The organism is Polyangium fumosum, from assembly GCF_005144585.1.
GTDB lineage: Bacteria > Myxococcota_A > Polyangia > Polyangiales > Polyangiaceae > Polyangium > Polyangium fumosum.
The window spans coordinates 57,672-171,292 of sequence record NZ_SSMQ01000021.1 but is presented as its reverse complement, the minus strand read 5'-3'; the positions used below and the strand labels follow the sequence as shown (position 1 = coordinate 171,292).

The 113,621-nt window shown below is 69.1% G+C and carries 74 protein-coding genes and 1 tRNA gene; 28 read left to right on the top strand and 47 right to left on the bottom strand.

Annotated features, from left to right (window positions below; genetic code table 11):
- Positions 1 to 60: 60 nt before the first annotated feature.
- The 7 genes from E8A74_RS21365 to E8A74_RS21335 form a co-directional block, all read right to left on the bottom strand.
- On the bottom strand, positions 61 to 2,010 hold the full coding sequence (locus tag E8A74_RS21365; protein ID WP_136930891.1) for an OmpA family protein: 1,950 nt from the start codon (positions 2,008 to 2,010) through the stop codon (positions 61 to 63).
- Positions 2,007 to 3,998, bottom strand: a complete 1,992-nt coding sequence (gene traA / locus E8A74_RS21360; protein WP_136930890.1) for an outer membrane exchange protein TraA family protein — start codon at positions 3,996 to 3,998, stop codon at positions 2,007 to 2,009. Before traA ends, E8A74_RS21365 begins: the two co-directional genes overlap by 4 nt.
- A 198-nt stretch (positions 3,999 to 4,196) precedes the next feature.
- The gene (locus tag E8A74_RS21355; protein WP_136930889.1) at positions 4,197 to 5,996 is read right to left on the bottom strand and encodes an acyl-CoA dehydrogenase; all 1,800 of its coding nucleotides are present in this window, start codon (positions 5,994 to 5,996) and stop codon (positions 4,197 to 4,199) included.
- 35 nt (positions 5,997 to 6,031) lie between these two features.
- Positions 6,032 to 7,135: a terpene synthase family protein gene (locus tag E8A74_RS21350; protein ID WP_136930888.1), complete on the bottom strand. Its 1,104-nt coding sequence runs from the start codon at positions 7,133 to 7,135 to the stop codon at positions 6,032 to 6,034.
- A gap of 19 nt (positions 7,136 to 7,154) precedes the next feature.
- Complete coding sequence (locus tag E8A74_RS21345) at positions 7,155 to 7,583, bottom strand: SpoIIAA family protein (protein ID WP_136930887.1); 429 nt, start codon at positions 7,581 to 7,583, stop codon at positions 7,155 to 7,157.
- Positions 7,584 to 7,939: 356 nt separating this feature from the next.
- Complete coding sequence (locus tag E8A74_RS21340; protein WP_170229265.1) at positions 7,940 to 8,254, bottom strand: hypothetical protein; 315 nt, start codon at positions 8,252 to 8,254, stop codon at positions 7,940 to 7,942.
- Positions 8,255 to 8,489: 235 nt separating this feature from the next.
- Positions 8,490 to 12,356, bottom strand: a complete 3,867-nt coding sequence (locus tag E8A74_RS21335) for a serine/threonine-protein kinase (protein ID WP_136930885.1) — start codon at positions 12,354 to 12,356, stop codon at positions 8,490 to 8,492.
- Between the two features lie 259 nt (positions 12,357 to 12,615).
- Between E8A74_RS21335 and E8A74_RS21330 the strand changes: the two genes are divergently transcribed.
- Entirely contained in the window at positions 12,616 to 13,338 is a 723-nt protein-coding gene (locus tag E8A74_RS21330; RefSeq protein WP_136930884.1) for a class I SAM-dependent methyltransferase, read from the top strand.
- Between the two features lie 21 nt (positions 13,339 to 13,359).
- Here E8A74_RS21330 and E8A74_RS21325 read toward each other — a convergent pair whose 3' ends face one another.
- Both E8A74_RS21325 and E8A74_RS21320 read right to left on the bottom strand, forming a co-directional pair.
- Positions 13,360 to 13,737 carry a response regulator gene (locus tag E8A74_RS21325; RefSeq protein WP_136930902.1) on the bottom strand — a complete coding sequence of 126 codons (378 nt, stop codon included), beginning with the start codon at positions 13,735 to 13,737 and terminating at the stop codon, positions 13,360 to 13,362.
- Positions 13,737 to 19,166, bottom strand: a complete 5,430-nt coding sequence (locus E8A74_RS21320) for an AAA family ATPase (RefSeq protein WP_136930883.1) — start codon at positions 19,164 to 19,166, stop codon at positions 13,737 to 13,739. Before E8A74_RS21320 ends, E8A74_RS21325 begins: the two co-directional genes overlap by 1 nt.
- Positions 19,167 to 19,639: 473 nt before the next feature.
- Between E8A74_RS21320 and E8A74_RS52490 the strand changes: the two genes are divergently transcribed.
- From E8A74_RS52490 to E8A74_RS21300, 4 genes are all read left to right on the top strand, one after another.
- Complete coding sequence (locus E8A74_RS52490) at positions 19,640 to 20,299, top strand: ABC transporter ATP-binding protein (RefSeq protein ID WP_170229264.1); 660 nt, start codon at positions 19,640 to 19,642, stop codon at positions 20,297 to 20,299.
- Complete coding sequence (locus E8A74_RS21310) at positions 20,296 to 21,108, top strand: ABC transporter permease (protein WP_136930881.1); 813 nt, start codon at positions 20,296 to 20,298, stop codon at positions 21,106 to 21,108. Before E8A74_RS52490 ends, E8A74_RS21310 begins: the two co-directional genes overlap by 4 nt.
- A gap of 924 nt (positions 21,109 to 22,032) precedes the next feature.
- Positions 22,033 to 26,193, top strand: coding sequence for a DUF2339 domain-containing protein (locus E8A74_RS21305; RefSeq protein WP_136930880.1), 4,161 nt, complete (start codon positions 22,033 to 22,035; stop codon positions 26,191 to 26,193).
- Between the two features lie 45 nt (positions 26,194 to 26,238).
- Positions 26,239 to 26,937, top strand: a complete 699-nt coding sequence (locus E8A74_RS21300; RefSeq protein ID WP_136930879.1) for a hypothetical protein — start codon at positions 26,239 to 26,241, stop codon at positions 26,935 to 26,937.
- Here E8A74_RS21300 and E8A74_RS21295 read toward each other — a convergent pair.
- Positions 26,928 to 27,149 (bottom strand): hypothetical protein, encoded by a 222-nt coding sequence (locus E8A74_RS21295; RefSeq protein WP_136930878.1) that lies wholly within the window; start codon positions 27,147 to 27,149, stop codon positions 26,928 to 26,930. The two genes, E8A74_RS21300 and E8A74_RS21295, sit on opposite strands and share 10 nt — an antisense overlap.
- A 146-nt stretch (positions 27,150 to 27,295) precedes the next feature.
- Here E8A74_RS21295 and E8A74_RS21290 point away from each other — a divergent pair, with 146 nt between their 5' ends.
- On the top strand, positions 27,296 to 27,982 hold the full coding sequence (locus E8A74_RS21290) for a hypothetical protein (protein WP_136930877.1): 687 nt from the start codon (positions 27,296 to 27,298) through the stop codon (positions 27,980 to 27,982).
- 4 nt (positions 27,983 to 27,986) lie between these two features.
- Here E8A74_RS21290 and E8A74_RS21285 read toward each other — a convergent pair whose 3' ends face one another.
- A complete protein-coding gene (locus E8A74_RS21285) occupies positions 27,987 to 29,477 on the bottom strand; it encodes a tetratricopeptide repeat protein (RefSeq protein WP_136930876.1) in 1,491 nt (496 codons plus the stop codon).
- A 567-nt stretch (positions 29,478 to 30,044) separates the two neighbouring features.
- Between E8A74_RS21285 and E8A74_RS21280 the strand changes: the two genes are divergently transcribed.
- Positions 30,045 to 33,407, top strand: coding sequence for a serine/threonine-protein kinase (locus E8A74_RS21280; RefSeq protein WP_136930875.1), 3,363 nt, complete (start codon positions 30,045 to 30,047; stop codon positions 33,405 to 33,407).
- A gap of 7 nt (positions 33,408 to 33,414) precedes the next feature.
- Here E8A74_RS21280 and E8A74_RS21275 read toward each other — a convergent pair whose 3' ends face one another.
- The 5 genes from E8A74_RS21275 to E8A74_RS21250 form a co-directional block, all read right to left on the bottom strand.
- Complete coding sequence (locus E8A74_RS21275; RefSeq protein WP_136930874.1) at positions 33,415 to 34,014, bottom strand: hypothetical protein; 600 nt, start codon at positions 34,012 to 34,014, stop codon at positions 33,415 to 33,417.
- Between the two features lie 887 nt (positions 34,015 to 34,901).
- Positions 34,902 to 35,756, bottom strand: a complete 855-nt coding sequence (locus tag E8A74_RS21270; RefSeq protein WP_136930873.1) for a hypothetical protein — start codon at positions 35,754 to 35,756, stop codon at positions 34,902 to 34,904.
- Between the two features lie 10 nt (positions 35,757 to 35,766).
- Positions 35,767 to 37,152: a TolB-like translocation protein gene (locus tag E8A74_RS21265; protein ID WP_170229263.1), complete on the bottom strand. Its 1,386-nt coding sequence runs from the start codon at positions 37,150 to 37,152 to the stop codon at positions 35,767 to 35,769.
- A gap of 67 nt (positions 37,153 to 37,219) precedes the next feature.
- Positions 37,220 to 37,702, bottom strand: a complete 483-nt coding sequence (locus tag E8A74_RS21255; RefSeq protein ID WP_136930870.1) for a DUF1579 domain-containing protein — start codon at positions 37,700 to 37,702, stop codon at positions 37,220 to 37,222.
- Positions 37,703 to 37,788: 86 nt separating this feature from the next.
- The gene (locus E8A74_RS21250) at positions 37,789 to 38,298 is read right to left on the bottom strand and encodes a hypothetical protein (protein WP_136930869.1); all 510 of its coding nucleotides are present in this window, start codon (positions 38,296 to 38,298) and stop codon (positions 37,789 to 37,791) included.
- A 100-nt stretch (positions 38,299 to 38,398) separates the two neighbouring features.
- Here E8A74_RS21250 and E8A74_RS21245 point away from each other — a divergent pair, with 100 nt between their 5' ends.
- The 6 genes from E8A74_RS21245 (at position 38,399) to cysS (ending at position 44,168) form a co-directional block, all read left to right on the top strand.
- Complete coding sequence (locus tag E8A74_RS21245; protein ID WP_136930868.1) at positions 38,399 to 39,154, top strand: glutathione S-transferase family protein; 756 nt, start codon at positions 38,399 to 38,401, stop codon at positions 39,152 to 39,154.
- A 9-nt stretch (positions 39,155 to 39,163) separates the two neighbouring features.
- Entirely contained in the window at positions 39,164 to 39,697 is a 534-nt protein-coding gene (locus E8A74_RS21240; RefSeq protein WP_232379687.1) for an HD domain-containing protein, read from the top strand.
- On the top strand, positions 39,672 to 40,043 hold the full coding sequence (locus tag E8A74_RS21235; RefSeq protein ID WP_136930867.1) for a sigma-70 family RNA polymerase sigma factor: 372 nt from the start codon (positions 39,672 to 39,674) through the stop codon (positions 40,041 to 40,043). The genes E8A74_RS21240 and E8A74_RS21235 overlap by 26 nt, the downstream gene beginning before the upstream one ends.
- Complete coding sequence (locus E8A74_RS21230; protein ID WP_136930866.1) at positions 40,040 to 40,873, top strand: nucleotidyltransferase domain-containing protein; 834 nt, start codon at positions 40,040 to 40,042, stop codon at positions 40,871 to 40,873. Before E8A74_RS21235 ends, E8A74_RS21230 begins: the two co-directional genes overlap by 4 nt.
- Positions 40,874 to 40,915: 42 nt before the next feature.
- Entirely contained in the window at positions 40,916 to 42,304 is a 1,389-nt protein-coding gene (locus E8A74_RS21225; RefSeq protein WP_136930865.1) for a cytochrome P450, read from the top strand.
- 421 nt (positions 42,305 to 42,725) lie between these two features.
- Positions 42,726 to 44,168: a cysteine--tRNA ligase gene (cysS, locus tag E8A74_RS21220; protein ID WP_136930864.1), complete on the top strand. Its 1,443-nt coding sequence runs from the start codon at positions 42,726 to 42,728 to the stop codon at positions 44,166 to 44,168.
- Positions 44,169 to 44,504: 336 nt separating this feature from the next.
- On the opposite strand, the gene E8A74_RS21215 is transcribed toward cysS, so the two are convergent.
- The 4 genes from E8A74_RS21215 to E8A74_RS21200 all read right to left on the bottom strand — a co-directional run bounded on the left by E8A74_RS21215 (position 44,505) and on the right by E8A74_RS21200 (position 53,261).
- Positions 44,505 to 46,778 carry a patatin-like phospholipase family protein gene (locus tag E8A74_RS21215; protein WP_136930863.1) on the bottom strand — a complete coding sequence of 758 codons (2,274 nt, stop codon included), beginning with the start codon at positions 46,776 to 46,778 and terminating at the stop codon, positions 44,505 to 44,507.
- Positions 46,779 to 46,790: 12 nt separating this feature from the next.
- Positions 46,791 to 48,410: an SIR2 family protein gene (locus E8A74_RS21210; protein ID WP_170229262.1), complete on the bottom strand. Its 1,620-nt coding sequence runs from the start codon at positions 48,408 to 48,410 to the stop codon at positions 46,791 to 46,793.
- Positions 48,407 to 52,267 (bottom strand): serine/threonine-protein kinase, encoded by a 3,861-nt coding sequence (locus E8A74_RS21205; RefSeq protein ID WP_136930861.1) that lies wholly within the window; start codon positions 52,265 to 52,267, stop codon positions 48,407 to 48,409. Before E8A74_RS21205 ends, E8A74_RS21210 begins: the two co-directional genes overlap by 4 nt.
- 577 nt (positions 52,268 to 52,844) lie before the next feature.
- Positions 52,845 to 53,261 (bottom strand): hypothetical protein, encoded by a 417-nt coding sequence (locus tag E8A74_RS21200; RefSeq protein WP_136930860.1) that lies wholly within the window; start codon positions 53,259 to 53,261, stop codon positions 52,845 to 52,847.
- 695 nt (positions 53,262 to 53,956) lie between these two features.
- Here E8A74_RS21200 and E8A74_RS21195 point away from each other — a divergent pair.
- Positions 53,957 to 56,998, top strand: a complete 3,042-nt coding sequence (locus E8A74_RS21195; protein WP_136930859.1) for an LVIVD repeat-containing protein — start codon at positions 53,957 to 53,959, stop codon at positions 56,996 to 56,998.
- A 389-nt stretch (positions 56,999 to 57,387) separates the two neighbouring features.
- Here the strand turns inward: E8A74_RS21195 and E8A74_RS21190 are convergent, their stop codons facing one another.
- Both E8A74_RS21190 and E8A74_RS21185 read right to left on the bottom strand, forming a co-directional pair.
- A complete protein-coding gene (locus E8A74_RS21190; RefSeq protein ID WP_136930858.1) occupies positions 57,388 to 57,792 on the bottom strand; it encodes a DoxX family protein in 405 nt (134 codons plus the stop codon).
- Between the two features lie 90 nt (positions 57,793 to 57,882).
- A complete protein-coding gene (locus tag E8A74_RS21185; protein WP_136930857.1) occupies positions 57,883 to 59,226 on the bottom strand; it encodes a sigma 54-interacting transcriptional regulator in 1,344 nt (447 codons plus the stop codon).
- A 179-nt stretch (positions 59,227 to 59,405) separates the two neighbouring features.
- Here E8A74_RS21185 and E8A74_RS21180 point away from each other — a divergent pair, with 179 nt between their 5' ends.
- Together E8A74_RS21180 and E8A74_RS21170 are read left to right on the top strand one after the other, a co-directional pair.
- A complete protein-coding gene (locus tag E8A74_RS21180; RefSeq protein WP_170229261.1) occupies positions 59,406 to 61,787 on the top strand; it encodes a protein kinase domain-containing protein in 2,382 nt (793 codons plus the stop codon).
- A 795-nt stretch (positions 61,788 to 62,582) separates the two neighbouring features.
- A complete protein-coding gene (locus tag E8A74_RS21170) occupies positions 62,583 to 65,651 on the top strand; it encodes a DUF4215 domain-containing protein (protein ID WP_170229260.1) in 3,069 nt (1,022 codons plus the stop codon).
- Between the two features lie 544 nt (positions 65,652 to 66,195).
- On the opposite strand, the gene E8A74_RS21165 is transcribed toward E8A74_RS21170, so the two are convergent.
- The 8 genes from E8A74_RS21165 to E8A74_RS21130 form a co-directional block, all read right to left on the bottom strand.
- Positions 66,196 to 67,062 carry a hypothetical protein gene (locus E8A74_RS21165; RefSeq protein ID WP_136930853.1) on the bottom strand — a complete coding sequence of 289 codons (867 nt, stop codon included), beginning with the start codon at positions 67,060 to 67,062 and terminating at the stop codon, positions 66,196 to 66,198.
- Positions 67,063 to 67,075: 13 nt separating this feature from the next.
- Complete coding sequence (locus E8A74_RS21160) at positions 67,076 to 67,936, bottom strand: serine/threonine-protein kinase (RefSeq protein ID WP_136930852.1); 861 nt, start codon at positions 67,934 to 67,936, stop codon at positions 67,076 to 67,078.
- A 41-nt stretch (positions 67,937 to 67,977) separates the two neighbouring features.
- Positions 67,978 to 68,850, bottom strand: coding sequence for a sigma-70 family RNA polymerase sigma factor (locus E8A74_RS21155; RefSeq protein ID WP_136930851.1), 873 nt, complete (start codon positions 68,848 to 68,850; stop codon positions 67,978 to 67,980).
- Between the two features lie 20 nt (positions 68,851 to 68,870).
- Positions 68,871 to 69,797, bottom strand: coding sequence for a nucleotidyltransferase domain-containing protein (locus E8A74_RS21150; RefSeq protein WP_136930850.1), 927 nt, complete (start codon positions 69,795 to 69,797; stop codon positions 68,871 to 68,873).
- A 33-nt stretch (positions 69,798 to 69,830) separates the two neighbouring features.
- Positions 69,831 to 71,636, bottom strand: a complete 1,806-nt coding sequence (locus tag E8A74_RS21145) for an SAVED domain-containing protein (protein ID WP_136930849.1) — start codon at positions 71,634 to 71,636, stop codon at positions 69,831 to 69,833.
- 117 nt (positions 71,637 to 71,753) lie between these two features.
- The gene (locus tag E8A74_RS21140; protein ID WP_136930848.1) at positions 71,754 to 75,128 is read right to left on the bottom strand and encodes a serine/threonine-protein kinase; all 3,375 of its coding nucleotides are present in this window, start codon (positions 75,126 to 75,128) and stop codon (positions 71,754 to 71,756) included.
- Positions 75,125 to 75,826, bottom strand: a complete 702-nt coding sequence (locus tag E8A74_RS21135; protein WP_232379686.1) for an HIT domain-containing protein — start codon at positions 75,824 to 75,826, stop codon at positions 75,125 to 75,127. Before E8A74_RS21135 ends, E8A74_RS21140 begins: the two co-directional genes overlap by 4 nt.
- A gap of 405 nt (positions 75,827 to 76,231) precedes the next feature.
- Positions 76,232 to 76,307: transfer RNA gene (locus tag E8A74_RS21130), tRNA-Lys, on the bottom strand.
- Positions 76,308 to 76,543: 236 nt separating this feature from the next.
- Between E8A74_RS21130 and E8A74_RS21125 the strand changes: the two genes are divergently transcribed.
- Together E8A74_RS21125 and dut are read left to right on the top strand one after the other, a co-directional pair.
- Positions 76,544 to 77,320: a S1 RNA-binding domain-containing protein gene (locus E8A74_RS21125; RefSeq protein ID WP_136930846.1), complete on the top strand. Its 777-nt coding sequence runs from the start codon at positions 76,544 to 76,546 to the stop codon at positions 77,318 to 77,320.
- Between the two features lie 14 nt (positions 77,321 to 77,334).
- Positions 77,335 to 77,772, top strand: a complete 438-nt coding sequence (dut, locus tag E8A74_RS21120) for a dUTP diphosphatase (protein WP_269749884.1) — start codon at positions 77,335 to 77,337, stop codon at positions 77,770 to 77,772.
- A gap of 328 nt (positions 77,773 to 78,100) precedes the next feature.
- Here the strand turns inward: dut and E8A74_RS21115 are convergent, their stop codons facing one another.
- Positions 78,101 to 79,537 (bottom strand): site-2 protease family protein, encoded by a 1,437-nt coding sequence (locus E8A74_RS21115; RefSeq protein ID WP_136930845.1) that lies wholly within the window; start codon positions 79,535 to 79,537, stop codon positions 78,101 to 78,103.
- Between the two features lie 96 nt (positions 79,538 to 79,633).
- Between E8A74_RS21115 and E8A74_RS21110 the strand changes: the two genes are divergently transcribed.
- Positions 79,634 to 80,533: an SGNH/GDSL hydrolase family protein gene (locus E8A74_RS21110; RefSeq protein ID WP_136930844.1), complete on the top strand. Its 900-nt coding sequence runs from the start codon at positions 79,634 to 79,636 to the stop codon at positions 80,531 to 80,533.
- 13 nt (positions 80,534 to 80,546) lie between these two features.
- On the opposite strand, the gene E8A74_RS21105 is transcribed toward E8A74_RS21110, so the two are convergent.
- The 6 genes from E8A74_RS21105 to E8A74_RS21080 all read right to left on the bottom strand — a co-directional run bounded on the left by E8A74_RS21105 (position 80,547) and on the right by E8A74_RS21080 (position 84,212).
- Positions 80,547 to 81,254 carry a lysophospholipid acyltransferase family protein gene (locus E8A74_RS21105; RefSeq protein ID WP_136930843.1) on the bottom strand — a complete coding sequence of 236 codons (708 nt, stop codon included), beginning with the start codon at positions 81,252 to 81,254 and terminating at the stop codon, positions 80,547 to 80,549.
- Complete coding sequence (locus tag E8A74_RS21100; protein WP_136930842.1) at positions 81,251 to 81,670, bottom strand: hypothetical protein; 420 nt, start codon at positions 81,668 to 81,670, stop codon at positions 81,251 to 81,253. The genes E8A74_RS21105 and E8A74_RS21100 overlap by 4 nt, the downstream gene beginning before the upstream one ends.
- Entirely contained in the window at positions 81,667 to 82,101 is a 435-nt protein-coding gene (locus E8A74_RS21095) for a secondary thiamine-phosphate synthase enzyme YjbQ (RefSeq protein ID WP_136930841.1), read from the bottom strand. Before E8A74_RS21095 ends, E8A74_RS21100 begins: the two co-directional genes overlap by 4 nt.
- A 60-nt stretch (positions 82,102 to 82,161) precedes the next feature.
- Complete coding sequence (locus E8A74_RS21090; protein WP_136930840.1) at positions 82,162 to 83,004, bottom strand: HvfC/BufC N-terminal domain-containing protein; 843 nt, start codon at positions 83,002 to 83,004, stop codon at positions 82,162 to 82,164.
- Complete coding sequence (gene bufB, locus E8A74_RS21085; protein ID WP_232379685.1) at positions 82,994 to 83,848, bottom strand: MNIO family bufferin maturase; 855 nt, start codon at positions 83,846 to 83,848, stop codon at positions 82,994 to 82,996. Before bufB ends, E8A74_RS21090 begins: the two co-directional genes overlap by 11 nt.
- A gap of 103 nt (positions 83,849 to 83,951) precedes the next feature.
- A complete protein-coding gene (locus E8A74_RS21080) occupies positions 83,952 to 84,212 on the bottom strand; it encodes a hypothetical protein (protein WP_136930839.1) in 261 nt (86 codons plus the stop codon).
- A 324-nt stretch (positions 84,213 to 84,536) separates the two neighbouring features.
- Between E8A74_RS21080 and E8A74_RS21075 the strand changes: the two genes are divergently transcribed.
- The 3 genes from E8A74_RS21075 to E8A74_RS21065 all read left to right on the top strand — a co-directional run bounded on the left by E8A74_RS21075 (position 84,537) and on the right by E8A74_RS21065 (position 87,872).
- Entirely contained in the window at positions 84,537 to 85,442 is a 906-nt protein-coding gene (locus tag E8A74_RS21075) for a hypothetical protein (protein WP_136930838.1), read from the top strand.
- Complete coding sequence (locus tag E8A74_RS21070; protein WP_136930837.1) at positions 85,439 to 86,401, top strand: SUMF1/EgtB/PvdO family nonheme iron enzyme; 963 nt, start codon at positions 85,439 to 85,441, stop codon at positions 86,399 to 86,401. The genes E8A74_RS21075 and E8A74_RS21070 overlap by 4 nt, the downstream gene beginning before the upstream one ends.
- A gap of 289 nt (positions 86,402 to 86,690) precedes the next feature.
- Entirely contained in the window at positions 86,691 to 87,872 is a 1,182-nt protein-coding gene (locus E8A74_RS21065) for an ABC transporter substrate-binding protein (RefSeq protein ID WP_136930836.1), read from the top strand.
- Positions 87,873 to 87,882: 10 nt separating this feature from the next.
- Here the strand turns inward: E8A74_RS21065 and asnB are convergent, their stop codons facing one another.
- Positions 87,883 to 89,637: an asparagine synthase (glutamine-hydrolyzing) gene (asnB, locus tag E8A74_RS21060; RefSeq protein WP_170229259.1), complete on the bottom strand. Its 1,755-nt coding sequence runs from the start codon at positions 89,635 to 89,637 to the stop codon at positions 87,883 to 87,885.
- A gap of 75 nt (positions 89,638 to 89,712) precedes the next feature.
- Positions 89,713 to 91,098: a KamA family radical SAM protein gene (locus tag E8A74_RS21055; RefSeq protein ID WP_136930834.1), complete on the bottom strand. Its 1,386-nt coding sequence runs from the start codon at positions 91,096 to 91,098 to the stop codon at positions 89,713 to 89,715.
- 377 nt (positions 91,099 to 91,475) lie between these two features.
- Between E8A74_RS21055 and E8A74_RS21050 the strand changes: the two genes are divergently transcribed.
- A complete protein-coding gene (locus E8A74_RS21050; RefSeq protein ID WP_136930833.1) occupies positions 91,476 to 92,582 on the top strand; it encodes a hypothetical protein in 1,107 nt (368 codons plus the stop codon).
- A 38-nt stretch (positions 92,583 to 92,620) separates the two neighbouring features.
- Here E8A74_RS21050 and E8A74_RS21045 read toward each other — a convergent pair whose 3' ends face one another.
- From E8A74_RS21045 to E8A74_RS21010, 7 genes are all read right to left on the bottom strand, one after another.
- Positions 92,621 to 93,058 carry a hypothetical protein gene (locus E8A74_RS21045; protein ID WP_136930832.1) on the bottom strand — a complete coding sequence of 146 codons (438 nt, stop codon included), beginning with the start codon at positions 93,056 to 93,058 and terminating at the stop codon, positions 92,621 to 92,623.
- Between the two features lie 46 nt (positions 93,059 to 93,104).
- Complete coding sequence (locus E8A74_RS21040; RefSeq protein WP_170229258.1) at positions 93,105 to 95,561, bottom strand: efflux RND transporter permease subunit; 2,457 nt, start codon at positions 95,559 to 95,561, stop codon at positions 93,105 to 93,107.
- A gap of 958 nt (positions 95,562 to 96,519) precedes the next feature.
- Positions 96,520 to 97,626: an NAD(P)/FAD-dependent oxidoreductase gene (locus E8A74_RS55550; protein ID WP_136930898.1), complete on the bottom strand. Its 1,107-nt coding sequence runs from the start codon at positions 97,624 to 97,626 to the stop codon at positions 96,520 to 96,522.
- Complete coding sequence (locus E8A74_RS21030) at positions 97,623 to 98,708, bottom strand: 3-oxoacyl-[acyl-carrier-protein] synthase III C-terminal domain-containing protein (RefSeq protein WP_136930830.1); 1,086 nt, start codon at positions 98,706 to 98,708, stop codon at positions 97,623 to 97,625. The genes E8A74_RS55550 and E8A74_RS21030 overlap by 4 nt, the downstream gene beginning before the upstream one ends.
- Before the next feature lie 537 nt (positions 98,709 to 99,245).
- Positions 99,246 to 99,998, bottom strand: coding sequence for a hypothetical protein (locus tag E8A74_RS52485; protein WP_170229257.1), 753 nt, complete (start codon positions 99,996 to 99,998; stop codon positions 99,246 to 99,248).
- 33 nt (positions 99,999 to 100,031) lie between these two features.
- Entirely contained in the window at positions 100,032 to 100,469 is a 438-nt protein-coding gene (locus E8A74_RS21015) for an EVE domain-containing protein (protein WP_136930897.1), read from the bottom strand.
- A 60-nt stretch (positions 100,470 to 100,529) separates the two neighbouring features.
- The gene (locus E8A74_RS21010) at positions 100,530 to 101,069 is read right to left on the bottom strand and encodes a L,D-transpeptidase family protein (protein ID WP_170229256.1); all 540 of its coding nucleotides are present in this window, start codon (positions 101,067 to 101,069) and stop codon (positions 100,530 to 100,532) included.
- 123 nt (positions 101,070 to 101,192) lie between these two features.
- Here E8A74_RS21010 and E8A74_RS21005 point away from each other — a divergent pair, with 123 nt between their 5' ends.
- From E8A74_RS21005 to E8A74_RS20990, 4 genes are all read left to right on the top strand, one after another.
- Complete coding sequence (locus E8A74_RS21005; protein WP_136930826.1) at positions 101,193 to 102,185, top strand: RNA polymerase sigma factor; 993 nt, start codon at positions 101,193 to 101,195, stop codon at positions 102,183 to 102,185.
- Positions 102,186 to 102,348: 163 nt separating this feature from the next.
- Positions 102,349 to 102,813 carry a hypothetical protein gene (locus E8A74_RS21000; protein ID WP_136930825.1) on the top strand — a complete coding sequence of 155 codons (465 nt, stop codon included), beginning with the start codon at positions 102,349 to 102,351 and terminating at the stop codon, positions 102,811 to 102,813.
- 401 nt (positions 102,814 to 103,214) lie between these two features.
- Positions 103,215 to 105,989 carry a hypothetical protein gene (locus tag E8A74_RS20995; protein WP_136930824.1) on the top strand — a complete coding sequence of 925 codons (2,775 nt, stop codon included), beginning with the start codon at positions 103,215 to 103,217 and terminating at the stop codon, positions 105,987 to 105,989.
- Positions 105,986 to 108,274: an Rv1355c family protein gene (locus E8A74_RS20990; RefSeq protein ID WP_136930823.1), complete on the top strand. Its 2,289-nt coding sequence runs from the start codon at positions 105,986 to 105,988 to the stop codon at positions 108,272 to 108,274. Before E8A74_RS20995 ends, E8A74_RS20990 begins: the two co-directional genes overlap by 4 nt.
- On the opposite strand, the gene E8A74_RS20985 is transcribed toward E8A74_RS20990, so the two are convergent.
- Positions 108,271 to 111,717, bottom strand: a complete 3,447-nt coding sequence (locus E8A74_RS20985) for a serine/threonine-protein kinase (RefSeq protein WP_136930822.1) — start codon at positions 111,715 to 111,717, stop codon at positions 108,271 to 108,273. The genes E8A74_RS20990 and E8A74_RS20985 overlap by 4 nt on opposite strands.
- Positions 111,718 to 111,844: 127 nt before the next feature.
- Here E8A74_RS20985 and E8A74_RS20980 point away from each other — a divergent pair, with 127 nt between their 5' ends.
- On the top strand, positions 111,845 to 113,590 hold the full coding sequence (locus E8A74_RS20980; protein WP_136930821.1) for a M14 family metallopeptidase: 1,746 nt from the start codon (positions 111,845 to 111,847) through the stop codon (positions 113,588 to 113,590).
- The last annotated feature ends 31 nt before the right edge of the window (positions 113,591 to 113,621 follow it).

The window sequence follows — 113,621 nt, the reverse complement described above, 5'->3', positions numbered from 1 at the left end:
GGACGGGCGGGGGAGGGGGCGCGGGGCCTCGCTCCGTTCGTCGGAGCGAGGCCTCGGGGATCAGCGCGGCGCCGTGGGGTTCGGCGTGGCGGGCTTCGCGGGCGCAGGCGGCTTCGCAGGCACGGCGCCGGGCTTCGGCGCTGCGGGCGCAGGAGCGGCACCAGGCTTCGGCGCTGCGGGTGCAGGAGCGGCGCCGGGCTTGCCGGGTTTGTCCTTGCCGTCGGCCGGTTTGTCCGCGCCTTCCTCCTTCGGCGCCTCGGGCTGCAGTTGCTCCCCGGAGCGCGGGAGAGTGCTGCCAGGAAGGGTCGGATCCTTCGTGTCGAGCACGCCGTTCCCCTTGGGAAGGATGCCGCCGCTCGGCAAGGTGCTGCCGCCGTTCAGCACGCCGTTGCCGTTGATCACGCCCTCGCCGTCGAGCGTCTTGTCGCCCGGCGAGAGGACCGTGCCGCCGCCGCCCACGGCTGTGCCGGGCGCGCTGCCCTGGCCCTTGATGCGGAAGACGACGCGGCGGTTCGTCTGCGTCATGAACTTGCAGTCTTCTGAGAGCTCTTCATCCTTCCCGAGGCACATCGAGTCGTCGTAGATGGGTTTGGAATGACCGTACCCCTTCGCGGTGAGGCGCGAGGGATCGATCCCCCTCTGGATCATGTACGCCCGGACGCTCTCCACGCGGCGCTGCGAGAGGTTGTGGTTGTACACGTCGCCCGCGCGCACGTCGGTGTGGCCCTCGATCTCGACGGCGCGGATCTCGGGGTTGTCCCGGAGGACCGTGATGACCGCTTCGATCACCTTCTTCGAATCGTCGAGGATGATGTCCTTGTCCGTCGCGAAGTGGACCTGATCGAGGATCTTGATCTCGTCCCCCTTCACGAACGCGCCGGGACAACCGCCGCGGCCGCCCGCGAGCATCGGGCACTTGTCGTCGCGATCGGGGACGCCGTCCTTGTCGGAGTCGGAGTCGGGGCAGCCCATGTTCTGCGGGACGCCCGGCAGCTCGGGGCAATGATCCGCGTCGCCGATGAGGCCGTCGTGATCGGGATCCTCGCTGTCGACCTGCTTCAGGCGATCGATCTCCTGCTGCTCACGCGACTTCGAAGGTTGCCACGTGAGCCCCGCGAACGCGCGGAAGACGGGCGCGCCGAACCCGCAGTTCGCGCCGAACGTGCCGCCGACCGTGAGCGAGAAGCCGCTCGCCCACTGCCAGCGCATCGCCATGAGCGCCTCGGCCGGGACCTGCGAGGGGCTGTCCGGGAACTTCACCATCGAGACGCTGCCGTACACGCCGCCGAGCACGGACCAACCCCAGCGCTGCACGACGTACATCTCCGCGCCGATGCCGAAGTTCGCCATGTCGCCGACCTTCGTCCCGGCAAACTGTCGGTCGGGCCGGAACCAGACGCCGCCGTTTGCCGTGACGAGCAGGCCGAAGTTGAAGCGATAATCCGCGACGAGCCCGAGGCCGCCAGAGACGGCGCCGTCGCTGGCGAACGCGTTCTGATCCCCCGTGGGCAAGTTCAAGTTGCCCGTGACCGCCATGCCGAAGCCCTCTTTGATTTGGGCTTTCCGGTTCAGGTAGGGGATCGCAATCTTTGTGTTGAAACGAAGATCGCCGAGCGCGCTCGGCGAGATCTCGCCCTCGGTGCCGAGCGGCCTCAGGTTGTCGGACATCTGCCAGGCGACCAACGGCATCGCCATCGTGATGTCGAAGATGTCGTAGAAGCCGATGCCCGCGAGGGCCGTGACCTGAAGGCGCGCGCCGACGGCGCGGATCTGTTGCCCCGTCGTGATCGCCGCGACCGCGAGGGGATCGAGGCCGATGTCCGTGTAGATGCCGAACGTCGGCGAGAGATGGCTGACGACCTCGGATTTCTGGATCATCACGAGATCACGCGGGGCCGCGGAGGGCCGGAAGGTCTGCGCGTCGAAGCGGCCTTCTTCGGCGGCTTCCGCGACCACAGGCGCCACGGCGAGCGTCGCGAGCGAGAGCAAGAACGAGATCGATCGCTTCACGACTCACCTCGGAGGGTTGAACGGAGGCGGCGGCGGCCAAGCAGGCCAAGGACGGAGAGGACGAGCAATGCGGCTCCGGGCGCGCCACCTCCATGTCGACCGGGCCGTGCTGAGCATATCGTGGCGAGGGTGCCACCGCAATCGACGCCGTCGGGCATCGGGCCGAGCGCGCACTCCTTCGCGGTCTCCGTCTCGTTCCAGCGGCAGTGGTCGCTGCCGAGGCAGTCGACATTGGTCTTGCACGAGGGCGTGCAGGTGTTCGAGGAGAGGTTGCAGGTGCCGCCGCAGGGGCAGTGCGAGTCGGCGTAACAAGCGACGCAGGCCGTGCCGTTGCAATAAGGCGTCTCGGAGGAGCAGGTGAGCATGCAGCCCGTGCTGACCGTGCAGGTGTGGGTCGCCGTGTCGCAGGTCGAGCCCGCGCCGCATTGCGCGTCGTCGACACAACGCACGCACGCAGCGGCGGCGGCGTTCTGGCCGGAGCAGAAGGGCGTGTCGCCGCCGCAGCTATCGCAGCGCAATCCGCAGCGTTTGTCGCGGGTGCAGGGGGTGCAGGTGCCGCTGAGGCAGAAGGCGCCCTCGCCGCAATCCATGTCGTGGCGGCACTCGGCGCACGCGGTGCCGACGGGGCCGGGCAGGCAGAACGGATAGCGCGGCTGGGCCGTGCCGTTGACGACGATGACCTCGAGCGCGGTGCAGTTGACGCAGCCGTCGCCGCAGCAGGTCGGCGTGTTGTTCTCGGGGAGCGTGCCCTGGCAGCGGCCGACGGAGAGGTTGCAGATGCCGCCGCCGCACTCGGCGTCGGTCGTGCACTCGACGCAGCTCGGGTTGCCGTTCGGCTCGAGCGGGGCGCACTTCATCTGCTGGCCGTTCGCGCCGTCGGGACAGCAGTTGCAGGAGGCGCCGGCGCACTCGGCGCTCGTCGCGCAAGGCTCACACTTGTTCTCGATGCACGCCGCGCCCTTGGGGCAGTCGGAACTCTCATTGCACTCGTCGCAGGTCTTCGTGTCGGGGTTGCAGATGAACCCCTCCTTGCAGTCCTCGTCCGTCTTGCATGCGCCGCACTGGAGGGTGCCGTTGATGTTCACGCAGAACGGCGTGTCGACGCCGCAGGGCGAGCAGCTCGGGCCGCAGAGATCTTTGGTGTCGCAGGGGGCGCAAAGCGCGGCCGAGTTGCAGTATTGCCCCGGGTCGCAGCCGTTGTTGCCTCCCTGGTCGGCGAACTCGCGCCTGCACTGCTTGCAGACGCCGAGGTCGGGGTACGAGGGGCTGCCGCTCAGCGTCTGGAAAAACATCGTCTCGGGGAAGACCGTGAACCCCAAGTCATTGAGCTTCGTGATCGGCGGCACGTTCGCTTCTCGCTCGAAGTCCACGAAGTCCCCGACGAAGTAGGACATCTCGAGCGCGGCGTGCTCGATGAGCTCGACGTAGAGGATCTCGATCGGGTAGAGGCCGGCCTTCTGGAAGGTGACCTGGTTCGTCAAGCGGTAGGTGGTCGCGCCGAGTACGGGAGGGCGCGTGACGACGTTGTAGACGCCCTTGTTCTTGTCGTAGATGGTGAGGCTGACGGCGTCGTCCACGTAAAACCCGAAGTGAATGGGCTTGTTCACGAGGTCGGCCGTGACGTTGAGGTAGCCACGCATGCGGCTGCCGAACCTCGTCGACGTGTCATTCACGAAGAAATCGCAGCCGCCCGTCTTGCAGCCCTGATCGAGCGCGGCGTCGATGAAGTCGCCGTAGCTCAGCGCCTGGTTCGCGGCGTTGTTGTTGGACAGGTCGAGCAGCGTGCGGATGACGTGCTCCGTGCGATCGACGGCGTGCGCCTCGATGAACGCATTGACGTCGCCCGTGTAGTTGAGGAAGCCGCCGAACTCGTTGACGCTCGCCGCGATCGCCGAGGCCGCGCAGAGGCCCGTGCCGAGGCCGTCGAGCGGGTCCGAAACGCCCTCCGGGATCGTGACCGGCGCAGCGCTCGCGACCCGAGGAGCCATCGCGAGGAGGGCGACTGAAGCAAGGAGGATTCGTCTGAGTTCCATGTCACCGTCGGCCTTCGCGCCGCACTCCGCGGCACTGCCGCGGACCCTACCACGGACCGCGTGATCCGTACAAGATCGCAGGCTTACGGCGCAGCCCGAGGACGGCCGCGGAGGACAGGGGATCGTCGACCGTCGTCGTCGGATCCGTGCGCGTCAGAGCCACTCCGGTCGTACGCGTTCGTATGAATCTTCGCCGGAGCGGCAGAGCTGGGCGAGGTAGCCGACGCGCGGCAGCTCGGTGCGAATCCAATACTGGGCGGCCGAGGCGATGCCGTTGTAAAAATCGTGATCCTGCGGGCGATCCTGCTGGTTTTTTTGCGCCGTGGCCGCGAGGCGCAGCCACGTCCAGCCGATCACCATGGTGGAGGCGAGGTCGAGGTAATCGGCGCTGTGCAGGAGCATGCCTCGGACGTCTCCCTGCGCGCCGAGCGCGCCGAGGTGGAGCGTGACCTGCCGCATGGCCATCGCCGCGCCCTCGACGCGCTGGACGAGATCGGGGTGGACGCCCGCGTCGCGCGCGCCGTCGCAGGTGGCCGCGATCTCTTCGAGCAGCGCGCCGAACGCGGCGCCGCCGGCCGCGATGACCTTGCGGCCGAGCAGGTCGAGCGACTGGATGCCCGTCGTTCCCTCGTGGATGCTGTTGAGCTTCTGATCGCGTAGCCAGGCCTCGGGGAGGTATTCGCTCGTGTAGCCGTAGCCGCCGAGGACCTGCACGGCGAGCGCGTTCGACTCGAAGCCACGCTCGGCCGGGAAGCTCTTGGCGATGGGCGTGAGCAGGTCGAGCAGCATGGCGGCGCGCGCGCGGGAGGTCTCTTCCGTGGCATGCTCGGCGAGATCCGAGAGGCGCGCCGTGAGGCCGAGGAGCGCGATGCTGCCCCACGCGATGGCCTTCTGGCGAAGGAGCATGCGGCGGACGTCGGCGTGCTCGAGGATGGGGACCTGCGGCGTGCGCGGATCCTTGTCGCCGAGCGAGCGGCCCTGGGGCCGGGTCTTCGCGTATTCGAGCGACTCGTGGAACGCGACCGAGGCGGTGGAAGCGCCATTCATGCCAATCATGAGGCGCGCCTCGTTCATCATCTGGAACATGTACGAAATGCCCCGGTGAGGCTCGCCGACGAGATATCCGTGGCAATCGCCCGCCTCGCCGAAATTGAGGGCGAGGCTCGGCAGGCCGCGCCAGCCGATCTTGTGGATCACGCCGGCGACCTCGACGTCGTTCGGGACGAGGCCGCCCCGCTCGGAGCGGAGTTTGGGGATCGCAAAGAGGCTGACACCCTTGATGCCGGGCGGCGCGCCGTCGATGCGGGCCAGCGTCAAGTGGACGATGTTCTCGGTGAGGTCGTGATCACCACCCGAGATGAAGATCTTCGAGCCTTTGATGAGGTAATGGCCGCCCTCCGCGGGCGTGGCGCGGGTCTCGACGTCGCTCAAGCTGCTGCCGGCCTGGGGCTCGGTGAGGGCCATGGTGCCGGTCCACTCGCCGCGATAAAGCCGGCCCATGAAGCGCTCTTTGAGCTCGTCCGAGCCGAAGGATTCGAGCAAGCGAGCAGCGCCCGTGGTGAGGCCGAGATACCCGTACGCCGAGAGGTTCGCCGCCATGAGATAACTCGCGGCGAGGGAGGCGACCGTGAGCGGGAGCATCTGGCCGTACGCGTCGGGCGGGCGCGTGGCCGAGAGGACGCCGAGCTCGACGAGGCGCGGATAGATGTCGTGCATGGCGCGGTGGACCCGCACGCGGCCGTTTTCGAGGCGCGGCGGGGCCTCGTCCATCGGCTTGTACGCCGGGAAGAGCAGCTCGCGCGCGAGCCTGCGCGCCGTGCCGAGGTAGATCCCCACGGTCTCGGGCGTGTGCTCGGCGAAATCGGGCAGGGCGAGCAAGCCTGCGAGGTCGAGCACCTCGTAGAGGAGGAAGTCGACGAATCGATCGCTGACCAGGGGGTTCGTGGACGACATCGCGCGGCGCACGTGATGCCAGCCGCGAGGCGGTGTCAAGCGTGGGGAGCATACGCGGACGCCGTCGCGGCGGCGGCGCGCGGGGCGAGCGACGTGGGCACGATGAAGGAAGGATCGATCGGAGTGCCATTCACGAGCATCTTGAACGCCGCGTACCGCGGGGCGCGCGACTCCCAAAGCGTGAAGCCGAGGGACGCGTGCCGGAGGTCCTGCACCCAGGTCGCGATGTGCGTGTCCCACGCCGCGCCGAAGCTCGGGAGCGCGCGGGCGAGGCGGTCGAACTCGGCGATGGCCTCGTCGTGGTCGCGGATGATGCGCCGCACGGCCTCGAGCATGGTGAGCCCTTGCTCCTCGCGGAGCGCGAGGATGACGTTGACGTAGCCCGAGGCCCAGTCCTTGCCGAGGCTCCAGATGTCGTTGCCGAAGCCGACGATCTTGCCGGAGAGGGTCTTCAAGGCGAGCGCGGTCTCGTGGGCGTGGAAGTCCGGCGGGAGCTCGATGCCCCGCGCGTATTCGAGGAGGTAGCCCGTCGCGGCCATTCCGATGGTGTCGATGCGCGAGCGGAGCGCCTCTTCGTACGAGATGTGGGCGAGCCCCGCGCGGCGCTGCTTCGAGGTGCGCGCTTCCTTGAGCGCGGCCGTGCTCCAGGTGTCCATGGCCTCGCAGAGGGTCGCCATCCAGGCGGGGCTCATGGTCGTGGCGAGCTCGCGGAGCAGGGCCGACCACGTGGCGCCGAAGAGGGTGGTGACGCCGGAGGCGCTGGGCTCGAGGACGGCCGGGCCGCAGAAGGGGAAGGTGCGCTCGCGGCCCTCGACGTCGACGTCGTCCCAAAGCAGCCAGAGCGAGAGGTATTTGGCGAGGAGCAAGAGCTCGCGCGGGGCCGCGAGCGGGAAGGGCATGCCCGCATAGTCGGCCGGCGCGAAGGTGCGGACGATCCAGATCGAGCGCTCGCCGAAGCCGAGCTCGCGGAACCACGCGAGCGTCTCTTCTTCGATCCGCGCCGCGTGCACGTTCACGAGCGGATCGGGCCACCAGTGGCGCGGGATCCCGAGCGCGAGGTCCGGCGCGTGAGGCGCCGTGATTTCCCTGGCAGGACAAACCGTGATGGTCTCGTCGGGCCGTTCCTTGGCTGCAAGCATGATCGCCCCCCCAAAGCGCTCAAGCGCTGCGCTGCAATCTCTCTTTCCGTTTGACCTCGGCGAGCCAGGCGCGCGCGTCCGCTTCGCGGTCGAAGAACTTGATCTGCCCGCGCAGATCCACGTGGAGCAATCGAATCGCCTTCGTGATCATCGACACGACCACGCGGAGGTGAAAATCGGCGCCGAACACGGCGGTGGCGCGCGGGTTCAGGGCCAGCATGCCGCCCACGGCGTGGCGCCGGACGAGCTCCGTCACCTGTCCCGTACGAGACAGATCCACGAGCAAGTCGACGGGCTCGTGCCGCCGCATGGTCTCTTCGAGCGCCGCGTTCATCCGCGCGACGATGTCGGCGTCGAGGTCGCCGACATACGTCACGAAGCAGGTGTTCGGCGGCTCGAAGCACATCCGGCTCGAACCAAAGTCGTATCGAATTCCTTGTTCCTGCATGGCTAGAAGCACGTGAGAGCCTTTCCACAACAAGGCCAAGCGCCTAGGTCGCCCACCCCCAGGGGTGCACGCGTCATGCCCGGGCAGCTTGGTCGATCAAGACACCAGGGAATCCACAGACGGTCGGGAAATTCGCGCGAGCCAGATTGCAGCCGTGCATGCATTGCATGCGAGCAGGATTCCGTCGTGCGGCGTGGGTACGGCATGCACACCGCATCCAGCGGCGACGTCCCGGAGAGGCGGGCCATTTCGAGCAATTCGGGCTCGTTTTGGGAGGCGCGACGTCCCGGGTGCGCGCCGCATTCCAAGGCTCGGCGGACGGGGACGAATTCGTCAATCGGAGGGTGACGCGACGTTCAGAACGTCCACTGAAGCGCGCCGCCGCGCGGAGAGACGAATACCTGCGGGCGCGCCCACGACGGTTGCTCCGAGATCGTTCGCCCACCGACCACGGCGATGGGGATGCCAATCAACATGCCGAGGCCGCCGCCGAGGATCAGGCCGAGCGACGCCGAGCGCTTCTCCGCCGCGGGACAGTCGGTGCATTCGGTTTGCGGGAGATCCGCCCGGATCACGAGCCCCGTGACGACGCCGAGCAGCCCCGCGCCGGCGAGGATCGTGCCGACGTAGAACGCCGTCGGGCTCGCCATTTTCGTCGGGGTCTCGGACAACTCCCGCTGTTCGATCGTGTAGGTCGTGGGTCCCGGGCGCGGGGGCGGCGGCGCGGGAGGAGGTGGCGGGAGGGCTTCAGGTTCGTCGCGGGGCACCCAGCCCGGGGGTTCGTCCGCGTGTGCGGACGAGGTGGTGAAGGAGACGAAGAAACAAGCAAGGATAAGGGGAGCGAAGTTTCGGCGCATACGATGGAGCGTACCGGGCGCGGGCGCAGAGGCAATGCGAGGGCCGGTTCTAGACGCCGCTCCACGCCTTCCAGAGGTCGAGGATCCGCATGTGCAGCGGGACCGCCTCGAGGAAGGTCCGGGCGTAGGCCGGATCCGCGATGCGCGCAGCGCGGGCGAGGAGATCCGCGCGGGCGTCTTCGATCGTGGCGCGGGCCTCGCCGTGCTTGTCGACGGCCCAAAGGGCTTCGGCGCGCGTGAGGACGATGCGCGCGTGGGCGCTCGTGTGCCGCATGCCGATCTCGGCCGTCTGTGCGAGCGCGCTCTCGGTGAGCTCGACGGCGCTCGCGGGACGGCCCTCGGCGAGCTCGAGCGCTGCGTGGCCCGCGAGCGCCCATATCCGCCCGAGCGGGAGGAGCTCGACGAGCGGCGCGACGGCCGTGAGGAGGCGCCGAGCCGCGTCGAGGTCGCCACGACGCAGATGCGCTTCGAGGATGAAGTACTGCACGCTCACGCTGATCACTCCCTCGCTATGCGTGGCGGCCTCGTCCGCGACGGTGGTGCCGAGCGTGATGGCCTCGTCCAGCGCGCCGCGCTCGACGAGGAGCCCGGCGCGGAAGCAGCCGGCGAGGAGCGCGGAGACGCTGTCGGCCGACGCGATCGCGAGGGCGAGCTCGAACTCGCGTTCGGCCTCGTCGTACGCGCCGAGCAGCACGAGGTCGAGGCCCACATGGGCGCGGAGCAGCGGCAGGAACCGTCGATCGCCCGAGACCATGAAGTTCGCGATGGCCTCGCGCTCGATGCCGAGCGCCGTGTACGGATCCTGCTCGGCGTACCTATGCCAGTAGCCGCGGGCGTAGCCGAAGCGGCCGGCGACGGACGGATCACGGGCGAGGAGAGGGCCGACGACCTGCTCCATGCGGCGCAGGAAACGCTCGGCCATGGCGCGTTCACCCATGACGAGCTGCGAGATGATCGCAGAGCTGTAGGCGAACGAGAGCGCGGGGATGGCGTCTTCGGCGGGCTCGATGCGGTAGAGCTCGCCCATGAGGGCGTCGAGGGCGTCTTTCTTGCGCAGGAGCAAGGCGCTGCCCAGGGCGGCGCCGAGCGCGCGGCCGTACTCCTTGCTGCCCGAGCGCGCGCTCTCGAGCGCCTCCATGGCCGCCTCGTAGGCCTTCGCGGAGGAGCTCGTCCAGTTCCACGCGTCGGCGCGGATCGCGCGGAGCTGGGCCACGATGTCCGCGCGTGGGTTCGCCACGAGGCCCCGATCCGTGAAGCTCACGGCCGCGGAGAAATCACCGGCCGAGAGCGCGAGTTCGGCCGCGGCCGCGAAGAACTCGGCCGAGCGCTCCATGTCGCCCGAGCTTTCGAAGTGATCGGCCAGGATCGTCGGGTCCGTCTCGCCCGACGCGAGCAGCCACTCGGCCGCGAGCGCATGTCCGCGTCGGCGATCACGCTCGGTGAGCATCGCGTACGAACCCTCGCGTACGAGCGCATGGCGGAAGGCATACTCCTCCTCGCCGAGGAAGCGGGTCTCGCGGCGGCGCACGATGAGCTCGCGCTCGCAGAGGCGATCGAGCAGACCGACGCGACCGTTCGGCAAGGACGCGTCGCCGATGAGCGCGGCGACGCCGCCCCACCAGAACGACTGGCCGAAGACGCTCGCCGCGCGCAGGACGCGCCGCGCCTCGGGTTCGAGCGAGAGGAGGCGCGCCTCGACCATGCCGAGCACAGTCTCGGGCAGATCACGGCCGCGGCCCTCGGCCACGGCGCGGATGAGCTCTTCGAGGTAGAAGGCGTTGCCCGCGGCGCGATCGACGAGGCGCTGGATCTCCTCCTCGCACATGACTTCACCCAAGAAATGCTGGACGAGCCGCTCGGCCGCGCGGCGCCCGAGCTCGCCGAGGCGCACTTCGAGCAGCTCCCGATCGGCCCAGATCTTCGGGAAGAGATCGTGCAGCTCCGGCCGGGCGAGCGCGAGCACGGCGAAGCGGCGCTCGCCCTGCACCGCGAGGGCCGCGTCGACGAGCTTGATCGATGCGCGGTCGCCCCAGTGCAGATCCTCGAGGACGACCACGAGCGGGCGCACGACCGAGAGCGCCTCGACGAAGTCGATCCACGCCTCGCGGATGCGATCGGCCATGAGCGTGGCGTTCTGGCGCGCGGCGCGGAGGTCGGGGCGCTCGTCGCCCGCGGGCGCGCCGACCATCTCGCCGAGGAACGCCGTGACGCGGGCGCGATCGTCGCCTTCGACGTAGGTCGCGACGAGCGCTTCGAGCTTGAGCCTGCGCGAGGCGACGGGCTCGCCGATGCCGATCTGGGCCATCGTGCGGATGGCGGAGCCGAGGATGGAGAAGGCCGATCCCGCGCCGATCGGATCGCCGCGGCCGATGGCGATTGCGGGCTCCACGGCGCCGCGGCGGAGCTGCTCGACGAGCTCGTGCCGCAGGCGTGACTTGCCCATGCCGGGCAGGCCGAGCACGACGGCGACGCGCGGCTTGCCTTCGTCGAGGCCTTCTTCGAGGAAGTCGCGCACGCTGCGGAGCTCACGCTCGCGGCCGAGGTACGGGCTCGGCTTGCCGAGCAGCGTGCGCGTGCCCGAACCGACCTCGCGCTCGCCGCGCAGGAAGATCCCGTCGGCGCCTGCGCTCACGTCGAAGCGCACGTCGAGCAGGGCTTGTGTCGAGGCGTCGATCCGCACGGCGCCCGCCTCTTCGCCGAGATCCAGCAGGGCGGCGGCGCGCTTCGAGATCGAGCCGAGCGCGAGCCCGTGCGAGGTCTCCTCGCGCCCCGTGACGAGCACGATGCGGGCCTCGGGGGCGAGGGCGCGCAGGCGGAGCGCGGCGCGGGCTGCGCGTGCGGCCTGATCGGTGGGGTTGCCGCGACCGACGAGGCCGAGGAGCAGCGCGCCGCCGTCGATCTCCTCCACGCGGGCGCCGAGCTTCGCGATCTCCTGCTCGATGGCCGCGATCCGATCCCGCGGCAAGAACCGCGACGGCGCCTCCTTGCCGTCGGGGAGCGAGGGCGGCAGCGCGGCGACGATGCTGAGCAGTTGCCGTTCGCTGTCGGTGATGACCTCTGCGGAGGCTGTTTGCACGGGCGTGGCGTTGCCCTCGACGGGGCCGAGCGCGACGAGCGCGCGCAGGGCGGCGCCTGCGTCGGAGGGCCGGCTCGCCACGTCCTTCGAGAGCATGCTGGACACGAGATCGTCGAGGGCCTGAGGCACGTCGGGGCGCAGGTCGCGCACGCGCGGGGCCTCGGCGAGCAAGAGGCTCGCGAGGATCGCGAACGCGTGCTCGCCGTCGAAGGCGGGCTGCCCGGTGAGGCACTCGAAGAGCACGGCGCCGAGGGAAAAGACATCCGCGCGCGCGTCGACGCCGGCCTTGTCGGCGCGCGCTTGCTCGGGCGCCATGTAGCCCGGCGTGCCCACGATCGTGCCGGTGAGGGTCAAGCGACCGCGACCTCGATCCCGCGCGACGCCGAAGTCGAGCACTTTTACGCGCTCGATCTCGCCGCGTTCGAGGAAGAGGTTGCTGGGTTTGATGTCGCGGTGGACGACGCCGCGCGCGTGGGCTGTGGCGAGGGCGTCGGCGACGCGCACGGCGAGCGTGATGCACTCTTCGAGGCGCAGGCCTTGTCGGCCGAGGCGCGCGGCGAGGCTCTCGCCTTCGAGCCACTCCATGGCGAGCCAGGGGGCGCCCGTGGGGGCGACGCCGTGATCGACGTAGCGCACGATGTGCGGGTGGCCGAGCGCCTCGAGCACGCGGGCTTCTTGCGCGAGCCGTTCGCTGTTCGAGAGCTCCGACGCGCGGAGGAGCTTCACGGCGACGACGTGTCCGGTCTGGAGATCCTCGGCGCGATACACTTCCCCCATGCCGCCCACGCCGGCCAGGCGCTCGACACGGAAGCGCTCACCGATGATGTCCCCAGGGCGCATGCGCGAACCAGGATTCTGACCCGGGAGCCTCCGGGAGCCAAGCAGAGGCGCGTTGCGCGCGTGTGAAGGTGACCGAGGACCCGCGCGCGCCGCGTCCGAAATGGAGTTTGCCTTGACAGGGCGCGAGGATCGTGCGTGTGGGCCGGCTTCGAAAGATCCGCCGATTGGATCAAAAGCCCCGCCCTGTCGTGCTTTGGCGGAGAGGGCTACGTCTTGCTTGCCGGCGGTCCGATGACCGTCGGTCCAAGGAGAGCGCGTGATGAAAACGGACGAGCACGGAAAACATGCGGTGATCTTCGAGCGCGAGCGTGCATTGCAGTACGACAGCCAGGTGCGCCTCTCGATCGTGGGCTACGAGGCCATGCACCAGGTCGCCGCGGAGGTGCTCGTCGCGGCGCTCGCGGACCAGAAGGCCGCGTCGCTTTTGATGGTCGGCATCGGGACCGGGAGCGAGGTGAAGCCGTTCGCGCGCTACGCAGGATCCGCCTTTCAATTCACGGGCGTCGATCCCTCGCCGGAGATGCTCGCCATTGCCAGGGAGAAGCTCGAGGCGGCAGGCCTGCTCGAACGGACGAGCCTGCATGCCTGCGAGCTCCGTGATCTCCCGCGCGGGCCCTTGTTCGACGGCGCGCAGATGATCGGCGTCCTGCATCATCTTCCGGATGACGATGCGCGTATCGCGCTCCTGCGGGAGATCGCCGGGCGGCTCGCGCCGGGGGCGCACTTCGTGATCGGTTGTCGGGTTGGAGATGAGCCGCTGCTCAGGGCCGTCGAGGAGCAGCGGATCGTATTGAATGGCAAGCCGCCCGAGGTGGTGGAGCACCGACGGAAGGCAATGGCATCGCTGCGGATCCCGGCCTCGGATGCCGAGGTCTTCGCGCTCCTGGCCCAGGCAGGCTTCACGGCGCCCCGTTTCATCTTCGGCGAGCTTCAGTTCCGCGTCTGGGTGACGCGCTACGAGCCATCCTCGATCGGTGCGTGAACGACGCCGCGCGCCCCGCGGCTATCGCCACTGCGTCATGATCTCCACCAGCCGATCGAGATTGTAGGGCTTCTGCAGCACGGGCCGGCCGCGATCGGACTCGCGCAGCCCTGCTTTCCCATATCCCGTCATGAAGACGAACGGGAGACCCCGCTCGGCGAGGATGTCGGCCACGGCATAGACCTTCTCGCCGGCGATGTTGATGTCCAGTCCCGCCCCATCGATCACCGCCTCGCGGGCCAACCGAAGCGCGTCCTTCATGTTCGAGGCCGGGCCGATCACCTCGCAGCCGAGGTCGGTCAGCGCGTCTTCGAGGAACGAGGCAATCAAGGCTTCATCCTCGACGATGAGGACACGGAGTCCCTGCAGCACGCCCGCATTCTTGGGATCCACGGTCATCATGCGGCCACGCGCTCCAAGGGCAGGTCCATCACGCAACGCACGCCCTCGGGCAGGAATTCGAGGTGCACTTCGCTTTCGAGCTGGCGCCCGAGGTCACGTTCGATCAGGCGCGAGCCGAATCCCTTGCGGCGCGGCACCCGCACCGGCGGCCCGTGCATCTCCTGCCATTCCAGGTGGAGCCGCCGTTCGGCCGCGCAGGTGTTCACGTTCCACGTGACCTGGACGTGACCGGACGGCAGCGATAACGCTCCGTACTTGGCCGCGTTGGTCGATAATTCGTGGAAGACCATGCCGAGCGTCACCGCTGCCTCCGGACGGAGGCGCACATCCTGACCGGCCAGGCTGAAGCGGCCGGCGTCGCCATTGGCGTGCGGCGCCAGCTCGGCGCATACGATATCGCGGAGGCTGGCGCTCTGCCAGGAGGTCTGGTTCAAGAGGTTGTGCGTCTGGGACAGGGCCAGCAGCCGGGCCATGAAGGCTTCCGTGAAGGCCTTGGGCGAATCCGCCATGCGCAGCGTCTGCGCGGCGATTGCCTGTACGATCACCAGCGTGTTCTTCACCCGATGGTTCAGCTCGTTCAGCAAGAGCTTCTGGAGCTCCTCCGCCTGCTTGCGCTCGGTCAAGTCGAGGACGAACGCCACCCCCTCGCTCTCCGACCCCTCGAATCGTGCAACGCCGAGCAGCACCGGGATGCGGTTGCCGTCCTTCCGGAAAAATTCTTTCTCGAAAGGACCGAACTGGCCCGTCAAACGCACTTGCGCCCGCGCCCGCTCGTCGACGGCGTGATGCTCCGGAGGCGTGATCTTCATCCAGTCGAGGTTTCCCGAGACCAGATCCTCCCGGCTATAGCCGATGAAGCGCAGGAATGCATCGTTCGCGTCCGTGATCCTGCCATCCAGGTCCCAAAAATTGATCCCGATGATGTTGGCGTTCACCAGGCGTCGGATCCGCGCTTCCCTTTCCCGCAGCAAAAGCTCTGCCCGCTTTCGCTCGCTGTTTTCTTGCTGGAGCTGGGTATAGAGGCGCGCATTCTCCAGAGAAATGGCGGCCTGGGAGGCCAAAAGCTCCAGCATCGCGATCCGGTCGGCGGTGAAGACACGCGGGGTCAGGTTGTTCTCCAGATAAAGCATGCCCACCAGCGTGCCTTGCTTCACGAGGGCGAGGCAAAGCACGGAGCGGGGGCGCCGCTCGCGCACGTAGGCGTCCTCCGAGAACAGGTTGGGCGCGGCCGCGTCGTCGAGAATCACGGTCTCCCGCGTGCGAATCACGTAGTGCAGAATGGCCGTGGGAAGATCGGCCGGGGTGATGGGCGCCTCGCGCAGGGTGACCTCGACCCGGTCGCGCACGGTGACGACCTCGGCCTCGATGTCGCATTCGGCGCCATGGGGGCGGATCAAGAGGCCCCGCTCGGCGCCCGCGTGCTCGACCGCTATCGACAGCAGCGTCTCGATGAGCCGGTCGAGGACGAGCTCCCCGGAGACGGCCTGCGAGGCTTTGAGCACGGTGGCGAACTCGAGCTCCGCGCGCGAGGCGTCGAACAAGGCGGGAGGCCCGGGCGCGCCCCGATCCTGCTGCCGGCGCGTCGCCTCGCGCGGGAGGAGGTGCGGGAAGTCTCTCTCCAGGCGCTTCGTGACCCGAAAGGCGCCCCACCGAGCGTAGAGGCGATGCGCCTCGGTCATGTAGGCGCACGCCAAAAACTCCCTGCCGAGATCGATGTAATGGCGGGCGCAGAGCTCGCTGGCCAGCGCCGCGTCATGCAGGAATCGCCCCTCCCGCGCGGCGGCGATCCCGCGATCGTACAGGGTGCCCGCGCATTCGCGCCCCTCCACCCGGGCGAGCTCTGCCTGCAGGATCAGGCTGCGGTGGCGGAAGCTCGCCGGGCCGAGCTGCGCCCAGGACTCCACCTTGTGCGCGCCTTCCCTGAGCCTCGCGAGGTACGTTTCCCTGAGCGCTGGGGCGGCAGCGTCGGCGGCCCGCGAGAACGAAAGCGCGCCATAAAAAGAATAGCAGGGGCTCGCGTGCCATGCCGCGAGCATTCCCAGGCTCTCCGGGTCGGTCGAGCCCCATCGCTGCGCCACCTCCTCGTACGCGCCCTGAAAGACGCCGGCGAGGACCCCGAAGATGTTCAAGAAGTAAAGGGACGCCTGGTTGTTGATCCTGCGGGCCTCCTCGGCGACGGCGTCGATGTCCGCCCACGCCGCGTGCGTCCGTTCGCCCTCGGAAGTCGCGCAGAGCTTTTCGGCGACCTGCGCGACGGCCCCGACCATCCACGTGATCGCATTGAATTTGTCGAGCTTGCACAGCGGCAGATACTGCTTCGCCTCCTCGAGGATGTCGCGCAGGTGTGCCCCGCGAAGCAGGCTGTTCACGGTCGCGTTGCACGTGTTGTAAAAGGCCCAGATGTATTGCCCGGTCTCGATGCCGGCGTGGATGCCCTTGCGCAAGGAAGCCTTCGATTCCTCGTAGGTGTCCTTCCAGTGCTGGACCCACGCTCCCCACATGTTGCACAGCATGGATTCGGACTTCTTGTCCGGATGGATCTCGTTGAGGCGGACCGCCGCCCGCCCGAACGCATATCCCTTCTCGATCTCGTGCCTGGCGCACAGGACCGTCCCGAAATTCACGTACGCGTAGATCGAATTCTTCGAGACACCATGCTCGATCGAATTCTGTAGCATCCGCATCACCGTGATCTCGAAATTGTTCGTCCCGAGCTGATAGGTAGGCGAAAACATCTCTTGCAGGACATCCTGCAGGACGGCGATCTCGGGATCGTTCAGCGCGGGCAGGTCGACGAGCGATGCAATCGGGCGGTCCCCGATCATGGCGATCGTCCGTTCGAACTCGGCGGTGAGCATGTCGTCATCGGGGTAGGGCGGCAAATGGATGTCGAAGGCCCGCAGGGCCGCGAGCCCCTCTTCCAGGGCAGCAGGCAGATCGTTTTCGAGGATCTGCACGTTCATTTTCAGGCGCCGCACTTCGGTCTTGTGGAGGCGTCCCCTCGCATGATCGATGCAGCCCGCGAGGGTCGCGAGCGCGTCGTCGTGCCGCCCGCAGAGCGACTCCATCAATCCTTTTTTCGTGTGATAGACGAACGTCAGCTCGTACGCGGAGGTCCACGCGTCCTCGGGCAACATGGCCATGCCATGCTCCAGGTACTTCAACGCCGCGGTGAAGGCCGCCGACTCCTCGGCTCGCCCCGCAGCCTCGAGGTTGAGCCTGGCCGATTGCATGCGCTCGTGCGGGGCCCGGATCAGGTCGCCCGCGCTGTTCAAGTGATTGACGATGTCGAACAGGTTGCGCCCCTCGGCGAGGTCCAGCTTGCCGAGCAGGAGCTTTGCGATCCGGTCGTGGAACGCCGGTCGGTCTCCCTCGGGAATCAGCGAGTACGCAGCCTCCTGGATCTTGTCGTGCGCGAAGCGGTACTGCTGGTCGGCGCTCACGATCAACCCTTCCCCGAGGGCTTTGTCGAGGCTCCCGTACGTCTCCTCGGGAGGGCGCTCGCTGACGGTGTTCAGCACGTCCAGCGCGAACATGTTGCCGATCGCCGAGGCCAGCCGCAGCACCTCCTGCGTCGCCTGCGACAGGCGCCGGAGGGTCTCCACCATGAGGCTGAGGACGTTGTCGGTGCACCCGAGCCGCGCGATTTGCGGCAGGTCCCAGCCCCAACCCGCCTTGGGATCGAAGACGAGCACCTTCGTCTCGTAAAGGTGCCTCATGAACTGCTTGACGAAGAACGGGTTGCCCCTGGTCTTTTTCAGAACCGCGCTCGCGAGCGGAGCTCCGTCGGTGACCTGGAGGCTGTCGTTGATGAGCGCGATCAGGTGGACCCGCCGGAGGGGCTCGAGGACGATGTTCACCACGCCGAGTCCGCCCTTTTGAAGCGCCTTCAGCGCGACGAGGAAGGGATGTGTCGGGCTCACTTCGTTGTCGCGATACGCACCACAAAAGAAGAGTGATTTCATGTCCTCGTTCGCGAGGAGGGCCGTGATCAGGCTGAGGCTGGCCGAATCCACCCATTGCAGGTCGTCGAGGAACATGGCCAGCGGGTGGGCGTGGCTGGCAAACACCGAGACGAATGTTTGGAAGTAGAAATTGAATCGATTCTGTGCCTCGATCGGTCCGAGCGCAGGGATGGGCGGCTGCTCGCCGATGATGTGCTTCAGGAAAGGGAGGACGTCGCAGAGCACCTGACCGTTGCTCCCGAGGGCGCTCCGGATGGCGTCTCGCCACGTCGTGATTCTCTCCTCGCTTTCAGAGAGGAGCTGCTTGATGAGCGCGTCGAACGCCTGGACGATGGCGCTGTAGGGCGTGTCGCGGTTGTGCTGGTCGTATTTCCCGCTGATGTAGTAGCCCTTCTCGCGCGCCAGCGGCTTCAGGATCTCCTGGACGAGAGACGATTTGCCGATGCCCGAATAGCCCGAAACGAGGACGATCGCGCGCTTGCCCTGGAGCACGTCGTCGAACGACGTGATGAGCTTTCGGATGTCCCCTTCGCGGCCGTAGAGCTTCTGGTGGATCTGAAAGAGATCTCGCCTGTCGTACTGGCCGGGGCGGAAGGGGCCGATCCTGCCGGTGCGCTCCCATTGTGATCGACACGCTTCCAGATCGGCCTTCAGCCCATCGGCGCCATGATAGCGGTCTTCCGCGTTCTTGCTGAGGAGCTTCATCGTGATGGCCGAGAGCGCGTCGGGCACCTCGGAATGGATGTCCGAGGGGGGAGCCGGCTTCACGGCCATGTGAGCGTGCATCAGTTCGAGCGGATCCGCCGCCTCGAATGGCTTTCGCCCGGCGAGCATCTCGTAGAAGACGACCCCGAGCGAATACATGTCGGTGCGGTCGTCGACGCTGCGATTCATGCGGCCGGTCTGCTCGGGGGATGTGTAGGGGAGCACCTCCGAGAGGACGCGGGGGCTGTAGATCGCTTCTTTTTCACGCGTCACGATGGAATCGACGCCGAATCCCGTGAGTTTTACCTGACCTCCCGCGCCGAGCAGGATGTTCGGAGGCCGCACGTCGCCGTGGATGACACCACACCGGTGGATGTCGACCAGGGCTTCGGCCATCGAGACGGCGGCGTCCAGGAACGCGCGGAGGTCGAGCTTGCCGGGGAGCTTCGCGGACAGCGCGGTGCCCGGGAAAGACTCGGTGATGAGCATGAGCCCCTCCTCGTGCTCCTCGACATCGTGGACCTTGACGATCCTCTCCGAATCGATGCGCTTGATGATGCCGTAGGCGTGCTTGAACCGCGTGATGTCGGCAGCCATCCGTGCGGAGTCGATATGCAGCACCTTCACCGCCACCTCGACGCCGTCGGCCTCGCGGTAGGCCCGGTACGTGACGGATCCTGCGCTCTCGCCGGTCTTCGCGATGACGCGATACCCTTGGATCGGAACCATTCCTGGTTCGGTCGAAAGGTGCGTCATGGGGAGGCCCTCTGCATGGCCCGATGCCGAGCAGGCGCCAGCGCCCTCGCGGATGCAACCCTCCGAGCAGGAACGACGCGTCGACAGGGAAGCGGAACAAGACACGGCGCGAGCGTGCTGATCCGCAGGTACGACGGTCGGGGCAGATCGGCCGCAATGTCGTATCTCCGAAGTTCCCCCATATCGCATGCCTACAAACGTCCCTCCGCGCTGTCAACGTGGGCCCGCGGATAGGAAAATCGAGCGATTGCACCGCATCCACGCGCCCCATTTTCGTAAGGCGCCTCGTTCCCCCGTCGCCGGTCGTCGTCCGGAGATGGCAAAGATTTCTTCCGCGCGCGGCTTCCTCGAATTCGACGGCGCGCCAGACGGGCGAGCTTCGCGCCGGGAGGCCGAGGCTGCCCGGCGCATCGCAAGGACGCACGTCTGGCGCGTGCCCATCCCCGAAGCTAGACGAGCAGACGGGACGCCCCATGCCCTCTGCCCTCGAAGCCCGCGACATCCGCGTGATCCGCGAAGGACGCACCCTCGTCGACGGCGCCAGCCTCGTGGTCTCGTACGGCGAGAAGGTCGCGATTGCGGGCCCCTCCGGCAGCGGGAAGAGCACGTTTCTTCGGGCGATGGCGACGCTGATTCCGATCGACAGCGGGCATGTGCTGCTCGACGGGGTGGATGCGATCGCGTTGCCTCCGACCCGCTTTCGGACCCGCATCGCCTATCTGCCCCAGGCGCCGCCGATGCTGCCTGGCACCGTCGCGGACAACGTGGCTGCCGGGCCGGCGCTACGCGGCGAGACCCTCGCGCCCGAGCGGCAAATCGAGCTCTTGCGGGCCGTGGGGCTCGACGAAGCATTCCTCACGCGCGGGGCAAACGAGCTCTCGGGCGGAGAACGCCAGCGCGTCGCGCTGGCCCGCGCGCTCGCCAACGAACCGAAGGTGCTGCTCCTCGACGAGCCCACGGCCGCGCTCGATCCAGAGACGGCCCTGCAGGTGATCGAGCTCGTCCGCAGCATGGCGACCGCAGGGCGCGGCGTGGTGATGGTCACGCACATCGCGGCGCACGCAGAGGCGCTCTCTGGGAGGCGTTACGTCTTCCAGGCGGGGAAGCTCGTGGCCGTCGCGGAGGGGCCGTGAGCTACCTCGAGATCCCGCTGCCGCGGCTCGTAGTGACGCTCGGGCTCGTCGCGCTGGCGATCCTCGCCTCGCGCTGGAAGCGGCTCGACCTCGAGCGTGACCTCGCTTGGGGCGCGCTGCGCGGGGCCGTGCAACTTCTCGCCATCGGTCACGTGCTGCTCCTGCTCTTCAAGCATGAGCGGCCGGAATGGGTGGCGCTGGCCATCTCGGGGATGCTCGGCGTGGCCGCAGCGACCAGCGCGCGGCGCGTCGAGCACGGGCCCTCGGCGCGCACGCTGTTTCCTTATGCGCTTTTGGCCATCGTGCTCGGCTCCGTGGTGGCGCTGGCCCCGGTCTTCATCTTCGTCGTGCCTCTGCACCCGATGTACGAGGCGAGATATCTCGTGCCCATCAGCGGGATGATGATCGCCAGCGCCATGAACGTCGTGGCACAGGTCTTCGAGCGCATCTTCGCCGCTGCGCATGCACATGCAGGCGAGATCGAGCAGCTCCTCGCGCTCGGGGCGACGCCCGAGCAGGCGCTCGCCCGGCACGTGCGGGCCTCGGTGCGCGCCGCGATGATCCCCACCATCAACAGCCTGCTCACGGTCGGGCTCGTCGCGCTGCCGGGGATGATGACGGGTCAAATCGTGAGCGGCACGGCGCCCGAGCAGGCCGTGCGTTACCAGATCGTGATCCTGTATCAGCTCGTCGCCGTGGCTGCGGTCTCCGGGGTGCTCGCAGGGGAATTCGGAAGGCGCCTGCTCTTCACGCCGCACGCCCAGCTTCGCCTGCCCAAGCGCGCGCCGGCGAGCGACATGCGGGCGTAGCGCCGGGGTTTCACCCCGGGCCCCGACCAGGGGTTGTCCACCCCTGGACCCGGACCAGCCAGGGGCTGGACCCGGGGTCGATGAACTGCGCGATGCGCAGTTCATCGAACAGGCCCGGTCAAGACCGGCAGCGACGTTGTCAACCGAGACAGGCGCGCGGCCTTCCAGGGGGCCGGTGGCAAGAGTATGGGGAGGTTCGCTGGCGTCGGTTCGATGAGCTGCGCGATACGCAGTTCATCGATGAGGCCGTGTCTTCAAGCCTGGGGGCCGAGCCAAAAGGCGACGGGGACGTGTGTGCGAGGGATGGGGGCATGTGTCCGAAGAGACGACGTCGAGCCTCCGGAGACACGAGGTCGAGCCTCCGGAGGTACGAGGCCGTGTCTTGGAGGAACGGGGGCGATGGAAGGAGCGGCGGGCTCGTGGCGTCGAGAGATGGGCACGATGCAGGAGACCATAGGCTCATCGCCCGAAGACCTACGGCCCCATCACGTGGAGGGACGGAGCCGTGCTGTTTGGAACGTGAGGCCATCGCGTCACGCCACGACGTCATGCGACGAGGCGTTGGCCGCCGACCTGTCCGGCTTGCGGCCTTTGGTAGGCAAGATCATCCCTGACCTTGACCGGCGGCGGCGTTCCCCCACCAAGACAGCCGCGCTACGGCTCCTGCTGGCACCCCGGCCTCTTCGTCGGCCTGTTTGAAAAACTGCGCACCGCGCAGTTTTTCAACCCTGGGTCCAGCGCCTCGCTGGTCCGGGGTCGAGGGGGCGGACAGCCCCTCGCGGGGTCCGGGGCAGCGCCCCGGGCGCGGCGTTTCCCCGAGGAGACCCGTGCTCCGGACCAGGGCCAGCCCTGGACCTTTGGTGCATGGATGTTCCCTCGCGAGGTCTGGCTCCCGTGAGCGTGGCCTCGTGGTAGGGACCTTTCATGGAGGCGCTCCTCGTCCTGCTCGGCCTGGGCTTGGTGGGGTTGTTCCTGGCCACCCCGATCCTCGCGTTGCTCCTGGCCATGCAGGCAAAGGCGCGCGTGAAGCACCTCGAAGAGAGGCTCGACGTGCGAGAGGCGCACATCGCGGAGCTGGAACGGCGGCTCGCGCGCATGGAAACGCTCGCGCAAGCCTCCACGGGCCACCCGCCAGATCGGACCGCCTCCTCGCCGACGCCTCAAGACCCGTCCGTCAGCGTTGGCTGGGTGGACCTGCACGACGCGAAGGTCCACCCGTCAGGCCTGACGGACGCCCCGCGCGCGCTCGCGGTCATGCCGTCCGAACCGACGGGGGACCTGCGCGTGATGTCGGAGGCTGCTGCTGCTTCTGCTTCTGCCTCCGCTCCGGCTCCTGCCGCCGCCTCCTCCTCCGCGCCCCCCACCGAGCCTGCTCCCTCCCTCGAAGAGCAACTCGGCCTCACGTGGCTCACGCGCATCGGCGCGGCGGCGTTCCTCCTCGGCGCCCTCTTTTTCTTCAAGTACGCCGTCGACAACGCCTGGATTGGCCCGACCGGTCGTGTCGTCCTGGGCGCTGTCCTCGGCGCCTTGCTCCTCGCCGCTGCGGAGCTCCTCCGACCCCGGACCCGCCCGGCCTTCGTGCATGCCCTCTCCGGCATCGGCCTCGCCACGCTCGTCGCTTCGTTATGGGCTAGCGTCGCGCTCTACCAGCTCGCTCCGCCGGCCGCGGCCTTCGTCGCCGTGGCCCTCGTGCTCGCGCTCGGCGCGGGGCTCTCGCTTCGCCATCGCGCCGAGTCGCTCCTCGTCCTCGTCCTCGTCGCCGGCCTCGCCAATCCTGTCGTGCTCTCGACCGGACAGGACCGACCCGTTGCGCTCTTCGGCTACTTGCTCCTCCTCGGATCCATGGCCCTCGGCGTCGCGCTCCGGGCCGGCTTTCGCCTCGTCCCCGCGCTTGTCGTCCCGGGATCGTCTGCGCTGTTTCTCGGCTGGTACCTCAAGTCCTTCGACATCCACGGGCAAACATCCGCATGGAGCGACGTCCCGCCGGAGGCGCGCATCGGGCCTTATCACGGCCTCGCCGCGCGCCTCGCGCCGCTGCTCTTCGTGGGACTCGCTTCCGCGCAGTGGTCCGCCGTCGCGCTTTACCTCGACCGTCGCACTCCGCGGAAGCTCGACGCCAAGCTCTTTGCGCTCGCCGCGCTCACGCTCTCGCACGCCGGGGCGGCGATGTTGCTCCACGATCACGTGTGGCTCCTCTCGGCCCTCGCGATCGCCCTCGGCGCCTTTGCCATCTGGCTGCTCGGCGCGCTCGGCGTGACCGAGCTCCTCGCCGTGCCCATGGCCGCGGCGTTCGTGGTCTTCCTCGTCGTGAGCCATGACGTCCCGCAGGATCAGCGGCTCTGGCTCGTCGCGCTCTTCGGCGGGTGGACGGGCGTGTACGTCGCAGGCTTCGTGCGCAAGGTCCTCCGCCGCGATCCGCTGCCGGTGGGCGCGGCCATCGCGGGCAGCGTCGCCGCCGCGCTTTTCGTCGTGCTCGCTGCGGTGCAGCTCCTGCCCGAGAGGCCCGCGATCTTCGTGGTGCTCACCTCGATCGCGAGCGCCGCTGCCGCCGCGCTTGCTGTTCGCGCGCGCCTCGGCGTGCTCCACCTCGCAGCCGTCGCCTTCGCGTCGCTCATGATCGCGATCGCCGCGGGGGTTGTGCGAAGTGCCGCGCTTGCTGCGCCCTTGTCGCCCGCGTTCCTCGGCGCGCTCGTGGTCTTCGGGGTCGTGCACCTCGCGGCCCTCGGGGTCGCCGCGCTCCGGACACCGTCGCCCTTGCGCTGGAGCGCGGTCCTCGCAGGAGCGCTCGCCACGCTCACGTTCGTCGCGGCTACGCTCGCGTCCACGAGCGACGAGGTCCCGACGTTCCGCGCGCTCGTCACGGCGGCCGCGGGCGCTCTGGACCTCGCGCTCGCCGCGGGGATCATGCGCCGGAGGCCCGAGGCGAGCGCGCGCCTGTCTCTGCTCGCGGGGCTCGCGCTCGGCCTCTTCGCGGCGGCGCTCGCGTTTGGGCTCGAGGGCGCCACGATCACGGTGTTATGGGCCGCGCTCGGCTGCGTCGCGGCGGCGATCGCGGCGCGCTCGCGGGAGGGCGGGTGGCTCGTGGTCGCCTCGCTCCTGTTCGCCGCGACGTTCGTTCGTCTCGTCGCTGTCGACGTGTGGGGTACGCAGGCGCTCGTGGAGCGGTTTTTCGAGACGCAGGGCAGGGAAGGGGTCCTCTCCGTGCCCTTGCTCCGCAGCCCGCGCGCCACGGGCCTCGCGGGTACGAGCGTCGCCTTGCTTGTCGCGGCGTACCTGCTCGCCGCGGGGGCGCGGCGCGCGGAGGCAGCCAAGGACAAGGCGCGGGCGGCGCTCGACGTCGCTGCGGGCATTGCAGCGATCGGCGGACATGCGTTCTGGAGCACGCTCGCCGTGCTGGAAGTCCGCACCGCGGTGACCACGCTCCCCGCGCCTCCGCCCGTGCCGCTCGACGCCCCCGAATGGGCGGCCTTCGCGGCGCGCTTCACGGCCCTGCTGGCGTCGCAGCAGGGCAGGCTCGCCATGACGACCACGCTCGTGCTCTCGGTCGCGGCCGCGGCGCTGCTCGCGCTCGGCTTCGCGGCGCGCAGCGCGCTTCATCGGTACCTGGGGCTCGCCTTGTTTTTCCTCGCCGTCGCCAAGCTCGTGGTCTGGGACGTCTGGAGCGTCGAGCGCATCTATCAGATCCTCCTGCTCACCGGCGTCGGCGCGCTCCTCGTCGCCGGCGGGTTTCTTTATGCGCGCTTCAGCGATCGCCTGATCGCGCTGATGCGCACGGGCGGGACGGCGCTCGTCATCCTGCTCGTCGCCACGCGCGCGGAGGCGCAAGTGATCACGCCGCGGCTCCTCCCGGTCGGCAAATACACGTCGATGCGCGCCGTGACGGGCATCGACGCCGCCGGGGATCATCGGCTCGCCGTGGATGACGCCCTCTACCGGGCGAGCACCTCCGCGGAGCTCTTCGCGGACGTGCGCCTCGTCGACGCCGCCGGGCGCGAGGTGCCGCGGATCGTGCGGGAAACCCCGGCCCATCGGCGCGTGCCGGACGTGCCCGGCGAGATCCTGGATCCCGCGTGGCTCCAGAGCGGCGCGGCGGTCGCGACGTTCCGGCTGCCGGCCTCGACGCTGCATTGTCGGCTCGTGCTCGACATCGCCGGCGACACCTTCCTCCGGCGCGTGCGTGTCGAGACGGGCGACAGCCGCGAGGCGCTCGGCGTCGTCGCGGAGGGGCCGCTCGTGTACCGGATCCGGCACGAGCGCGGCACGGTCGAGCACCTGCTCGTCCCGTACCCGAAGTCCGAAGCGCGCCTCGTGCGCGTGACGCTCCTGCCCGCGGATGCGGCCGAGGCCGGCGGGCGCCTCTCGATCCAGGGCGGCGCATTCCGCTGCCCGTCCTCGGACGACGAGACGAACGTGGTCTCCGAGATGCCGCTCGCCATCGAGGAGATCCGGCGCGACGAGGCGGAGCGATCCACGATCGTCACGCTCGACGCGGGCGCGGAGGGCCTGCCGATCCAGGCGATCACGCTCGACATCGGGACGACGGAGCTGCGCCGCCGCGTCGACGTCACGGCGACGAGCTTCCGCGAGGTATGGCCGGCCGTGGGCGGCGGCGTCCTCTATCGGATCACGCCGCGGCCGGGCGTCGTGCTGGAGTCGATGCGCCTGCCGATCGACGAGACTCGCAAGCGATATCTCCGCCTCGTGATCCACGACGAGGACTCGCCGCCGCTCGGGATCCGCGGCGCGCGCGGCGAGGTGCGGCCCCGCGAGATCGTCTTTCGCGCGGCGACGCCCGGCGAGCACCGGCTCTACGTCGGGGATCGGACCGCCGCCGCGCCGTTGTACGATCTCGCCGTGATCCTCGACCGCGCCGATCGGGCCGAGGTGCCGCGGGACGCGACGATGGGGCCTGTCCTGCCAAACCCTCGTTTCGGCGAGGCGGATCGCGCGGCGCCGCTGCCGTTCACGGAGCGGCACCGGACGGCGCTCGGCGTGGCCCTCGCGGTCGTTTTGCTCGCGCTCTCGCTCTGGGCGATCCGCTTGCTCCGCAACACCGACGCCGCGGACGAGGGCAAACCGGGCTGATTGCGGTGCGCGGCGCACCTCCGCCGTGGTACCTTCCGGCCCGCCGTGCGCCGTTTTTTTCTGATCACCCAGGGGCGGGCCCTCTCGTACGCGTTTTCCTCCTTCGGGCTCGCGTCGATGGCATTTTCCGCGGTGAAAGGCGGGTTCTGGTCGTTTTTGCTCTCGCCGCCGGGCCTTCCCGTCGCGGGCCTCGCGCTCGTGATGCTGGGCCTCTCCATCGAAGAGACCGGCACCGTGCGGCGAATTCGGCTCGGCGCGGGCCTCCGCGTCTTTGCGTTCGTGCTGCTCCTCGTGGCCGGCGTATGGGCGATCGCCGAGGGCGCGCTCGGCTCGGAGCTCGTCGTCCTCGGGACCCTGCTCTTTGGCTTCGGCGTAGCGGGCGCGACGACGGGATTCGTGCACGACAAAGGCATCGTCGCGGACGTCCGTCATGGACAGGCCATCCGCCTCGAAACCATCTCCGCCCAATTCGTCTCGTTGTGGGTCCGCGGCCGTGACGTCAAGGTCCCCACGTCGATCCTGCGCGGCGTGGCCCTCGCGCGGGACCTCGATGGGCGTGGCGTGTTCGTGCTCGTGCGGAGCCGCGACGGCGTGGTGGGCGGTGACGAACTCCCGTGGATCGCGACCACGCGCGAAGGGGAGACCTTCTTCCTGACCGAGCACGAGGCCGGCCTCGACGCCGAGGTCCTCGCGACGCGCCTCACGGAGGCTGCCGCGGCGGCGCAGGAAGGTGGTTACCGCTGACGGCCCGTGCGCAGCCGGCGACCGCGCAGCACGCGCGTCAGATCGACCTGGCTGCCGTTCAAGCCGGCCATCGGATCGTTGTCGTCGCGGCTGGTGCGACCGATGTGCCAGACCCGGTTTTCGCCGCGCAGTCGTTCTTTTTGCTCTTCCACCGAGAGCTCCGAGCTCCCATCGGGGTTATCGCTGCGAACGGGGCGAATGGTCGTGCTCATCGGGGCCTTGGGGCTCGCTTTGCGCGGCCTCTGTAGCATCCGCGTTCCGCCGCCCGGCGTCAAGAACGGCGACCCTTTCGTATCGATTCCGCTTGAAAAAGGCCTGCGCTTGACAGCAGGGACGTCCTCGGCTCCCCTTCGCTTGCATGGCCGTACAGCTCACCGGGCCCGAGGGTTTTGCATTTGCGCGTCGCTCCGTGGGGCCCTCGCGCCCTCCCGAGCGCCTCGCCCTGGTGTCCCGGGCGGGCACGCTGCTGTTCGTGGTCGATCGATACGAGATCTCGTTCGCCGACGGCATCCGCGAGACGGTGTACCTCGAGCGCCTCGAGCGCTTGCTCCGGCTCGACGAGGACCCGGACCGGGGGTTTTACGAGGCGAACAACGCAGGCACGGATCCCGACGAGCTTTTGGAGAAGCTGTTCGCGACCGAGACGAAGCGCCACGTGGGCCTGCTTCGTTCGCATTTCGAGGCGCGCTCGCCCGTCGCGATCGAGGTCCACGCGAACGTCGTCTACCGCCTCATGCAGGAGGACGATTGGGAGGCCATGCTGGCGTTCCTGAACGAGCGCCTGCCCGAGGGGGGCGCGCTCAGCATCGAGGAAATCAAGAACTTCGACGTCGAGGCGATGATCGCCTTCGATCCCGAGGAGGACGAGCCGGCCCGCGAGGACGGGACGGGGTTTGTCATGTATTTCCACGAGCAGGACGAGGAGGACGACGGTTTGCCCCTCCTCGGGCTCTGCATTCTCGCGCACGCCGTGGTGCACGACATCGACTGGATGGATGTCGAGGAGGAGCCGCTCTACGACCGCGTGCTCTGGCGCGCCGGCTGATGTCTCAGGGGTTCGTCGCCGGCTTCGGAGCCTCCTCCTCGGCCCCGCGTGCCTCCTCTTCGGCCATTCGATTCTTCCGCTCGGCCTCCTCCGCCTTCCGCTCGGCCTCCGTGCGGTTCCAATCGTGGCCCATGAACCCCTCGATCTGCTCGATCTCCTCGATCCGCTCGCGCGCGCGCCGCGTGGCGTCGGCGTAGGTGGGATCGGCCCCGGCTTTCTGGAGGAAGATGCCAAACAGCTCCTTGGCCTTGCGTGGAGCGAGCTCGGGGTGCTCTCCGCCCGCGATCGCCGCGTACTCCTGCGTCAGGATCCCTTCGTTGTAATAAGCCTCGGGCCGCTCGGGCGCGCTTTGCTTCGCCTTGGCGAGCTCGGTTCGCACCTCCGCAAACTTCTGCGTCAGGTTCCCCTCGTCGATCTGACCACGGAGCGCGTGCGCCAGCCCGATGCGCGCGTCGTAATCGTTCGGCCGCAGGGCGAGCGCCGCGCGGTAGGCCGATTCGGCCGGCGAGAATCCTCGGAAGCGCAGGTTCACGGCGGCGAAATTCATCTGCGCCTCGAAGAACGCGGGATCGATCCTCCGCGCCTCGTCGAACGAACGCGCGGCCGCCGTGAAATCCCCGAGCTCGACCTGGATCATGCCGGCCGTGTTGTGAATCGGGGCATATCTAGGATCCTTGCGAATGGCCTGCGAGCAGACGAGCGCCGCGAGCTCGAGCACCTGCGTGTCGAGCTTCTTCTTGTCGAGCGCGCCGCGCGCCCGGGGCGCTTCGGCCTTCCGTTGCGCCGTCCCGAGGTGAATGAGCGCGAGGAGGTTGTACGCGGGCAACGCCCGATCATCCACGGCGAGCGCGCTCTGCGCATATTTCTTCGCGCGCTGCGAATCGGTGAGCCCGTCCGCGTCGGGCATCTCGCGCCCTCGTTTCAGGTGCAACACGCCGAGGTGCACGAGCGAGGTCGCGTCCTTGAACTGGGCGTCGACGACGGCGGCCCGCGTGAGCTCGGCGATCGCCGCGTCGAAGTTTTTCCCGCCCGACGCCGCGAAATCCAGCAGCGCGAGCTCGGCCCGCGCCCGGTGGGACGTGGGCTCCGCCGCGAGCGCCTTCGTGAATTGCTCCCGCGCCTCGCGATCGAGCTGGCATCGCTGGTACGCCACGCCCGCGTTGTAATGGGCGCGCGCACGGATCGAAGCGCTCTCGCGGCTGTCAGCGACGGCCGTGAAGTGCGCCGCGGCGGCCCTGCAGCTCGCCTCGTCGTGTTTTTGCGTGGCTTCCTGTCGGGCGAGCGCGAGCAAGCCGTCCTGGAACCGGGCGGCCGCCGCGGGGGAGGCGGGTTCGTTCGTGGCATGCGAGGAAAGGGCGTTCCGTTCGGGGGCCACGGGGGCCGTGGCGACGCCCGCGCCGCACCCCGTGAGCGCGAGCGCCGTGAGGAGCGCCGCTCCCATCGTCATGCCCCGCCGCGCGCCTTTTGCGTTCGATCTCGATGCATCGCTCTGCATGTGCCGCTCCTCCATCGTGTCCACGCGGCGACAGCGCCGGATCGTGGCCTCCGCGTGAGACGCGCGCGCCCCCGCGCGCCTTGGGCTGAGCATTGGTGTCTCATCTGGGAAGCGCTTCGCTGGGGCGTTGCCCCAGGCCCCACCCGGGGCTATCCGCCCCGGGACCCGGACCAGCGAGGCGCTGGACCCAGGGTCGATGAACTGCGCGATGCGCACTTCATCGAACGGGCCGAGTCAAGACCACGAGCGACCCCGCCAGCCAAGACGGCAGCGCTGACGGTTCAGCCGGCAACGAACGGCCTGTGGGAAGAACTGCGCGCTGCGCAGTTCTTCCCCAAAGGGTCCAGGGCTGGCCCTGGTTCGGGTCGAGGGGCGAACAGCCCCCGCGGGGCCCGGGGCAGCGCCCCGGCGCGGCGGCTTGCGATGAGACCCATGCTCAGGCGGTGACGTCGGTGGTTCGTTTCGGCTCGATCCTCGGAGAAACGGAAGTCGCATCGAGGTTCGACCCTGCCAAGCCGTGGGTATTTTGAACGGAGCGCAGCGAAGGAAGTATTCTCTCGGCCGCTGATGCTCTCCGAAGACATCCAGATCGCGCTCTCGACCCTGACGCGCCTGCACGCGACGAACCCCGAGCTCGAAGAGGCCGTGCGCGCGCACTTCCGCGCGGGCGGCGAAAGTGAGTCCGATCGGCGTGTGCTTCCGCAGGACGCGCGCGCCGCCGCGCAGCTCCTCCGGCGTGAGCTCCCAGAGCTCGCGCGCTCGGCCGAGCAGCTCGCCGCGCTCGCCGCGCTCTACGGCGAGCCGGCCGGCGAGGTGCTGCTCACGTTCTTTGCGGCGAGCGCGTTCCGGCGCGACGTGCGGATGGCCCCGATCCTCGTCGCGCTCGCCGAGACGCTCGGCCGTGATCGGATCGTCGAGGCTGCGCGGGCGCGGGTCGTCGAAGGGCCGCTGCTCGATGCGCTCACGTGCGCGCCGCTCCTCGGCGACGGGGAAGCGCTCGCGTCGGCGGCGAACGCCGAGGCGCGCGCGCGGCTGGAGATCCTGATCTGGGAGGCCGGCGCGAGCGCGCTCGAAGTGCCCGAGCTCGGGCCCTGGCTCTGGGGATCTCCGGAGACGTTCGAGCTCATGGTCCGCGGCCCCGCGCACGGCGCGCTCCGCGGCCGCGTGCTCGCCGCGCGTTGCCTCGAAATCAGCGTGCGTGGCATGCCGCGGATGGCCGATCCGGAGCTCATCGGCCGCACGTTGCAGGTGCTCCAGCCCTTGCTCCTGCACCCCGAGCCCCTCGTATGGGTGCACGCCGCGCGCGCGCTCGGGCGCCTCACGGGCGTGATGGAAGAGCTCCAGGGCACGCTGCTCGACTGGGTGTTCGGCGCGTCGGTGGTGCTGCGCCAGCGCGCGACGACCGCGTTTGCCTCGCTCCCGGCCGAGCGGCTCGCGTTCCTCGCGAGCCAGCTCGTGGCGATCCTCGACTCGCGCGAGGAGGAGGCCTGGGTCCTCGCCGCGGTCGCCGCCGCGACGCCGTACCTCTTCTTCGAGCGCAAGACGCTCTGGGATCGCCTCGCCCGGCGGGTGCTCGAAGGCGACGGCGGCGCGATCGCCGCGCGCGCGCTCGCGCGGGGGCTCGCGACGCTCTTCCGCCGCGGCGTCGACGAGCCCGAGATCGAGGCCACGCTCCGCGCGCTCCGCGAGAAGGCGCGTTATGTGCGCGCTGCCTCGATCGACGAGTCGCGCCGGTGGATCGAGGTCATCGCGGTCACGGACGTGATCGATCGCGCCGAGCGTGATCCGCTCGACCTCGAGCTCGGCCTGGAGAACCTGATGCGCCTCGCCGCGCAGTACGACGACGAAGAGGCGGACGCTCGCGCCGCGCGGTTCGCCTCCTCGCTCGCGGCGACGTTCCACGAGGCGCGCCGCATCGCGCTCGGGTGGGGGAGGCTCCGGCAGCGGGCCGCTGCGCTGAACGCGCTGGAATCGTCGGCGCGGGCGTTCGCGCTTCGCCTCTGGCGCCCGCTGCTCGCGACGCGGCCCACGGGCGTGCCCGTGGACGAGCCCGAGCTCGAAGAGACGTGGAAGACCTTGGCTCGTTCGCCCGCCGAGATCCTCGACCTCGTCGCGGAGCGGCGGCGCGGCGAGAAGACGGACGTGCACGAGGATCTCGCGCTCGAGGTCGTGGCGGTTCGCCTCGGCGGGTATGCGCTCGACGCTTGTGGCGAGGACGACGAGCTCGGGTCGGGGCTTGGGGCGGCGGGCGCCGCCAGGCGATCCGGAGCCGCAAACGATGGCCAACGAGGGCCGACGGCGCACGACACCTGCCTCTGGCTGCGCAAGCTCGAAGGGCTCGCCAGCGGCGCGCGCGAGTTCCCGCCTGCGCTGAAAAACGCGCTCTCGGCGTTGCTCTGGCGGCTCGTCGACACGACGCGCGGCACGGCGCTCGGCGAGGTCGACGACGTCCGCTGGCTCGGCCCGTTCGCCGCGTGGTGGGCGCTCGTCATCGACCGGCCCGCGATGCTCCGCCAGCTCGCGACCTCGCTGCCGATGATGGCGCCGAGCGCGCTTGCGCGGTGCTGCGAGCAAGCCGAGGCGCTGCGCACGGCCGTCTCGTCGGCCGAGACCGACGCAGGCTGGTCCTTCCAGGCCGAGGAGGCATTCGTCGCCCTGCACGCCGAGGACACCGAGCTCTCGCGGGCGCTCTCGAAGCTCGCGATGGCGCTCGAAGACTTTTCCGACGCCGCGGGGCCGAAGAGTGACCTCGAGATCCGGTGCATCAAGCTCGTCCTCGCCGGGGATCGCTTGCAGGCCTCGCTCGCGGATCCCGTCAAAGCGCTCCACGCCGCGAGCGAGGACGACGAGGACTCGCTCCCGCCGCGCACGACGCAGAACGCCCCGCGTGTGGCCGCGCTCGTCGCCCGCGCCATCCGCGCGCGTGAGCTCGGCATGCTCGACGTGTGGTTCGCCTCGCTCGGCCCCGTCGCGTCCGCGCTTCTGGAGGGCGCGGTGCGCGGGGCGATCCGCAGGACGCCGCCGCCGCCGCCGACCTCGAAGAAAAAGGAGCCGAAGCTCATCGAGGGCTATGAGCTCGTGAAGCCGCTCGGCGAGGGCGGGATCGGCTCGGTTTGGCTCGTGCGCAAGCCCGGGGCCGATCGCCTCTTCGTGCTCAAGATCCCCAAGGCCGACGCGCTCGCCAGCGCCAACGAGACCGAGCGCGCGGGGATCCTCGCGTCGTTCGTCGAGGAGGCCAATGCGCTCGCCGGCCTTTACCATCCGAACGTCGCGAACATCATCGATCGCGGCGTCTCCGAGGGCGCGCCGTTCCTCGTCCTCGAATACCTGATCGGCGCGGATCTCAAGCAATACGCCGCGGCCCGCCTGATGACGCTCTTCGAGCTTCGCCAGGTCGTGCTCGACGCGTGCGCCGGGCTCGCCGCGCTGCACGGCGCGGGCCTCGTGCACCGTGACATCAAGCCGGCAAACCTATGGCTGCGCCTGCCGCTCGCCGGCGGAGAGCGGTTCGACCCGGAGAAACACCGTGATCCCGGGCGCGTGCCTCCGCTCTCGACCGTGGTCATCGATTTCGGCATGGTGCGGGCGATCCGCGTCCCGCCCGAGGTCGGCGGCCGCTTCGTGGCCGGCACGCCCGGCTACATCGCGCCCGAGCAGGTGCTCGATCCGGTGGAGCTCGACCCTCGCTCGGACGTGTATGCGCTCGCCGGCACCGTGTACAACGTGACCACGGGCCGCTCCTTTTTCGACGAGCTCACGGGGCGCGACCGCATCCTCGCGCACATGCGGCTCGATCCTTTCGACGACGCCGAGCGCCTCCGCGGCTTCCCCGCGGCCGTCGCCAAGCTCCTGCGGGCCGCCACCACGCGGGAGCCCACCGAGCGGCCGTCGCCGCTGGAGTTCGGCCGCGAGTTCGCGGCGGCGCTCTGATCGAGATTCAATCTGCCAGAACGGAGATCGCGGCAAAAAGGACTTGCCCGTTCGTCTGTGAATCGACGCGGACCTGATGCACGTTTCCGGCCCGGAATGCCTCCAGCATTTCGTCCGCGCCGAGCTGGAACGAGCCCATCGCGTCGTCGTCGACCATGTCGTCGTCCAGGAGCTCGACGGCGAGGCGCGCGCTCCCGTCGAAGGCCACGTCCTGGAACGTGGGCGGCCCCTGGAATTGTGGCGTGAAGCTATCTTCCTGGCCCCTGAGCACGACGGGCGCGCCTTCGGAGACGCCGAGGATCTTCGCGCGCCCTTTCACGTCGGGTTTGTCGAGGGCCGCATTCGCGGGCGCGGCGAGCGCTTTGGCGATCTCGACGTAGGGCACGCGGCCGCGCAGGAGATTGCCGAGGAGGTCGATCTGACTCGGATCGATGTGCTCCGTGCCGTCCCACGTCTCGCCGCCGAATTTGCAGGGCGCGACGGTCACGCCGTGGAGCATCACGCGCCCCGAAGCGGGCATCGATCCCGCGTACGACTCGGCGCCGGAGGCGGCGGGGGAGGGCCCACAGCCGACGAGGAAGAGCGCAACAAGGAGCGGCCAGCGCATGAACGAGGACGGTAGGCGGCCCGGCGACGAGCGTCAACCGGCCGGCCGCTTTCGAGCGGGCCCGGTGCTCTCCTGCTGGCAATCGGCGGAGCGTCGCGCCGGGGCGCCGCCCCGGTCCCCGCGGGGGGCTGTCCGCCCCCTCGACCCCGGACCAGCGAGGCGCTGGACCCAGGGTTGAAAAACTGCGCGATGCGCAGTTTTTCAAACAGCCGACGAAGAGGCCGGGGTGCCAGTTGAAGTCGCAGCGTGGCTGTTTGGGTTGGCAGGGTCGCGGCGGGTCTGTACAGGGTCTGTTCGAGGAGCTGCGCGGAGCGCAGTTCATCGAGCTTGGGTCCTCCGCCCTCGTTCACGCGAGGCCCGCGCCGCTTCGAGTTCACCTCCACCTCCTCGCAATGCGCTCGGATCCGCTGCCCGACTGATTTTCATTTGTCGGAACGCCCCTCGCCTCTGCATCGAGGTCGATTCCGCGTTTCTGGACCACGCGCGGAGCCGTCTCCCTGGTCGTTCCCCTTTTTCGGAACGCCCCCCGACTCGCTTCCGGGAGCATTCCCCTTATTCGGAACGCCGCGCGACGCGGCGACCGAGGCTCTTCCCACATCGTGCAACGCGCCGGGCTCCGCTTCCGGGGACGTTCCCATTTCCCGGAACACGTCCCGCCGCGGGGTGGGGCGCGTTCCGATCTTCGGGAACGAGCGTTTCGCCGTTTCCACGGGCATTGTCCCTTCCGCAAAGCGCGCCCGCGGGTCCTGCGCTCCCGTTGCACGGACCGGGCGCCTCCTCGGGTCCACTTCGTCGAGCGCGTCCTTTCGGCGGAACCAACCACGCGGCCGCTCGCAGCGGGCATGCCGTTCGCGGAGGTCAAGAGCCGGTTCGCCGCGAGATTGACGTCAGAAGTGCCGCGCCCACGCCGGCGAAGGCTGCCGCGTGGGCATGTCCCCGAACGCGTGCGCCCACGTCTCCACGAGCTCGCCTCCGCGGAGCGCGCACACGACGATCCGCCCGTCGAGCGTCGCGCCATAGACGTGCTCCCCATCGAGCCAGTCGAGCCACACATGGCCCGGAAGTAGGGTCTCCCGCCTGTCTCTCCCGACGAACGTATAATGATTGCGAACGCCCTCGATCCGCCCTTCGCCCTGGTCGAAGGGCCCCAGCGTGAGCCGCAGGGCCTCGCGCCCGCCGCCCGGTCTTTGCTTGCACATCACGGCGCGGCGCCGCTCGTCCCAGAGGTCGCGTGGATGCCGCGGCGGTGAATCCTCCGCTTCGACGAATCCGATCCGCCGCTCGGCCGCGAGCTGGAGGGCGTCGTTCATCTGGAGGTTCCACGGGCAGCGATCGGCCACGTCGGCGCCGTGGTGCAGGGCGCTGCGCGCGGGGATCTCCGGGCGGCCCGACGCGCGGGACGCGAAATACATCCCACGCGTCCAGGTCCCCGCCTCGCGCCAGGCGAGCAAGCAGGTGAGCCACGGCGCGCGCGAGAGGCCACTGAACTGGAAGGGCCAATCGGCGTCGCCGGGCGCTTTCATGGCGAAATAGAGCAGATACCGGCCGTCGGGGGAGAAATCACTCCGGCGTGGATAAAGCGTCCCGAAAAAGGTGGCCCCGGGCGCGACGTGCTGGGCGTCGAGGTTCCAGAGGTGGAGCGACCAGCGCTTCTGGTGATGCTTGACGAAGACGAGCGCGCGTGGCGCTTCCGAGGCGCGGAGGATGTAGATACGCGGGGGCGTGGGAGGCTCGATGGCCATACGCGAACCCTCAGGGAACGGGGCTCCACGAGGTGCCGCCGCCGTAGGCGATGAACGCGGGGACGGCCTTCGTGTCCCTCGTGTCGACCACGACCACGCTCCGGATCGTCGGCTCGCAGCCCACGTACGGGCATAACGTGAGCGTAAACGCGAGATGGTGGTCGTCGGGCGCCCACGCGGGCTCTGAGGCGCTGTAAAAGGGCCGCGGGAACATGTCGGTGAGCGGGCGCTCGGCGCCTCCGTTCGCGTCGAGCAAGGAGATCTCGTTTCGATGATCGGCGCCGAACCCGCCCTCGCGGACGGACCACGCCGCGGCGACCTTCGTTCCTTTGGGAGACACCTCCGGCCGCAGCGAACCGGCGACCCAGAACGAGCCGAACCCGCGAATGCCGCTGCCGTCGGGCGACGTCGTGTAGAGCGAGGAGCGCTGGCAGCAGAACGAGCCCGTCGGGCTCGCCGAGAACAACAATCGATCGCCGAGCCACGCTGCACCGCTGAACATACGATTGCCAGCGCCCGAAAAATGCCGGACCTTCCGCGTGGCGACGTCCACGGAGGCGAGGTGCTCCGCTTCGTACTCGCCTGCGACGAGGTAGAGCGTGTCGCCTTGGGGCGAGAACGCGGGATAATCGAAATGATCCGGCTCGCCCACGCGATGATCCTCGCCGCTCGCCACGTCGACGAGGTGCAGCTCCTCCGGCGGCCCGTCGGGCAGCCCCTTCGTCGCCGCGATGTACGCGACACGGCTGCCGTCGTTCGTGATCATGAACGACGGCAAAAAACCAAACGCGCCGGTGAAGCTACGGGTGATCGGCCGCTGCTCCGTGCCATCCGCATTCATCAGGAACACGCGCCAGACCATCCCGTCGCGGTTGCTGAGGAACGCAATCCGACGACCGTCCCCGAGGAACACGGGCGCCACGTTGCGCTGCGCCTTCTGCGTGAGCTGCGACTCCGCGCCTTTGGCGAAATCGTACGTGAAAATATCCCCCGAGCGTGTGAACGTGATGCGCCCGGACGAGAGGCCGAGATCCTTGGCGAGCCGCAGCCGCGGCGGCTTCTTGTGGGCCTCGGGCGCGCCCGACCCCTGATACCCCTTCACCCAATCGTCGAACGTGCCGATCGTCTTGCGCGGCGCCTCGGGAGGCGCTTCGGCGGCGGACGACTCGGGCGGCGGTGAATACGGGGCCGCCGTGCCCTCCGCGGTCGCGGCCGCGGACGGCGCGTGAGATGCGGCGCTCGGCGAAGGCGCGCCGGCGCTGGTCGTCGAAGCCGCTGCGGCCGCGGAGCCCGGTGGGGCGGCCTGGTCTTCACGGTTCGCCCCTGCGGGCGTGCATGCGGCGAGGGACAACCCGATGAGCCCGAGGATCCCGGCCAACGTAAGACGAAGCATCACGGCGCGGCGGACGATACCAGAGCGCGCGGGTGGAGGTAAGGGACGAGCGCGCGCTCGTCCCTGCCGCTCACTTCGTCCGTCGATAGATCTGTCGCATGATCTCGGTCCACTGCCCGTCCTGGCCCAGCATCTCCGATCGCAGGACGCGCTCGTGTTCACTCTTGATCTCGAGGATGTCCTTGAACGACGTCATCTTGCCCGGCGCGGAGAAGTCCGGGCCCTCGGTGTGGAGGGTCAACACCTTCTGCTCCGCGTCCAGCGAGCCGTCGTGATAGACCCACAGGTATTCCATCATCGAGCCCACGAACGTCCCCACGAACGCCTTCTTCTCCGGGTCGTAGCCGAACGTCCACATCATATGGTTCGGGGACCCGCCGGGTATCTCGCCGCGCGCCTCGCAGAGCACCCAGATGTCGCCCATCGAGCGCACGACCTCGGTCCCGGTGAACTTCTGGAACTTGCCAGGCTCCATCTCCGCGTCGTGCTCATACGTCCACTCGCCCACGAGTTGTTGCAGCCACAAGTGTTGCTTCTGCGGTTCGACCTTCATGGATACCTCCCTTGGAAGCGTCTGTTCCGGGTCAAACCATGAGACCCGCGCGAGGTCAACCCGGAAAATGCATGGGGCCCCGTCGCTCACTGCATCAAGAACGGCGCGTGCCGCTCGAAGAACGCAAACGCGGCGGACTTCGTCACGACGAACCGCTCCCCGAAGCGGGCCTCCAGCAAGCCGCGAACCTCCTGGGCCTCGCGCCGGTTCATGAGGCTGAACCTTCGAGGCTCGCCCTCGTCCGCCGTGACATAAAGCTCATGGGCCATGGCCGTGAGGTGCAGGCGTATCTCGCGAACACGCTCGCAAGGCAGCCGCTCGACACGTTTGGCTTTGCCCACGAGCTCGTCGCACCACGCCTCGGTCGCCCCGCCCTTTGGCCGCCCGGGGCCATACGTCTGCTCGCCGAGCTCGCCGACGACGTCGAGATTCGCGCGGATCCCCGCCTCGGCGCCGGCCTTCACGGCGGGCATCATGCCGAGGTCACATTGGACGATCTCCGCGGGGAAAAAGAAGAAGACCCAGTTCGACAGCCCGCCGCGGGAGGCGAGGCCCGTGAGGACGAAAGCGTCTTCGCGCAGGGGGGTCGCGTGCATGGCGGAACGAAACAAGAAGGGGAGGGGCCTGTCAATCGGTATACGAAACGCAATTCCTTCGCTCGACGGGCCGCCCCACCCGTAGGATGCTTGGGCCCTGATGCAACGACAAAAGACCCGGCTCTACGGCATCCCGTTCTCCCCCTGGTCCGAGAAGGCCCGCTGGGCGCTCGACCATCACCGTATCTCGTACGAGGAGATCGAGCACCAGCCCATCGTGGGCGATCTTCGGCTCCGCGTCCTCCTCCGCAAACCGACGGGGCGCGTCACCGTCCCGATCCTCGACGATCGCGGCGTCCTCTTCACCGACTCGTTCGACATCGCCCGCCACGCGGACGCCGTCGGCTCCGGGCCCAAGCTCTTTCCCGCCGGCCGGGAGGCCGAGATCGAGGCCTGGAATCGGCGCAGCGAGGAGACGCTCGCGGCGCTCCGGGCGATGATGATGCTGAAGGCCCTCGACAATCCCGACTTCGTCAAGGCCGTCCTCCCGCCTGGGACCCCGAAGGCGCTCGTGTCGCTGCTCAAGCCGGTGGGCCGCGGCGCCCTGCAGAGTTTCGTCTCGAAGTATCAAATGCGCGAGGGCGAGGCGACGCACCGCGCGGTGGCCGAGGCGGGGCTCGACGGGCTCGACAAGGCGCTCGCCGAGGGGCAACAATACCTGCTCGGCGATGCGTTTTCGTACGCGGACATCACGATGGCCCTCGTGCTCCAGGTCGTGAGCCCGGTCGACAAGCGGTTCATGCCCACGGGCCTCGGCGGCCGCGCGGCCTGGAGCAACCGGGACCTCGCGGAGAAGCATGCGCGGCTCGTCGCGTGGCGCGACGCGCTCTACGAAAAGCATCGCCGGTGGGTGTGACCGTGCCCCGTGGGTGAGCGGCGTCTTCACCTGCGCCGCGCCCCGGTGATGTTCGACGAGCTCCTCCCGCTGCTGCTCGCCCTCGACGGAATACGCCAGAACCCCGCGTATCATCCCGAGGGCTGTGCCCTTTACCATTCCCTTCAGGTCTTTGATCTCGCGCGCGCCGCGAGCCCCGACCGCGCGCTCTGGGCCGCGGCGCTCTTGCACGACGTGGGGAAGGCGATATCCTCGCAGGACCACGACGCGCTGGGCGCCGATCTGCTCGACGGCCTCGTCTCGCCCCGCATCGTCTGGCTCGTGCGCCACCACCTCGACCTTTTGCACGACCCTGGACCCACCAAGCGCCGCCTGCGCGGGACCGCCGCGCTCGCCGATCTCCAGCGCCTGCGCCGCTGGGACGTCCTCGGCCGCTCCCCTCACGCCACCGTCATGTCACCCGAAGACGCGCTCTCGATTCTCCTCGAAAGCGCAGACCGCTCCCTCCTCGACCCCGGCGGCGAGCCCGCCCCCATCCATGACCCACGAAAGGAGATCTTCTGACGGCAGAAGGCGCCGCGCCCGTCTTGTCGCGGACCTCGATCACATCGCCGCGTCTCGTCACCTCTACCACGACGACGACGAGGCCTCCGACGCGCGCCTTCGCCTCCAAGACGCCGTGCGCGACGCCGTCGCGACGGTCCTGACCGACAAACAGCGCGAGGTCGTCGAGGCTTATTTTTTCGAAGGCCTGTCCCAGGGCGAGATCGCGCGCCGCCTCGGCATCACGCAGCAGGTCGTGCAAAAACGCATCTATGGTGACGAGCGCGGCGGACGCGCTGTCGGGGGCGCGCTCCGCAAGCTCCGGGAGGCCCTCGCGCCGCTCGTCTCGCCCCCGGTCCCCTCATGAGCAGCGAACGAACCGGAGGGCTGCGCGCGCGGGTCGCCGTGGAGGCCGCGCGCCTCATGTACGAAGAGGGGGTCAAGCAATACTTCACCGCGAAGCGAATGGCGGCGAGGCGCCTGCTCGGCCGCGCGGGCGGGAGAAGCCTGCGGTATCGGCCCCAGGATTTGCCCTCGAATGGCGAGATTCGCGACGCCTTGCTCGCCATGGCCGAGCTCGCCGAGGGCGAACGGCGCACGCGCCGGCTCTTTGCCATGCGCGTCGTCGCCCTCCGCGTGATGCGCGCCCTTGGCCCCTTCGAGCCGCGGCTCATTGGATCCGTCAGCACGGGGCACATCCGCCGCGGCAGCGATATCGACGTCCAGGTCTTCACCGACGACGAGGACGCGTTCGAGCGCCACCTCGGGGGCCTCGGGTGGACGTTCGAGCGCGAGCGCGTGAGCATCTTCAAGTTCGGCCAGATCCGCGAATACGTGCACTACCACGTCGTGGACCTGTTCCCGGTCGAGCTCACGGTTTACGAGCGACGCGAATTGCGCTTTCGGCCCCGCAGCAGCACGGACGGCCAGCCGATCCAGCGGGTGAAGGCGACGGCGCTCGAAGCGCTCCTCGCCGCAACACACCCCGAGGCGTGGGCGCAATACGAGGCCGACGGGACCGTCGCGGATCTCGACGACATCCTCGCCGAGGAAGGGGACGAGGAAACGCCGCTGCCGGGTCCTTATGATGGCCTCCTCGCCGAGGACCCCGTCGAGGAGGCGTGTCCGCACGAAGGGGAGGACGAGCCGGACGAGGCGTACGATCCACTCCCTGGTTTCGAAGCGTACTCCGATTGACACCACGTTGCGGCCCGGTTAGGGCTCGGTCGAGGGGAGTGCATGCAGATGCTACCACCTGGACCTGGGAACCTCGGCCTGATCGACACCCTCCGCTCCTCGTTCGCGTCTCCCGCCCCTGTCCTCCGCCGCCTCGCCGCCGAGCACGGGGATCCGTTCCGCGTCCTCACCTTGAATGGCCCGATCACGTTCGTCGGCCATCCCGAGGCCCTCCGCGCCATTTATACGGCCGACCCCGAGACGTTCGAGCCGTTCGGGGTCGAGGTGACCGAGCCGATCTTCGGGCGGACGTCGGTCGTGGTCTCGACCGGGACGCGCCATCGGCGGGATCGCAAGCTGCTCGCGGCCCCCTTTGCGCCGGCCGCCGTGAAATCGTACGCGACCGTCGTGGCCGACGTCGCGCGCGAGGCCGCCTCGCAATGGACGCCGTGCCAGCCTTTTTCGATGCTGGAGGCCACGCAATCCATCGCGCTCGACATCGTCATCCGCGTGGTGTTCGGCGTCCGGGGCGAGGCGCGGATCCGCGACGTCCGCGCGGCCGTGCTCGATCTCATTCACGCGGTCCACCCGCTGATCTTGATCATGCCGGCGATCCGGCGTCCCTTCGGCGGACTTGGCCCCTGGGCGCGCATGCTCCGGGCCAGGGCGGCGCTCGACGCGCTCTTGGCCCAGGAGATTCGCGCCCTGCGCGCGTCGGGTGAGGAGCGCGCCGACGTGCTCGGGCTCATCCTGAAGACGCGCTACGAAGGCGGCGATGGGCTCGGCGATCAAGAGATCCTCGATCAGCTCCGCGCCTTGCTCTTCGCGGGTCACGAGACCACGGCGGTCTCCCTGGCCTGGGCCTTTTATTGGCTCCACCACGAGCCCGACACACTCGCGCGGCTGCGCGCCGAAATCGACGCCCTCGGGCCCGAGGCCCCTCTCGAAAAGCTCCTCGGTTTGCCTTATCTGGACGCCGTCTGCCTGGAGACGCTGCGCATCGCTCCGCCCGTGGTCAGCGTCGGGCGTGTGCCCCGAAAACCGTTCGCGCTCCTCGGGTACACCTTTCCGCCGGGCGAGCCGCTCGTGCCCTCTCCGCTCCTCCTGCACACGCGCGAGGAGCTTTATCCCGAGCCCGACCGATTCCGCCCCACGCGTTTCCTGGAGCGGGACTTTTCCCCGTTCGAGTTCATCGCGTTTGGCGGGGGAGGCCGCCGCTGTTTGGGCGTGACGCTCGCCATGGTGGAAATGAAAATCACGCTCGCCATTCTCTTGCGGGAGTATCAGCTCCGGCTCGCGAGCGTGGCCCCGGTCGAGCACGTGCAGCGCGGGCTCACGATGGGGCCGCGGGGCCGCGTGCCGATGATGCTGGAAGGGCGTCGTCGCGGCGCCACGAGCGCCGCGCGGGGGAATCCAACGCGGAGCGAGCCGCGCGTCGGGGCTGCCGGCTGAACGGCGCGGTTCAGAGGAAGGCCACGAGGACAATCCAACATGGCCGCGTCGATCCCGCGCGCCTCCTGGGCTTGCATCGCCCGCGATTTCGCTCTAAGGTAGATCCGTCATGCGAACCTCTCGGCGCACGTACCCTCGGACGGCCCTCGCGCTCTGCTGCGACGGCCGCTGTTGTCGTCGCTGAGGCAGCGTTCCTGATCGTATAGGCCTGCGAGAGGCACGCGCGCGCCGTCGTGCTGGGCGGACGTCCGCCCGCGGATTCGGCGCACCTCTGTGCCTTCGCGGCCGCGGGAGCGCCGCACGAGATGACCACGTCGAGGCCCGCGCGCCGAAAGGGCGCCCTCTGCGGGTTTCTCCGTGGTCCACGCGCGCGGGCGCTTCCGTTTTGGTTTCGTCCGTCGATGACCCAGGAGGATGTCCCATGGCGATCCAGATCTTCGATACGCTCACACGACAGAAACAGACGGCGTTTCCGGATGGGCAAAAGCGCGTCGGCATGTACCTGTGCGGCCCCACCGTGTACGGCGACGCGCACCTCGGCAATGCAAAGACCGCCGTCGCGTTCGACGTCGTCCGGCGGTGGCTCGAATACCGCGGGCACGCCGTGCGGTTCGTGTCGAACGTGACCGACGTCGGACACATCACGGAGGATGCACTCGACGAGGGCCGTGATCGTATCGCCGAGCGCGCGGCACTCGAGCGGGTGGAGCCGATGGAGATCGCCGATCGGTACTTCTGGAAGTACTTCGATGAGATGGGCCGCCTCCACGTGCGCCGGCCCGACGTCACGCCACGCGCGAGCGGCCACATCCCGCAGCAGATCGAGCTCGTGGAGGATCTGCTCGCGCGCGGCCTCGCCTACGTGGCAGACGGGTCGGTGTACTTCCGGGTCGCGGCGTTCCCAGGCTATGGAAAGCTCTCGCGCCGCGTGATCGACGAGCTGTCCATCGGGACACGCGAGCTCGCGCGGTGCAGCAAGTCGGACCCGCGTGATTTCGCCCTGTGGAAGAAGGCCGACCCGTCCCACGTGCAGCGCTGGAAGTCGCCCTGGGGCGAGGGCTTCCCGGGCTGGCACCTCGAATGCTCGGCGATGGCCTTGCAATACCTCGGCGAGGGCTTCGACATCCACGCGGGCGGGCTCGATTTGCAGTTCCCGCACCACGAAGCGGAGATCGCCCAAGCCGAAGGCGCGGGCCGCCGTTTCGCGCGTCTCTGGATGCACGGAAACATGCTGACCGTGAACGGAGAAAAGATGTCCCGCTCGAAGGGCAATTTCATCACGCTCGCGGACTTCTTCGCGGAGCACGATCCGCTCCTCCTGCGGTTTCTCTTCGTGCAGAGCCATTACCGGGCGACAGCGGAGGTCTCGGCCGAGACGCTCCAGGCGGCAACCTCGGGCCTCCGCCGGCTGCGTGATCTCCGGCGCGAGCTCGCCCGGCGCGCGAGCAGCGGCCCCCCCGGCCATGCCGAGGCACTCGAAGCCCGCCTCGCCGCGGCGCGCGCCGCCTTCGAGACGGCCATGGACGACGATTTCGACACGCCCGCCGCCCTCGCGACCCTCTTCGTGCTCGCCCGGGATCTCCAGGCGGCACTCGCGGGCCCTGTCCCCCAAGGCACGATCCTCCACGCGCTCGAGCTCGTATCGTCACTCGGCGAAGGCGTGCTCGGGCTCTTGCCGGAGGAGCAAGACGCGCCGGACGCAGAGCGGTTCGATCGGGTGATGTCGCTCCTCCTCGCAGAGCGGGCGCGCCACCGCACGAACCGCGACTATACACGCGCCGACGCGCTGCGCGCGGGGCTCGCCGCCGCAGGCATCGAAATCGAGGACGGGCCCGACGGAGCCCGGTGGACCTTGTCCGCATGACACCTTGGGCCGTCCCGCCGGGGCGCTGCCCCGGTCCCCGCGGGGGGCTGTCCGCCCCCTCGACCCCGGACCAGCGAGGCGCTGGACCCAGGGTTGAAAAACTGCGCGGTGCGCAGTTTTTCAAACAGGCCGACGAAGAACCCAGGTCGCCAGCCGAACCCGCAGCGCGGCTGTCTCGGTTGGCAACGCCGTCGCTGGTCTTGACCCGGGCCTGTTCGATGAACTGCGCATCGCGCAGTTCATCGAGCCTGGGTCCAGCCCCTGGCTGGTCCGGGTGCAGGGGCGGACAGCCCCTGCTGGGGCCTGGGGCAACGCCCCAGCGCGGCGCCGTCCTCCTCACGCCGCCATTGATGCCGCGCCCCGGCGCTCGTCCCACCACAGCCGGAGCGCGTCTGATTTGTCCCCGACCGTGGCCTTCGCCGCGTCCTTCAGGCTTTGCTGCTCCTCGGGCGTCAGGTACCAGCTCAGGGCCGCGTCGCCGGGGAATTCGAACGTCACCTGCTGGAAGAAGCTCTCCCCGAATCGTTTGTCGAGGTGGAAGCGCCGGGCCACGGCCTCCACTTGCTCGTCGTTGCGGAAGCGCATCACGCTCTCTCGCGCCGCGAGCACGGCGGAGACGGGGGACGTGAGGCCTTCGAGGGCCCGCGCGATCCGGTCGTTGAAATGGTTGCCTGCGGGCTCTGGCCGCTCGATGCCGTCGCGGATTTGCACGAGCAGGATGCCGCTCACGTTCTGTTCGAGCCAGCTTGTCCGGAGCATTTCGTCGAGAAAACCACATGCGACGTTCACGCCGTAGTTGTCCCAGTAGCCGGCGTCCACGACGCGCCTGCGGGGTACGGTCGGCAGGGCGGCGGCGGGGGACACGAACGGGAAGGAGGCGCTCATCCGGGCCGCCGTCGCGAGGCGGAGCGTCTCCCGCGAGGGCACGGGAAAGAGCCGCGTGATCTCGTAGCCGGAGCGCGAATAGACCACGTGCTGGCCCTCGACGCCGATGGCCGGCCCGTGCTGGACGAGCAGCGTATCGAGGCAGAGATTCGAGATCAGGAGGCGTTTGCCGTCCTCGACGAGCATCGGGCTCCACACGAGCGAGGGGCGCCATCCGGCCCGCTCGTCGTGCCCGAGCCGCGAGAGCTTCGTGCCGAGGGCTGGCATGTTCTCCACGAACGCATGCTCCAGCGCCGTGCCGCGGTCGTAAAGCTCCCGGTGCACGGAGGGCCTTGCCCATGCCCCGATCCGCGCGGGCACGTCGCTGAACACGAGCGCCGCGGCCACGCGCGACAGGCACTCCTTGGCGACGTTGGCGACGAGCCAGTCCGAACCCTCGGCGTCCGCCGTGCGTTCTTCCGGCGCCTCTTCTTTGTGATACTCCGACGAATCGGCCGTGTGCGCCGGCCCTTCGAGCGTCGCCACCCAGTAGGCCGCGCCCACCATCCCGCCGGAGGCGCCGCTGATCATGCGCACGTGATAAGGAAATTCTCGGCGCGTGGGCTCATCGAGTTGCTTTTCGAGCTCGCGCAGCACGGCCGCGGTCCAGACCGACGCGCGGATCCCGCCGCCGCTCGTGCAGACCAGCACGAGGGGCCGCTTCTGGCCGTTCTCGTCCGTCCAGCGGAACTCCTCCACGGGCCGCGGCAAGAGCCCCCCGCCGTGCAGGCCGGGCGCCTCGTAGTCCGCGAGGTGCGTGTGCCCGGCCGCCTTGCACCCTTCGCGACAAGGCTCCTCCTCGATGTGCCGATACGCGTCCATCAAATCGGTGAACCGGGCCGCATATCGATTCCGGCCGAGCACGTAGAGCACCAGGATGGTCACGCCGACGAGCAGCAGGGAGTGCCATTCCTCCAGCCAGTACACGAAAAAGCCGTCGGTCGCGCCGAGCAGCGCGAGCAGGACGCAAAGCCCGGCGGCCGCGGGGATCTTCCTCGCCCGGAAGCAACTCGCCACGATGTACATCACGGCCAGCAGCGCGAAAAAGGCCGCCGCGTACACGTGCTCGTGCAGCATCCCCCGGGGCGCCTCCGCCCGCGAGGTCTGCGACAGACAGTCCCCGATCCCGTGGATGCACGGGCGAAACCGCTCGCCGAGGCCCTGGACGCGCGCCAGGATCGCGCCGTTCGTCCCCCCGAAGACGAACCCCAGCGTGAGGACGACGCCGAGCTCTGCGCCGAGCAGCGTGTACACGGTGGTCCCGAGATCGGCGAGCAGCCGCTTCGAGTCGCGCCGCGGGCGCCCGTCCCTCTTGCGGACGAAGCGGGAGACGAGGGAGACGAAGGCGACCGTCGCGAGCACGCCCCAGAGCGCGCCGAGGTAATTCAGGATGTCGAGGGGAATGCCCTGCCCGCGACACAGGTGCAGCTCGTCGGGCGAGACGAGGTAACTCACGTAAAAGAGCTCGCTCGCGAGCATCGCCAGGGAGAGCCCGATCGCGAACTGCGCCTTGCGGGTTTGCCCCCGGAACAGATACGGCAGCCCGAACGCGCGCCCGAGATCGTGAAAGAGCACCCCGAGGACCCCGATCAGGGGCCCGAGCAGCAGCAGGTGCCGCGAAAAGTCGAGGACCACGCGGAACAAGTACGGCGGCGTATCGAGGAGATTTCGGAAGGTCTCCGGCATGGATGGTCCTCGTCAGGGCGTCCGCGGCCAGCCGAGCCGGTGCAGGAGCGTCTCCAGGTATTTCCACGCCGGCGCCGCCTTCACGGTCGGGTCCCGATCGACCTCGTCGAGGAATCGTTGCAATTTGTCGGCGAGGCCGCGCTCGGGATCACTCAAGGCGCCCTCGAAGCGCGGGTGCAAGAGGTACGCGGTCGTCCCCGTCCTGGCGAGCAAGCTATCGAGGAAGAGCTCCAGCCGCCGCGCGGCGTGGGCCCATGCCTTGTCGCTCTCCTCGCTCCGGCCGGCCGGCGGCGACGTCGATTGCATGTTCACCCAGTCGAGATCGTTGCCCCAGAGGCTTTGCTCGAGCGGCGACGAGAAAAGCGACAGCGCCGTGCCGAACCGGCCGGCGGGCGAGGTCGCGTCCGCCTTCGCGGGGACACGCGCGCGCCGGACGGCGTCCGCGATCCGGTGGAAATTGTCGTCGCGGAGCGAGAACCCGATGAAGAGCATGTGACGCATCAGGAGCAGCGCTTGCACGATCCCCGCGAGCGCCTGCCGGCGGAGGTCGTATCGCATGTAATCCTCGCGGGTCAGCACGATGTTGTCGGGATCCGTCACGCACCCGTGCATCTTGAGCACCCATCGCGACGCCCCGGATTGGGGCTCGTGGGGCAGCACCGAGACGGTCATCCCGGCGGCCTGCGAGGCGCGCTCGAAGAGCGTATCGTAGTTCGTCGTGATGACCTCGCGCGAGGGCAGCGCCGCGAGCAGCGCGTGCGAGAGGGCATAGCCGTGGACCCGCGCGAAGGCGTCCGCGATTCTCTCCCCGAGGATACGCTTGCTCGCCTGCGGCGGCAGGCCCGTCTCCATGCGCAGCTCGATGACGCGTGCTTGATCGAGCGCGCCGAGCTCCTTCAGCGCGCCGAGCTCCTCCTCGGTCATCCCCGCGTTCCGGGCGAGGTCCCGCAAGAGCCCGCCCCAATCCGGCAATCCGGCATTCTTGCTGACGCCGGCGCCGACGAAGAGGACGAGGTCTCCATTCGCGGCGATGTGCGCGAGCCGCTCCCCCTTGTGCCACAGCCGCTCGTCGAGGTCGGGCCAGGCCGCGGGGTTCGCCTCGCGTTGCGCCTGCGCCGAGGCATACGTGAGCTCGTCGTTGCTCACGAGCGCGATGTCCACGTCCTTCACGGCCGCCATTTTTTGCAAGACGGGGACGAGCGCGCGCACCACGTCGCCGGTCCAGTGGCGTTTTCCGCCGTACCGCGTGCCGATGACCGGCAGGGCGAGCAAATGCTTGGCCCGCCCATTGCGCGGCGGCGTCGCGTGCGCGTGCAGATCGTCCGTCACGCGCTCGATGAACTCTTCCGCGCCCGCGACGAACCACGAGACGTCCGTGCTCGGGACGGCGGCGACGTTGCCGACCCAGGGGCGCGGCAGGTGGTCTTCCCATTCCACCACCTTCAGCATGCGCTGGGTCCCGCGCCGCCATTCTTCCGTCGGTTCGGCCCAGCGCTGGGCCCGGCCCTGGAGATGGTTGAACGAGCGCGTCCAGCTTCTCGACGGCATCGCGTCGATATCGCAGGGCACGAGCCACGCGTCGCACGAGAGCAGCGTGAGATCGCCGTGGACGATGAAGAGATGACCGCTCATCGGAGCCTCCATTCGCGCGCGTGCGCGAAGGCGCGGACGTTGTCCTTTCGGGCGAGGTAGAGCGAGCGGGTCCGGTCGTCGTGGATGTGCTCGGCGCGGACCTCGATGTGCCGCAACGCCTCGCGGAGGGCGTCCTTGGCGGCCGCGGCGTCTCCGGCCGCGTCCCACGTCTCGGCGACGGCGAGGCGGAAGGGGACGTCGAGATACCCGGCGCCGTCGAGCGCGAGGAACGAGGGGAGGCGCTTGTCCACGGTCGCGAGCGCCTCGTCCACGCGCCCGCAGGCGACGAGCGCGCGCAGGTGCGTGGCTGCGTGCCAGTACATGAGCATGCCGCCCGTGTCCCCCACGGCGTCGACGGCCCGCCGCGCGTGCGCCTCGGCGAGCGACGTTTGCCCGCGAACGAGCGCGATCTCCGCGAGGACACGGAAGCACGCCGCCTCGTAAAAGGCCCCCACGGGGGCGTCGAGCGCCCTCCGCGCGAGGGATTCGCTCTCCTCGAGGGCCGACGGGTCGTCTCGTTCGAGCAGCGCCTCGCTCAGGTAAAAGGCCGCATTCGCCGTTTGATACCCGTCCTGGATCCGCTCGGCGAGGGCGAGCGCCTTGCGCGTGGACGCCTCGGCGACGTCGAGGTCGCCGAGTTCCCGCGCCGCGAGGCCGTGGAGGACGTGCGCCAGGCAGAGCTCGTGGAAGACCTTCCCCTCGGCGAGCACCTCCATGGCGCTCTCGATGCGCGCGCGGATCTGCGTCAGGCAGGGCTCCACGTACATGGCGGCGAGCGAAAGCCAGAGGCGCGCGATGCCACGCGACCGGGGCTCTTCCAGCGCGTCGAAGTGCTCGAGGCGCGCCCGCGTCTTTCGGCGCACCTCCCCGAGCGTGCTCGGAAAAAGCGCCGTGGAGACAGAGTGCAGAATGGCGGTCGCGCAGACGAACGGGGGGAGCGCCTCGGGAGCAGGCTCCACCTGGCAAACCTCCTCCGCGAGCTTGAAGAAAGCATCAAACGCCCCCACCTGCGGCAAGGCGTGGATCATGCGCTCCGCCGTCCGGCACCACCAGAAGCTCCCTTGGGGCAGCATCGAGAGCGCTTCGCGCCCCGCCGCCGTGGACGCCTGCCACAAGCCGAGGCCGTATTTCGCGAGGGCGAGGATCGCAAAAAGCTCCCCGCGGAGCAGGCCCTCCGCCTCGCCGTCGAGCCCCTTCGCCGCGCGCTCCGCCGCCTGCCAGAGATCGTTCCGCCCGAGCGACTCCGCGGCGGCATTTGCGTAAAACCGCGCCGCCCGCGCGCGATCGCCGCCTTGCTCCGCGTGCCCCGCGAGCGCCATCGCATCGGCCTCGCCCGCGCCTTCGAGCCATGCACCCGCCGCGAGATGCGCGTTTTGCCGATCCGCTTCCGTGAGCAGCCCATACGCCGCGTCCTTCACGAGCGCGTGCCGAAAGCCCATCTGGGTTTCCCGAGGAAATCGGCTCTCCTTGTGCAGCTCGACGAGCTCCTCCTCGACGAGCCGGCCGAGCCACCCGTCGACGTCGTCGCGCGCGCCCCACGCCGCCACGATGCGTCGGACCCCGCCCACCCAAAATGTCTCGCCCACGACGCTCGCGGCGCGCAGGAGCCGCCGCTCGGGGGCCGATACCTTCGCGAGCCGCGCCTGGAGCATGGCCACGACCGTCTCCGGCGCCTCGTTCATGTTCCCCTGGGCGGCGGCCCGGATGAGCTCCTCCAGAAACAACGCATTGCCCTCGGAGAGCTTGACGATGCGCTCCACCGTCGCCGGGCCGACGGCCTCGCCGAGCACGGCCTTGACGAGCCGCTCGATTGCCCGCCGGCGGAGCGGCCTCAAGGTCATTTCGTACATCCGCGACGACGTCACGTTGGGGAACAGCTCGCGCGTCTCGGGCCTCCCCAGGCAAAACACGAAGAGCGGCATCTGCCCGGGGCTCCGCAAAAGGCTCCGCACGAGCTTCACGGTGAGCGCGTCGCCCCATTGCAGATCGTCGAGGACCAGGGTCACGGGCTGCGCCGCGCATGTGGCCGCCATCCACGTCGAAAACGCCTGCCCGATCTGCTCCTCCATGACGAGCGCGTCATTGCGCGCGGCCCAAAGCGGCGGGCTCGCCTCCGCAGGGAAGGGGACACCACACAACTCGCCGAGGAACTCGCCCACCTGCCGCCGTTTTCCCGCGTCGACGGGCTCGCAGAGCCGCTCGATCACCACCTCCCGCGCGCGCGCGGGATCCTCGACGGCGTCGAGACCCGCGTGCCTCCGCAAGGCGTCCCGCAAGAGCCCGTAGGGCGAGCCCGTCGTCAGCGGATCTCCGCGGCCGATGAGCAACGAGGTCTCGGGGTAGGCCCCGCGAATCCTGCGCGCGAGCTCCCCGACGAGCCTTGATTTGCCCGTTCCCGGCGGCCCGAGCAAGAGGAGGCCTTGGGGTTCGCCGTCCTCGATGGCCCGCCCGAGCAGGCTTTCGAGCTCCGTCAGCTCGACCTCGCGCCCCACGCAGGGCGTCGGTTTGCCGAGGAGCAGGCGCCCGGCGCCCTCGTCCGGCCGTTCCGCGAGCAAGAGCGTCGCATTCGCCTTGTCCTCGGTGACGAACCTCGGTTCGAGCAACGCGGCCGTGACGGCGTCGAGCCACACGCCCTCCTGCGCGTCGTGGCGCAGGCCTTCGAGCAGTTCTTTGGCGCGATCGATCGCCTCGCCCATGCGCGTCGTCCGCCCCAGCAAGGCGCGGCCCGTCACGACGCCGATCCGCGCGTCGGGCCGCAGCTCGCGTAGATACAATGCGCCTCGCGCGGCGATCCGCGCCTGATCCGTGACCATGCCACGCGCCGCGACGGCTGCGAGGATCGAGCCCTCCGCGAGCTCTTCCACATCGAACCCCATGCGCGGGAGCGCCTGCCGCGCCGCCTCGTCGCTGCCCTCTGGAGGGTCGAACGTCGCGAACACGAGCGTCACGAGCGTCTGCTCGCCGGCCCCGGGGGGCGGGGCGGGGACCAAGGACACGGGCAGGGTCTCCGGGGCCGTGAGCGCGGGCAGCTTGGCGACGAGGCCCCGGAGCGCCGCGCCGTCGCGCGGCCGTTGCTCGTCGTTTCGGTGCAGCATGCTCGCGAGCAGGTCTTCCCATGCTTGCGGGAGGGCGGGGCGAACCACGCGCACCGGGGCGGGGACGTCGTAAAGAATCCGCGCGAGTACGCCGGCCACGTGCTCGGCGTCGAAGGGGGGTTTGCCCGTGAGGCATTCATAAAAGATACACCCGAGGGAAAACACGTCCGTGGCCGGGCCGATTCTCCCGCCTTCGACGAGCTGCTCCGGCGCCATGTATTGGGGTGTCCCCACGAGGTGGCCCGTCGCCGTCAGCCGCTTCGTCGCGTTCATCGACCGCGCGATGCCGAAATCGAGCAGCACCACGTCCGTGCTCCTCCCGCCGCGCAGCCGCAGGTTCGCCGGCTTCACGTCGCGGTGCACGATTCCCTCGGCGTGCACCGCCGCGAGCGCCTCGGCCGCGCACGCGAGCACGTGCTGCGCGTCGTCCGCGGCGAGCGGCCCGCGCTCGATCACACAGCGCAAATCCTCGCCGTCGATCCATTGCATCACGAGGTACGCGTGGCCGGCATCCAGGAAGCCGCGCGCCACGGAGCGCACGATGCGCGGGTGCTTGACCCGGTCCAGCAGCGCGGCCTCGCGTTCGAAGCGGGACGCCGCGTCCGTGGCCTCTGCCGGCAGCGGGATGAGCTTGAGCGCGACCGCCGCGCCCTCCGCACGGTCGAGGGCCCGATAGACCGTGCCCATCCCGCCCCGCGCGACGAGGTGCTCGACCTCGAACCGTCCGGCGACCACCTCGCCCGCCGACAGGACACGCTGCATCCGGGGACCTCCGACCGTACGCACGGCCGTGGCAGCTTACCCGACGCGCGGAAGTCCTGTCCATGCACGGAGCCGCGCGGCTTCGTGGTGCGCGGCCTGCGTGGGCGCGGCCGCAAAGGTCGTCGACGGGGTCCCTGGTCGTCGTGGACACGCTCGCAGAGGGCGTGGACGTGAAGGGCGGAGATGTCCTCGTCCTGCCTGGAGGCCGTCGACATGCAGGAGGGAAGGTGTGCTCACCCTCCGGGAAGCTGTCGACGTGGTGGGGGGAAGGCGTGGTCGTCCTGCTTGGAGGCCGTCGACATGCAGGAGGGAAGGTGTGCTCACCCTCCCGGAAGCTGTCGACGTGGTGGGTGGAAGGCGTGGTCGTCCTGCCTGGAGGCCGTCGACATGCAGGAGGGAAGGTGTGCTCACCCTCCGGGAAGCTGTCGACGTGGTGGGTGGAAGGCGTGGTCGTCCTGCCTGGAGGCCGTCGACGGGCAGGAGGGAAGGTGTGTTCACCCTTCCGGCAAGGTGCGCACGGCTTCGAGGCAAGGTGTCCTCGTGGTTCCCCTGCCGCGTGCGCGTCCTGCTCGAGGGCTCACTCGTACCATGTCGGCACGATTGCGCGGACCTCCGGGAGTGCTGCGATCCGGCAGAGCTTGTCCCACGCCGCGTCCACGAGCGCGCCGTGGTGGGCGACGCACTCGGCCTCGCCCGTGGGGAAGAAATAAAGCGTCTCGGCTGGTAGATTGCAGCCTGCGCGGCCGCGGGACGAGCCTGCTTCGATCGACGGCGCGATCTCCCGGACGTGCGCGAGCAGCGCCTCGTTGCCCGTTGGCAGGCAAAACTCGACCGAGCCGTCGTTCATGCACCCGGTCGCCTGCGTGAATGCAAGCTCGCTCGTCGGGCACGAGGAGGCCAGGGGGGAAGGCGCGTCGACCTGCGCATCACCGGGCGGGGACGCGCAGCTTGCGAGTCCCAGGGCGAGGAGGAGGGACAGGCGCGGCGTGTTCATGGCTGGCTTCCGATGGGGAGGCGCGATATCAGGTTTCACGTGGAGATCTTCGTCTACAGCCGCGGCGCTGTCGAGCGGGTTGCGCCGCACGACGTCCCCCACGTGATTATCTAGGGGCTCACGGGCGACGACGCCGACTACTTTCGCCGATATCGGCCGAACATGCGGGTGTATCGGACGATGCTGGAGACCTACTACGACGCGCGCGACGTCGACCTCGCGGCCCGCAACACTTTCCGTGCGTGAAACGGACCTCGCCGGTCTTGCCACCGGCCCGTGGGAAGAACTGCGCATCGCGCAGTTCTTCCCCTTCGGTCCAGGCCGTGCCTGGTCCGGGGTCGAGGGGGCGGACAGCCCCCCGCGGGGTCCGGGGCAGCGCCCCGGCGCGGCGTATCGCGGCCCCACGGGACGTGGATCGCTCGGCACTTGGTTCGCGTGGGTTGACAGCTCACCGTCATACCGATGTCATGGTGCGTCGTTCGCCCTTCCTTCCATGGGATGGGTGACGACAGGAGATCATGAACATGAGGACCTTCATCAAGGACGGTCGCGTGACGCGCGCTGCGCGAAACTCGGCCGTGCTGCTTCTTCTGGTCGGGCCGGGGTGCGCGACCAGCACGGAACCATTGTCGGAAGAAACGGCCGAGAGCACGGAGGCGAGCCAACGACCGACGTCCTTTTTATCGGCGGACCCTATGCCTCCCGTGTGGACGTGGGGTGAGGAGGAAGAGGAGGAAGAAGAAGAGGAAGAGGAGCGGCAAGCTTTTGCGGGGGGCGACGAGGAGGCCGTAGCGCCGAGCGCGGCGCTCGCGCAGGGCGACATCTACGAGGTGCTCGGCGATGGACATGTGCTCCATCTGAGCCGCTTTCGGGGTTTGCAGATCATCGACGTGCAGGACCCCGAGGACCCGCGCATCGTTGGTCGGCTGCCGATCTCCGGGGACGTGGTCCAGATGCACGTCAAGGGGGATCGCGCGCTCGTCGTGATGAGCGGTGGCCTCGCGTATCGCTCCGATCTGGCCCGGCTCGCGATGCACGACAGCCTGGGCGCGTACATTCTGGAGGTCGACATCAGCGACCGTGAGGAGCCGGAGGTTCGCTCGCGGACGTTGCTGTCGGGCACGGTCAAGGCGACGCGCTTCGAGAGCGGCGCGAATGGGGACGCGCTTTACGTGGGCACCACCGAGCATGGCTCGTTCCCCGTTCCCGGGTCCCCCTGGCCCGAGGCGCGGCACCAGACCTACATCAAGCGATTCGCCTTGACGAGCAACGGCCTCGCGCTCACGAGCACGGCCGGGTTCCCCGGCGATTTGCGGGGCCTCGTGCACCAGGGCAACGCGCTGGTCGCCGTGCACACCCAGAAGGTCGCCCGGGATCCGGCGACGCACGTCTCCATCGTCGACATCGGCGCGGGCGGCGCGCTCAGCGTGCGCGGCACGGTCGTCGCGCCGGAGGTCATTCCCTCCGAGGGCCACGTGGATCTACGTGGGCAGACGCTTCGGGTGATCTCCGGGCTGAAGGTCGACTTTCCCACGGCCGTCGCGCGCCTGCAGACGTGGAGCACGTCTGGACCGGGGAACCCCACGCCGATCGAGACGGTGGAGTTCGCGCCGGGCGCGTCCATTCAGGGGGCGTTGTTCACCGACGACAAGGCCTACGTCTCGACGACGCTGGTGCAGAATGGGACGTTCCACGTGTTCTCCGTGGACGCGGCCGGGCACGTGACGCTGCTCGGCACGTCACCCGAGCAGGGCGCGGAGGATCATCTCCGCTCGGTCTTCGGAGGCAGCCGGCTGATCAGCGCCGGTCGGGTCGGCAAGTCACCTTACCAGTATGCCGTGAGCCTGTTCGACGCGAACAGCTCGAATCCGCTGCTCGTGCGCGCCGCGGTGGACCCGATTGCGTCCGATGCTTCTTCGTCGCCGGATCTCCGTCAGACCGGGCGCGCCTTCACCGTGCTCGAGAATGCCGTGACGGTGCAGGCGCCGAGCGGCGAGACGGAGACGGGGCTCGCGCTTTTGCCCTACAACAACGGCGACTGGAGCAACACTCCGTATATCTCCGGCGTGCAGCTCTTCACGTTCTCGGGCAGCACGGTCACGCGGCGCGGGTTCCTGCCGCTGAACAGCCGCATGCAGCGCGCCTTCCCCACCTCGGGCACGGTCACCGCAGGGCTGACCGCGACCGAGTTCGGCCTGTACGATCGAAGCGACGTCGACAACCCCACGCAACAAGGTCACCTCTTCCTCGCGCCGAACTACCTCGGCATCTTCCGGTACGGGAATTACCGGGTGCGCGTGCAGAACCCCGAGGACACGAGCTACTGGAACAAGCCAAACGCGAAGGCGCGCGTCGAGGTGATCTCCCGATCGGGAGAGGCCCAATACGCGCCGACGCTCGCGAGCATCGAGGTGCCGCCGAACGCGTACTATTACAAGGTGGGCAACCTGCTCACGGTCGTGCGGAGTTTGAAGTGGCTGGAGTACACGGTCACCATCATCGATCTCTCGGATCCGCTGCATCCCCAATCGAAGGGTGATTTCGTGGCCACGGGGCTCCCGTTCACCGGGAGCATCGAGCCCGTCGTGCACCCGACGCACACGTCGCTCACGTTCGTGGCCGTGCCGTCCAACCCGACGTACCAGGTCGGCGGCGATGTGGACGCCTGCTGGTATCAGACGCTCGAGCAATTCTCGACTTGTTACGGCCAGGAGGGTTGCACCTACTGGACGGGCAATCTGCACTGCCAGGCGCCGCTCGGCACAGGGCAATACGGCTGCGATGGTGGCTTCGCGCAATGCACCTATCACGTCGGCGCCGACCCCACGTGCGTGCAGGTCGATTTCGCGACAGCACAGCCCTACATCGTCGGCGGCTGCCAGCCCGCGACGACCTATCGCGAGGTCCGGCACGCCAGCGTCGGCGTGCTCGATCTCTCGGATCCAGCGCACCCGGCCGTACGTCCCACCATCAGCTTCGCACCCGAAGAAGAATACGTGAGCAAATTCTCGGACGGCGAGGACATGTACATCACGACGAAGCAAGCCGCCACGAAGCCAGGTGATCCGCGTCCGCACGCAAAGTATTACGTGGAGCACATCGACCTCGGGCAATCAAGCCAGCCAGTCGTGTCGAAGATCAACGTGCCCGGTCGCGTCGTCGGAATCGACGACGACGAACTGACCCTGCAGGACCCCGTCTGGGGCGACGTGTTCCTGGAATCCGCCGTCGCCCGCGTGGTGCTCGACGACGGTCTCGCCGCGCTGAAAAACTACCAACGATTCCCAGGCCGAGCGGTGACCTCCGTCGTCGCCGACGAAGACGGCCGGCCCGCCGTGACGCACGGTCTCGGCTGGAAGCCCTTCTGGTCGTACCACAACGGGCAGCCATGGGATTCCCGGCCCATGTTGACGCTCCTGAAGCCAGCCTCCGGCTCCGGCGTGCGCGGCTATACGGTGCGCGGGCAATCGCTGATCCAACTGTGGATGAGCCTCACCGCAGCCCGCGGGGACCATCTCTTCTTCAACGTCCCCGGCGGCGTACTCACCGTGGCCTCAAAGCAGACCCCAAAGGCCCTGAGCTTCTTCCACATCCCCGCCCAAGGCACCTACCCCGAATACTACCCCGAGCCGCAGCCCGCCCTGCTCGTCGACGGCGACGACATCCTCTACGCCCTCGGACGTCGCGGCATCGTACAGTCCGAGGACGACGACGTGAATCTGCCCGGAAGCCAGTAGCTCTCCCGCAAAGGCGCGGAGCCGGGAGCCGGGAGCCGGGAGCCGGGAGCCGGGGCGCTGCCCCGGACCCCGCGGGGGGCTGTCCGCCCCCTCGACCCCGGACCAGGCACGGCCTGGACCGAAGGGGAAGAACTGCGCAATGCGCAGTTCTTCCCACGGGCCGGTGGCAAGACCGTGGAGGTCGTCGCACGCAGCGGCACTTCGCCGATTGAAACGTCAGCGCTGCCGTCTTGGCTGGCAGGATCGCCTGTGGTCTTGCCACCGGCTGTTCGATGAACTGCGCATCGCGCAGTTCATCGAGCTTGGGTCCAGCGCCTCGCTGGTCCGGGGTGGAGGGGGCGGACAGCCCCCTCCTGGGGCCTGGGGCAAAGCCCCAGCGAGAGGCGCCCTCAATCCGATGATTTCGCTGCGAATGCGGCTCGGATGACGTCGGGGCGGCGCAGGCCGTAGCCTATCCAGGCGAGGACGCCCATGAGGGGGGGCATGAACCATGGGTCGCTGACGCGGACGTGGATGGCTGTGGCGCCGCCGAGGTAGGCGGCGACGAGGATGGCGCCGACGAAGGCTGTGCGGGGGATGAGGAACAGGAGGACGCAGGCGATCTCGACGATGCCGATGGCGGGGTATTTTTCGATGGGGAGCCCGAGGTGCTGCGCTGTTTCGAGGACGCCTGGGGGCGGCGGCTGAATGAATTTGCCGGCTGCGCTGATGACGCCCATGAAGAGGGCGACGAGCCCGGAGAGCGCCCATCCGGCGATGGTGAGTTTGCGTGAACCCGCGGAGGTTTCGGCCATGGCGCGGATGGAAGGTCTGAACGCGCGCCCGCGTCAAGGTGGAAGCACGTCGTCACGCCGCGCCGGGGCGTTTGGCGTGCTGGAACACGGCTACTGCCCGGTGCGCGTGAGGCCGTGTTGTTTCATGACCTTCTGTACGAATGCTCTGCCCACGTCTGCGAGCTGCGCTGCCCGGGATACGTTTCCGTCGGTGCGCCGGAGTGCTTCGAGGAAATATCCTTTTGTGTATTGCTCGACGAGCCGCTCGCGCCCGACGTGGTAGGGGACCTGGATGTCCACCTCGACCCGCGCGGGGGAGGTTTCTCTTGTGCCCTGCGCGGGGCGGGTCGTGTCGGGGAGCCCGAGGGAGAGCATGAGCTCCACCCGGTTCCGGAGCTCGCGCACGTTGCCTGGCCATGGCATCGACTTCATTTTTTCTAGAATGGCGTCGGGGAGCGGCGCGGGCGGGTTCGGCCGGTCGCGCCATTCCTTCTCGAAATGGCGCACGAGCAGCGGGATGTCCTCGACCCGCTCCCGCAGGGGTGGCAGCCGGACGGGCAGCACGGCGAGGCGGTAGTACAGGTCCTCGCGGAAGCGATCTTTGTCGACTTCGATCGCGAGATCGCGGTTCGTGGCGGCGATGATGCGGACGTCTACCTGCCCGTCCTTCTCCGCGCCGAGCGGGCGGATCACGCGTGCTTCGAGCGCGCGGAGCAGCTTGGGCTGGAGCTCGAGCGGCAGCTCGCCGATTTCGTCGAGGAAAAGCGTGCCGCTCTCCGCCTCCCGGAACCGGCCTTTGCGAGCGCTGACGGCGCCCGTGAAGGCGCCGGCGACGTGCCCGAACAGCTCGCTCTCGATCAGGTTTGCCGGGACGGCCGAGCAGTCGAAGACCACGAAGGGTCGATCCTTCCGTTTGCTCTTGGCGTGGATGGCCGCGGCGGCCACTTCCTTTCCCGTGCCGGTCTCTCCTTCGAGCAGCACGGTCCCATCGGCGTCTGCGAAGCGCTCGAGGAGCGCGTAGACGCGCCGCATCGCGATGCTCTTGCCGATGAGGCCGGCGAAATGGTCGTGGTCCGGGAGCGGGAGCTCGATTTCGTCTTTGAGCATGCGGAGCCGGATGGCCGAGGCGCCGAGCACGATCGTCGCGTTGGGCCGGGCGTAGGCGTCCTTGATTCGCACGTCGTCCACGTAGGTGCCATTGCGGCTCTTCGTATCGAGGACGCGGATGGCGTCGCCTTCGATCCGCAGGGAGAGGTGGACGTGGCTGACCGTTCGGTCGGGGATGACGAGGTCGCAATCCGCGCCGCTCCCCACGCGCACCTCGGGCCCCGGCCGCTCGAACACCTTTCCGGCGAGGGGGCCTCGAATGCATTCGACGCTGATCTTGCGGGAGCGGAGGGAGAGACCGGTATCGGTCTCCACGGGCCACGTCGACTTCGCACCTTCGCGTTTCATGGACTTCGGCTATCTGCTCGCGCCGTGTCCCATGTCGATACCACCTTTGTGGTATTGCGTCGCGACCGGCGCGGGGCCTCTCCGTTCGCGGATCGTGGGGCGCGCGGCGGGTCTACGTTGCTACGGGGCGCGCCTTCTGACAGTCTCGGGGCAGGATGACCGTCGAGGAAACGTCCTGGGTGGGCCGCGTTTTGGATGTCCGATACCGCGTCGAGCGTGTCCTCGGTCAGGGCGGGATGGGGCTCGTCCTCGCCGTCCGGGATGCGGGGCACGACGCGTGGTTTGCGCTCAAGTTGCTCGTCGGGGAGAGGGCGGGAAGACTCGCGTCGGAGCAGCGGTTTCGGCGCGAGGCGGAGATCACGAAGCGCGTCCGGTCGCCGCACGTCGCGGAGGTGCACCACGTGGGGCGCCTCGTCACCGGCGAGCTTTACATCCTCATGGAGTACCTCGAGGGCAAGGATCTCGGCAAGGTGCTCGAACGCCGTGGCGCGCTGCCCTTTCAGGAGGCGCTGCAATACGTCATCCAGGCCTGCGCCGGCCTCTCGGTCGCGCACCGGGCGCTCCTCGCATTCGTCACGGAGGGATTGTCGTCGCATGCGGCGACCCTGCTGCGGGCGGCCGTGGTCTTCGCCGACGAACCTCTCTCCCTCCGCGCCTTCGGGCGTCTGCTCGATATGCCTGTCGGAGACGTCGCCGACGCGTGGGCGGAGCTCGATCGGTATGGCCTCGTGTGTCCCCGATCGACGCCGGAAGCGTCGCGCCTTCGCTCGGGGATGGCGTGGCAACACGCGCTCGGGGTCGAGCCTGCGTGGGTCGCGGCGTGCTTCGTCCGCGTCACGACCTGGCTGTCGAGGATGCCTGCGCTCTACCAGGAGATCGAGGCGCGGAGCGTTGGCGCTGTCGTCGTCGAGGTCAAACGACTCGCGCAAAGGGGAGCGGCCGCTGCGCCGAGATGGCTCGCCGAGCTGTCGCAGGTCCTGGGGGCGGAAGCGCCTCGCCTCGTGGACGAACCCGACGTGGATGCCATCGGCCGACGTCTCGGGCAAACCGTCCCCGAGGGAAAGCGCGCGCTCGCGCGCTATCCGCGCTTTCTCGCCCAATTGAGGGATGCGGCCCTGGAGCTCGGGTGCAATGACGTGCGCGAAGCTGTGGAGGCCGCGCTGCGCGAGGCGAACGCGCCCTGGCTGCGGAGGCGGACGTATCATCAGCAAGCGAAGCCGAAGTTGCTCGGGATCCACGATGCCACGGTGACGGCCGTGGCCGTGTCGGCGGACGGAACACGCGCGGTCTCGGGCGCGGCGGATGGTTCGCTTTGCGTGTACGACGTCGAGACGAGGAGCCTCCTCGCCGAGCTGCGCGGTCGCTCGGCCCCGCTGCGTCGCCTCGCCCTTTCGGCCGATGGGAGGATGGCCCTGTCGGCCGCGGAGGACGGCGCGCTCGAGGTATGGGATCTCGACGAGCGTCGTCGATGGTGCACGCTCGAAGGGCACGGCGCGCCCGTGGATGCCCTCGCGATCTCCGCCGACGGACGTCGCGCCGTTTCTGCGGCCGAGGATGGATTCGTTTGCGTGTGGGATCTACGAAAGGGGCGCGCGTTGCGGTCCCTGTCCCCCTATGCAGGGGTCCCGTGGTGGCCGATGTCCGTGGCGGCGTTGGCGTTTTCCGAGGACGACGGCCGGGTGATGGTCGCCTCGCCGCGCGGGACGATATGGTGGTTCGAGGTGGATTCCGGCGCCGTCGTTCGATCCCTCGGGATCCACGAATCCCCGCTCGGGTTTTCGCGCACGTCTTCGCGGACGCTCGTTCACACGAAGGGGCCCTTCGGCGGGCTGCGATTCCGGGACGTGGAGAGCGGCGCGGTCGTGTGCGAGGTCGGCGCGACGCTGGTCATGGATCCCGCGCCCGTGGCCGCCTGCGGCGAGCATTGCATCGTCGCCGAGAAGGACGCCGTCGCGAGGGTCTACAGCCTGGAGACGGGCGAGCTCCGCCGGAGGCTCGTGCGCCATCGGCCCGGTGGGGAGCCGTATCTCCATCAATATTATGGTACGACGGGGCATACGGGGCGCGTCACCGCGGTGGCGGCGAGCCTCGATGGAAGGACGGCGATCACCGGGGGAGCGGACCACATGGTCCTCTCTTGGGATGTCGAGCATGGCCCGGTGGCCCGGTACGAGGAGAAGACGGGTCCGGCCCGGGAGGATGTGGAGATCTCTGTCCTCGTCATGACGCCGGAGGGGGAGCAGGTGATCACCACGTGCGGGAGCGGCAAGGATCTCACGGTATGGGACGTGCGGACGGGGGAGCCCGTGCGGACGCTGCGCTTGCCCGACGGCGTAAAGCACCCGAACGAGCGTTTCAGGGTCGCAGGACGCCGCGCCTACATCGTCGGCGAAGGCGCGGTGCACGTGCTCGACCTGGACAGCGGGAACCCTTGGGTCGCGTCGGCGAGGGCCCGGGCGCTGGCGGGATCACGATCCACGCAGGGCCCGAGCAACGCGAAAGCGTCGCGCCTTTGCAAGGGACCGATCTCGACCTTCGTACAGGAGAGCGCGAGATCATAACCCTCCGTGGTGAAGAGCGCCTTCTCGGCGCCGGGAATCTGCGCGGGGCTCTTCGACGGCAAAGCCCCGCCGAGGGATACGAAGAGCCCGAGCGGCGGCTCCGAACGCTGCCGCTGCTGCTGCATTGCCTGCCGCATCCTGTCGCGCACGTCGCTTTCGCCCCACGGCGAGGGCGCGCGACGGGAGCGCGCCTGCCATGCGTCCGCGTCCCAGCCGCGCCGACCGGGCAATTGTTCATGCACCACCCCGAACACGCCGCGGTAGGCCTCGTGGTAGCGATAGGCATACTCGACGACGAGCGCCGTCACCCCCACACCCCCGCCCACCACGTCGCGCGCGGCGCGCACGACGACGACATTGCTGCGCTGGAGGGCCGCGTGGATCTGCGCGAGCTCGGCTCCACGGCCGACGAACCGATCGTCGCGCCGGAACGGCAGGGAACACGGGGACGTATCCATGGCCCGTGGGATCGTATCACGCCCCCGCGAATCACAACCGCGCCTGCGCCACGCGCAAGAGGCTCCGTTCGCGTGGACGTGGTGTTCGGTACGGAAAAACACCGCTGCACGAGGGAGCCGTTACGTCGCGGGACAACGAGAGCGGAACGTCGGGGGTGCGTCGATGCGATCCGCTCCGACGAACCCTGGGTCACAGGCCGGTCGTTTCTTTCGAGGGCAGACGGGTATGTCTTGACGCCGCCGAAAAACTTCGGGTCTATGGAGGTGCAAATTTACGATTCCTCCCTTTCTTTCAAAGAGGTGGATGGTGAGGAGAAACGGTAGACTCAATTCCTCGGTGACGAGGTTTCTGGCATCGCTGGCAACAGCGGCGGTGCTCACCGCGGGCCTGGGGTCGCTCTCCGGCTGCTCCGGGGAAGACCCGGAAGGCACGGGAGGCCGTGCAGGCGCCGGCGGTAGCAACCAGGGCGGCGGCGGCAGCAACCAGGGCGGCGGCGGCAGCAACCAAGGCGGCGGCGGCAGCAACCAGGGCGGCGGCAGCAACCAGGGCGGCGGCAGCAACCAGGGCGGCGGCAGCAACCAGGGCGGCGGCGGCAGCGGCGGCCAGGGCGGCCAGGGCGGCAGCACCAGCGAGTGCATGGCGCCCGAGGACTGCCCCGGGACCGACACCGACTGCGCGAGCCGCACCTGCGACGAAGGCGTCTGCGGGGTCGCTTACGCGGCCCAGGGCACGGCGACGACCGATCAGTCGGCCGGCGACTGCAAGCAGAGCGTGTGCGACGGCATGGGCGAGATCACGAGCGTCTCCGATGCGACCGACGTGCTCGACGACGAGAACCCCTGCACCGCCGACCTCTGCGACGGCGACGCGCCCATCAACACCAACGCCGCGGCGGGCACGGCCTGCAGCGCCGGCGTCGGCAAGGTGTGCGACGGCGAGGGCGCTTGCGTCGAGTGCATCCAGGCGGCCGACTGCGCGAGCAACGTCTGCGTGTCGAACACGTGCGTTGCGGCCTCGTGCATGGACGCCGTGAAGAACGGGAGCGAGACCGACATCGATTGCGGCGGTCCGGACTGCACGCCCTGCAACGACGCGTCCCCCTGCGCCCTTCCGTCGGACTGCAAGAGTGGCGTGTGCACGGGCGGCGTGTGCGTGCCGCCGGCCTGCACCGACACCGTGAAGAACGGCGAGGAGACCGACGTCGACTGCGGCGGCCCGAGCTGCTCGCCCTGCGGCCCCGAGAAGGGCTGCTCGGTCGACGGCGACTGCGTGGGCGGTACCTGCTCGGGCTCGGTCTGCGTGCCGACCTGCACCGACGGCGTGAAGAACGCCAACGAGACCGACGCCGACTGCGGCGGCCCGCTCTGCAACAAGTGCGCGGACACGAAGACCTGCTCGATCGACACGGACTGCACGAGCGACGTCTGCAAGAGCGGCGTCTGCGCGGCGCCGGCCTGCAACGACGGCAAGCTGAACGGCACCGAGATCGGCCTGGACTGCGGCGGCCCGACCTGCGGCCCCTGCGGCGACGGCCTCCCCTGCACCGGCAACGCCGACTGCACGAGCGGCGTCTGCACGGGCAACGTCTGCCAGGCGCCCGTGTGCGGGGACGGCGTGAAGAACGGCGCCGAGCAGTGCGATGACGGCAACCAGGACGACACCGACGGGTGCGTCACGGGCTGCAAGACCGCGACCTGCGGCGACGGCTTCCAGCAGGCCGGCGTCGAGGCGTGCGACGACGGCAACCAGATCAACACCGACGGGTGCGTCGCGGGCTGCCAGGTGGCGACCTGCGGCGACGGCTACCAGCAGACGGGCGTCGAGCAGTGCGACGACGGCAACCAGGCGGCCGGCGACTGCTGCGCCGCGGGCTGCATGATCGAGGCGGGCTGCGAGATCGAGCCGAACAACACCTGCGCCACGGCGCCGGCGGCGGTCGCGGCGCCGGTGACGTTCCGGGGCTCGATCCGGCCGGTCGGCGATCAGGACTTCTACGCCTTCACCGTGCCCGCGACGGCGGATCTCAAGATCGAGACCTTCGACGGCACGGGGAGCACCTGCGCCAGCATCGACACGGTCATCGAGTTCCGCGGGTCGACCTGCACCACGGTGCTCGCCACGGACGACGAGAGCGGCATCAATAGCTGCTCGATGCTCACCTCGACCGTCAACACGCCCCTCCGGCGCGTGGCCCCGGGCACGTACTACGTGCGCGTCGAGGACTACCAGAACAACGGCCAGATCCCGAGCTACACCGTCCAGATCTCGTTCAACGCGCTCTGCGGCGACGGCGTGAAGGCAGGCTCGGAGCAGTGCGACGACGGCAACGTGGCGAACGGCGATGGTTGCGCCTCCAACTGCGTGATCGAGGGCAAGCCCGAGGTGGAGCCGAACGACACCTGCGCCGCGGCGACCGGCCCGTTCCCGGTGCCCGTGGGCGCCGAGGGCCTGCTCCTCAGCGGCGCGATCACGCCGATCGGCGACGACGACTGGTACGCCTTCACGCTGCCGGGCACGGCCGACGTGTGGATCGAGACGTTCGACGCGAACGGCCCCGGCACCTGCGCGTCGACGGTCGACACGGTGATCCAGCTCTACTCCGACTGCGCGACGCCGGTCGGCCCGGAGCAGGATCAAGGCGGAATCAGCAACTGCTCGCGGATCAACCCGAGCGTCAACACCTACGCGCGCAGGCTCCCCGCGGGGACCTACCGCGTGAAGGTGATCGACTACCAGGACAACAGCACCATCCCCGCCTACAAGCTCCAGGTGAAGATCACGGCGCTCTGCGGCAACGGCGTCAAGGAGGGCACCGAGGAGTGCGACGGCGGCCCGAGCTGCACCGCGACCTGCGACATCCTCCGCGAGGTGGTTTGCAACGACGGCATCGACGACGACAACGACGGGAGCATCGACTGCGCCGACTCGGAGTGCGCGCTCGGCTGCGGCCTCGCGACCCCGTGCGCGGCGGGGGAGAAGCTCGTGGTCTACAACTCGAAGGACACGCCCCTGGCCATCCCGGACTGGGACTTCACGTCGAGCACGATCAACGCAGGCGTCACGGGGACCATCCAGCGCGCGGCGGTGCGGCTCAACATCTCGCACCTCTGGATCGAGGACGTGGACGTCGAGCTCACGTCGCCGGCGGGCACGTTGATCGACCTGACCAGCGACAACGGCGGGGACGGCGCCAACTACGTGAGCACGGTCCTCGACGACACCTGCGCGAACCCCATCACCGCCGGGATGCCGCCCTTCACCGGGTGCTACTCGCCGGAGGCGCCGCTCGCCACGCTCAACGGGCAAGCGTCCGCAGGGGCGTGGAAGCTCGTCGTCAGCGACGACGAGGAGTACGTCTCAGGCACGCTGAACAACTGGTCGCTCGCGATCTGCGTGGCGCCCTGATGCGTTGACGCGCTGAGTTGCGCGCCATCAAGAAGGCCGCGCGGCGCCTCGATTTTGGGGGCGCTGCGCGGCCTTTGTTCATTTCATGCAGAGATCGTCCCCCGGCGGGTCGACCGAGGCGGGAGGGGAGGGGAGGGCACGTTTAGGCTCGTGAGACCTCACGAGGGGAGCGACCGCCCCTTGGCACGTGGTGCCACGAACGACAAAAAGAACGGCTCGAGGTCCACGCCGTGAGTGAACAGTCAGAGCGACGAAAGCGTCCGCGAGATACCGCCGTTGACATTGTGGTGTCCCAGCGCCGGGGGCGGCGGCTTCGCGACGTCACGCGATGCAGCAGGCCATGCGACTGACGGGCACCGTTCGATGACCGGCGCTGGCTGAGGAAGGCGGCGGAAGTGGGCCGAACAGGCCCCGCGAAGGCGCATGGCTACGCGCGTATCCCGCTAAGAAGAGGTGGATGGCATCGACATCAGGGCGCTCGCGTATCTGCGGTTGAGCCACTCGAGCAGGCGACAAGCCTGGTGAGCGCTACGATGGCCAGTCCTTACCTATTACCGCCCGAGCTATCATAAATGCAGTACACGTCACCGCGCACGCCCCCGCCGATGAACAGGGAGAGTCCCCTGAGCTCCGGAACCCCTTTGTCGAGGAAGTAGGGGGCCTCGATGAAAAACCTCGCGTGGTTGATCATGAGCTGCACACGCGCGCAAGGCGCGGGGAAGAAGAGGGACACGGAGACGTCCGACCCGGTGAAGGCTGGGGTCATGATTCGGGCGAAAGACTTGTTGTCCCCCGCGATGTACCGGCCCGTGAAACCGATATCCAAAGCGACCACGATGTCCTGGTCGCGTCCGATTTTCACCTTGTTCTCACGCGCGATGCCGACGATGTCGAGCCGATAGGAGAGCATAGCGCCGAACGTCACATTGTAGAGGGTGCTCGTCTTGAGCGTGCTACCATCCTTGAACTCCGTCTCCCAGCTGAAGCCTGTCACGCTCCCGTCGAGGCGCAGGCTGATTCCTGTCACGAATGGACTCAGGCGGCTCCTGCCGAGCGGCGTGATGCGGACATCGAGAAGGCCTGCGCCTGTGCCAATGGCCGGCGCGATGATCGAGCTCGCCAGCGTCATCCGATCCCCCCGGAGCGCATTCGACGCGCTCGCCTGCCCCACGAAGAAGAGCCCGAACGTGGGCACCTGCAGGTCGACGCCGATCGCCCCGGAGCCGGACGCACCATCACCTCCCACGAACCCCTTGCGGAGCGACGCATCCGCGATGAGGCTGATGTAGGACCGTGCGGCATCCTCTTCGGCACGCGCGCCCCGTCCCCAGAGCATCAACAAGGCCGTCGCGCAGGCGCACACGGCTCTGTTCGGCGCGCGCAGCGGGCGCGCTGTTGATTGGTACCTCATGATTCTTCACCCCTTACGTGGAGAATTCGGCGAGAAGATCCAGCACCTCGCGCATCGTGGGGCGCGGTGAAGGTTTCTTGCTCAGCATTCGCGCGACGAGATCGACGACGCGGGCGGGCATGGCGCCTTCGAGCACGTGGAGCGGAGGCGGCGCGAGGACGTGGTAACACATCCAGTCCTTCTGCCCGTCGGCCACGAAGGGCAGTCTGCCTGCCAGCATCTGGAAAAAGAGCACGCCCAGCGAATAGATGTCCGCCTTCGGGTCGACACGCTTGGATTCGACCCATTGTTCCGGGGCCATGTACTCGCACGTCCCCAGCACTGCGCTGCCGCCCGTCGACACCGGCAGAGCCGCAATCTGTCCCGCCTCACCATACGTCAAGCTATATTTGTCGATGAGCACCTTGGCGAGGCCGAGGTCGGCGAGCTTTATCCGCGCGGCGCCAAGATCGGCGCGGTCGAGCAGCACGTTGGCAGGCTTCAGGTCGCGGTGCACGAGTCCGCGGTCGTGCAGCACGGCCAGGGCATTGCCGATCTGCACGGCGACGCGCACCGCGACGCGCAGAGAGAGGGCCCCCCCTGCGTTCGCCAGTGCGTGGTGCAGGTCGACCGGCAGCCACTCCAGGATCATGAAGGGCAGCCCCTCGGGCAGGGTCCCGGAATCGAAAATCGTCACGATGTTCGCGTGTCGGACGTGCTCCAGGGCGCGTGCCTCGTTGAGGAAACGTGCGACCATCTCGGTGTGCTCACGCCACTCTTCACGCAGTACCTTGATGGCCACGGCGTGGCCGTCAGACGTGCAGCACCCCTCAAATACCTCGCTGGTGGCCCCAAGCGACGCGCGGCGGAGCACGGAGTGGTCACCGATGCGCATCCCCGTGGAAAACATACCAACCTTTCGCTATCGCTCTTGCCCTACGCCCCGGGGGCGGCCGCTGGGCGAAGGGATTGAATACGCTCAATCCAGTGGAGTATCTCCTGCAGCTCGTCCGCGCAGTCCGGATGCGCGGCGACGAAAGCGGCGTTCTCCACCTGCTCCCCAGCGTCGCGCCGCCGCAAATAGACGAGCAGGGCGGATGCGGCTTCGCTCGACGTGCTAGCTCGGCCTGTGCGCTCCCCGGCGTCCTCGCTCGAGCCTTCCGCCATGTTCGAGCGCAGGGTCTTGCACGCACGCTGGAGCAGGCCTGCCACGCTGGTCTCCGTTTTCCCCATGCGGCGCGCGACCTCGGCCACAGGGAGTGCTTCCATGAGGCGGAACCAGATGGCGTCGCGCTGATCCTCCGGGAGATCGTAAACGCGCCCGAGCAGCCGTTTCCAGTTCTCCTTCTCGGCGGCGGCCTGGCTCGGGCTCTGATCGGGGGTGGGCGCGGTCGTCGCCACGGAGCTGTCGAGGGGCCTCGCGCCGCCCGCATCGCGCTTTTTTCGTCGCGCGTGACGGGCCGATTGCTCGGCGCGGCTGTGGAGGATGCGCTCGAGCCAGACGAACCACTCGGCCTCCGTCGTCCCGGTGAAAGAAGCGAATCTGCTCCACGCGCGTAGCGCCGTCTCCTGCGCGATGTCGGAGGGACGCGCGCCGCCGGGCTCGACGCGGGAGCGATGCCGGGACGCCCGTTTGGCGAGCATCGGGCCCGAGCGATGAATGAGCGCCTCGAGCGCGGCCTCGTCGCCTTCGCGCGCGTGGCGGAGCAGCTCCTCGACCGACATGCTCGAAAGCGCTTTCGGGCCCATGATCCGGCGGTTGTGATCCTTCCACGGCACGCCCGAGGGGGCAACGTCGACGGGGGGCATGACGAGGGAGAGCGTTGGCTTTAGAGGAAATCGCTGCCGAAAGCTCGTTGGAGAGGCGCGGTGCTACCCGTACGCTGCGCTTCCTCCAGCCACTCGATGAGCTTCGCGAGGCGCTGGCGAAACTCCTGCATCTGCTGGTTCGTCATGCGGGCGAAGACATCGTCCTGTGGTGCAAAGGGGAATCGCAGGGCCAGCCGTACACCGGGCTGGCCGCTCGACGGGTCCCACGCCGACGTGAATTGACCATGAATGATGCGCACGAGGGCGAGGGTCGCTCCGAGGTCGTCGTCGCTGGGACCGCTCTTCGTTGGCTGGAACCAGTAGTACGCGGCAACCGTGAGGCCGAGACCTGTCGGCGCCGCGCGTCCTTCACTGGAGAAGTGCACGTCGCGCCAGCGCTTCAGGTAGCGGATCACGCGGCGGAACTGCGCCGCATCTTCGCCCGAGAATCGGTTCTCGACGGCCGCCATGAAGCCTTTGCGGTCATCCGGTTGCCACTCCCGCTGCTCGGCGGCGGAGTGCTCTTTGCCGATCGCCAGGTGGAGCGCACCCGAGTACGGGTCCTTCGCCAGGATGGCCAGATCGACGTGATAGATGGCCTCCCCCGATTGCTGGTAGTAAACCGTGATGCACGGACGGCGCCACTCGACGCGCGTCGTGTGCGTCTCCAGGGCCTTGTACACCCACCCTTTGACGGTGACTGGATCGTGGCTACGGCGGTCGATGTTGAAGACGATCCCAATATCGATATCGTAATCGCCGTTGAGGGGCTTGACACCGGTCCCCATCGCATAGCTGCCCTGGTTGAACGGCTCGAACGTGATCGACAGGTTCTCGCGCAACCGCTTCAGGATGCGATCACGCTTTTCGCGGAGCTCAGCGTTCTCGTCGAAGCGGTTGAGTTTGATGGTTTCGTCGAAACGGCGGAACATGGTCTGGAACGACATTGTTGTCTCCTTGTCAGCGTTGTCGAGATTGTCTCAGCGAACCGTCTGCTCGAACGGCGCGCGGAGGGCATCGAGGATCCGGTCTCCATTGCGCTCCCGCACACCTTGCAGGAGATCGGTGATAGGGAAGTCGTAACGCATCCCGTGCCGGTAGAGGCACCCACGGTGGTAGACAGCGAGCTCGGGCGTGTCGACACGGGCGACATCGAGGGCGAAGAAGACGCGGTCGTCATGGGCCACCACCTTGGGCCCTGCCAGCTCGAGGATGGGCCGCTCGGCGAGGATCGCGAGGACGTTGTCGAGGGACAGTACGGCGCTGCGACCGGTCCCGCGCTCGAGGTGGAGGTATTGCCAGTACCAGATGAGATACCGGTTCAGTCGCCGGATCTGGATCTCGCGCATGGGCGAGCCATCATCGTCGAACGCCCACATCGTCTCGGTCGCGATCCGCACGAGATCCTTGAAAAACCGCTGTGGGTTCTCCACCTCGGCTCCTGATTCGGTCTCGGCCAGCGAGTATTCGTAGAGCATGGCCCAGACATCGGCGTGGTAGTCGATCTCCTCGAGCACCTTGGGGAATCGTCCAATTTCACGGCTCGATGCGCGCGTGAGCGTCTGCCGACCCCGGTGGACCGCCTCGTGCAGCACGAGCAAGCGCAGCGCCCGCTGCCGTCGTCCCTCCTCCGGGAGCCTCCGCGCGAGCCGCAAGAGCCAGTGGTCGTCGATCTGCCATTCGTTTTCGGAGCTCAGGCGGAATGTGTCGTCGACGCCCCTGGTCGCGCGATCAACATTCGTCCTGGGCAGGGGCGTGCCGTGGAGCGCCGGCAGGTCCATCCAGTGGCCAGTGAAAGCAGGATGGCCCTCCGAGCTCGACAAAGCGCACGCGACCCAGCCCGGCAGCGAGCCACGCTCCTCCTTGCGGGCGACGCCCTTCATGCGCTCGAGGTCCTCCGAGAGCCCCACGCGATCACGCCCTGCCCGCGCCAGCTCTTCCTCGCTCAAGGGGGGCGGCGCGGGGCGGATCGGGCGGTTCACGAGGATGGCGGGCACGTGGTAAGGCTCGTTTTGCGCGTGCCGTGCGTACTGGTACGTCTGCACGGGCGGGTGCATCGTCGTGCTGATCTGCGCGCCGAGGAGCAGGGCCATCCCAGGCTGCACCGAGGCGAAGAGGTGCACGTGCTCGACGCCAGGGAACTGATCGCCGATGATATCGAGTGCCGTGCGAAACGCGTGAGCAACCTCGAGCATCTCCTCGATGCAGGTAAACGCGTCCTCCCCCGGCTGCTCGAGCGCGATGTCGATCTCTACGACCGGATCGGGGACGGATTGCCGTGTCACTTGCGGATCGACGTGGTGCGAGGTCGAGACGCGGATGATCGCTTGGCCTTGGGTCCGGTCCTTGAAATCTAGCGGCGTGACAGGCGCGAGGCGCGCCGGCTGCTGCCCCGGCTCATGGACCCACCCCCAGAGCCGCTGCGTGTGGTGGTGCGGGATGACCTCCACGTTTTGCCAGGTCTCGAGCCTGAAACCGAGATACACGGCCATGGGAATGGGCGCGGAGCCGAAATAGACAATCCGGTAGTCGGGATGCTTCTCGAGCAGCGGTTTGATCTTCCCGCGAAACCGCTCCTCGAGTGCGCGCTGCGCGGAGTTCCAGTCCCGCGTTCGGATCGCCTCCCGAGCGGCCTCCACCATGTCGTCGAGGTCGATGGCCGACCGCGGGAGCGCCTTGTAGGCCTCCGGCAAAGCGTTCGTCATGCCCTCCAGCGTGATGCGGAGCTGCTCGGGCTGAGAGAGAAGGAGGAGCCCCAGCGGGGGTGTCTTGTTCGGGTCTTGCATGGAGGTCCATCACCGGCGCGAGGAGCGCGCACCACACGAGATCGGCGTCTTGATCCCATGGACGCCATCCAGGGGAGGAGCCAACGCTCACCCGCGACTTTTTTTCCGAGCCCTGCCTCAGGGGCAAACGAGGGATTGGAAGCGCACGTCCTCGCTGTCCGCGCGCGCGAAGGCCGCCGCCAGCGCGCACCGCTCGGCGCGCAGCCGTGTGGTGTCGGAGGTGCCGCCTTGGGCGAGCGTGAGCTCCTCTTCCTCGCGCAGGCTCTGGAGGAGCACCAGCGCGTAGTTCTTGTTCGTCGGTTCGCCCTGGTGCACCTCGCGCGCCAGGTCCCGCGCCTTCACGAGGTGCTTCGCGGCCGCCTCCCGCGCCCCCTCGGCTCTCCGGAGCGCCGCGAGCTCGACGTGGATCCGCGAGAGGATCCAGCGGAAATAGGCGTTGCCCGGCTCCGCCTCGACCACCTCCGTCTGGAGCGCGAGAGCCCGGTCGAGGTAGCCCCCTGCGGCCTTCGGGTCCAAAGCCTTGCGGGCCGCCTCCCCGCGCCCGCAGAGCGTGAGCGCGAGCTCGCCGCGGTCGTAGTCCGAGTCGTTTTGCTCCAGCAGCACGACGGCCCGTTCATAAAGCGGCCCTGCGACGCCCGCCCGGCCGAGCGCAAGCTCCAGCTCGGCCTGCTCGGCGTAGCTCGTTGCCATCGTCCGGCGAGCGTCCTCGGCATCATCCGACGGTCGCAAGCGTGCGAAGAGGTCGAGCGCCTCGGCGAACGAGGCCTGCGCGGCCTCATACTGTCCCCGCGCGAGTGCGATCTTCCCTCGCTTCGAGAGGTTCAGGCCGAGCAGCTCCAGCAGGGCGGTGTCCGATGGTGCGCGCGTCAAACCATCCCGGATCCGTTGCACGGCATCGACGAGCAGGATGTCCGCCTGTGCGAGTGTCTCGTCGTTCCGGGCAAGGTCGCTGCGCCGGTGCTTCGTACTTATGATCGCGGCGCGCACCTCGGGCCGATCCTGCTCTGGCAATCGCAGGAGGCGCTCCTCGATGTCGAGCAGCATCTTCCGGCGTACATCGAGCGTATGCGGGTGCCTGCCGAGCGTCCAGTCGACATCCCCGACGATATCATCCGTGGCGGAGAGAACGGATTGCAGATTCTCCTCGGCGCGCTGCCGCTCGCGCCACGCGAAAATGGCGCTGCCCGCGATGGCCATGACCGCTGCGAGCAGAATCGCTGCGAGCGCGCGCGTGACCCGCGAGCGCCGCCTCGCCAGTCGCTCCGCTGCATCGAGAAAACGTAAGGCCCGCGCGCTTGCCATCCGCGCGAGCCGGTGCTGCGCCTCCGCGCCGCGGTAGTGCGCGAGCAAGGTGCCCGAGGGCAGCCCCGTCGACGGGCCTCCGGCCTGCTCCCACGCGTGCGCGAGCGCCTCCAGATCGGCGTGGCGCTCCAGCCGCGCGCGTTCGCCTTCAATCCAGCCTGCGACGGTCGGCACTTGCTGGAGTAGGCTCTCGTGGATCAGCTCGACGCACTGCCGGGCGGGGTCTGGCTCGCTGGAGAGCACGACGAGCCGGAGGCTCTCAAGGGCCTCGATGGCGCCAGCGCGCGCTCCGGAAAGCCGCATCAGCACCTCCTCCGCGAGCTTGTCGCCGCCCGCCGACGCGAGGACCTCCTGCCGTGTCCGAGGCCGACGGGTATCAGGCACGCCGCGGCCCACCTGCACGAGATCGAGCAGGAGCCACTTCGCGCGCTCGCGCCCCTCGTCGCCCAGAGCATCGAGCAGCCGCTCGGCCTGCTGCATCAGGGCGCCACCCACGCCGCCGAGGGCTTCGTAGTGCTCGTGTGAAACGAGCGCGCCGCCGCGCCGCGACCAGAGAGCGCGCAGGGCATGTCCGAGTAGAGGTAGCTGGCTTCCGGCGCTCCTGGCATCCCGTACCATTCGCTCCGCGAGCCCGTTGGCGAGCCGCATTCCTGCGCGCCGGGCCATTCCTTGGATCACCTGCGTCAGCGCCGCCTCCTCCATGGCGCCCAGGTGATGACGCGAGGCCTGGTTGAGCCGTCGCGCGAAGCGAGGCGCCTCGTCCAGCCGGTGAAGGAAATCGCTACGCAGGGTCGTGAGCAGACGGAGGGAGGACGCGGGCGCGGCGAGCGCAGCGTCCACGACTTCGTCGAGCCGGCGGCAGCCAGCGGTTCCGATCGTGAAGAGCTCTTCAAGTTGCTCGATCACGAGCAGCACACAGCACCCTGGAGGCGCGTGGGCGGTGAGCAGAGCGTCGAGGGCGCCATTGTCTTCACGGAGCGAGCGCTCGATGTCGTCAGGGCTTCTGGACAACCCTTCAGGCGTAAATGCCGTGACGATGCCCTCGGCGAGGCTGCGGAGCGAATCGTAGGAAGGGCGCAGGCTGAGCACGCGCCACCTCGACGTGCCGGCATGCTCCTTCAACCGCGGGAGCAGGCCAGCCTGGACAAGGGACGATTTCCCGACGCCGCTCGGGCCCTCGATCTGCACCCATCGCCGCTCGCCTGCGCGCGACGCCTCGAGCAGGTCGACGAGAGCGGCGATCTCGGCGCTCCGTCCGAAAAACAGCTCGGCCTGGGTCTCCGTGAAGGGCGCGAGCCCGGGGATGGGGCACTCTTCCCGCTCGGTCTCCCAGGGCAAACCGAGCATCTCTCGGCATCGGGCCATGGTGGGCCGCTCGGCAGGATCCTTGGCGAGCATGGAGGCGACGAAGGCCGCGAGCGGGCCCGGTACGGCCGGGGCGAGGTCCTGCAAGGACGGGGGCTCGTCGCGCATGTGCATCGTGATCAAGTCGACCCGGTCTTCGGCGACGAACGGAGGTCTGCCGGCGCAGAGCTCGAAGAGCATCACGCCCAGCGCGTAGACGTCCGCGCGACCATCGACCTCCGCCGGGTCCCGCCATTGCTCGGGGGCCATGTACGTGGACGTACCGAGGATGACGGGCGCGTTGGTCTGGACCTGCGTATCGATGCTGGCGCCATCCTGCTTCGGGGGGACCTTGGCGATCCCGAAGTCCAGGATCTTCACACGATGGCCTGGAGCAGTATTCTCCTCCGGGCAGAGGAAGACATTTTCGGGCTTCAGATCGCGATGGACGATGGCGGCGGCGTGCACTTCGACCATCGCGTCCGCGATCTGCCGTGCGAGCGCGAGTGCTGCGCCGAGCGCCGGAGGTGCCGAGGCGCAGTTCAGCCATTCGCGCAGGGAGACACCGACGAGATGCTCCATGGCGAGGTAGACCCGACCATCGTCAAGCCTGTCGCAGTGCAAGACACGCACGATCCCCGGGTGCTCGAGCCGCGCCAAAGCGCGCGCTTCCTGGATGAAGCGGGCGATGAGCTGCGGCTCGGCGGCTGCTGCAGGCGCGAGGAGCTTGAGCGCTACGTCCTGGTCCATGTGCTCGTGCACCGCGGCGAAGACCTGCCCCATGCCGCCGCTACCGATGGGATGCAGCAGCCGGTAGGGGCCGATCACATCACCGGGGTGGTTCATGCCCCTGCATTGTACTTCTTACGGAGAAAAACGAAAACGGCTTGCGTGCACGAAGGAGCCTTGCCTCTGCGAACCGGGGGGCTGCCCACCCAATCGAGCAGCGTCCGGAGCGCTTGTGCGGACGTGATCTGGAGGTAATCGCTGGTGACGAGCCGGACCCGGGCTCCGTGCGCGAGGGCGGCAAAGACGTGCGACTCCAGGAGGTCGAGCCCTCGCTCCTGCGTGAAGGCTGCGAGAATGGCGATATCCGCGGCACGACGAAAGAGGGGGGCGAGATGGGCGAGGAAAGGATCGTCCGTGCCGCCTTGCGCGAGGGGAGGGGAGCGATTCGCGAGATAGTTGCCTTTGCCCGGAATGACATGCCGCACGCCGCCGCGGGGATCGTCGACGTCGCCGCGATACCGTGGGATGACGTGCACGTGCAGGTGCATGACAGTCTGTCCTGCGGCTTCACCTGCATTGATGCCGATGTTGTAGCCGTCCGGGGATAGCTCCGCGTCGAGCTTGCGTTTGACGTCGTCGACGAGTTCGAAGAGGGCCCTCTGCTCCTCGGGCGTGGCGTCGAACCAGGTCGCAACGAGGCGGCGCGGGATGACGAGGGTGTGGCCGCGGCTCACCGGGTAGAGGTCCGGGACCGCAAAGGCGAGGGCGTTGCTCGCGATCCAGGAGGACGAGGGGATCCTGAGGAAGGGCGACACGGCGCAGAGAGTACGGGAAGGTGTCTGGTGAAGTGCGACCTGTTGAACACCCTCACAGAGGAACTCGAAGCCGTCGGCGTGGTGGGTCGTTACCCTCCTCGAAGAGAGTCGCAGCCGTCGCCGGGGTAGGTCGTGGCGTTTGTCGACCGGCTCGCAGCCCTCGTTGCAGGGGATCACGAGCCTATTCGACCAGGGTCGCAGCCGTCGGCGCGATGAGTCGCAAGGGTCCTCGACCTGCTTGCAGCCGTCGCCGGAGGAAGTCGCAAGGGTCCTCGACCCGCTCCACCCCGTCGGCATGGTGGGTCGCAAGGGTCCTCGACCCGCTCGGAACCCCCTCCGATCAGCTATGCGAGAGGCCGTCGAGGGGGCTCCTCCCAGGAGCCAACGCCTCAATGACTTCCGCTTTGGTGGGTCGACAGGGACTCGAACCCTGGACCTACGGGTTAAAAGCCCGCAGCTCTACCGACTGAGCTATCGACCCTGGACGTTCCGGCGGGGTGGTCCCTCCGGCACATCGCGGGCGCACCCTAGCACGATCCGGCCCGTCTGCGACAAGCAGGAAACGATCCCTCCGTCCGTCCACCCTCTCCCGCCTCCGCCCGCACACCCGCACCCCCCACCTCCGCCTCCTCCCCCGTCCCTGCTTCCACCGCCGCTTTCGCCTCCGCATCCGTTCCCTCGCCTTCCTGCCGCAGCCGCGCTAAGAGGCGGTCCACCATGTCCGAGCGCCGGGAAACGTCGGAGTCCTTCGGGGCCCTGTTCGAGCAAGCGGGCGGCGGTCGCCAGGAGCGACGCCGCTTCCACGTGGGCGACAAGCTCGAAGTGACCATCGTCGTCGTCGCCCAGAACGCCGTCTTCGCAGACCTCGGCGGCAAGCAGGAGGGCTTTTTCGAACGGATCGACCTCACCGATCCCGACGGCAAGCTGCTCGTCGCCGTCGGGAACAAGGTGAGCGCCACCGTCGCCGCCATCGAGCGCGGCACCGGCCAGGTCCGCCTGAGCCCCCTCTTCATCCGCAACGCCGAAGGCGATCCACTCACCACCTCCATCGGCCTCGGCGCCAAAGGCCAGTCCCCCGTCCTCGTCGAAGGCGCGCGCGTCAAGGGCAGCGTCACCGGCGTCGAGCGCTACGGCGTGTTCGTGCAGATCGCAGGCACCCAAGGGCGGAGCGGTCGTGGTCTCATCCCCACCGTGGAGACCGGCACGCCGCGCGGCGCAGACCTGAAGAAGCACTTCACGGTCGGCGCAGAGGTCGAAGCAAAGATCGTGAACATCGACCAGGAAGGCAAAATCCGCCTGTCGATCACCGCGGTCGCGCGCGACGAGGAGCGCAACTCGTTCGAGAAGTTCAAGGACGGCGGCGCCGAGAAGGCCGAAGCCGCAGCAGACAAACCCAAGGCCGATGGCAAGAAGGCGCCGCAAGGCGGCGCGAAGAAGCCCGAGCCGCGCGGGTTCGGGACGCTCGGCGATCTGCTGTCGAAGAAGAAGAAGTGACAGCACGAGGATCCGTGCGCATCCCCTGCGTACGCGTGGGCAGCCCGGACATGCCGCTGCCGGCATACCAGTCCGCAAGCGCCGTCGGTCTCGATCTGTGCGCAGCCGTGGTCGACGACGTGTCGATCGGCCGCGGCGAGCGCAAGCTCGTGCCGACAGGTCTACGTGTCGCCATCCCCGAAGGATACGAAGGGCAGGTGCGGCCCCGCTCGGGCCTCGCGCTGAAGCACGGGATCACCGTGCTGAACGCGCCAGGGACGATCGATCCAGACTACCGCGGCGAGCTGATGGTGCTGCTCATCAACCACGGCGACGCACCCTTCGTCGTACGTCGCGGAGAGCGAATCGCACAGCTCGTGATCTGTCCCGTCGCGCGCGCCGAGCTCGTCATCGTCGAGTCGCTCGACGAGACGACACGCGGCGCCGGCGGGTACGGTTCGACCGGGCAGTGAGGCGCGTCGGAGGCGCCTCGCTGGGGCTTTGCCCCAGACCCCAGCAGGGGCTGTCCGCCCCTGCACCCGGACCAGCGAGGCGCTGGACCCAAGCTCGATGAACTGCGCGATGCGCAGTTCATCGAACAGGCCCGGTCAAGACTGGCAGCGGCGTTGCCCATCAAGACAGCCGCGCTGCGGGGTCTGCTGGCAACCTGGGTTCTTCGTCGGCCTGTTTGAAAAACTGCGCAGAGCGCAGTTTTTCAACCCTGGGTCCAGCGCCTCGCTGGTCCGGGGTCGAGGGGGCGGATAGCCCCCGCGGGGTCCGGGGCAGCGCCCCGGCGCGACGTCACGGGCGCGGGACGACGGCTTCGAGGCCGCTTCGTGCGCGCAGTGCTTCGAGTGCTTTGTCCGACCAGACGCGGCCTCGGTCGCTGAAGCCGGCTTCGACGGCTTTGCGCAGCATGTCGAGTGCGCGCTCGTAGGCGCCGTCTTGCGCGTGCGCGCGGGCTGCCTCGTAGGCGTCTTCGGCGCTCTTTTGCCTTTCGAAGACGGCTTCGGAGAGGCGGGCTGACCAGTCGAAGGCGCGACCGTCGAAGGCGAGCTTCGCCATCTTGCGCGCGTCGTCTTCGCTGAGGGAGTCGACGATGTCGTAGGCGATCGCTGAGGCCCGCGCGATCTCGCCTTGCTCGATGAGGATTTGCACGAGTGGGCCCACGATCTCCTTGCGATCGTCGCCGCTCGCGCGTGCTGCTTCGAGCACGCGGCGCGCTGCGCTGAGCTCGCGCTTGGCGAAATGCACTGCGCCCATGAGTGCCGGATCGACCTCGCCGAGCTTGCGCGCTTCGGCCACGCGTTGGGCTGCTTCGTCGACGTGGTCCGCGGCCAGCGCGACCCAGCCGAGCACCTCGAAGGCTTCGCGGCGCCCGCGCGGCGGGAGCGGCTCGCCTGTTCGCTGCTCGTAGGAGAAGATTTCCTGGACGAGGCTCCGCGCGCGACCGAGGTCCTCGTCTGCGACGGCTTGCCGGGCGCGGAGCAGGAGCGAGAGCAGCTCGCCTGGGAGTGCAGGCTCGACGTCGGGCGTCGGCGCGCGCGGCCGCGGGTCCTCCTCGGTGTCGCCGGGCCCGAGCGTTTGCAGGCGCCGCAGGCTCTGGAACGCGAGCATGCCGAACATGACGGCCAGGAAGAGGTTTCTCGGCTGGACGCTCAGGGCGTAGAACACCACGGCGAACCCTGCCAGCATCGAGACGCCTGCCACGAGCCGGACGCGCCGCGGGCCGAGCGCTTGCTCGAGCACGTGCCCGCCGTCGAGGGGCAGGACGGGCAGGAGGTTCATGAGGCCCCAGTACCAGTTGACGTAGATGAGCACGTCGAGCGCGAAGCGGCCGATCGCGGGGATACGCGCAGCGACCTGGGCCGGCGCGTGGTGGTTGAGCCAGTAGTCGAGCCCAAAGAACAGGCTCGCGAAGGCGAAACCCGCGAAGGGGCCGGCCAGGCTGATGAGGATGTGGTCGATGCGCCGGAGCGGGAGCACCTGCTGCCAACGGGTCACGCCGCCCATCAGGTAGAGCGTGATCTCCGGCTGGATGCGGTGCCGCCGGATCGCCAGGGCGTGGCCGAGCTCGTGGACGAGGACGCTCACGAGCACGACGAGCGCCCACACGGCGAGCGGCAGGAGACCGGCGGGCCCACGCGACAGGTCCACGTAATTGATGCCGAGCAGCACCGTGGTGAACCAGAAGCTCGCCTGGACCTCGACGTCGATGCCGAACAGCCTGAAATTCATGCCCTCGAAGTTCCTCGTGCAGGCCCGCCCGAGGCGGGCCGATTCTTTGCGGCTCGGACGAAGTGTGGCTTAGAGTGCGGAGCCCTGGGACCTCCGATGCGCTCTTCGAGCTTCGCTCCGCTCCTCGCGCCCACGCTTCTCTACCTCGTTGGCGCGTGCGCCTCCGCCGCGCCTCCGGAGGCGCAGCCTGGCACGCCAGCAAGCGCCACGCACGTACAGGGCGACGTCGCCGCGCCTCCGGAGGCCCGCACGTCCCCTGCGGTGGCTGCGGCCGAGGCTCCGGCCCCGGAGGCGGCGGGGGCTTCCATGGCGGCGCCCGCAGCCGCGCCCACGGGCGCGGCAGGGGAGGTCCCGCCGGAGGCGGCGCCGCCGATCGAGCCTCGCTCCATCGTCCTGCACATCGGCGACTCGTTCCTCATGGCCGGCTTTTCCCAGGCGCTGCGGCCCAAGATGAAGGCGGTCGGCGCGCTCTACGAGGTCCGCTCCGAGCAGGCTTCGTACACCACGAGCTGGCACTTGAAGCTCGCGAAGCTCGTCGGCGACTACCACCCTGATCTCGTGATCATCAACCTCGGCGCGAACGAGGTGACGTTGACCGATCCGGCGGCGCGCGCCGACGCGGTCGAGCGGCTGGTCAAGATCGTCGGCAACAGGCCTTGCGTGTGGGTCTCGCCGCCGCTCTGGCGCAAGGACACCGGCATCATCGAGATCTTCCGCAAGCACACCTCGCCCTGCCGCTTCTTCGACTCCGACGCGCACGCCGGCCCGATCTCGCGCCAGCCCGACGGCATCCACCCCGACGCTGCCGGCGGCACGGCTTGGGCCGACGCGTTCTTCCGCTGGCTGCTCGCCGAGCGCGCGCCGATGCCCAGGGAGGGCGAGGCCCTGCCGAAGGGATCGGGCAGGCACGCCGTGAACCCCTGGCGCCTGCGCCCGGAGAAAAACGGCGCGAGCCCGGGCCCGAGCCTGCAGAAGACCGCGCAGACACAGCTCTAGCGAGGCGCTCTTTCTAGCGCCCCATCGCCTCGACGATCGCGTCGTACACCGCGGCCGTGAGCTCCTTGCGGTGCTCCTTGCCGTATGTGTTCGGATCGATCGGCGGCAGGATCGTCACGACGACACGTTTGCCCTTGCGCACGATCGTCCCGCGCGCCGGCAGCACGTCCCGCGTGCCGTCGATCGCCACCGGCAAGATGCGGTGACCCGTCTCCAGCGCGAGGTGAAATCCTCCGCTCTTGAACGGGCCCACGATCCCCGTCGCGCTGCGCGTCCCCTCGGGCGCGATCCAGAGCAGCGATCCTTCCTCCAGCATGCTGCTCGACGTGCGCAGCGCCGAGACGGCTTGCGCGCGGTTGCCGCGCTCGATGCGGATGAACCCCGCGGCCTTCATCGCGTGGCCCCACACGGGGACGTCGAAGAGCTCCGCCTTCGCCACCATGCGCAGCCGCCGGTCCGGGATCGCGCGGTAGAGCGCCGGGATGTCGTAGAGGCTCTGGTGGTTCGACATCACGATGAACGTCTCGCGGCCCTCGCCGAGGTGCTCGCGCCCGCGCACGACGAGGCTCACCTCCGCGTCTGCGAAGAGCTTCCTCGACCACCACGCGAGCCGCTCGTCGCACGCCTCGGCGTCGAGGCGACCGGTCGCTGCGTCGAGCACCGTGGGCACGCTGATGCGCGCCGTGTCGAAGATGCCCTTGGCCGTCTCGACGAACGTCAACGCCCCCTCCGCTTCTTCTTCGCGTCGGGGAAGCGCGCGTTGCACGTGTCGATGCACTCCTTGTCGGTGCACGCCTTGATGCACTCGTCGATCGTCTTCGCGTTCGCGTCCGTCGGGTCTTGCTCCTCGGCCGGCTTCGGGTCGAGCGTCTTGCAGAGGTTGTCGGCGCAGTACGCGCCCGCGGCGCAGTCGGTGTCGTAGCGGCACTGCACGCAGCGGAGGTTCCAGCAGATGCCGGCCTCGGTGCCTGCGTCGCGCGCGATGCAGTCGTCGTTCGACTCGCACGTGGCGAAGCGGCCGTCTTCGAGGCTGCCGGGGAGGCCACCGGCGCAGGCGGAGACGAGCGCCGCGGCGAGCGCGAGGGGCAAAGGAAGGACGACGAGGGCGCGGACGAGGATCGATGTGCGTGCGTTCATGGGCTCTTGGATGCGCCGAGGACGGTGACCACGAGGCGCCTCGTGTGCGGGCTCGTTCGGTGCTCCCAGACGTAGATCGCCTGCCACGTCCCGAGCGCGAGCTTGCCCGCGGTGATCGGGATCGTGAGGCTCGTGCTGGTGATGGCCGCGCGGATGTGCGCGGGCATGTCGTCCGGGCCCTCGGCGTCGTGCTCGTAGCCGGCGCCTTCGGGCGCGACGCGCGCCATCCACCGATCGAGATCCCGGAGCACGGCCGGATCCGCGTTCTCCTGCACGACGAGGCTCGCCGAGGTGTGCTGAAGGAAGAGCGAGCAGAGGCCGATCGTGACGCCGGCGTCGTCGAGCACGGCGGCGACCGCGCTCGTGACGTCGTAGAGACCTCGCCCGCGGGTGCGGATGTCGAGGGTCTTCTGGTGGACGTTCTCCCTCATCGGACCGTGGCCCCCCCGTACGTGGCTCCTACCGTGTCCGATGGTCGGGGCTCTCTGCAACTACGAAGATGAAGGAAGGTCGACGTCGACCACGAGGCCGAGGGCCGTCCACTGCTGGAACCAGCGTCCGACGTGCGCCGCGACGTGCTGCTGCTGCGCCTCGGGCAAGGGCTCGGCGAGGCGGCCCAGCGCGGGCACGAGCGGCACGCCCTCGTCGAGCAGGCCGAACAACGTGAAGGCCTCGGGCTCGAGCTCCTCGAAGTGCGTGACGAGCTCGCGGTTGCGGTAGAGCACGATGTGCGCGGGTGAGGGGGCCTCCGGCAGGATCGCCGGCTCGCCCGCGACGAGCCACGCCTTGCGGAGGCGGTGCACGGGGTACGAGAACACGAGCCTTCGGGCCGCGGGGTGCAGCACGATCCGCGCGCGCTCCCAGGCGTCTTCGGGCAGCCCCGCGAGCTTCTGCGGATCGAGCGGCGGCGCGTCGGCGCCGGCGCGCACGTCGAGCATCGCGATTTCGTAACGCGCCATGTCCGCGGCGAACGTGCGCCCTGCGTCCGTTTCGAAGCCGGGCCACGTCGCGGCGAAGCTCGGCACGGGCTCGATCATCTTGCGGAACGGGGCGTGCGCGGGCGGATGGGCGTCGAGGAAGTCGCGGCAGAAGGCGTCCATCTTCGCTTCGCCGAGCAGACGTGCGAGGGCCGGAAAGTCGTCGTTCAGGATCTCGCGGTGCCGGTACCAGAACTGGCGGCGGTAGATGTCGACCTGCGCGGCCGGCGTGAGGCGCGCATTGCCGGTGACGAAGCGCGCGGCGGTCTCGGCGAGGGCCGGATCGTCGGGGATCGGCGCGCGGCCAGGGATCACGCTCGCGAGGAACGCTTGCACGGAGGCGAGATCATTTCGCATGGGACAGGGCCTCCTCGCGGACGATACGCGCCCTCTCGGCCTCGGCGAGCAACGTCGCGAGCGGGGGGATGTCCTCGTCCCACTCGATCAGCGTCGAGACGGGTCCGACGCGGCGGATCGCGCGGCGGTAGAGATCCCACACCGGATCGATCACCGGGCCCGAGTGCGTGTCGATGATGTAGTCGCCGTAGTTCGTGTGGCCGGCGAGGTGGATCTGCACGACACGCTCGGCCGGGATGGCGTCGACGTACACGTTCGGATCGAACCCGTGGTTCTGCGACGAGACGTAGATGTTGTTGACGTCGAGCAGGACGGCGCAGTTCGCTTCCTCGACGACGGCCCTGAAAAAGTCCCACTCCGTCATCTCGCTCGACGTGTACGTGAGGTAACTCGACACGTTCTCCAGCGCGAGCGGCACTTCCAGCGTGTCCTGCACGATGCGGGCGCGCGCGGCCACGTGGCGGACGACGTCCGTGGTGTAGGGCAGGGGCAAGAGGTCGTGCGTGTTCAACGTCGCGATGCCGGTCCAGCAGAGGTGGTCGCTCACCCAGGGGGATTTCGTCCGGCGGAGCAGGGCGCGCAGGTTCTTCAGGAAGTCGAAGTCGAGCGGGGTCGTGCCGCCGATCGAGAGCGAGACGCCGTGCTGGATCACGGGGTAGTGCGCGAGGGCGCGGTCGAGGTTCGCGAGCGGCACGCCGCCGGGCACGAGGAAGTTCTCGCTGATGATCTCGAGCCAGCCGACCTTGGGGCGGGTCTCGAAGATCTCCTCGTAGTGCGGCAGGCGCAGGCCCACGCCGATCCCGAGGTCGGGGAGGCCGAGGCGCATGCGGTCGGGTGCGGTCATCGCGGTTCTCCGGGGCAGCGGTGTAAAAACGAAGGGCCGCGCGCGCCACCCGAGGTGGAAGCGGCGGCCCTTCGGGCTCGAGCGGCGCGGGGGGCCGCTCGAATCACTTCGGCGCGTCGGCCGGGGCGGGGGCGGCGCCGTCGGCCGGCGCGGCTTCCTTCGACCCGCTGCACTTGCCGCCGGAGCACTTGTGCTCGCCGCCGGCCTCGCCGCCCTTGGCGCCGCTGCACTTGGCCTCGGTGCCGGCCTCGGCGCCCGCCTTGCTGTCGGCGTTCTCGGGCTGCGCCTGGCTGCCGCCACACGCCGCGAGGCCCGCGATCATTCCGCCCACTGCAAGCGTCGCCATCATCTTGTTCATGCTCATGGTCAATCTCCGTTCCGAGCGTGTCTTTTTTGTACCGTCACCCCAGGGAAGTCGCGACTTCGAGCGCTTCGTGCGAAACCTCCCCCCGCCATGATCGTCTCCCCCCGGGGTGTCGGGGTCTCCCCCCTACGTGCCTGCCCCTCGTCCGGATCCGGATTGCCGAGCAGCGCGCGTGGGGCCCATGGTGGTAGCCCGATGCGAAGGGACGAGGCAAGGAAAAGCGCCGGATGGCGAGGGCCAAAGCCTGCTCGTGCCGCGGCGCTCGTCGTTTTCGGCGCGATCGCGGCTTCGGGATGCGCTGCGTCGCGGTTCGACGCGCGATTCTTGCCGGCCGACGACGTCGCGCGTGAGCTCGAGTCCATGACGCCCGGGCTCGGCGCCGAGGCGCGCGCGACCTTTCGGGACGTGCTCGCGACGACCTTGGCGGAGGACGCTTATACGTGTGCGCCGTCGCCGCGGGAGGTCTTTTTCGGCGACGTGGAGGAAGGCGAGCGTACGATTCGCGGGTCGATGCCGCATTATCGGTTCTTTTTTGGTCCGATGCATTATCAGGTGCGACGGGTGGGGGCGCGCGGGGGCGCGCCGGGGCGCTGGGAGGTGTCCGCGCGGTTCGCGGTGGTGCTCCCGCGGGAGGGCGGGACGCTGGAGCTCGCCGATTGCGACGGGAAAGAACGGTACGAGGGGGAGGTCGTGTGCCGGGGCGTCCCGTTTTCCCGATCGAACACGACGGTGGCGTGCCCGGCCTCGGGGGAATTTCGGGTGGCGGGGACGCGGCACAACATGGAAGCGCTGCTCGTGCGCTGGTCCGAGGAGGCCGAGCAGTACTGGAACCGGGACGCCGAGCGATACGGTTTGCCGGTCCGGTACGATTTCACGTTCTTGCCGCACGACCAGGCTGCGCGGGAAGGCGTGCCGGTGGATCTCACGTTGCCGCTGTCGACGACGTGCGGGCGGACGCCGTATTTCTGGTCGCTGCGGAGCGGCTGGTCCCTGCCGGTGATCGCGCACGAGGCGGGGCATTTGCTGGGGCTCGTCGACGAGTACGAGGCGCTCTCGGGGATCGTGCCGTTCTACCCGAAGACGCCGTTCCCCGGCGCGCAGACGAGCCGGATGGGTTTGTCGATGAAGGAAGACACGATCCTCTATCCGATGCACCATTGGATCGTGGTCCGACGTTACCTCTGCCCGGAGCCCTCGGGCCGCGACCCGTGGGGGCATGCATTTCAATGAAGTCTCTGGCCTGCATGATCCTGGCCGGCGTGGTGTTCCTGACGGCGTGCGAGGACAAAAAGCCCGAAGCCGCGCCCACGCCTGCCGCCTCCGCCGCTGCGTCCGCGTCCGCTGCCGCGCCCGAGCCCGCCGCCGCGTCCGCCTCTGCGCCCGCCCCCGTGGCGCTCCCCGAGCAGCCCGACGATTTTGCGCTCGTCGAGCCGGCGACGCCCACGTGTCCGCCGGAGATGGTGCGCGTGAAGAAGAGTTATTGCGTCGATCGGTACGAGGCGAGCCTCATCGATACCGAGACGGGGCAGGACCTCTCGCCGTATTACGTGCCCTCCCGCAAGCAGGCGCTCTCGATCCAGAAACGATGGGAGCAGGAGCGCCTCGCCGTGGGGCCCACCGAGGCGCGGGAGATGGCGCTGCCGCCGCTGCCGCCGTGGCAAGCGCAGCGCAATTTCGAGCCCAAGGCGATGTCGAAGAAGAGCCGGATCCCCCAGGGCTACCTCACGGGGCCGCTCGCCGCGCTCGCTTGCAAGAATGCGGGCAAGCGCCTTTGTTCGCTCTCGGAGTGGCAGACGGCATGCCGGGGCGAGGACGACCGCAACTTTCCTTATGGCGACACGTACGAGCAGGGCAAGTGCAACATCTTCCGCGAGGCGCACCCCGCGGGGCTGCTCCACGGCAATCCGAGCATCGGTCACAGCGATCCACGCCTCAACACGGTGAAGGCCGGGGACAAGCCACTCCTCCGCCGCACGGGCGAGACGCGGGCCTGCACGAGCCGGTGGGAGGGCGACGGCATCGCCGACATGGTCGGCAACATCGACGAGTGGATCGACGATCCCGAGGGGACGTTCGTCGGCGGGTTTTACGCGCGATCGAAGAAGGACGGTTGTGCCTCCATGGTGCGGGCGCATCCGTTCGATTACTTCGACTATTCGACCGGCGTTCGATGCTGTAAAGATCTTTGACCCGGCTGCGGGGCGTCCGCGCGACCTCGGGGCGCCTCGCGCGCGCCCGGGAGGACGGGAGCTTCTGCGGTTTCTGCCGGTAGAATCGAATGAACGATGGAGCTCCGCCGCCGATTGCACGCGAAATGTGAAATCGTCGGGGACGGGCGAAATGGACACGTTCCTGCTGTCCGCCCGATCGAATGGATGATAAGGTCGATCCCTCGGATTGGCGGTCGATCCGGCAGAAACGCTCTTCCTGTGGTCATGGAGGGACGAGCGTGGGACCACGACCGTTCGAGGGCCAGCGATGGGTGAGAAATACGGGCGTAGGGAATGGATCACGGCGCTCGCGTGGGGCGCGCTTTCGAGCGCGCTCGTCGCGCCGGGGTGCGACAGGAGCGGCGCGGGCCCCGGAGGCGCGTCGGCGAACGAATGGAGGGTCGGCGTCTATTTGAGCCTCTCGGGCGCCGATACCTCGTTCGGCGTCGATACGCGCGAGGGGATCGCGCTGGCCGTCGACGAGATCAACGCGGCGGGCGGGGTCAAGGGCAGACCCATCAAGCTCCTGTTCGAGGACGACAAGTCGAATCCCCAGGAGGCCTCGAACAAGGTCCTGCAGCTCATCAACCGCGACAAGGTCGTCGCGCTGCTCGGCGAGGTCTCCTCGGCCCGATCCAAGGCGGCCGGGATCGTCGCGAACAAGAACCAGATCCCCATGATCGCGCCCTCGGCGACGAACGCGGAAGTGACGAAGGTCGGCCCCTTCGTCTTCCGGGCTTGTTATACCGACGACAAGCAGGGCCAGGTCGGCGCGCGGTTCGTCGTCGAGGCGCTCGGCAAGAAGCGCCTCGCCGTCCTCTTCGCCTCCGACGATCTCTATTCGTCGGGCCTCGCGGACGAGTTCCGCAGGGAGGCCAAGAAGCTCGGCGCCGAGGTCGTCCTCGAAAAGAGCTTCCTCAAGAGCGAGACGAACTTCACGACGTACCTGAACGAGATTCGCGACGCGAGGCCCGAGATCATCTACGCGCCGGTCTATTACAACGCGATGGTGCCCATCGCGCGGCAGGCCAAGGCGGCCGGGATTCCCGGCAGCCAGTTCGTCGGCGGAGACGGGTGGCACGCCGATTCGCTCGTGACCGACGCGGGCGAGGAGATCGAGGGGGCGTACTTCACGAACCATTTCTCCCCCGACGTGCCCTGGCCTCATTCGCAGGCATTCGTCAAGGCGTACGCCGAGCGCTTCAAGAGGGAGCCCTCCGCCCTCGCGGCGCAGGGGTACGACGCCGCGAAGCTGCTCGCCGACGCGATCGGCCGAGCCAAGGGCGACACCCCGGCGTCGATCCGGGACGCCATCGCCGAGACGAAGGATTTCCAGGGAGCCACCGGGAAGATCGCGATCAACGCCGAGCGAAACGCAGACAAACCGCTCGTGATCGTGCAGATCAAGGGCAAGAAGTTCACGTATCACTCGACGGTCGGCGACAAATAGCGGCCCGCGATCACGCGCAGAGCCGGCGATAGAACGCCCGGTGCCAGGCGTGCAGCACGTACAGCGAAAAGATCCGCTCCTGCGCCGCCCGATCTCCGGCGCGCGCCCGCGCGCGTAGCGCTTGCACGGGCTCCGGCTTCACGAGGCCCGCCTCGGCGATGGCGTCCGGGCCGAGGAGCGCCTCGTCCTGCCCGGCGTCGGTGAACCACGTGTCCGGGGCGTGAAACGGCGCCTTGCGCGCGGACAGGACGACCTCGGGCAATGCATCGCGCATGGCGTGGCGGAGCGCGTGCTTGTTGAAGTTCGGCCCCGTACGGACCGCGTGGGGCAGGGTCGCGGCGAACTCCATCACGCCGTGGTCCATGAAAGGCGCGCGCGCTTCGATGCTATGGGCCATGCTCGTCCGATCGAGCCGAAGGTTGATGCGATCGGGCAAGCGAAGGCGGGTCTCGAGGAGGAGCATCTGGGAGAGCGGGTCGAGCTCCCGCGCCTCGCGCTCGAGCTCGTCGAAGCGGGGATCGACGATGTCCTCGCCGAGCAAGGTCGCGCGCTCCTCCGCCGTGAAGACGAACTCTTCGTGGCGCAGATACCGCTCCAGCGGGCCGACGCGCTCGAGCTCCGGATCCCGCGTGGCCCGCGCGAACTTCGTGTAGCCGGCGAAGAGCTCGTCGCTGCCCTCGCCGGAGAGCACCGTGGTCACCTTCGCCCGGGATACGGCCTCGAAGACGCACGCCGTCGGGAGCAGCGCGTCCGTCGACACCGGCTCCTCCACGCGATGGAGGATCTCGTCGAGCGACGTCGCCTCGCTGCGCTCCAGGTGAATGATCCGATGCTTCGCCTCGTATCGGCGGGTCACCTCGGCCGCGGCCTCGGACTCGTCGATCGGAGCGCCCCGGAAGCCGATGGTGAAGGCCTGGGCCCGGCGTTTGTCGAGGCCGCCCACGCCGAGCGCGAACACGCTGGCCGAGTCGACGCCTCCGCTCAGGAGGAAGCCCATCGGCACCTCGCTCTCCAGGCGCATCTTCACGGCGGACGAGAGCGTGCTCCGCAGATCTTTGCACCATTGCTCGGCCTCGCGTGGCGGCACCGTCCGGCCGTCGTCCCGCGAGAAGCGGAGCTTCCAGTAATCGATCGTGCGCGGGGTCGTGCCGGCGTCCGCGACGAGGACCGAGCCGGCGGGCAGCTTGTGGATCCCCTCGAGGATCGTCCGCGGCGAGGGGACGTACCCGAAACGGAGGTACTCGGCGAGGGCGGCGCGGCTGACAGCGGGTTTGTCGCCGTCCTGCAGGAGCGGTTTGATCTCGGACGCGAACCGAAGCGACCCCTGGCTCCACTGGTAGAACATCGGCTTCTGACCCGCCCGGTCGCGGCCGAGGACGAGGCGGCGCTTCTTGCGATCGTAGAGCGCGAAGGCGAACATGCCCCGGAGCTCGTTCACGAAATCGAGCCCGCGCTCCTCGTACAGGTGAACGAGGACCTCGCCGTCCACCCGGGAGCGAAAGCGGTGATGGTCGGCGAGCCGTTGCCTCAGCTCGTGGTGGTTGTAGATCTCTCCATTGATGAGGACGACGATCTGCTCGTCCTCGGAGTAGAGCGGCTGCCCGCCGCCCGCGAGATCCAGGATGGCGAGCCGGCGGAACCCCAGCATCGCGTGATCATCGACGTAGAAGCCCTGCGCGTCCGGACCGCGGTGGTGGATGCGGTCGAGGTTCCTGGTCGTGAACGGCAATTTGTCGAACGGCTTTTGGGGGGAGAACGCTCCCACGATTCCGCACATGAATCCTCCTCGTCGGGCCAGTGGTTTGTCGGATGGCGGAGCCGCCCCCGTGCGGCCGTGCGCTCAGGCGCAGGCCACGTCGTCGTGCATGGGGAGCCGATGCTTCGAGGCTCCGGTCGTCCGCCGCGCGCGCTTCATTCTTTCGAGCGAGGGCTGGAAGAAGAACTCGGGCTCGTCGAACGCGGGCCTGAGCGCGTCGAACCACGTGGCGCGGGGATCGAAGCGCGCGAAGAACGGGCGTCCGACCCACGAGGGATCCCGCGCTTGCAGGAATCGGAGGGCCAGGACCTTGCGCCCCAGGATTTCCGGGATGCCGTCGATGGCGACCTTGCCAGGCAATGCGCTCATGGAAGGTCCGCGCACGGTTCGCGCGAGGCCCGAGACCCGGGAGTATGCGTCCCGGAAGATCTCGTACGCGCGGACGAGAGGCACCTCGAAGTAATGGCGCGCGCCGGTGTCGCGCTCGATGAACATGTAATAGGGGATCGCGCCGAGGCGGACCTGCCGGCGCCACATCGTCTCCCACACGCTGGCGTCGTCGTTGACGTGGCGGATCAGGGGCGCCTGGCACCGCACCGTGGCGCCCGTCGAGAGGATGCGCTGCATCGCGCGCTCCGCGGCGGGCGTCGACAGCTCCCGCGGATGGCTATAATGAGCCATGAACGCCAGGTTTTTCCCGGCGGCGACGACGTCCTCGAACAGGCGCAGGAGGTCGTCGGCGTCGTTGTCGTCGAAGAACCGAGCCGGCCAGTAGGCCATCGATTTGGTGCCGAGGCGGATCGAGGCGATCTGCGGGACCGCGAGCAGCGGCTCGATGTAGCGACGGAGCAGCGCCGTGCGCATCACGAGCGGATCGCCGCCCGTGAGCAGCACGCTCGTCACGCTGGGGTGCGCCTCGACGTACCGGACGAGATCCCCCGCCTCCTTGCTGGCGAATTTGAGGTCGTCCAGTCCGACGAACTGGGGCCAGCGGAAGCAGTAGGTGCAGTACGCGTGGCACGTCTGCCCCTGCGTGGGGAAGAAGAGCACCGTCTCCGCATATTTGTGCTGAATTCCACGGGCCGGATGGCCATCCAGCACGGGCACGTTCAGCTCGATCTGACCGGCCGGATGCGGGTTCAGCCGCGTCTGGATCTCGCGCGCGGCCGCCTGCACCACGTTCGCGGGCGCGTCCTCGCGGACGAGCGCCTCGACGAGGCGATAATCGTCGTCGCTCAGCATCTCCCGGTGAGGGAACGTGAGGCGGTACATGGGGTCATCCGGGACGCGATTCCAATCGATGAGCTCCTCCAGGACGTAGTTGTTCACCCGAAATGGGAGCACCGCGGAGACGACCTTCATCGCCTCCCGCTCGGACGCCGGCAGCGCGGCGAGCTGGGGGATGTTGTCGATGTCCTTGCGCTGGAACACACGCAGTTTGTTCGTCTGTGGAGCTCTTGTTTCCGCCACGCAGCCTCCGCGTAGAAAGTTTGAGGTCAAACTGTCTATGCGAGATATATGATTTGACCTCAAACCATGCAAGCACAAAGTTACGTCCGTGACGACGGCCCCGCGGCCGCTCGGCTTCGAGCGGCCAGCCGGACCTGAAGCGCGACGAGGGGCTGCCGTGCGCGCTTCGTCCTCGCCCGCGAGGCCGTGTTCGCCGCGATGTTCAGGGGCGCGACCCGGGAATGCGCCGCCTCCATCGCGCGCGGGCGTGTCACGCCACGCGCCCCCCACACCACGCGACAGCATGTAACGATCAGCGCGGCGACGAGCGTCGTGTGCTCGGTCGTGGTACGCGAATGAACGTCGTGTTGCACGGATCTTTCAGCGCAGGAGCTTTCATGGCGAACAGGAAGGTGATGGCGGCGCTCGTCGTCGGGCTCGTCGGGGCCGGCTGCGGGGCGCGGACGGAGCTGTCGGAGAGCACGCGGAGCGAGGATGTCTGCGCGGCCGAGGGGCAGGCGTGCCGCACGTCGGCGGCGTGTTGCGGCGGCGGGTCCTGCAATGCGGGCGTCTGCGAGGCCCCGCTTTGCACGGCCGGCGAGGCGCCGGTGGTCCTCGTCAGCGGGGCCGAGCGGCTCTCGGGCGTGCTCGCCGACGGCGACCACGTGTATTTCACCCAGTATGGCGCCGGGGGGGCGGTGCTGCGCGTGCCCAAGGCCGGCGGGGCGATCGAGACGGTGGTCCCGGCGTCGGCCTGGACCGAGTCCCTCGTCGCGGATGCGAGCTCGCTCTATTTCATGGACGGCGATCGGGTCATGCGCGCCTCGAAGGACGGGAGCGGGACGAGCCTCCTCGCGGACAACGAGGAGGGCTCGATGTCGATCGCGGCGGACGCATCGTTCGTGTACTGGATCGCTCCGGCCGATCAAGCCGTGCGGCGGGTCTCGAAGTCGGGCGGCACGCCCGATACCCTGGCCAAGGACAAGGATCTCACGCCGGACATGGTGCCGCGCATGATCGCGGACGAGGACAAGCTGTACTGGTCGGCCAGCGGGCTCTGGTCGATGCCGGGCTTTCACGCGACGCCGAAGGAGGGCGGCGCGCTCCTCGTCATCGATGGCGCCGCCACCACGCATTTCGTTGCCGATTCGACGTTCCTCTTCTGGATTGCAACGAACGCGAGCCCCGTCCGCCTGGTGCGCGCCCGGAAGGACGGGAGTGAGGCGAAGACCCTCACGGAGTGGCCATTCGCCAGCAGCGACCTCGCGGCCGCAATGGCGCAGGACGAGAATTACCTGTACTGGGCCAATGGCCAGGCGCGCATCATGAACCGCATCCCCAAGACCGGGGGCGGGCAGGTGCAGATCTTTTCCTCGCCGGACGCCATCCAGCAGTTCACGCTCGATACGTCCTGTCTATATTACATCGCCGTTTGGCGTTCGAGCAGCACCGACGAGACGACGAGCAGCTTGCTGCGCGTGCCGCGGTTTCTGCCGGGGGAGTGAGCGCTTCGCGGGGCTGCTCGTTCGAGCCCGCGCCCTCGTCAGGGCGTCTTCCCCGGGGTCTTCGCCGGCCCCGCCTTCGCCGGCGCTTTCGTCGACGGCGCGGCGGAGGCCGACGGGCTCGGCTCGGCCGTCGCCGTCGCGGCGCCGTCCTTGCCCTTGCAGCTCCACGCGCCCGCGAGGATGTACTCGCGTTTGCACACCACGGGGTGATTGCCCTGGGGCGTCTGCATCGCGAACGTGTGCGCGATCGGCGAGCGCTCCCAGTAGGTGAATTGCGCCTTGCACGCGGGCCCCTGGCCCTGGCACGCGGTCTCCGAGGCGAGCGCCTCGATCTCCACGCTCACGCCAAACACGTTGTAAAGCGCCGCGCCCGTCGCCGCGAGCAGCGCCACCGTGAACAGGAGGCTCGCCGCGGAGCGCAGCCCCGAGCCGCTGCGCGCTGTCGTTCCCCCACCTCGATCTTCGGACTTTGTCACGGGCGGCACGATAAGACGAGCCGGCCCCGAAGGGAAGCGTCCGTCGTCACGCGCGCTTCCGATCCATCCACACGAGGGCCGCGGGCAGGACGATCACGGCGGCGAAGAGGCAGGTGACCTCGCCGATGACCGCGGCGACGCCCATGCTGCGCACGGCGAAGTTATTCGAGCGCACGAGCGCCATGTACCCGAGCGCCGTGGTGAGGCTGCAAAGCACGACCGCGCCGCCCGTCTCGCGCACCGCGGCCATCGCGCCGCCCGTGCCCTCGCGGGTATACCGCTGCACGATGTTCACTGCGTAATCGACGCCGATGCCGAACGTGAGCGGCAATGCGATGAAGTTCAAGAAGTTCAGCTTGACCTTCATCACGACGAGCGCGAGCGCCATCCAGCCGATGCCGACGAGCAAGGCGGCGAGCACGTAGACCGAGGGGAGGCCGCGGCGGAAGGCGACGAGCACCGCGAGGACCGTGCCGAGGAGCGACAAGAGCACCGCGGGCGGGATGTCGTCGATGACGGCGGCCCACATGTCGGCATAAATGACCGCGCGGCCCGAGCCGAGGATCACGCTGCCGTCCGGCAAGACCGTGCGTCGATACGCGTTCGCCCAGCGGAAGAGGTAATGGGCGTCGTCGACGGTCTGGCCCTCGGTCGGGCTGATGTAGACGATGCGGCCGCGCGTGCCGTCGGTCTCGGTGAACGCACGCGCGAGGCCCGCCGGCAGGTCCTGGATGCCAAAGGGCTTCAGGTCGTCCGGGGGCAAGACCTCTTCGATCGTCTTCCAGTCCGCGTCCGGGAGGACGCCGCGGCGATGCGCCTTCAGGACCTTTTGCTTGATCTCTTCGAGGATCGGGATCTTCTCGGCCTGCGCCGCGGGGACGAAGTCCTGGAGCGCGTGGACCTTCTCGAAAGGTTTTTCCCCCGGGGGCGCGGCGTCGCGCTTCGCATAAAGCGCCTCGCGCAGAGGCTCGACCTGCTCGGGGCGGTCGACGAGGATGGCCATGCCGTCCGTGCCGACGTAGCCCGTGATCTGCTCGGCGAGCGTGCTCAGGCGAATCTCCTCGGCCCGCGCGCTCGCATCGGTGCGCAGGTTCCGGAGGTCGTATTCCATCGGATCGCTCTTCACGTAGAAGACCACAAAGGCGCCGCCGGCGAGGGCCACGGCGACGCCGAGGACCGTGAGCAAGCGCGGGGCGCGCTCGGCGAGGGCCGCGAACGGACGGCCAAACGCGAGCCCGCCCTGCGTGGCGCGCTGGATGCGGCCCCAGACGCCCTTGGCCTCGCGATCGAGCGGGAGGAGCCGCTCCATCCACGTGAGGATGCTCGGCAGGGCGAGGTAGGTCGCGATCCAGCAGAGGAGCATGCCAATGCCGCCAATGACGCCGAAATCGCGGAAGCCGCGGAACTCGGTGACGCCGAGCGAGCCATACGCCGCGCCGGCCGCGGCAGCCGCCGTGAGCGTGGGGCGAAAGGTCTCCCGGCGCGCGAGATCGAGCGCCTCGGCGAGCGGGACCTTGTCCCTGCGCGCTTCGAGGTACCGCGCCATGTAGATGATGCTGAAATTGATGCCGTTGCCCGCGACGATCGTGAAAAGAAAGCCCGTGGCCATGTTCAAATGGCCAATCAAGAGCTCGGTGGCGCCAAACGTCCACGCGACGCCAATGCCGATGGTGATCAGCATGGCGAAGAGCGTGCGGATGCGGAGGTAATAGAGGAACACGACGCCCGCGAGCAGCGCCGCCCCAAAGAGGCCGACCTCGGTGAGGTCCGCGTTGATCGCAGCAAACTCGGAGATGCCCGTCTGGAGGTCACCGCCGAAGCCATAGCGGATCTCGGGGTGGAACGAGGCAGGGTTCACCCGAGCGACAGCCTCACGGATGCGGCGCAAGGCCTCGCTGCCCCGCGCAAAATCGCTGCCAATGACCTTGGATCGGACGGCGACGACGAGCGTCTTGCCGTCCTTCGATTGGTAATAGCCGTCGGGGAAACGGTCGGGCGTGGCCTCGGTGCCGAGCTTGAAGCGCTTTTTGATGCTCTCGGCGTCGAGCGCCGGAGGCTCTTCGCTCTCATCGAGCAAGGTGCCCGTGGCCTTGTTGACCTCGTAAGCATACCGCGCCTCGATGTCGTCGCGCAGGCCTTCAAGGTCCTTCGTCTCCGCATAAAGGCCAGCGCGAGGCGAGAGGAAGGCGCGCGCCTCATGGACCCCATCCTCGACGCTGCCCACCCAGGGCGCGCCCACGGCCGCGAGGGCAGGCACAAGAGCATCCCCCGCCTGTCGAAGCGCCGTTGTGGGCGTGTTCGGGCCGCCTTCAAGGACGATGAAGAGCGTGGAGACGCCCGCCGTGCGCGCAGCGACCCGATTGAGCTCCTGCACACTCGGGCGAGAGGAGGGCAAGAGCGATTCGAACCCCGTCTGGATGGTGAGCCGCAACGCAAGGACCACCGAGACGACCGTGAGCGCCGCCGCGATGAGGAGCGGAACAAGTGGGCGTTCGAACTGCAAGCGGCCGAGCCGGTCAAACAGGCGCTCGGGCAAACGGCGGGAAGAAGGTGCGGCGCTCAGGGCAAACCTCGGAGAAGCGGAGGGAATTGTGGAAGCGCCCCCTATAGTGCAAACGAGGCGAGTCCTCACCCCCAAACCGCAGGGAAGCGCCGCCGCCGCCGGGGCGCCGCCCCGGACCCCGCGGGGGGCTGTCCGCCCCCTCGACCCCGGACCAGCGAGGCGCTGGACCCAGGGTTGAAAAACTGCGCGATGCGCAGTTTTTCAAGCAGGCCGAGGAAGGAGCCGGGGTGCCAGCCGAACCCGCAGCGCGGCGGTCTTGGTGGGCAGGGTCGTTGCTGGTCTTGAGCGGGCCTGTTCGATGAGCTGCGCGGAGCGCAGTTCATCGTCTGCGCCCACGCCTGCGTATGCGCGCCTGTCGCGACGCACCCGAGGAGCCATATCGAGATACCCAAAGCGACGAGCACGAGGAGCCAAAGCCGAACAAAAAACGTCCAAAAGCACTCGATTGCACGCCCCCGCCCCCGCGCGGCAAACGCCTCCCCCACGGATGCATCCCCAACCCCCGCCAAGGCACGCCATCCACCCGCGAAGGCACACCCTCTCCCCGCAAAGGCACGCCCATTCCCCCCCAAGGCAGACCCTCGACGTGTGACGGCACACGTCGAACCCATGGATGCAAGCATCGACCGCAGGAATGCAGCGCGCCGACGTGTAAATGCACACACTCGCCTCGCCGCGGCAGACGATGCCGTCACGCAGGCACAAGGCCGACCCGTGAAGGCACAGCCGCGCTACTGGTTCTGCTGGCGCCCCGGCTTCTTCGTCGGCCTGCTTGAAAAACTGCGCAGCGCGCAGTTTTTCAACCCTGGGTCCAGCGCCTCGCTGGTCCGGGGTCGAGGGGGCGGACAGCCCCCCGCGGGGACCGGGGCAGCGCCCCGGCGCTACGCCTCCTCCCTCCTCACCCCCGTGTCGCGCGATACAACATGTCGACGACCCTTGGCGCATGACCCACCAGCGGCGCGAGCAGCTCGAAGATGGGCGGGCGCAGGAGGAGACCGTGCAATGCGCCGGCGACGAGAAAGCGGGCTGTGAAGGCGCGGGAGAAGGCGCGGGTGTAGGCGTGGATGGGGTCGGGGGAGAAGGTGGCGAGGGCGGCGAGACGGCCGCTGCGGAGGGCGATGGCCATGCCGTCGCCTGTGAAGGAGGGGACGAGACGTGCGGCGTCGCCGGCGAAGAGCAGGGGGACGCCTGTTGTGGGGCAGGTGCGCGCGATGGCTTGGGGGCCGAAGCCGAAGCGGGCGAGGCCTCGGGGTTTTTGCGTGGGGGGGCCGAGGGCGGCGAGACGTTGGGCGAGGGCGGGGTGGTGGGTGGCGTGGGCTTCGAGGGTTTGCCAGTCGGGGCGCGTGTTGCCGTCGAGGAGCGCGCAGATGCCGATGCGACCGTCTTCGACGGGGTTTACGCCGATGTAGCCGCCGGGCACGAGGTAGAGCTCGACGTCGGCTTCGAGGGGCGTGGGCGCGCAGTAGGCTTTGAGGGCGACGAAGGTGGGGCGGTCGGCGCGGGCGCGTGGCAGGGCGAGGGGGGCGTCGAGCGGGGAGCGTTTGCCCATGGAGAGGACGAGGCCGCGGACGGCGCGCGCGCCGGCTTGGGTTTGGATTTCGAGGGTGCGTGGCGGCTTGGGGGCCAGCGCGCGGACGGGCGTGCGTTCGAGGACGGTCGCGCCGGCGTCTTGCGCGCGGCGGGCGAGGAAGGTTTCCAGGGCTGCGCGCGTCAGGCCGAGTGCGGGGCGGTCGGGGAGCGTGAGGTCGAGGCGCGCGCCGCCGGCGCCGAAGAGGGCCACGGTGCGCAGCGGCGCGGGTTTCAGCGCGGAGGTGAGATCGCCGCAGCCGAGGGCGTCGAGATCCTCTTCGGCTTCGGGGGAGAGGAACTCGCCGCAGACTTTGTCGCGGCCGATGACGCCGCTCTCCCAGACGACGACCTCGCGGCCGCGCTGGGCTGCTGCGATGGCCGCGGCGAGGCCTGCGATCCCGCCGCCGACGATCCCGAGCGGAGGCCTCTCGCTCATTGCCCGGCGGTGGTCTCCAGGAGGCCGATTTCTGCGCAGAAGCCTGGGCCGAATGCGGTGACGAGCCCGAGCGCGCCGGGCCCGAGCGGGCCCTCTTCGTGCAGGATTTGATCGAGCGCGACGAGCACGGTCACCGAGGACATGTTGCCGTGCTGCTCGAGTGTGTCCCAGCTCGTGCGCGTCACGCTCTTCGGGAGCCGCGCGTGATCTTCGAGCGCTTCGAGCACGCGCCGGCCGCCGGGGTGCACTGCGCCGAACGAGAGGTGGCTCGGGTCGGGCACGTCGAACCGGCGGAGCACCCGCGAGAAGAGGTCCGGCAGGCCGCGCTCGGCGAAGGCGACGACGTCGCGCGAGAGCTTGATCTTGAGCCCCTCCTCGCGGACTTCGAAGCCCATGAAGTGCTCGGTGCAGGCGAAGAGCTCGCGGAAGGTGTCGCGGACCCGGAGCGCCGGCGCCCTCGCGTCACGCCGCTCGGCTCGCTCGCCCGCGAGGATCACGGCGGCAGCGCCGTCGGCGAAGATCGCCGCGGAGACCAGGTTTTCCTCGCTTCGATCTTCGGGCAAGAAGGTGAGCGAGCAGAGCTCGACGCAGACCACGAGGGCGCGGGCCTCGGGGCGGCCGGCGAGCCATTCGTGCGCGATCGCGAGGGCCGCGGCGCCGCCCGCGCAGCCGTGCTGCGTGAGGTTGATGCGGCGGACGTTCGGCGAGAGCGAGAGCGCCGCGACGAGCGTCGCGTCCATCGCCGGAATCTGGAATCCCGTGCAGGAAGCCGTGATGACGAGGTCGATGCTGTCGCGCTCGTCTTCGGTCGTCCCCTCGGCGATGCGCCGGGCGAGCGCGCCGCAGGCGTCACGGACGGTCGTGCGGTAGAGTTCGTTTTTTGCGGCAAAGGAGCGGCCGACGGAGACGAGCTCCTCCGGGGTGATGACCATGTTGCGTCGCTCGACCGCGCTTCTCCGGAAGAGCTGGCGGGCGAGCCCGAGGGCGCGTCCATCGAGCCACCGGGGGAGCGCCTCGGAGAGCTCGACCTGGCTATACGAGCGCCCCGGAAAGAACGTCCACGTCTGTTCGATGATCGCCATTCAGGCGGGGAACAGCGGCAATTTTCGTGCGCGAGAGGCGCGTGGGCAGGGGGCGCACGGATCAGCCGCGGCGTCCGGGGCGGCGCCCTTCAACTGGTCGACGCACAATGCTGGTAACGGGTTATGGTCCGGCATAGACATGCACGGGAACCACCCCACGCGGAAGCCATCGCGCCGGGGCGCTGCCCCGGACCCCGCGGGGGGCTGTCCGCCCCCTCGACCCCGGACCAGGCACGGCCTGGACCGGTGATGGGAGAACTGCGCGGTGCGCAGTTCTCCCAACGGGCCGGTGGCAAGACCGTGGAGGTGGGGTTCAAGCTGGCGACGCGTACGCTGCCGGTTGAAACGTCAGCGCTGCCGTTTTGGCTGGCAGGGTCGCGACCGGTCTTGACCCGGCCTGTTCGATGAACTGCGCACCGCGCAGTTCATCGAGCTTGGGTCCAGCGCCTCGCTGGTCCGGGGTGGAGGGGGCGGACAGCCCCCTCCTGGGGCCTGGGGCAACGCCCCAGCGCAACGCCCCAGCGCAACGCCCCAGCGCTACGGCGTCGCCGCAGGCTTCGGGGCTTCGGGCGCGGACTGGGGCACCACGGCCTTCGGTGCTTCGACCTTTGGTGCCTCGGCTGGTTTGTCCTTCGTGCCGTCGGCCGGCTTCGCGGCGCCTGCGTCCGTGCCTGCGTCGCCGGCGTCGCCTGCGGCGTCGGGGGCGGCGTCGTCGGCGCCTGCGTCGGCGGGTTCGGCGGGCGGGGGGGGTTCGGGGGCGGCGGCGGGCTTTGGGGGTTCTTCGGTGGGGCGCTCGTCGGCCCAGCAGGCGGGGTTCGGGGGGGGCTGGAAGGTGAACGCGTGGGAGGCGCGGTCGCCTTTTTTCGTGACGAGGGTGTCGGTCTTGTAGACCTTGGCTTCGCCGCACTCGTAGGTCGTCAGGTCGCGCTCGGGGGCCTTGCCTGCGCGGAGTGGCACGGAGGCGCGCTCGTTGCTGCACTGGGACCACTCGACCTTGTACTCGGCGTCCTTGTCTGGGAGCACGAGCCGTACGCCGGGGTCTGCTTCGGCTCGTTTGCCGAGGAGAAGGACGCGCGCGACTTGATCGTCGCCGTCGAGCACGGTGATCCGGACTGGCTGACGCAGCCCGCCGCGCATCTTGTTGTTGGGGCCGCCGAGCGTGAAATGGGCGCAGACGGGCTCATTCGTGACGGCTGACGTGACTTGCACGTTGGAGCAGGCGGCGAGGGAGGCCGCGAGGAGTGCGGCGAGGGGGAACGCGGTGCGCGAGCGCAGGCTGGGGCGGATCACGGCGCGCAGCGTCGCCCCGGGGGGGGCCTTTCGTCAAGTCCGCCGCGTTTTTCGGACAGGGAGCTTTGTTTTTCCGAGGGCGAGCACGTGTTCGAAGTGCTCGGCTGAGACGGGGACGACGCTGAGGCGGGAGCGCTTGAGCAGGGCGATGTCGGTCAGGAACGGATCGCTCTTGATGACTTCGAGCTCGACGGGGGCTTTGAGGGCGATGACGGGCTCGATGTCGATGGCGCTCCAGTCTTCGCCTGAGGCGGTGGGATCTGGGTAGGCTTCGCGGGCGACGCGGGCGATCCCGACGACGGCCTTGCCTTCGTTCGAGTGATAGAAGAGCAGGAGATCGCCCTTCTTCATGGCGCGCAGGTTGTTTCGGGCTTCGTAGTTGCGCACGCCATCCCAGACGGCCCGCTTGTCGGCGAGGAGCTGGGCGAACGAGTATTTGTAGGGTTCGCTCTTGACGAGCCAGCAATGCATCTCCGTCGTCATCGGTTCGTCGGGACCATACAGCCCGACTCCCCGATCCCTCAACAGGAATCAGTCCGTGATGACGAGCGTCGTGTCGTCGGGGACGAGGCGGGAGAGCTCGTCGATTTCGGCGTCGTCGAGCGCGATGCAGCCGTGGGTCCAGTCGGATTGCTTGTGCACGCTGTTCCAGTCGCGCTGGCCGACGCCGTGGATGCCGATGCCAAAGCCGACGGTGCGGCCGGGCGGGACCTCGCCGCGGCGCTTCAGCTCGGCGAAGCGCGCGCGGTCCTCGTCGTTCGGGTAGGTCACGTTCAAGAACTGATGGAACAGGCCCTTGAAGCGGCCCTTCACGCGGTAGGTGCCGACGGGCGTGACCTTGTCGCCCTCGAAGCGCTTGGGGCCCGCGCCGCCGCTGCCGAGCGCGACCTTGTACGTCTTGATCACACGACCGCCTTGGGCGACGAGCTCGAGCCGGTGCTCGCTCTTGTCGACGCGGATGAGCGCGGCTGCTTCGACCTTGGGTTTGCCAGGCGCTCCGGCCGGCGCGCCGGGGAGCGGGGACGGGAGGAGGACCGTGGGGAGCAGGAGGAGCGCGAAGAGGGCGTTCATGCCCCGCTGTCGGGGATCCGGGGGCGATCGTGACGGCTGGGGCGCGCGAAAAAAAATCATTTTTTCGCCTGTCACACTCCGGGTACGTTCTCCGATGAGGGGGCGATGAGCGCTCCGATGCCCATGGACGAACCGAGGGTTTCCGAGCCGCTGGCGGATCCGGAGCTGCGGCGATTCTTGCTCGATTTCGTGCGCCGCCGGGTCTCGCCTGCGGACGCCGACGATATCGTCCAGACCGTCCTCTGCGAGGCGCTCATCGCGAAGAACCGCCCGGACGACGGCGCCGAGCTGCGCAAGTACCTGCTCGGGATCGCGCGGCACAAGGTCGCGGATGCGCATCGGCGCACGGCGCGCGAGGAGGTGCGGGATCCGCCCGAGCTCGTGGCGGGCCCGCCGCCGGTCGAGGAAGAGGCGCTCCTCCGCTGGGCCGAGCGTCAGGCGCCGGCGACCGAGGAGGCGAAAAAGACGCTCGCTTGGATGGCGCGGGAGGGCGAGGGCGAGAAGCTCGAGAGCATCGCCGAGGAGGAGCAGGTCCCGGCGGCGCGCGTGCGGCAACGCGTGTCGCGGATGCGGCGCTGGATGAAGGAGCGGTGGCTCGCGGAGCTCGCGGCCGTGGCGGCGCTCGTGGTCCTCGCGGTGGTGTTGTGGCGCGTGGCGCGGGATGCCGAGGATCCGGAGGCGATCTTGCCGCTGCCGGATCGGGTGCCGGCGCCGTTGGATACGCCGCTCGACAGGGCGCGGGCGCTCCGGGCGGACGCGCTCTGGTGGTGCGAGCGCGGGTCGTATCGTATCTGCGTGGAGGAGCTCGATGCGGCGCGGCAGCTTGATCCGAAGGGGGATGAGGCGCCGGAGGTGCAAGCGGCGCGCGAGCGGGCGCGGCGGGCGCTCACGGTGCCGCCGACGCCCACGACGACGCCGCGCGACACCAAGGACGTGAAGGGCGAGAGAAACGAGGACGCGCCGGCGCCGAAGAAGGTCGCGCCGGCGCCGAAGCCGGTGCCGACGGGCGTGAAGCCGAAGCTCGATCCGGAGCTTCTGGATCGGGGCACCGAGAACGAGAAGGCGAAGCCCTCGAAGATGCAGAAGAAGGGGGACGTCGACTTCCTGAAGAAGTGAGCCAGGGCCCGTTTTCACGTGCCTTAAGCCTTTGGAGGGGTCTTGTCCGGCGAAACCCGCGGGGCTTGGGCCTTGCTTGCCAAGCTTTCGGCCCTCCTGTACGCTGGCCGAGACGAGGAGTGATCGGTAGCGTTGCGGCGGCGGTGCGGCTGGAGCGATCTGGATGAAGAACCTGGCCTTCCAGAAAGTGGGCGACTACTTCGTCCTCGTCCACAACGCCATGGCGCCCACCGAAGAGGAGTGGGACGAATGGATGCTGCACTACACGTATGAGTCCATTCTCATCGTAACGGACGGGGGAGCGCCGACGGCCTCGCAACGGAAGCGCTTGAAAATGCGCGTCGATGAGCTGCGCGCCTCACCGAGCTACGTGCCGAACAAGAAAGAGCCGAAGGTGGCGACCGTCACTGCGTCGTCGTTCGTCCGCGGCGTGCTCACGGCGCTCCGGTGGTTTTACCACGATGCGTATGCGGCTTTTCCGCCGGATCATATCAATCAGGCGCTCATGTATCTCGACGTTCCGCCGCGATATCACATTGCGATGAGGACCGCGGTCCAGACGCTGCGCATGCAGCTCAAGAAGGCCAAGGGCGCGGGGCCGTCGAAGACGATGCCGGACGAGGGCTGACGAAGCGGAGATTCCAACGACCAGGGGACGAACCCTGGGGCCGGTTGGTGGTGACAATTACACGGTAGCGCGTGACGACGGCCTTGACGCTGTCGGGGCCGTTCGATAAAAACGGGTGTTGGTCCGTGGCTCGAACGCGTGGGAACGCGCTCCGGCCACGACGAATGTCGGACCCGAGGTTGGGGTCCGAGGCTTTTCGTCGCCCGAACGTGAGACCGCTGGAGGCATCGCACCTTGCTTGACGCGAAGAGTCGGCGCTTCCGTGCTTCGATGGCTCCCCGAGGGGGTGAGGGGTGAGCAGCGAACGGGCGCCGGGCGCAGGCGGTGAGCCACGATCCGCCGCGACCCCGGAGTCGCCGGCACCGCCAAGCGTCAATCCGTTGTCGGACGGACCGTCGTCGGTGCGATTTCCGCGGCTGACCGCGGATGGGCGCGCGGCGCTCAATATGCTGGACGAGGACCGGCGGAGCGAGCCGCCGCCGTCGGTGCGGTTTTCGCGCGCAATGCCGGCGTCGTGGGGCCCGCCGCGCGACGAGGACCATTTGAGCGAGCCGCCGCCGTCGGTGCGATTTCCGCGGTCCATGCCGGAGGCGCGGCACTCGTCGTGGGGGCCGCCGCGCGATGACGAGCATTTGAGCGAGCCGCCGCCGTCGGTGCGATTTCCGCGATCCATGCCGGAGGCGCGGCACTCGTCGTGGGGGCCGCCGCGCGATGACGAGCATTTGAGCGAGCCGCCGCCGTCGCTCCGGTTCCCGCGGCCGCTCTCGGGTCCGCCGCTCTCGGCGCCGCCGGTCGGCCTGCTCCGCGAGGAGGAGGGGCTCGCGGAGCCGCCGCCGTCGCTCCGGTTCCCGCGGTCGATCGCGCCGTCGGCGTCGGCGTCGGAGCGCGCGCCGGGGCGCGACGACGAGGTGCTCTCCGAGGGCCCGGCGTCGGTGCGGTTCCCGCGCCTGACGGCGGAAGGGCGCGCGGCGCTCGGGATGCGCGAGGACGAGCCGCTCGGGGAGATTCCGGGGTCGGTGCGGTTCCCGTCGCGGCGCCTGTCGGACATGCGGCCGCCGCGGCCCTCGGAGGCGCCGCGCTCGGCCGATTACACGGAGAGCCCGCCCTCGGTCCGGTTCCGGCGGGTGAGCGGCGAGGCGGGGCCGGGCTACCGGCTGCGCGAGGGGGCGTGCGCGGTCGCGCTGCTCACCGAGGGGCGCTGGATCCTGCCGGCGTCCGTGGTGCGGCTCTCGCCCTCGGCGGTGTGGTTTTCCCCGGGCGACGGGCTGATCCCGCGGCTCGGCGGGCGCGTGACGGCGTACATGCTCTCGGGCAAGGGCGCGGTCGGGCCCGTCGAGGGCGTGGTGGTGTCGATCGAGCCTTCGGGGCCGCAGGGGAACGTGCTCGTCAGCGTGCAGTTCGAGCGCGTCACGCAGGAGCTCGGCCGGAAGATCCTCGGCCTTCTGCAGGAGCTTTACGTCATCGGGCACGCGGAGCTCGCGCGGAGCCTGTCGCGCGTCCGCGAGCAGATCGACGATCCGGGCCGGGTGCGGGCGATCCTGCGCGCGCTGATTCACGCGGGCAGCGAGGGGCTCCTCGTGGGGGCGGACGTGCCGGTCAAGGCCGAGAAGATCGAGGCGCGCGAGGAGACGCGGCTCGTGTGGCGCTCGGCGCGCGGCTGGGGCTCGCCGCCGTACATCATCGACCTCGGCGGGTACAACTCGATTCACCGGATTCACCTCGACAAGGCCGAGTTCGAGGCCGATGGGCGCGTGACGACGCCGATGCCGACGCGGATCGAGCGGGTGCGGCACCGCTGGTTCCGGCGCTGCAAGGTGCAGCGCCCGGTCACGGCGTCGTTCAAGCACCCGATATGGCCCGAGGTGGTCGTGTCCGGGCGGCCAGTGCTCGACGTCTCGTTCGCGGGCTTGTGCTTCGAGGTCGACGCCGACCGGGATCTCGTGTTTCCGGGCCTGGAGATGCCCGACATCGAGGTGTGCGTCGGGGACGAGGCGCCGCTGCACATGCACGGCGAGGTGCGGTACGTGCTCCCGGCGCGCAATGGGGCGAAGGCGCGCTGCGGGCTCAAGGTGGCGCCGCGGACGTCGAAGGACGAGGGGCCCTGGATGCGGCTCGTGAGCCAGGAGCTCCACGAAAAGACGCTCGGCGGGTCGGAGACGCCGGAGTCGATGTGGAGCCTGCTCCAGCAATCGGGTTATTTCAATTTGTCCGGTAAAACGCCGGACCAGTTCGAGCCGCTGAAGAAGACGTTCCTCGAGTTCGGCGCGCGGGCGGCGGCGGCCCCGCGGATCATCTGCCAGGCCGTGTGGCCCTCGGAGCGCGGGATCGAGGCCTCGCTCTCGGTGGCCAAGATTTACAGCGGGAGCTGGCTCATCCACCAGCTCGCCAAGCGCCCGGGCAAGGCGCCCGGCGTCGCGCACGTGCGGCAGATCCTGCGCGACATTTATCTGCGGGCATTCGAGTATCCGCAGCTCGATCCGGCCTTCACCTGGGCGCTCGCGTATATCGACGGCGAGGTGCCCTGGTCGATGGCGCACCTCGATTTCGCGCGGCCCTACGTGGACCAGGGGCTCGCGGCGATCCGGCCGTTCCGGCTGCTCGAAGCGCAATCGGCCGGGACGAGCGAGGCGATTTCGGGCGAGCGATTCGACGTCGGGCCCGCGGCGCCTTTCGAGATCGCGTGGCTGGTCGACGAGCTCGGCAAGACGCATACGGCGGCGCTGCTCGACGCGCTCGATCTCGTGCCGGACCGGGTGGAGCTCGGGGAGACGGCGCGGCTCTGGAAAGAAGCGGGGATGGGGCGCGAGCGCGTGTTCTTCACGGCGCGGCGCGCGGGCGTGCCCGTGGCGGCGGCGATCGTGGAGACGGGCGAGACGGGGACGAATCTGTTCCGGCTGCTCGATTGCGTGCGCCTGTACGAGTTCGGGCGCGGCGGCAGGGCCGCGTTCGTCCCGCTGATCGAAGAGGCGCGACAGTTTTATCGCAATCGGGGCAAATCGAGCTTCGTGTACATGCACGAGCACCCGGACGGGGAGCATATCGAGCGCTGCAAGATGCTGGATCTCGGGCCGGGCAATTGCTGGGCGATAGCGGCGCAGATCCTCCCGGAGTTTTTGGAGCACGTCTACGAGCTCACGGCCATCGGTCGTTACAAGCCGAAGCAGGGGAAGGAATGAAGCTCGCCGAGCGGCTCGCGGCGCTGGCCGCGGGCGTGGACCAGGGGACGTACCAGCCGGCGCTGTTCTCGCTCGCCGATGCGTGGGATCGCCGGAAGGTCGAGGCGCTCGTCGTCGCGGGAGAGGTCCGCGAGGTGCACGATCGGTACGTCGATCAGCTCGCCGAGCTCTGCGCGACGCGTTCGCCCAAGCAGAAGCTGCGCGGCGAGGCGCTCGACGAGGCGGTGCGCGCGGCGCTCGGGGACGGTCCGCCGGAGGAGCGCGGGACCTGGGTCCATTACCCGTGGAGCGGGCGGCTCGTGCACGTGCTCGGCGAGGCCGACTACCGCGAGCTGCGTTTTTCGCGCAATCGATACAAGATCACGCCCGACGAGCAGGCCGCGCTCCGGGACAAGCGGATCGGCGTCGTGGGGCTCTCCGTGGGGCAGGCGAGCGCGGTGACGCTCGCGCTCGAAGGCGTGGGGGGGCTGCTGCGGCTCGCGGATTTCGACGAGCTCGCGCTCTCCAACATGAACCGCCTGCGCGCCGGGGTGCACGAGATTGGCGTGCACAAGTGCGTGATCGCGGCGCGCGCCATCGCGGAGATCGACCCGTTTTTGCGGGTCGAGGTGAGCCGAACGGGGGTCACCGAGGAGAACGTCGAGGCGTTCCTGACCGAGGGCGGCAAGCTCGATCTCCTGATCGAGGAGTGCGACGACCTTTATACGAAGGTGTTTCTGCGCGAGCGGGCGCGGGCGCACGGGATCCCGGTCCTGATGGAGACGAACGATCGGGGGATGCTCGACGTCGAGCGCTTCGATCGGGAGCCGGATCGGCCCGTGCTGCATTCGCTCTTGCGGGGGCTCTCGGCGGCGGAGCTCAAGGGGCTGACGCAGGCGCAGAAGGTGGCCATCGTGCTCCGGATCCTCGGTCCGGACGCGCTCAAGGGCCGGCTCGGGGCGTCGCTGCTCGAAGTCGAGGAGACGACGACGTCATGGCCGCAGCTCGCCTCGGGGACGATGCTCGGCGGCGCGGTGTCGACCGACGCGGCGCGGCGTGTGCTCCTCGGCGAGTTGACGCGATCGGGGCGTTATTTCGTGGACCTCGACGCCATCGTGAAGGACGGGCGCGAGGCGGAGGTGCAGGTCGACGCGGCGCTGGAGGAGGCGTTCGTCCGCAAGCCGCTGCCGTCGCCGGAGGCGCCGCCGCTCGCGCGGCCGGCCGACAAGCGCACGGTGACGCGGGAGGACGTGCGCCGGCTCGTGGGGTTCGGCGTGCTCGCGCCGTCGGGCGGGAACGCGCAGCCGTGGAGGTTCGTCGCGAAGGGCGGGCGGGTGCGGTGCAAGGTGTCGCCGGACGGCGGGCGGACGCTGAACGATTTCCAGCACGCGGCGAGCTTCGTGGCGCTCGGCGCGGCCGTGGAGAACATGGTCCTCGCCGCGCCCGCGATGGGCCTGTCGGCCGAGGTCGCCCTGGCGCCGGACGCGAAGGATCCGCTCGCGGCGTGTGACGTGGTGTTCCGCGTGGACGACGCGTCGTACGCGGTGGATCCGCTCTGCGCGGTGCTCGGCGCGCGCTGCACGAACCGCAAGCTCGGCACGGGGGCGCCACTCTCGGAGCGGGCGGCGGCGGGGCTCGTGGAGGCGGCGGAGGCGCGCGGGGGCAAGCTCCTGCTCGCGACCGATCGGGCGGCGGTCGCCGAGGTGGGGGAGATCCTCGGGCAGGCCGATCGGATGATGTTCCTGTCGCGCAAGCACAACGAGGAGATGGGCGCGGAGCTGCGGTGGACCGAGGAGGAGATCCTGCGGACGCGTGACGGGCTCGACGTGCTCACGCTCGACGTGGCGGCCTCCGATCTCGCGGCGGTGCGGCTCGCGACCACGTGGAAGGCCGTGGAGTTCACGGCGAAGATGGGCGGCGGCGGCGCGCTCGTGAAGTCGGCGCGGCGCGCGCTCGGGTCGTCGTCCGCGGTCGGGCTCGTGGTGTTTCCGGGCACGGCGTCGCACTCGTACTTCGAGGGCGGGCGGGCGCTCGAGCGCGTGTGGCTGGAGGCGACGGCGCGAGGGATCGCGATCCAGCCGTGGTCGGCGATGCTGTATCTGTTCGCGCGGCTCGAGCGCGGCGCAGGCAAGGGGCTCGAGCCCAAGGTGCGTGATCGGCTCGGCGAGCTGCGGCAGCGGTTCTTGCGGGTGTTCGACGTGCCCGCGGGGCACGCGGAGATCCTCCTGTTCCGGCTCTCGAAGGCGGATCCGCCGACGGCGCGGTCGCTCCGGAAGCCGGTCGAGGACGTGCTCTCCTTCGGTTAGTCCGCGATCGGCCAGCGCAGGCGCAGGATCTCGGGGGCGATGCGGCGGAGCTCGGCGCGCAGGGACGTGGCCGTCATGCGTTGCTCCGGGTTGTGGCGCAGGCACTGGAACAGGAACATGCCCACCGAGGCGAGGCGGCCCTGCGAGAGGCGGCGGATCTTCGGGGGCAGGCCGTCGTGCGTCAGGTGCGCCGAGATCAGCGCGACGTCGCTCGGCCCGTCGAAGAGCGTGTCGCCGGTGAGCGCCTCGTAGGCGAGGCAGCCGAAGCTGTAGATGTCGGCCGTGAGCGGCGTCGCGGTCGCGCCCTCGGGCACGACGTCCCAGACCTCGGGCGCGCCGTAGTTCGCGGTGGCGCAGCCGGGCCGGATGTGCCGGCCGGCGAGGCCGAAGTCGACGAGCACGGGACCCTTGCCGCCGCGGAGGATGATGTTCGAGGGCTTGACGTCGAGGTGGCCGATGCGGACCGAGTGCATCGCTTCGAGGCCCGCGAGCACGCCGTCGAGCAGGGCGAGCGCGGTCTGGATCGTGAGGCTCCGGCTGTCGATGAGCTGATCGCCGCGCACGCCCTCGATGAGCTCCATCACGAGGATCGGCTTCGGCCGCGCGCCGGCGTCGAACGTGACGAAGCGCGGCAGGTTCGCGTGGTCGGGAAGCGAGAGCAGCGCGCCGGCCTCGTCGCGGAAGAGCTTCAAGAACTCGGCCTCGGAGACGCTGCGTGCGGCCGTGGCGTCGTAGTCGGGTACTTTGAGGGCAAACCGTTCGGCGTGCGGGTCGTGGCGCTCCTCGGCGCGCGTGACGACGAAGACCGTGCCGACCGCGCCGCCGCCGAGCCTGCGGTGGACGAAGTAGCCGCCGATGGTGCGGCGCGGCGGGAGCCATGCGGGCAGGGGGAGGTCGGTCGTGGGCAGGTCGTCGGGCTCGCTCGCGGCGCCGCCGGCGCGCTGGCCGGGCAGGGCGCAGAGGCGCGGCAGGACGAGCGACGCGAGGACGGCGATCGGGGCCGGGACGGAGGCGCGGGCGGCCTCGACGAGTTTTTCGATCGCGCCCTGGAGCTCGGGCGTGGCGCCGCCTTCGCGGGCCATGCCGGCCGCGAGCGCGAGGGCGTGGGCGCCGAGGAGCGTGGAGTGCGGGGCCTCGTCGCTCTCGCCGTCGCCGAAGCGGCGCCGCGCCGAGGCGGTGAGGCGCGCGAGCGCGACGAGCGCGTCTTCGAGGGAGACGAGGGGAGAGCCTTCCTTCGTGGCGGACTCGGCGAGCGGAGCGAGGGCGCGCGCGGCGCGGACGGCGTCGAGGCCACGGGCGAGGCGGGCGAGGGCGGTGCGCAAGGCCTCGGTGCGCTGCGAGGTGCCCTGCGGGAGCTCGGCGACGAGGGCCTCGAGCGCGGCGAGGGCGGCGTCCATGCGCTCCTCGGCGCCGCGCTCGGCCGTGGCGGCGTTGATCGCGTCGGTAAAGCGGGAGTGGCAGGCGAGGAGCTTTCGGACGTCGGGGTGGACGCTCGCCTCGGCGAGGATCGCGAGCGTCTCGGGATCGCCGCTCCGCATGCACGCGAAGAGCAGGACGTCGGCGGCGTCGGCGGCGTGGGTGCGCACGAGCGCGTCGAAGGCGCGGGCGACGGTGGCGACGACGGCACGGCGGAGGGGAGATCCGGGCTCAGCGGTGAGGCGCTTCGAGAGCACGTCGCACGTGTCGAGCAGGCGGCGCTTGCCGCGGCCACGGGCGGCGTCGCCGTCGCTGTCGCCGTCGGTGCTCTCGCCGTCGACGACGTGGAGCAGGGCGCGGAGGTTTCGCTGGTGGAACGTGGCGTGCGGGGGCGTGCCCTCGGGCGGGGATTGGGCCTCGACGCGGAGCAGCCAGCGGGTGATGCGATCGTCGAGCGTGTCGAGGCCTTGCGCGGCGCCGTCGGTGCCGGAGCCACGTCGTTCGAGCAGGAGCAGGCTGCGGAGCGCGCCGGACTCGTACAGGTTCGAATCGAGCTCGCGGACGAGGCGAGCCGCGGCGCGGCGGGAGAGGTTCGTCTGCGGGAGGCCGGGCGGCAGGGCGCTCGGTTTGACGGGGAGGCCGCCGCGCGTCGAGGGCGTGGGGCTTGCGCCTGCGTCGAGGGCGTCGAGGGCGTCGAGCGTGCTCGCGGCGAGGTCGAGGGCGGCGAGGGAGCGGGCGTGGGCTTCGCGCGAGCCTCCTTCGACGAACGCGTCGACGGCGCTGCGCACGGTGGCGCCGAGCTCGGAGGGCTCGCGTCCTTCGAGGTCGCGAAGGATGCTCTGGCCGAGGGCCGTGAGGCCATCGTCGGTCTGCGGGGCGGCGAGGCTGACGGCGAGCGCTTGGACACACGCGGCGCGGGCGCGCATGCCGAACGCGGGGCCGAGCTCCAGGCGGAGATCGGCGACGCTGTCGGCGACGGCGATCGGGTGGGCCGCGGTGATCGTTTCGAGCAGCGCTTCGGCGGCCTCGGGCTCGGCGTCGGCGGCGCGGGGCAGGCCCCAGACCATGGCGATGGCGAGGCCGGGATCTTCGCGCAGCAGGCCCGAGGCGAGGAGATCACGGCTCGTGGCGAGGTTGTTCTCGGGGTCGACCGCGATGCTCGCGACGAGCGAGGTCGCGGCGCGGCGCCACTCGGTGGGCGTGAGGTTCGGCGCGAGGTGTTTCCGGATCTCGCGCTCGAGTTCGGGAAGCGCGCCGGAGAGCAAGCCACGCGCGGCGGCGACGTGACGCCAGACGAGCGTCTCGCGATCGGCGAGGAGCAGGTGGTAGGCCTCGAGGACGACGTCGGGCGCGGTGGCGCGGCTCGACGAGGCGGGCGCGTCGGCGTTGAGGCCGCGGAAGAGGCGCAAGGCGTCGTCGTCGCCCTGGCTCGCGCGGCGCACGGCCTCGCGGGCGGCGCGTTCGAGCAGGCGCGCGGCGAGGCGGCGCTCGGGGAGCGAGCCGGTGGACGCGGTACCGACCCAGTCGCGTGCGAGGTCGCGGCGCGAGACGAGCGCGAGCGCGAGCGGATCGACGGGGACGTCGACGCTGCCCGGGAGCTGCAAGGCGAGGGCGATCCGCGCGCGCACGGGCGCGCCGGCGAGGGCGCGGGCGCTGCCGAGGGCCATGCGCGTGGCGAGCGCGACGAACGTGGCGGCGCTGCCGTCGTAGAGCTGGGCGAGGACGCGGCGGCCGATCTCGCGCCGCTCCGGGCCGAGGGGGAGGGCGCCGGTGATCTCGTAGAGCGCGACGGCGGCGGCCGCGGGCGCGAGCCAGCCGAGGTCGTCGAAGAGCCCATCGGCGAGCGCGACGCGGATGCCCGCGAGCAGGGCCTCGGCGGACAAGCCGTCGAGCGGCGGGGGGCCGTCGAGCGAGGCCTCGATCGCGAGCGAGGCGATGCTCTGCCGGAAGACGCTGCGGCGCGCGCTGCGATCTTCGTACCTGTGGAGCTCGAGCAGTCCGTCGAGGAATTCGGCGCGCGCGCGCAAGGGGGTGCCTCTAGCCTTCGATGATTCCCTGGAACGACGGGCGTGGGCAACGTTTTTACCATCTTCTTCTCGTGGGGCAGGATTTCGTGCGCTTGCGAGGCGGCCTTTCGTTTGCGAGGGTGCGGACATGTCGAAGGACCCGAGCGGGGCGCGGGCGCGGCTCGAAGCGATGTCGGTGGGGTTTCGCGCGAGGTACGTGACGTACGACGAGCTCACGCGGCAGGTGCGGGCCTGGGCGGAAGGGTTTCCGGAGATCGTGCGGCTCCAGAGCCTCGGCAAGACGCCGGAGGGGCGCGACATCTGGCTGCTCGCGATCGGCCGTGATCCGGACGGCGACGGGCCCGCGGCGTGGGTGGACGGCAACATGCACGCGGTCGAGCTCGCCGGGTCGAGCGTGGCCCTCGCCATCGCCGAGGACGTGATTCGGAACCTGGTTTGTCCGACTGAACCCTTGCACGATCTGCCCGCGCACCTGGGGGCGCTCTTGCGGCAGGACGTGGTGTTTTACGTGCTGCCGCGCATGTGCCCGGACGGCGCGGAGAGCGTGCTCTGCACGGGCGGCTACGTGCGATCGAACCCGCGCGACGATCGGCTCGGCCGGGGCGCGCCGTTCTGGAAGATCGGGGACGTCGACGGCGACGGGATCGCGCTCTCGATGCGGCGGCTCGATCCGGCCGGGGATTTCGTCGGTTCGCCGGAGGATCCAAACCTCATGCTCCCGCGGCGCGTCGAGGACGCGGGGCCGTTTTACGCGGTCTATCCCGAGGGCATGATCGAGCACTGGGACGGTTTTTTGATCCCGGCGCCGGACTATCTCTCGGACAACGCGGTCGACATGAACCGCAACTTTCCCTACGGCTGGGCGCCGGAGCCGCACCAGAAGGGCGCGGGCGCGTACGCCACGAGCGAGCCCGAGTCGCGCGCGGTCGTCGCGTTCACCTCGAAGCACCCGAACATCTTCGCGTGGGTGAACCTGCACTGCTTCGGCGGCGTGTACATCCGCCCATCGGGGGAGAAGCCCGATAGCCGCATGGATCCCACGGATCTCACGCTCTACCGGATGCTCGGGCAGTGGGCCGAGGACCTCGCCGGTTACCCCATGGTGAGCGGCTTCGAGGAGTTCCTCTACGAACCCAACAAACCTCTCTGCGGCGATCTCAGCGCCTACGCGTACACGCAGCGTGGCGCGGTCTCGATGGTGTGCGAGTTGTGGGACTTCTGGAAGCAGGTCGGCTTGCCGGTGCTTCGTCCGTTCGTCTGGAACTACGAGCGGCGCACGCGGGAGGACACGCTTCGCATGGCCGCGTGGGATCGCGAGCACAACCAGAAGCGAATCATCGGCGCGTGGCGGCCCTTCGTGCACCCGCAGCTCGGGCCGGTCGAGATCGGCGGGCATGATCCGCGCTTCGGCATCTGGAACCCGCCGCCGGAGCGGCTCGGCGAGCTCTGCGAGCGGCAGTCGCGTTTCTTCCTGCGCCTCGCCTCGCTCTCGCCGCGGCCGCGGCTCGTGGACGTGCGGGCCACGCGGATCGAAGGGGATCTGTGGGAGGTCTCGGCCGTCGTCGAGAACCTCGGCTTCCTGCCGACGTTCGTGCTCTCGTCGGCGAAGAGCTTGCCTTGGAACGATGTGGTGCGCGCGCGGATCTCGGTCGGCGAGGGCGTGACGCTCGTGTCGGGCGAACACGAGGCGGTGGTGGGGCACCTCGAAGGCTGGGGCGCGGTGGATCCGATGAGCTCGCCCGGGTTTCCGCGGACGGGTGGTGGTCCGCGCCGCGGGCGCGTGCGCTGGATCGTGCGGGGGCGCGGGGGGATCACGATCCACGCGGGCTCGCCGCGCGTGGGCAAAGTGGAAGCGCGCCTGGAAGTGGGATAAAGCAGGCTCGGCCGCCGCCAGAGTTCGGTCG

What these genes read in the sequence shown, in the direction of transcription:
- traA (WP_136930890.1), bottom strand. Translation starts at nt 3,998, where the DNA reads ATGGCTCCTCGGGTCGCGAGCGCTGCGCCGGTCACGATCCCGGAGGGC.
- E8A74_RS21355 (WP_136930889.1), bottom strand. Translation starts at nt 5,996, where the DNA reads ATGTCGTCCACGAACCCCCTGGTCAGCGATCGATTCGTCGACTTCCTC.
- E8A74_RS21350 (WP_136930888.1), bottom strand. Translation starts at nt 7,135, where the DNA reads ATGCTTGCAGCCAAGGAACGGCCCGACGAGACCATCACGGTTTGTCCT.
- E8A74_RS21345 (WP_136930887.1), bottom strand. Translation starts at nt 7,583, where the DNA reads ATGCAGGAACAAGGAATTCGATACGACTTTGGTTCGAGCCGGATGTGC.
- E8A74_RS21335 (WP_136930885.1), bottom strand. Translation starts at nt 12,356, where the DNA reads ATGCGCCCTGGGGACATCATCGGTGAGCGCTTCCGTGTCGAGCGCCTG.
- E8A74_RS21330 (WP_136930884.1), top strand. Translation starts at nt 12,616, where the DNA reads ATGAAAACGGACGAGCACGGAAAACATGCGGTGATCTTCGAGCGCGAG.
- E8A74_RS21325 (WP_136930902.1), bottom strand. Translation starts at nt 13,737, where the DNA reads ATGACCGTGGATCCCAAGAATGCGGGCGTGCTGCAGGGACTCCGTGTC.
- E8A74_RS21320 (WP_136930883.1), bottom strand. Translation starts at nt 19,166, where the DNA reads ATGACGCACCTTTCGACCGAACCAGGAATGGTTCCGATCCAAGGGTAT.
- E8A74_RS52490 (WP_170229264.1), top strand. Translation starts at nt 19,640, where the DNA reads ATGCCCTCTGCCCTCGAAGCCCGCGACATCCGCGTGATCCGCGAAGGA.
- E8A74_RS21305 (WP_136930880.1), top strand. Translation starts at nt 22,033, where the DNA reads ATGGAGGCGCTCCTCGTCCTGCTCGGCCTGGGCTTGGTGGGGTTGTTC.
- E8A74_RS21295 (WP_136930878.1), bottom strand. Translation starts at nt 27,149, where the DNA reads ATGAGCACGACCATTCGCCCCGTTCGCAGCGATAACCCCGATGGGAGC.
- E8A74_RS21290 (WP_136930877.1), top strand. Translation starts at nt 27,296, where the DNA reads ATGGCCGTACAGCTCACCGGGCCCGAGGGTTTTGCATTTGCGCGTCGC.
- E8A74_RS21285 (WP_136930876.1), bottom strand. Translation starts at nt 29,477, where the DNA reads ATGCAGAGCGATGCATCGAGATCGAACGCAAAAGGCGCGCGGCGGGGC.
- E8A74_RS21280 (WP_136930875.1), top strand. Translation starts at nt 30,045, where the DNA reads ATGCTCTCCGAAGACATCCAGATCGCGCTCTCGACCCTGACGCGCCTG.
- E8A74_RS21275 (WP_136930874.1), bottom strand. Translation starts at nt 34,014, where the DNA reads ATGCGCTGGCCGCTCCTTGTTGCGCTCTTCCTCGTCGGCTGTGGGCCC.
- E8A74_RS21270 (WP_136930873.1), bottom strand. Translation starts at nt 35,756, where the DNA reads ATGGCCATCGAGCCTCCCACGCCCCCGCGTATCTACATCCTCCGCGCC.
- E8A74_RS21255 (WP_136930870.1), bottom strand. Translation starts at nt 37,702, where the DNA reads ATGAAGGTCGAACCGCAGAAGCAACACTTGTGGCTGCAACAACTCGTG.
- E8A74_RS21250 (WP_136930869.1), bottom strand. Translation starts at nt 38,298, where the DNA reads ATGCACGCGACCCCCCTGCGCGAAGACGCTTTCGTCCTCACGGGCCTC.
- E8A74_RS21245 (WP_136930868.1), top strand. Translation starts at nt 38,399, where the DNA reads ATGCAACGACAAAAGACCCGGCTCTACGGCATCCCGTTCTCCCCCTGG.
- E8A74_RS21235 (WP_136930867.1), top strand. Translation starts at nt 39,672, where the DNA reads ATGACCCACGAAAGGAGATCTTCTGACGGCAGAAGGCGCCGCGCCCGT.
- E8A74_RS21230 (WP_136930866.1), top strand. Translation starts at nt 40,040, where the DNA reads ATGAGCAGCGAACGAACCGGAGGGCTGCGCGCGCGGGTCGCCGTGGAG.
- E8A74_RS21225 (WP_136930865.1), top strand. Translation starts at nt 40,916, where the DNA reads ATGCAGATGCTACCACCTGGACCTGGGAACCTCGGCCTGATCGACACC.
- cysS (WP_136930864.1), top strand. Translation starts at nt 42,726, where the DNA reads ATGGCGATCCAGATCTTCGATACGCTCACACGACAGAAACAGACGGCG.
- E8A74_RS21215 (WP_136930863.1), bottom strand. Translation starts at nt 46,778, where the DNA reads ATGCCGGAGACCTTCCGAAATCTCCTCGATACGCCGCCGTACTTGTTC.
- E8A74_RS21210 (WP_170229262.1), bottom strand. Translation starts at nt 48,410, where the DNA reads ATGAGCGGTCATCTCTTCATCGTCCACGGCGATCTCACGCTGCTCTCG.
- E8A74_RS21205 (WP_136930861.1), bottom strand. Translation starts at nt 52,267, where the DNA reads ATGCAGCGTGTCCTGTCGGCGGGCGAGGTGGTCGCCGGACGGTTCGAG.
- E8A74_RS21200 (WP_136930860.1), bottom strand. Translation starts at nt 53,261, where the DNA reads ATGAACACGCCGCGCCTGTCCCTCCTCCTCGCCCTGGGACTCGCAAGC.
- E8A74_RS21195 (WP_136930859.1), top strand. Translation starts at nt 53,957, where the DNA reads ATGCCTCCCGTGTGGACGTGGGGTGAGGAGGAAGAGGAGGAAGAAGAA.
- E8A74_RS21190 (WP_136930858.1), bottom strand. Translation starts at nt 57,792, where the DNA reads ATGGCCGAAACCTCCGCGGGTTCACGCAAACTCACCATCGCCGGATGG.
- E8A74_RS21185 (WP_136930857.1), bottom strand. Translation starts at nt 59,226, where the DNA reads ATGAAACGCGAAGGTGCGAAGTCGACGTGGCCCGTGGAGACCGATACC.
- E8A74_RS21165 (WP_136930853.1), bottom strand. Translation starts at nt 67,062, where the DNA reads ATGAGGTACCAATCAACAGCGCGCCCGCTGCGCGCGCCGAACAGAGCC.
- E8A74_RS21160 (WP_136930852.1), bottom strand. Translation starts at nt 67,936, where the DNA reads ATGCGCATCGGTGACCACTCCGTGCTCCGCCGCGCGTCGCTTGGGGCC.
- E8A74_RS21155 (WP_136930851.1), bottom strand. Translation starts at nt 68,850, where the DNA reads ATGCCCCCCGTCGACGTTGCCCCCTCGGGCGTGCCGTGGAAGGATCAC.
- E8A74_RS21150 (WP_136930850.1), bottom strand. Translation starts at nt 69,797, where the DNA reads ATGTCGTTCCAGACCATGTTCCGCCGTTTCGACGAAACCATCAAACTC.
- E8A74_RS21145 (WP_136930849.1), bottom strand. Translation starts at nt 71,636, where the DNA reads ATGCAAGACCCGAACAAGACACCCCCGCTGGGGCTCCTCCTTCTCTCT.
- E8A74_RS21140 (WP_136930848.1), bottom strand. Translation starts at nt 75,128, where the DNA reads ATGAACCACCCCGGTGATGTGATCGGCCCCTACCGGCTGCTGCATCCC.
- E8A74_RS21125 (WP_136930846.1), top strand. Translation starts at nt 76,544, where the DNA reads ATGTCCGAGCGCCGGGAAACGTCGGAGTCCTTCGGGGCCCTGTTCGAG.
- E8A74_RS21115 (WP_136930845.1), bottom strand. Translation starts at nt 79,537, where the DNA reads ATGAATTTCAGGCTGTTCGGCATCGACGTCGAGGTCCAGGCGAGCTTC.
- E8A74_RS21110 (WP_136930844.1), top strand. Translation starts at nt 79,634, where the DNA reads ATGCGCTCTTCGAGCTTCGCTCCGCTCCTCGCGCCCACGCTTCTCTAC.
- E8A74_RS21100 (WP_136930842.1), bottom strand. Translation starts at nt 81,670, where the DNA reads ATGAACGCACGCACATCGATCCTCGTCCGCGCCCTCGTCGTCCTTCCT.
- E8A74_RS21095 (WP_136930841.1), bottom strand. Translation starts at nt 82,101, where the DNA reads ATGAGGGAGAACGTCCACCAGAAGACCCTCGACATCCGCACCCGCGGG.
- E8A74_RS21090 (WP_136930840.1), bottom strand. Translation starts at nt 83,004, where the DNA reads ATGCGAAATGATCTCGCCTCCGTGCAAGCGTTCCTCGCGAGCGTGATC.
- bufB (WP_232379685.1), bottom strand. Translation starts at nt 83,848, where the DNA reads ATGACCGCACCCGACCGCATGCGCCTCGGCCTCCCCGACCTCGGGATC.
- E8A74_RS21080 (WP_136930839.1), bottom strand. Translation starts at nt 84,212, where the DNA reads ATGAGCATGAACAAGATGATGGCGACGCTTGCAGTGGGCGGAATGATC.
- E8A74_RS21070 (WP_136930837.1), top strand. Translation starts at nt 85,439, where the DNA reads ATGAAGTCTCTGGCCTGCATGATCCTGGCCGGCGTGGTGTTCCTGACG.
- E8A74_RS21065 (WP_136930836.1), top strand. Translation starts at nt 86,691, where the DNA reads ATGGGTGAGAAATACGGGCGTAGGGAATGGATCACGGCGCTCGCGTGG.
- E8A74_RS21050 (WP_136930833.1), top strand. Translation starts at nt 91,476, where the DNA reads ATGGCGAACAGGAAGGTGATGGCGGCGCTCGTCGTCGGGCTCGTCGGG.
- E8A74_RS55550 (WP_136930898.1), bottom strand. Translation starts at nt 97,626, where the DNA reads ATGAGCGAGAGGCCTCCGCTCGGGATCGTCGGCGGCGGGATCGCAGGC.
- E8A74_RS21030 (WP_136930830.1), bottom strand. Translation starts at nt 98,708, where the DNA reads ATGGCGATCATCGAACAGACGTGGACGTTCTTTCCGGGGCGCTCGTAT.
- E8A74_RS21015 (WP_136930897.1), bottom strand. Translation starts at nt 100,469, where the DNA reads ATGCATTGCTGGCTCGTCAAGAGCGAACCCTACAAATACTCGTTCGCC.
- E8A74_RS21010 (WP_170229256.1), bottom strand. Translation starts at nt 101,069, where the DNA reads ATGAACGCCCTCTTCGCGCTCCTCCTGCTCCCCACGGTCCTCCTCCCG.
- E8A74_RS21005 (WP_136930826.1), top strand. Translation starts at nt 101,193, where the DNA reads ATGGACGAACCGAGGGTTTCCGAGCCGCTGGCGGATCCGGAGCTGCGG.
- E8A74_RS21000 (WP_136930825.1), top strand. Translation starts at nt 102,349, where the DNA reads ATGAAGAACCTGGCCTTCCAGAAAGTGGGCGACTACTTCGTCCTCGTC.
- E8A74_RS20990 (WP_136930823.1), top strand. Translation starts at nt 105,986, where the DNA reads ATGAAGCTCGCCGAGCGGCTCGCGGCGCTGGCCGCGGGCGTGGACCAG.
- E8A74_RS20980 (WP_136930821.1), top strand. Translation starts at nt 111,845, where the DNA reads ATGTCGAAGGACCCGAGCGGGGCGCGGGCGCGGCTCGAAGCGATGTCG.